This window comes from Pseudomonas sp. GW456-12-10-14-LB2 (assembly GCF_002884345.1).
GTDB classification, from domain to species: domain Bacteria; phylum Pseudomonadota; class Gammaproteobacteria; order Pseudomonadales; family Pseudomonadaceae; genus Aquipseudomonas; species Aquipseudomonas paraglycinae.
In genome coordinates this window covers 55987-143890 of the sequence record NZ_POHV01000016.1, presented here as the reverse complement: position 1 = coordinate 143890, position 87904 = coordinate 55987, and the positions used below count along the sequence as shown (strand labels likewise).

76 protein-coding genes, 2 tRNA genes and 1 pseudogene (1 of these 79 cut by a window edge) are annotated in these 87904 nt (G+C 61.0%); 36 read left to right on the top strand and 43 right to left on the bottom strand.

The window, feature by feature from the left end; genetic code table 11:
* The 3 genes from C1X29_RS13855 to C1X29_RS13845 form a co-directional block, all read left to right on the top strand.
* Window positions 1–216 (top strand): twin-arginine translocase subunit TatC (locus tag C1X29_RS13855; protein ID WP_173940189.1); only part of this gene is annotated, 216 nt, incomplete at its 5' end.
* Window positions 213–920: a 16S rRNA (uracil(1498)-N(3))-methyltransferase gene (locus C1X29_RS13850; protein ID WP_102717669.1), complete on the top strand. Its 708-nt coding sequence runs from the start codon at window positions 213–215 to the stop codon at window positions 918–920. The genes C1X29_RS13855 and C1X29_RS13850, both read left to right, overlap by 4 nt.
* A gap of 91 nt (window positions 921–1011) precedes the next feature.
* Window positions 1012–2928 carry a methyl-accepting chemotaxis protein gene (locus C1X29_RS13845; protein ID WP_085746403.1) on the top strand — a complete coding sequence of 639 codons (1917 nt, stop codon included), beginning with the start codon at window positions 1012–1014 and terminating at the stop codon, window positions 2926–2928.
* A 192-nt stretch (window positions 2929–3120) separates the two neighbouring features.
* Here the strand turns inward: C1X29_RS13845 and C1X29_RS13840 are convergent, their stop codons facing one another.
* From C1X29_RS13840 to hutC, 20 genes are all read right to left on the bottom strand, one after another.
* Window positions 3121–3855, bottom strand: coding sequence for an amino acid ABC transporter ATP-binding protein (locus C1X29_RS13840; RefSeq protein WP_102717668.1), 735 nt, complete (start codon window positions 3853–3855; stop codon window positions 3121–3123).
* Window positions 3848–4807 carry an amino acid ABC transporter permease gene (locus C1X29_RS13835; RefSeq protein WP_007952431.1) on the bottom strand — a complete coding sequence of 320 codons (960 nt, stop codon included), beginning with the start codon at window positions 4805–4807 and terminating at the stop codon, window positions 3848–3850. Before C1X29_RS13835 ends, C1X29_RS13840 begins: the two co-directional genes overlap by 8 nt.
* 141 nt (window positions 4808–4948) lie before the next feature.
* The gene (locus C1X29_RS13830) at window positions 4949–5746 is read right to left on the bottom strand and encodes a transporter substrate-binding domain-containing protein (protein ID WP_039772466.1); all 798 of its coding nucleotides are present in this window, start codon (window positions 5744–5746) and stop codon (window positions 4949–4951) included.
* Window positions 5747–6104: 358 nt separating this feature from the next.
* On the bottom strand, window positions 6105–8675 hold the full coding sequence (gene mdoH / locus C1X29_RS13825) for a glucans biosynthesis glucosyltransferase MdoH (protein ID WP_102687887.1): 2571 nt from the start codon (window positions 8673–8675) through the stop codon (window positions 6105–6107).
* Window positions 8668–10482, bottom strand: a complete 1815-nt coding sequence (locus C1X29_RS13820) for a glucan biosynthesis protein G (protein WP_102687895.1) — start codon at window positions 10480–10482, stop codon at window positions 8668–8670. The genes mdoH and C1X29_RS13820 overlap by 8 nt, the downstream gene beginning before the upstream one ends.
* 321 nt (window positions 10483–10803) lie before the next feature.
* Window positions 10804–11241 (bottom strand): D-aminoacyl-tRNA deacylase, encoded by a 438-nt coding sequence (gene dtd / locus C1X29_RS13815; RefSeq protein ID WP_102687886.1) that lies wholly within the window; start codon window positions 11239–11241, stop codon window positions 10804–10806.
* On the bottom strand, window positions 11238–12209 hold the full coding sequence (gene pip / locus C1X29_RS13810) for a prolyl aminopeptidase (RefSeq protein WP_007952436.1): 972 nt from the start codon (window positions 12207–12209) through the stop codon (window positions 11238–11240). The genes dtd and pip overlap by 4 nt, the downstream gene beginning before the upstream one ends.
* A gap of 104 nt (window positions 12210–12313) precedes the next feature.
* Window positions 12314–13231, bottom strand: coding sequence for an alpha/beta hydrolase (locus C1X29_RS13805; RefSeq protein WP_102687885.1), 918 nt, complete (start codon window positions 13229–13231; stop codon window positions 12314–12316).
* On the bottom strand, window positions 13231–14178 hold the full coding sequence (locus C1X29_RS13800) for a choline ABC transporter substrate-binding protein (RefSeq protein ID WP_102687884.1): 948 nt from the start codon (window positions 14176–14178) through the stop codon (window positions 13231–13233). The genes C1X29_RS13805 and C1X29_RS13800 overlap by 1 nt, the downstream gene beginning before the upstream one ends.
* A gap of 191 nt (window positions 14179–14369) precedes the next feature.
* A complete protein-coding gene (gene hutG, locus C1X29_RS13795; RefSeq protein WP_102687883.1) occupies window positions 14370–15170 on the bottom strand; it encodes an N-formylglutamate deformylase in 801 nt (266 codons plus the stop codon).
* Between the two features lie 10 nt (window positions 15171–15180).
* Window positions 15181–16386, bottom strand: a complete 1206-nt coding sequence (gene hutI, locus C1X29_RS13790; RefSeq protein WP_102687882.1) for an imidazolonepropionase — start codon at window positions 16384–16386, stop codon at window positions 15181–15183.
* Window positions 16387–16634: 248 nt separating this feature from the next.
* Entirely contained in the window at window positions 16635–18167 is a 1533-nt protein-coding gene (hutH, locus tag C1X29_RS13785; protein ID WP_102717667.1) for a histidine ammonia-lyase, read from the bottom strand.
* Window positions 18168–18284: 117 nt separating this feature from the next.
* Window positions 18285–19808 (bottom strand): histidine ammonia-lyase, encoded by a 1524-nt coding sequence (gene hutH / locus C1X29_RS13780; protein ID WP_102717666.1) that lies wholly within the window; start codon window positions 19806–19808, stop codon window positions 18285–18287.
* Between the two features lie 145 nt (window positions 19809–19953).
* Window positions 19954–20784 (bottom strand): glycine betaine/L-proline ABC transporter ATP-binding protein, encoded by an 831-nt coding sequence (locus tag C1X29_RS13775; RefSeq protein ID WP_052266509.1) that lies wholly within the window; start codon window positions 20782–20784, stop codon window positions 19954–19956.
* Window positions 20781–21632: a proline/glycine betaine ABC transporter permease gene (locus C1X29_RS13770; RefSeq protein ID WP_007952475.1), complete on the bottom strand. Its 852-nt coding sequence runs from the start codon at window positions 21630–21632 to the stop codon at window positions 20781–20783. Before C1X29_RS13770 ends, C1X29_RS13775 begins: the two co-directional genes overlap by 4 nt.
* A gap of 84 nt (window positions 21633–21716) precedes the next feature.
* Window positions 21717–22685: an ABC transporter substrate-binding protein gene (locus C1X29_RS13765; protein ID WP_064382816.1), complete on the bottom strand. Its 969-nt coding sequence runs from the start codon at window positions 22683–22685 to the stop codon at window positions 21717–21719.
* A 70-nt stretch (window positions 22686–22755) separates the two neighbouring features.
* Window positions 22756–24228, bottom strand: coding sequence for a cytosine permease (locus tag C1X29_RS13760; protein WP_102687878.1), 1473 nt, complete (start codon window positions 24226–24228; stop codon window positions 22756–22758).
* A 77-nt stretch (window positions 24229–24305) separates the two neighbouring features.
* Entirely contained in the window at window positions 24306–25988 is a 1683-nt protein-coding gene (gene hutU / locus C1X29_RS13755) for a urocanate hydratase (RefSeq protein WP_039764719.1), read from the bottom strand.
* A gap of 420 nt (window positions 25989–26408) precedes the next feature.
* A complete protein-coding gene (locus tag C1X29_RS13750) occupies window positions 26409–26978 on the bottom strand; it encodes a HutD family protein (RefSeq protein WP_102717665.1) in 570 nt (189 codons plus the stop codon).
* A complete protein-coding gene (gene hutC / locus C1X29_RS13745; RefSeq protein ID WP_170844914.1) occupies window positions 26975–27685 on the bottom strand; it encodes a histidine utilization repressor in 711 nt (236 codons plus the stop codon). The genes C1X29_RS13750 and hutC overlap by 4 nt, the downstream gene beginning before the upstream one ends.
* 146 nt (window positions 27686–27831) lie before the next feature.
* Between hutC and C1X29_RS13740 the strand changes: the two genes are divergently transcribed.
* Window positions 27832–29196, top strand: a complete 1365-nt coding sequence (locus C1X29_RS13740) for a formimidoylglutamate deiminase (RefSeq protein WP_102717664.1) — start codon at window positions 27832–27834, stop codon at window positions 29194–29196.
* 173 nt (window positions 29197–29369) lie between these two features.
* On the opposite strand, the gene C1X29_RS13735 is transcribed toward C1X29_RS13740, so the two are convergent.
* The gene (locus C1X29_RS13735; protein WP_085746391.1) at window positions 29370–29939 is read right to left on the bottom strand and encodes a lipocalin family protein; all 570 of its coding nucleotides are present in this window, start codon (window positions 29937–29939) and stop codon (window positions 29370–29372) included.
* A gap of 31 nt (window positions 29940–29970) precedes the next feature.
* Window positions 29971–30225, bottom strand: a complete 255-nt coding sequence (locus C1X29_RS13730) for a hypothetical protein (RefSeq protein ID WP_007952486.1) — start codon at window positions 30223–30225, stop codon at window positions 29971–29973.
* Between the two features lie 282 nt (window positions 30226–30507).
* Between C1X29_RS13730 and C1X29_RS13725 the strand changes: the two genes are divergently transcribed.
* Window positions 30508–32400: a methyl-accepting chemotaxis protein gene (locus C1X29_RS13725; RefSeq protein WP_203546252.1), complete on the top strand. Its 1893-nt coding sequence runs from the start codon at window positions 30508–30510 to the stop codon at window positions 32398–32400.
* Between the two features lie 202 nt (window positions 32401–32602).
* On the opposite strand, the gene C1X29_RS13720 is transcribed toward C1X29_RS13725, so the two are convergent.
* The 5 genes from C1X29_RS13720 to C1X29_RS13700 all read right to left on the bottom strand — a co-directional run bounded on the left by C1X29_RS13720 (window position 32603) and on the right by C1X29_RS13700 (window position 41925).
* Window positions 32603–33205, bottom strand: coding sequence for a DUF924 family protein (locus tag C1X29_RS13720; protein WP_102717663.1), 603 nt, complete (start codon window positions 33203–33205; stop codon window positions 32603–32605).
* A 3-nt stretch (window positions 33206–33208) separates the two neighbouring features.
* Entirely contained in the window at window positions 33209–34219 is a 1011-nt protein-coding gene (locus tag C1X29_RS13715; RefSeq protein ID WP_007952492.1) for a class 1 fructose-bisphosphatase, read from the bottom strand.
* A gap of 195 nt (window positions 34220–34414) precedes the next feature.
* The gene (locus C1X29_RS13710; RefSeq protein ID WP_102717662.1) at window positions 34415–35779 is read right to left on the bottom strand and encodes a DUF3999 domain-containing protein; all 1365 of its coding nucleotides are present in this window, start codon (window positions 35777–35779) and stop codon (window positions 34415–34417) included.
* Window positions 35776–39372 carry a DUF2339 domain-containing protein gene (locus C1X29_RS13705; protein WP_102717661.1) on the bottom strand — a complete coding sequence of 1199 codons (3597 nt, stop codon included), beginning with the start codon at window positions 39370–39372 and terminating at the stop codon, window positions 35776–35778. Before C1X29_RS13705 ends, C1X29_RS13710 begins: the two co-directional genes overlap by 4 nt.
* Before the next feature lie 102 nt (window positions 39373–39474).
* On the bottom strand, window positions 39475–41925 hold the full coding sequence (locus tag C1X29_RS13700) for a glycogen/starch/alpha-glucan phosphorylase (protein ID WP_085746386.1): 2451 nt from the start codon (window positions 41923–41925) through the stop codon (window positions 39475–39477).
* A gap of 258 nt (window positions 41926–42183) precedes the next feature.
* Here C1X29_RS13700 and C1X29_RS13695 point away from each other — a divergent pair, with 258 nt between their 5' ends.
* A complete protein-coding gene (locus C1X29_RS13695) occupies window positions 42184–42621 on the top strand; it encodes a YkgJ family cysteine cluster protein (protein WP_007961740.1) in 438 nt (145 codons plus the stop codon).
* A 215-nt stretch (window positions 42622–42836) separates the two neighbouring features.
* Here C1X29_RS13695 and typA read toward each other — a convergent pair whose 3' ends face one another.
* Both typA and thiI read right to left on the bottom strand, forming a co-directional pair.
* The gene (gene typA / locus C1X29_RS13690) at window positions 42837–44657 is read right to left on the bottom strand and encodes a translational GTPase TypA (protein ID WP_007952502.1); all 1821 of its coding nucleotides are present in this window, start codon (window positions 44655–44657) and stop codon (window positions 42837–42839) included.
* A 139-nt stretch (window positions 44658–44796) separates the two neighbouring features.
* Window positions 44797–46251, bottom strand: a complete 1455-nt coding sequence (gene thiI / locus C1X29_RS13685; RefSeq protein WP_085746385.1) for a tRNA uracil 4-sulfurtransferase ThiI — start codon at window positions 46249–46251, stop codon at window positions 44797–44799.
* A 327-nt stretch (window positions 46252–46578) separates the two neighbouring features.
* Here thiI and glnA point away from each other — a divergent pair, with 327 nt between their 5' ends.
* The 6 genes from glnA (at window position 46579) to ntrC (ending at window position 53378) form a co-directional block, all read left to right on the top strand.
* Window positions 46579–47985: a glutamate--ammonia ligase gene (gene glnA, locus C1X29_RS13675; protein WP_011332032.1), complete on the top strand. Its 1407-nt coding sequence runs from the start codon at window positions 46579–46581 to the stop codon at window positions 47983–47985.
* A 74-nt stretch (window positions 47986–48059) separates the two neighbouring features.
* Entirely contained in the window at window positions 48060–49403 is a 1344-nt protein-coding gene (locus tag C1X29_RS13670; protein WP_256584353.1) for a toxin-antitoxin system YwqK family antitoxin, read from the top strand.
* A 99-nt stretch (window positions 49404–49502) separates the two neighbouring features.
* Window positions 49503–50009, top strand: a complete 507-nt coding sequence (locus tag C1X29_RS13665) for a DUF4124 domain-containing protein (protein ID WP_102717659.1) — start codon at window positions 49503–49505, stop codon at window positions 50007–50009.
* Entirely contained in the window at window positions 50006–50629 is a 624-nt protein-coding gene (locus tag C1X29_RS13660; RefSeq protein ID WP_102687868.1) for a DUF4124 domain-containing protein, read from the top strand. The genes C1X29_RS13665 and C1X29_RS13660 overlap by 4 nt, the downstream gene beginning before the upstream one ends.
* A gap of 230 nt (window positions 50630–50859) precedes the next feature.
* Entirely contained in the window at window positions 50860–51945 is a 1086-nt protein-coding gene (gene glnL, locus C1X29_RS13655) for a nitrogen regulation protein NR(II) (protein ID WP_007952516.1), read from the top strand.
* Window positions 51942–53378 carry a nitrogen regulation protein NR(I) gene (gene ntrC / locus C1X29_RS13650; RefSeq protein WP_007952518.1) on the top strand — a complete coding sequence of 479 codons (1437 nt, stop codon included), beginning with the start codon at window positions 51942–51944 and terminating at the stop codon, window positions 53376–53378. The genes glnL and ntrC overlap by 4 nt, the downstream gene beginning before the upstream one ends.
* Window positions 53379–53789: 411 nt before the next feature.
* On the opposite strand, the gene C1X29_RS13645 is transcribed toward ntrC, so the two are convergent.
* On the bottom strand, window positions 53790–54230 hold the full coding sequence (locus tag C1X29_RS13645) for a hypothetical protein (protein ID WP_102717658.1): 441 nt from the start codon (window positions 54228–54230) through the stop codon (window positions 53790–53792).
* On the opposite strand from C1X29_RS13645, the gene C1X29_RS13640 reads away from it, so the two are divergent.
* Window positions 54229–54684, top strand: a complete 456-nt coding sequence (locus tag C1X29_RS13640; RefSeq protein ID WP_007952520.1) for a tRNA (cytidine(34)-2'-O)-methyltransferase — start codon at window positions 54229–54231, stop codon at window positions 54682–54684. The two genes, C1X29_RS13645 and C1X29_RS13640, sit on opposite strands and share 2 nt — an antisense overlap.
* 66 nt (window positions 54685–54750) lie before the next feature.
* On the opposite strand, the gene secB is transcribed toward C1X29_RS13640, so the two are convergent.
* From secB to C1X29_RS13625, 3 genes are read right to left on the bottom strand one after another with little or no spacing between them, the layout of a single operon-like run.
* Complete coding sequence (gene secB / locus C1X29_RS13635) at window positions 54751–55236, bottom strand: protein-export chaperone SecB (protein ID WP_007952521.1); 486 nt, start codon at window positions 55234–55236, stop codon at window positions 54751–54753.
* A 53-nt stretch (window positions 55237–55289) separates the two neighbouring features.
* Complete coding sequence (gene grxC, locus C1X29_RS13630) at window positions 55290–55544, bottom strand: glutaredoxin 3 (RefSeq protein WP_007952522.1); 255 nt, start codon at window positions 55542–55544, stop codon at window positions 55290–55292.
* A 1-nt stretch (window position 55545) separates the two neighbouring features.
* Window positions 55546–55959, bottom strand: a complete 414-nt coding sequence (locus C1X29_RS13625) for a rhodanese-like domain-containing protein (RefSeq protein ID WP_007952524.1) — start codon at window positions 55957–55959, stop codon at window positions 55546–55548.
* A gap of 152 nt (window positions 55960–56111) precedes the next feature.
* Between C1X29_RS13625 and gpmI the strand changes: the two genes are divergently transcribed.
* From gpmI to C1X29_RS13600, 5 genes are all read left to right on the top strand, one after another.
* On the top strand, window positions 56112–57638 hold the full coding sequence (gene gpmI, locus C1X29_RS13620; protein ID WP_102717657.1) for a 2,3-bisphosphoglycerate-independent phosphoglycerate mutase: 1527 nt from the start codon (window positions 56112–56114) through the stop codon (window positions 57636–57638).
* A 136-nt stretch (window positions 57639–57774) separates the two neighbouring features.
* Window positions 57775–59079, top strand: coding sequence for a murein hydrolase activator EnvC (locus C1X29_RS13615; RefSeq protein ID WP_085746379.1), 1305 nt, complete (start codon window positions 57775–57777; stop codon window positions 59077–59079).
* Window positions 59080–59110: 31 nt separating this feature from the next.
* Window positions 59111–60430, top strand: a complete 1320-nt coding sequence (locus C1X29_RS13610; protein WP_085654441.1) for a S41 family peptidase — start codon at window positions 59111–59113, stop codon at window positions 60428–60430.
* Window positions 60431–60432: 2 nt separating this feature from the next.
* Window positions 60433–61209 (top strand): divergent polysaccharide deacetylase family protein, encoded by a 777-nt coding sequence (locus tag C1X29_RS13605; RefSeq protein WP_102717656.1) that lies wholly within the window; start codon window positions 60433–60435, stop codon window positions 61207–61209.
* Between the two features lie 111 nt (window positions 61210–61320).
* Window positions 61321–62667, top strand: a complete 1347-nt coding sequence (locus tag C1X29_RS13600) for a Vps62-related protein (RefSeq protein WP_158247902.1) — start codon at window positions 61321–61323, stop codon at window positions 62665–62667.
* On the opposite strand, the gene C1X29_RS13595 is transcribed toward C1X29_RS13600, so the two are convergent.
* From C1X29_RS13595 to C1X29_RS13565, 7 genes are all read right to left on the bottom strand, one after another.
* Window positions 62648–63403, bottom strand: a complete 756-nt coding sequence (locus tag C1X29_RS13595) for an ABC transporter substrate-binding protein (protein ID WP_085746376.1) — start codon at window positions 63401–63403, stop codon at window positions 62648–62650. The genes C1X29_RS13600 and C1X29_RS13595 overlap by 20 nt on opposite strands.
* Window positions 63404–63479: 76 nt before the next feature.
* Window positions 63480–64250, bottom strand: coding sequence for an imidazole glycerol phosphate synthase subunit HisF (hisF, locus tag C1X29_RS13590; RefSeq protein WP_102717654.1), 771 nt, complete (start codon window positions 64248–64250; stop codon window positions 63480–63482).
* 9 nt (window positions 64251–64259) lie between these two features.
* Window positions 64260–64997 (bottom strand): 1-(5-phosphoribosyl)-5-[(5-phosphoribosylamino)methylideneamino]imidazole-4-carboxamide isomerase, encoded by a 738-nt coding sequence (hisA, locus tag C1X29_RS13585; protein ID WP_003220753.1) that lies wholly within the window; start codon window positions 64995–64997, stop codon window positions 64260–64262.
* 102 nt (window positions 64998–65099) lie between these two features.
* Complete coding sequence (locus tag C1X29_RS13580; protein WP_011332018.1) at window positions 65100–65360, bottom strand: DUF2164 domain-containing protein; 261 nt, start codon at window positions 65358–65360, stop codon at window positions 65100–65102.
* Entirely contained in the window at window positions 65361–65999 is a 639-nt protein-coding gene (gene hisH, locus C1X29_RS13575; RefSeq protein WP_007952546.1) for an imidazole glycerol phosphate synthase subunit HisH, read from the bottom strand.
* The gene (gene hisB / locus C1X29_RS13570; RefSeq protein ID WP_085712764.1) at window positions 65999–66592 is read right to left on the bottom strand and encodes an imidazoleglycerol-phosphate dehydratase HisB; all 594 of its coding nucleotides are present in this window, start codon (window positions 66590–66592) and stop codon (window positions 65999–66001) included. Before hisB ends, hisH begins: the two co-directional genes overlap by 1 nt.
* 271 nt (window positions 66593–66863) lie before the next feature.
* Window positions 66864–68528, bottom strand: a complete 1665-nt coding sequence (locus C1X29_RS13565) for an OFA family MFS transporter (protein WP_085611172.1) — start codon at window positions 68526–68528, stop codon at window positions 66864–66866.
* A gap of 355 nt (window positions 68529–68883) precedes the next feature.
* On the opposite strand from C1X29_RS13565, the gene C1X29_RS13560 reads away from it, so the two are divergent.
* From C1X29_RS13560 to C1X29_RS13540, 5 genes are all read left to right on the top strand, one after another.
* Window positions 68884–71109, top strand: coding sequence for an AsmA family protein (locus C1X29_RS13560; RefSeq protein WP_102717653.1), 2226 nt, complete (start codon window positions 68884–68886; stop codon window positions 71107–71109).
* Window positions 71106–72173 (top strand): A/G-specific adenine glycosylase, encoded by a 1068-nt coding sequence (gene mutY / locus C1X29_RS13555; protein ID WP_085746373.1) that lies wholly within the window; start codon window positions 71106–71108, stop codon window positions 72171–72173. The genes C1X29_RS13560 and mutY overlap by 4 nt, the downstream gene beginning before the upstream one ends.
* On the top strand, window positions 72170–72442 hold the full coding sequence (locus C1X29_RS13550) for an oxidative damage protection protein (RefSeq protein WP_007952551.1): 273 nt from the start codon (window positions 72170–72172) through the stop codon (window positions 72440–72442). The genes mutY and C1X29_RS13550 overlap by 4 nt, the downstream gene beginning before the upstream one ends.
* A 104-nt stretch (window positions 72443–72546) precedes the next feature.
* Window positions 72547–72622 (top strand) — tRNA-Phe (locus tag C1X29_RS13545).
* A gap of 136 nt (window positions 72623–72758) precedes the next feature.
* Window positions 72759–73097, top strand: coding sequence for a hypothetical protein (locus tag C1X29_RS13540; RefSeq protein WP_085746372.1), 339 nt, complete (start codon window positions 72759–72761; stop codon window positions 73095–73097).
* On the opposite strand, the gene C1X29_RS13535 is transcribed toward C1X29_RS13540, so the two are convergent.
* Window positions 73094–73543: a hypothetical protein gene (locus tag C1X29_RS13535; protein ID WP_085746371.1), complete on the bottom strand. Its 450-nt coding sequence runs from the start codon at window positions 73541–73543 to the stop codon at window positions 73094–73096. The genes C1X29_RS13540 and C1X29_RS13535 overlap by 4 nt on opposite strands.
* A 262-nt stretch (window positions 73544–73805) precedes the next feature.
* On the opposite strand from C1X29_RS13535, the gene C1X29_RS13530 reads away from it, so the two are divergent.
* The 3 genes from C1X29_RS13530 to C1X29_RS13520 are packed head-to-tail and all read left to right on the top strand — an operon-like array spanning window position 73806 to window position 75652.
* Window positions 73806–74759: an alpha/beta fold hydrolase gene (locus C1X29_RS13530; RefSeq protein WP_085746370.1), complete on the top strand. Its 954-nt coding sequence runs from the start codon at window positions 73806–73808 to the stop codon at window positions 74757–74759.
* A 20-nt stretch (window positions 74760–74779) separates the two neighbouring features.
* Window positions 74780–75193 carry a hypothetical protein gene (locus C1X29_RS13525; protein WP_085746369.1) on the top strand — a complete coding sequence of 138 codons (414 nt, stop codon included), beginning with the start codon at window positions 74780–74782 and terminating at the stop codon, window positions 75191–75193.
* A gap of 6 nt (window positions 75194–75199) precedes the next feature.
* Complete coding sequence (locus C1X29_RS13520) at window positions 75200–75652, top strand: hypothetical protein (RefSeq protein WP_085608645.1); 453 nt, start codon at window positions 75200–75202, stop codon at window positions 75650–75652.
* A 70-nt stretch (window positions 75653–75722) separates the two neighbouring features.
* Here the strand turns inward: C1X29_RS13520 and gabP are convergent, their stop codons facing one another.
* Entirely contained in the window at window positions 75723–77114 is a 1392-nt protein-coding gene (gene gabP, locus C1X29_RS13515; protein WP_102717652.1) for a GABA permease, read from the bottom strand.
* A 552-nt stretch (window positions 77115–77666) separates the two neighbouring features.
* On the opposite strand from gabP, the gene C1X29_RS13510 reads away from it, so the two are divergent.
* From C1X29_RS13510 to C1X29_RS13460, 10 genes and pseudogenes are all read left to right on the top strand, one after another.
* Window positions 77667–78440, top strand: coding sequence for an ABC transporter ATP-binding protein (locus C1X29_RS13510; RefSeq protein ID WP_102717651.1), 774 nt, complete (start codon window positions 77667–77669; stop codon window positions 78438–78440).
* Window positions 78441–78453: 13 nt separating this feature from the next.
* Window positions 78454–79203, top strand: coding sequence for an ABC transporter substrate-binding protein (locus C1X29_RS13505; RefSeq protein ID WP_102687858.1), 750 nt, complete (start codon window positions 78454–78456; stop codon window positions 79201–79203).
* Window positions 79204–79281: 78 nt separating this feature from the next.
* A complete protein-coding gene (locus C1X29_RS13500; protein ID WP_102687857.1) occupies window positions 79282–79974 on the top strand; it encodes an ABC transporter permease in 693 nt (230 codons plus the stop codon).
* Window positions 79974–80663, top strand: coding sequence for an ABC transporter permease (locus C1X29_RS13495; RefSeq protein ID WP_064382782.1), 690 nt, complete (start codon window positions 79974–79976; stop codon window positions 80661–80663). Before C1X29_RS13500 ends, C1X29_RS13495 begins: the two co-directional genes overlap by 1 nt.
* Window positions 80644–81879 (top strand): methyltransferase, encoded by a 1236-nt coding sequence (locus C1X29_RS13490; protein ID WP_102717650.1) that lies wholly within the window; start codon window positions 80644–80646, stop codon window positions 81877–81879. The genes C1X29_RS13495 and C1X29_RS13490 overlap by 20 nt, the downstream gene beginning before the upstream one ends.
* A gap of 344 nt (window positions 81880–82223) precedes the next feature.
* A complete protein-coding gene (locus C1X29_RS13485; protein WP_102717649.1) occupies window positions 82224–83039 on the top strand; it encodes an FkbM family methyltransferase in 816 nt (271 codons plus the stop codon).
* 76 nt (window positions 83040–83115) lie between these two features.
* Window positions 83116–83191: transfer RNA gene (locus tag C1X29_RS13480), tRNA-Thr, on the top strand.
* Window positions 83192–83363: 172 nt separating this feature from the next.
* Complete coding sequence (locus C1X29_RS13475) at window positions 83364–84686, top strand: integrase arm-type DNA-binding domain-containing protein (RefSeq protein ID WP_102717648.1); 1323 nt, start codon at window positions 83364–83366, stop codon at window positions 84684–84686.
* Between the two features lie 906 nt (window positions 84687–85592).
* A pseudogene (locus tag C1X29_RS29800) lies at window positions 85593–85909 on the top strand (integrase); the annotation flags it as partial.
* A gap of 90 nt (window positions 85910–85999) precedes the next feature.
* The gene (locus C1X29_RS13460) at window positions 86000–87286 is read left to right on the top strand and encodes a hypothetical protein (RefSeq protein WP_102717646.1); all 1287 of its coding nucleotides are present in this window, start codon (window positions 86000–86002) and stop codon (window positions 87284–87286) included.
* A gap of 233 nt (window positions 87287–87519) precedes the next feature.
* Here C1X29_RS13460 and C1X29_RS13455 read toward each other — a convergent pair whose 3' ends face one another.
* A protein-coding gene (locus tag C1X29_RS13455) for an RNA-directed DNA polymerase (RefSeq protein WP_102717645.1) crosses the window boundary here: on the bottom strand, window positions 87520–87904 show its final stretch. Its footprint extends 2849 nt past the window's final position; 385 of the gene's 3234 nt are visible here — the last part of the coding sequence; its start codon lies beyond the right edge, outside the window; the stop codon is at window positions 87520–87522.

Below are 87904 nucleotides of genomic sequence, written 5' to 3'. Positions count from 1 at the left end.
TACCTGAAGAAGATCCGTCCGTACGTGATCATCGGCTGCTTCGTGGTCGGCATGATCCTGACCCCGCCGGACATCTTCTCCCAGACCCTGCTGGCCGTGCCGATGTGGATGCTGTTCGAAGTCGGCATCCTCTTCGGCAGCCTGGTCAGCAAGCGCGAGCGCCCGGAAGAAACCGTAGACGATCACAACGACCAGCCGCCAGCGACTCAGCCATGAACCTGCTGCTGCTCGAAGAGGCCGACTTCATTGCGGCCGACCGCGTCGTGCTGCGTGATCGGCGCCTGACCCACATGCAGGAAGTCCACCGTTCGGAAGTCGGCGACAGCCTGCGGGTCGGGCGGATCGGCGGGTTGATGGGCTCGGCCGAGCTGCTGCGCCTGGACGCGGGTGAAGCCGAGCTTCGGGTCACCCTCGATCAACCGCCACCGGCCAAACTGCCGCTGACCCTGGTACTCGCCCTGCCCCGCCCGAAGATGCTGCGCCGGGTGTTCCAGACCGTGGCGACCATGGGCGTGTCGAAGGTGATTCTGGTCAACAGCTACCGGGTCGAGAAAAGCTTCTGGCAGACGCCGTTCCTCGAACCGGACGCCATCCGCGAACAACTGATCCTCGGCCTCGAACAGGCCCGCGATACCGTGCTGCCGGAAATCATCATCGAGAAGCGCTTCAAGCCGTTCGTCGAAGACCGCCTGCCAGCCGTCACCGACGGCACCCTCGGCCTGGTCGGTCATCCGGGCAACTTCCCGCCCTGCCCCCGCGCCCTGAACGAACCGGTAACCCTGGCCATCGGCCCCGAGGGTGGCTGGATTCCCTACGAAATCGATCTGCTGGCCAAGGCCGGGCTGCAACCGGTGCAACTGGGCGAGCGAATCCTGCGGGTCGAAACCGCCGTCACCGCACTGCTCGCCCGGCTGTTCTGAAGTCTTCGTCAGACAAAAGGCGTTACAGATTGCCATCATGCGGCCGATACCCTCCCCATAAGTCCAATTAGTGGTCCGAGGGAGTCGTCGCATGTACCGTTGGTTAGCCGAGAGTCTTGGAAACGTCAGCGTCAAACGTAAGCTTGGAATCGGTTTCGGCCTGGTGCTGCTGCTGACCCTGTTGATCACCTTCACCGGCTGGACCGGCATGAGCGGGATCATCAGCCGGGGCGACAAGCTCGGCTTCATCTCCGGCCTCAACGAGCTGACCAAAGACCTGCGCCTGGCGCGTCTGGACTATGAAGCCCGCCGTGGCGAACAGGGTCCTGGCGCGGTCAACGACCTGCTCGGCAAACTCGACAGCGGCCTGCAAAGCGCCCGCAACATGATCGAGCAACCGTCCGACGTGGCCATGATCGATCAGCAACTGGCGGCGGTCGCCGAGTACAAACGCGCCTTTGGCGACATGACTCAGGCCACCGTGCAGCGTGAAGACGCCCGCAGCAAACTCGGCGCCAGCGCCGACAATGCAGTGGCCAAGGTCAGTGAAGTCGAGAAATCCCTGCTGCAAGGCGACAGCGTCGCGCAATTCAACAGCGTGATCGAACTGAGCAAACTGCTGCAGCAGGCGCGCTATCAGGTGCGCGGCTACACCTACAGCGGCAAGGCCGAGGCCGAACAACCGGCGCTGGATGCCATCGCCGCCGCCCTGAACAATCTGGAAAGCCTGCCGAGCAAACTGCCCGAGCAACACATCGCCAACCTGCAACAGGCCACCGAATCGCTCAAGGCTTACCGCGCTGCCGTCAGCCAGTTCCGCGACTCCCAGGTGAACAACGCCAAGGCACTGGCTCGCATGTCGGCCCAGGGCGACATCCTGCTCGACGTCAGCAAGAAGCTCACGGTGTCCCAGACCATCGTCCGCGACACCGATGCCGCCAGCGCCAAGAATCAGCTGCTGATCGCCACTCTGCTGGCTGTGGCTTTCGGTCTGCTCGCCGCCTGGGCGATCACCCGCCAGATCATCATTCCGCTGGAGCAAACCCTGAAAGTTGCCGAGCGCGTCGCCGCTGGTGATCTGACCCACAACCTGGTGTCCCTGCGCCGCGACGAACTCGGTCAACTGCAACGCTCGATGCAGAGCATGACTCAAGGCCTGCGCGAATTGATCGGCGGCATCAGCGACGGCGTGACCCAGATCGCCAGCGCCGCCGAAGAACTGTCGGCCGTGACCGAGCAGACCAGCGCCGGGGTGAACAATCAGAAAATCGAGACCGACCAGGTCGCCACCGCCATGAACGAAATGGCCGCCACCGTGCAGGAAGTCGCGCGCAACGCCGAGGAAGCTTCGGAAGCAGCGGTCGCCGCCGACCAGCAGGCCCGTGAAGGCGACAAGGTGGTTGGCGAGGCCATCGCCCAGATCGAACGCCTGGCTGCCGAAGTCGGCCACTCCACCGAGGCCATGGGCGAGCTCAAGCGCGAAAGCGACAAGATCGGCAGCGTGCTCGACGTGATCAAGTCCGTGGCCCAGCAAACCAACCTGCTGGCCCTCAACGCCGCCATCGAGGCCGCCCGCGCCGGTGAAGCCGGACGTGGTTTTGCGGTGGTCGCCGACGAAGTCCGCAGCCTGGCCCAGCGCACTCAGAAGTCCACGGAAGAGATTGAAGAGCTGATCGTCGGTCTGCAGAACGGCACCCAGCAAGTGGCGACGATCATGGACAACAGCCGCACCCTGACCGACAGCAGTGTCGAGCTGACCCGGCGTGCCGGTGGCTCGCTGGAAAGCATCACCCGCACCGTCTCGGCGATTCAGGCGATGAACCAGCAGATCGCTGCAGCGGCCGAGCAGCAGAGCGCCGTGGCCGAAGAGATCAACCGCAGTGTGCTGAACGTGCGGGATGTCTCGGACCAGACCTCGGCGGCCAGTGAAGAGACGGCGGCCTCCAGCGTCGAGCTGGCGCGCCTGGGCACTCACCTGCAAACGCTGGTGGGCCGGTTCAAGGTTTGAGGGATGACTGATCGCTTGATGATCGTTCCCACGTCGAGGCGTCGAACTGTCCGCGTGGGAATGCCGCCCGGGACGCTCTGCGTCCCTTCGCAAGCGTGACGCGGAGCGTCACAGGATGCATTCCCACGCAGAGCGTGGGAACGATCAGTGATAAAAAAACGCAGCCATTGGCTGCATTTTTTTTGTCCGGCGTTAGAGGACTTGCCGCAGGAACGCCTGGGCTCGCGGATCCTTCGGCGCATCGAAGAACTCCGCCGGCGAGGCGTCTTCCAACAGTTTGCCGTGATCGAAGAACAGCACCCGATCCGCCACTTCCCGGGCGAAGCCCATTTCGTGGGTCACGCAAACCATGGTCATCCCTTCCACAGCCAGGTTTTTCATCACGTCCAGCACTTCACCGACCATTTCCGGGTCGAGGGCCGAGGTCGGTTCGTCGAACAGCATTACTTTGGGGTCCATCGCCAGCGCCCGGGCAATCGCCAACCGCTGTTGCTGACCGCCGGACAGGCGCGACGGGTATTCGCGGGCCTTCTGGGCGATGCCGACCTTCTCCAGCAACGCCAGGGCCTTGGCCTCGCTTTCCTTCTGGCCGCGCTTGCGCACGACTTTCTGCGCCAGGCACAGGTTTTCCAGCACGGTCATGTGCGGGAACAGATTGAAATGCTGGAACACCATACCGACTTCGCGGCGGTAGGCGTTGACGTCGGTTTTCGGGTCGGCCAGTTGCAGGCCGTCGATGCTCACCGAGCCGGAATCGAATTCTTCCAGACCATTGAGGCAACGCAGGAAGGTCGACTTGCCGGAACCGGACGGGCCGATCACCACCAGCACTTCGCCCTTGGCCACGGAAGTGCTGACGTTATCCACCGCGCGCACCACCTGCCCACGGGTGTCGAAGACTTTTACCAGATCGCGGACTTCAATCACTTTGCGCGAGCCTCCGCTCAAGCCGGCTGGCGATTTTCGACAGCGGCAGGTTGATCAACAGGTACAGGCCGGCGACGCAGAACAGGATCTCGAACGGCGAGAACGACGTGGTGATGACTTCACGGCCGCTTTTCAGCAACTCGGTGATGGCGATCACCGACACCAGCGAGGTGTCTTTGACCAGACTGATGAACTGCCCGGCCAGCGGCGGCAGCACGCGTTTGAACGCTTGCGGCAACACCACATGACGCATCGACTGGCCAGCGCTCAGACCCAGCGAACGCGCTGCTTCGTTCTGGCCGCGGGCAATCGACTGCACGCCGGAACGGATGATTTCCGCCACGTAGGCGCCGGTGAACAGCGACAGCGCGGCGATCCCGGCGAATTCCCGGGACAGGTTCATCACCGTGCCGATAAAGAAATAGAAAATGAAGATCTGCACCAGCAGCGGCGTGCCGCGCACCAGTTCGACATAGATCGTCGACAGGTCGCGCAGGGTCGGGTTGCTCGACAGCCGGCACAGCCCGGTCGCCAGACCGATCAGCAGGCCCAGCACGCCGGACACCACCGACAGCCAAAGCGTGGTCCACAGGCCCCACAACAGCGGACCCGCCGCCCAATGCCGCGTCACACCCACGACGTCGCCTTCGGCCACATCGTCGCCCTGAGCGAATTGCAGGCTGTTTTCGTCGACGGTCAGGTGCTGCTCGTCACCGGCATCGTTGCGCAGGGTGACCTGCGCGCTGCCGCCCTTGCGCACCAGTTCGCTGACGGTGGAAATGTCGGTCGCGCGCTGGGTTTCCTCGGCCTGATAGGCGAAGTACTGCGGCACACGGTTCCAGCGCCATTCGTAGGACATCAGCGACGTGGCGTAATACAACGCGCCAGCCAGGCCGACCAGCACCAGCACAGTCAGGACGTGCCAGGGCCATTGGGCTTTTTTCTGTTTCATTGAATGTTTCTCTGATTCGCTCGTTCCCACGCTCTGCGTGGGAATGCATCCTGTGACGCTCTGCGTCACGCTTGCTAAGGGACGCGGAGCGTCCCGGGCGGCGTTCCCACGCAAAGCGTGGGAACGATCAGCGGGCGGGCCTTATTCCATGTCCTTGAGCCACTCGGTGCTCTTGAACCACTTGTCATGGATGCGATCGTAGGTGCCGTCTTCGTGGATCTGGTGCAGGAAGTTGTTGATGAAGTTGATGCTGTCGTAGTCACCCTTCTTCAGACCGAAGGCCAGTGGCTCGTAGGTGAACGGCTTGTCGAGGAACACCAGCTTGCCGGCGCCGACCTTGTTCACCGCGACCACATTGTACGGGGCGTCGTAGATGAAGGCGTCAGCCTTGCCGTTGACCACGTCGAGCACGGCTTCCTGCTCGTTGTCGTAACCGTGGTACTTGGCCTTGGAGATCAGCTTCTTGGCGACCATCTCGCCGGTGGTGCCGAGCTTGGAAGTGATGCGGTAGTCGGCGGTGTTCAGGTCTTTGTAGGACTTGATGGTGCCTTCCAGCTCTTTACGGATCAGCAGGGTCTGGCCGACCACGATGAACGGTTCGCTGAAGTTCAGGCGCAGGTTGCGCTCCTGGGTCAGGGTCATGCCGCTGCCGATCATGTCGAACTTGTCGGTCATCAGCGCCGGGATGATCCCGTCGTAGCCGGTGGAGACCAGCTCCAGCTTGACGCCCATCGCCTTGGTCATGGCTTTGAGGATGTCGACTTCGAAACCGATGATTTCGCCGCGCTTGTTGGTCATTTCGAACGGCATGTAGGTCGGATCCATGCCGACTTTCAACGAGCCACGCTTGACCGCGTCGTCGATGGCGCCGGCCTGCGCCGCATTGACTGCAACCAGTGCCGTGACGCCGACCAGCAGCATCGACAGATACTTCTTCATCTTCAAGTCCCCAAAACCATTGCGTTTGCGGCGCGAAAACCGACAGAAATGGACAAGATTGTCCGGGTGCGCCAATTCGGGGACGGATGCTAACGCACTCGATTTTTTGCACAAGGTTTAATGGACGATTTGTTTAACATTCAAGAACCACCCCTCACCCCAGCCCTCTCCCCAGAGGGGAGAGGGGGAAAGGGAGCCGATCTTCGTTGTCTTCCAGACCGGAGTTCAACTCGGTATCTCACGTCGGCGTAACTCGAGCATTCAACTCGGTCAGTCCCCTCTCCCTCCGGGAGAGGGTTAGGGTGAGGGGGGCTCTTTTTCTGGACATAAAAAACCCCGCTTTCGCGGGGTTTCTTCATCAGGCCGGTTGCGCCTGCAAGCTCACCGGCTTGAGCGGCAGCAGCGGCGCGTGGGGATCGGCTTTCACCGAAGCCCGCCAGGCGTCCAGCCACTCGGCATGGCCTTCGGCCCACACCTGCTCGTGCAGACGGGCCAGGGCCACCGGATCGCTCAGCAGTTGCAGACGATCATGGTTGTTCAGCCCGGCCGGGCCGACCTTGATCGCGTGACGCACACGTTCCTGGCGCAGCCATTCGATCGGCTCGGCCTGACCGTGACGCGAGGTCGCCAGCGAGCACGCCAGGGCGTTCTGCTGTGGATCGACCACGGCGCGGACGAAGCCGTCGTTCAGCGCGTGCCAGCGGTTTTCGTGGGTGTACTGATCGGTGGCCAGCAGCTCCTGTGGCGGATTGTATTCCTCGGGGATGAGGAACAGGCTTTCGTCACGGGATTTGAGGCCCAGACCGACGCGGCTGGAAATCACCGACACCGGAATCGACAGCATCAGCGAACCGACGATCGGCACCAGCCACCACAGGAAGCTCGGGTTCAGCCAGATCACCAGCAGCGCCCAGAAGAAGCCCAGCAGGGTCTGCGGACCGTGACGCTTGACCGCTTCGCTCCATGGCGTGGAATCGTCGTCACGCTGCGGCGAGTTCCAGGTCGCGGCCCAGCCGAGGAACGCGGCCAGAACGAAACGGGTGTGGAAAATCATCCGCACCGGCGCCAGCAGCATGGAGAACAGCATCTCCAGCAGCATCGACAGGGTCACCTTGAACTTGCCGCCGAACTCTTTCGCGCCCTTGGCCCAGATCAGGATGATGCTCAACAGCTTCGGCAGGAACAGCAGCACGATGGTCGTCGAGAACAGCGCGATCGCCTTGTCCGGGTGCCATTGTGGCCACAGCGGATAGAGCTGACGCGGTTCGAGGAAGTACTGCGGCTCCATCAGCGTGTTCACCGCCAGCAGCGCGGTCGACAACACCAGGAAGAAGAACCACAGCGGCGCCGACAGGTAAGACATCACGCCAGTCAGAAACACCGCGCGGTGCACCGGGTGCATGCCTTTTACCAGGAACAGACGGAAGTTCATCAGGTTGCCGTGGCACCAGCGACGGTCACGCTTGAGTTCATCGAGCAGGTTCGGCGGCAGTTCTTCGTAGCTGCCCGGCAGATCGTAGGCAATCCACACGCCCCAGCCGGCACGGCGCATCAGCGCCGCTTCAACGAAGTCGTGAGAGAGGATCGCACCGGAGAACGCACCCTTGCCCGGCAACGGCGCCAGAGCGCAGTGGTCGATGAACGGCTTCATGCGGATGATCGCGTTGTGACCCCAGTAGTGGGATTCACCCAGCTGCCAGAAGTGCAGGCCGGCGGTGAACAGCGGACCGTACACGCGAGTGGCGAACTGCTGCATGCGTGCATACAGCGTGTCCATGCCCGAAGCGCGCGGCGCGGTCTGGATGATGCCGGCGTCCGGAGTGGCCTCCATCAGGCGCACCAGACTGGTCAGGCACTCGCCGCTCATGACCGAGTCGGCGTCGAGTACGACCATGTACTTATAGTCACCGCCCCAGCGACGGCAGAAGTCGTCGAGGTTACCGCTCTTGCGTTTGACGCGACGGCGACGGCGGCGATAGAAGATCTTGCCGAAGCCCTTCGCTTCACGGCAGACGTCCAGCCAGGCCTGCTGCTCGGCAACGCAGATGTCGGTGTCGTTACTGTCACTGAGGACGAAGAAGTCGAAACGGTCCAGGTCGCCGGTAGCGGCGACCGACTCGAAGGTCGCGCGCAGACCGGCGAACACCCGAGGCACGTCTTCGTTGCAGATCGGCATCACCAGTGCGGTGCGCGCGTCTTTCGGAATCGGCTCGTTGCCGGCACTTTTACCGGAGATCCGGTATTTATCGTGGCCGGTAAGCAATTCGAGGAAGCCCATCAGCGCGGTCCAGAAACCGGCCGACACCCAGCAGAACAGAATCCCGAACATGATCAGGATGCTGGTCTGCAGCGCATATGGCAGCACTTGCGTGGCGGTTTGCAGCAGCGGTTGATGCAGGACTTCTTCCAGATCGACGAACGACCAGCCCTGGTACGGCATGATGCCTTTCATGTACCAGCCGGCGACGATGGTCTGACCCAGCATCAGCACCAGCAGAATGTAGCGACGGATCGAACCGACCGTGCGCCACCGCGCCGCCGGCAGCACATTGGCGTCCTTCGGCGGTTGCGGCGGGTTGGTCCGGCCGGTCAGGCGGCGCCAGCCACGCACCAGAATGTTGGTGCGCCACGGCTCCGGCACGACCTTGGTCCGACGGATCGGCGGCGTGGCCTTCATGCTGACCCGGCCGCTGGCGTCGAGCACCAGCATTTCCGCGTCTTCCAGCTCTTCGGCGGTGCTCAGGGTCAGGCGCTTGCCCACCGAAGCCTGGGCGGCTTCGGTCGGCGCGTCAAAGGTCTTGGACGACAGGCGTTCATGCAATTCGCTGAAGGACTGGCAGCCCGCGAGTTCCGCGCGCTGCTCGTCGGTCATCGGCAGATGCGCCAGGTACTCGGACAGAGTCTCTGGCTGTACTTGAGAGTTACTCATCGGCAGGCAACTGATAGCTCCAGGTCTCGGTCAGGACTTCTTCAGTCGGTGCCGATTCCGGTGTGGCTGGGGCCGCGTCCGCAGCGGCTGGCTGCTTGGCGTCTTTGTTGGCCTTGTCCTTGGCATCTGCAACCGGCTTGGCGTCGGCCTGTTTGGCCTCGGCGGCCTTGGCTTCCTTGTCGGCTTTCTCTTGTTGCTTGGCGGCAACCTTGTCGGCCTTGGCTACCGACGAGTTGGACGTCGGCACCGAAGACTTGGCCAGATCAGCGGTGACCACTGGCTGCACCAGGGCTGCGCGCATCTCGGTGGACTTGCTCGCGTCCTTGATCTTCATCCGCAGGGTCAGGCGCCAGCCCTTGGTTTCCGGGTTGTAGCGCACGCTGTTCTCGACCAGTTCGGCGTTGTCGCCGACGCTGACCTGGCTGCGAACGTCTGCATCCGGGGCCAAGGCGGCCAGGGACGGGCCCTCGAAGTCGACCAGGTAGGCAACGCTGCCATCCGGCTGACGGATCAGGTTCGATTGCTTGACGTCACCGGTCGAACGCAGGGTCTGGTTGACCCAGGCGCTGTCCGGCGCGTGCAGCGCGGCTTCGTCGATGGTCCAGTGCATGCGGTAGGCGAAGTCCAGCGGCTGGCCTGGCTCCGGCAGTTTTTCCGGGCTCCAGAACGCAACGATGTTGTCGTTGGTTTCGTCGGCGGTCGGGATCTCGACCAGATCGACGGTGCCTTTGCCCCAGTCGCCCTTCGGCTCGATCCAGGCGCTTGGGCGCTTGTCGTAGCGGTCGTCGAGGTCTTCGTAGTGGCTGAAGTCACGGCCACGTTGCAGCAGACCGAAACCACGCGGGTTTTCGACGCTGAACTGGCTGACAGCCAAATGTTTCGGGTTGTTCAGTGGGCGCCAGATCCACTCGCCGTTGCCGGCATGGATCGACAGACCGCTGGAGTCGTGCAGTTCACGACGGTAGTTGAGCACTTTCGACGGCTGGTTGGCGCCGAACAGGAACATGCTGGTCAGCGGCGCGATGCCGAGCTTGCCGACCTTGTCACGCAGGTACATCTGGCCCTTGACGTCGACGATGGTGTCGCTGCCCGGACGCAGGATCAGACGGTAGGCGCCGGTCGCACGTGGCGAATCCAGCAGGGCGAAGATCACCAGGTGCTTGTCGCCCGGCTTCGGCTGCTGAATCCAGAACTCGCGAAAACGCGGGAATTCTTCGCCGGACGGCAAAGCGGTATCGATCGCCAGACCACGGGCCGACAGACCGTAGGTGTGACCCTTGCCGACAACGCGGAAGTAGCTCGCGCCCAGCATGGTCATGATTTCGTCTTGCTTGTCAGCCTTGTTGATCGGGTACAGGACACGGAAACCGGCGTAGCCCAGTTGTTCGGTGGCCTTAGGATCGAACTGCAGGTCGCCGAAATCGAAACGGCTAGGATCGTATTTGATCTCTTCGACGGTGTTCGCGGTGATTTCGTTGATTTTCACCGGCGTATCGAAGTGCATGCCCTGATGATAGAAGGACAGCTTGAACGGGGTCTTCTGGTCGGCCCATTCGGCTTTTTCGGTGCGGAAACGAATCTTCTGATAGTCCGCGAATTTCATTTCACGGAATTCGTTTGGCAGGTTGCTGCGCGGGGCTTCGAACTTCTGCCCGGCCAGCTCTTTGGCCTTGGCCGACACATCGTCAAGATTGAATGCCCAAAGCTGGCCGGCGCTGAGCAGGCAGAGTACTGCCGAGCCCGCTACCAGAGCGCTGCGCAAGCGTTTGGCAGACAATTTTGCTGCATTACAGGGACTAACAATCACGAGCAACCCTCGCCGAAAACAGATCAATAAACCAACGGCCAGATGAAGTGCCTGTGAGGGATTCGGTACAAAAAAACCGACCTTTCAGGGCACCCTTGCCAAGTTGGCGAGCATTGTTCCGACTCCGCTGGGTCAAAATGATTCCCCAATCGGATCCGGACAAGTCTCTACCTAAGTCAAAATGGACCAACGAACGCTGATCCCCGTAGCGCGCGATTATCTAGTAGCCCGCGTGACAACGCATCAGGGGTAACAAAGTATTTATCGCGAAAATTCCCTGTTTTCAGTCGAAAAGCCCTTAAAAAGATGTTTCAAGCGCTTTCATGTCTGTAACAGGAAGGTTACCGGGCCATCGTTGACCAGGTGCACCTGCATATCCGCGCCGAATCTACCTGATGCCACTGTGCCATGCATCTGTTTCGCTTTGCTTAATAGATAGTCGAATAATTCTTCGCCCAGCGTCGGAGGGGCGGCGGTCGAGAAACTCGGGCGCAACCCGCTTTTGGTGTCGGCAGCGAGGGTGAACTGAGAGACCAGCAGCAACCCGCCGCCCACATCCGCCAGGGACAGATTCATCTTGCCCTCGGCGTCACTGAACACTCGATAGTTAAGCAGCTTATGCAGAAGTTTGTCGGCGCTGGCCGGCGTGTCGTCGGGTTCGACCGCCACCAGCACCAGCAAACCCTGATCGACACTGCCAACCACCTCGCCCGCCACTTCGACCCGCGCGCCTTTCACGCGCTGCAAAAGACCCTTCATGCTTCTTCGGGCGGCAGGTCGAGCAGGCGACGGGCCATTTTGCTGGCGGCGCGCACCAGTGCATCGGTGATGCCCGGTTCGGACGCGGCGTGGCCGGCATCGCGGATCACCTGCAGCTCGCTGTTCGGCCAGGCCTGATGCAGTTCCCAGGCGTTGTCGAGCGGGCAGATCACGTCGTAGCGGCCATGGATGATCACGCCCGGCAGATGGGCGATCTTGCCCATGTCGCGGATCAGCTGGTTTGGCTCAAGGAACGCGTTGTTGGTGAAGTAGTGGCATTCGATCCGCGCAATCGACAAGGCGCGCTGCGGCTCGGAGAAGCGGTCGACCACCAGCGGATTCGGACGCAGGGTCGCGGTGCGCCCTTCCCAGGTCGACCAGGCCTTGGCCGCGTGCATCTGGGCGATCTGGTCGTTGCCGGTCAGGCGTTTGTGGAACGCGCTGAGCAGGTCGTCGCGCTCGTCCAGCGGAATTGGCGCGAGGTAGTCCTGCCAGTAATCGGGGAACAGACGGCTGGCGCCGGCCTGGTAGAACCATTCGATTTCCTGCGGACGGCACAGAAAGATCCCGCGCAGGATCAGCCCATGCACGCGTTCCGGGTGGGTCTGCGCGTAGGCCAGCGCCAGGGTCGAACCCCAGGAGCCGCCGAACAGCACCCATTTGTCGATGCCCAGGTGTTTACGAATACGCTCGAGGTCTTCGACCAGATCCCAGGTGGTGTTGTTTTCCAGACTGGCGTGGGGCGTGGAGCGACCGCAACCGCGCTGGTCGAAGGTGACAATGCGATACAGGTTCGGATCAAAATAGCGGCGACTCTGGGCGTCGCACCCGGCGCCGGGACCTCCGTGGATGAACACCACCGGCAAACCTTCCGGTGAACCGCTTTCGTCGACGTACAGCGTGTGGGTGTCATCGACGGCCAGATCGTGCCGTGCGTGAGGTTTGATCTGCGGAAACAAAGTCTGCATTGCGCGCTCCGTAAGGGGTCGAGGTCATCCCTGGGGGGACTTCTATTATTCTGCCGTCCGGCATCATAAACCCGATTTACGTCAATGAGCATGCCCGCACGCTGTCACAATTTGTCAGCCATGAACCCCAGCAGGTTCTCAAAGAGACGATCGACCTCGGCGACCTGATGCCGCGCCCGCATGCAACCGTGAACCAGCCCTTCGCCGTAGTAAAGCGCCGCGTCGACGCCCGCTGCTTTAAGCCGTTCGGCGTAGCACACGCCGTCGTCACGCAGCGGATCGAACTGCGCCACGGCGATCCAGGCCGGTGGCAAACCGCTGAAGTCCCCGGCCAGCAATGGCATCGCATAGGCGTTCGGCTTCGCGGTGCCGCGCAAGTACAAGGCGTGATAGCAATCGACATCGCTGCTGGCGAGCAACGGCGCATCGGCGCATTCGCTGCGCGACGCTAACTGTGCGTCGCCACCCAGCCCCGGATAGATCAAGACCTGCGCGCCCGGCAGCGGCTCGCCGGCATCGCGTAGCGCCAGGCACAGCGCCGCCGCCAGATTGCCGCCGGCGCTGTCGCCAGCCACCAGCATCCGTCCGGGATCGAACCAGAACGGTCCGCTGCGCAACGCGCGCCAGACGCTCAGGCAATCCTCGAAACCGGCCGGGAACGGATGCTCCGGCGCCAGCCGGTAATCCACCGCCACCACCATCGCCCCGAGGGCCATGGCCAGCTCGCAGCAGATGAAGTCATGGGAATCCAGCCCGCCGACCACCCAACCGCCGCCGTGCAGATACAACACGCACGGCCAGCCACTGGCCGATGGCCGGACAGGCGGGCGATACGAACGCACCGCCACCCCGCTCAACTGGAAATCCACCACCTCCAGACCCGCCGGCCGTTCGGGCGTGAAGGCGCGGCACATGTCGTCATAGGATTTGCGCAATCCGCCGAGGCTGCTGTCATCGCTGGCAAAGCTTTCGGTTCTGGCGACGAACGCCGCCATCGACGGCGAGAGTGGATAAGTGCCCATCAGTTTTTCAGACTGGCCTGAACCGTGGCCACGCCGTCCTTGCCGTCGAAGCTGCTGACACCCGCCAGCCAGCGTTGCAGGTCTTCGGGATGTTCACGCAGCCAGGTCTTCGCCACTTCCTGCGGCGTCTTGCGCTCCATGATCGGCACCATCAACTGGCTTTCCTGGGCGGCGGTGAAGGTCAGGTTTTCCAGCAGTCGATGGACGTTCGGGCAGCGCTCGGCGTAGTCCGGCGCGGTGACCGTGGAAACGGTGGCGGCGCCTTCGTTCGGGCCGTAGACGTCTTCGCTGCCGGTCAGGTAGGTGATTTTCATGTTGATGTTCATCGGGTGCGGCGTCCAGCCGACGAATACCACGAATTCCTTGCGGTTCACCGCTCGCTGCACGGCGGCGAGCATGCCGGCCTCACCGGATTCGATGATCTTGAAATCCTTCAGGCCGAAGTGGTTGGTTTCGATCATGGTCTTGATCGTGGTGTTGGCGCCGCTGCCGGGCTCGATGCCGTAGATTTTGGCGCCGAGTTGATCCTTGAATTTCGCGATGTCGCCAAAGGTCTTCAGCCCCGCCGCCGCCACGTAATCCGGAACCGCCAGCGTCGCCTGGGCGTCGGCCAGGCTTGGTTTGTCCATGACTTTGACCTGATTGGCAGCGAGGAACGGCGCGATGTTCTTGTCCATCGCCGGTTTCCAGTAGCCGAGGAAGATATCCAGACGTTTGTCGCGGATGCCGGCGAAGATGATTTGCTGCACGGCGCTGGTTTGCTTGCTTTCATAACCGAGGCCGTTGAGCAGCACGTCGGCCATGCCGCTGGTGGCGATCACGTCGGTCCAGTTGACCACGCCCATGCGCACGGTTTTGCAGGAAGCATCGTCGGAAGCCATGGCGCCGGCGCTGAGCAGCGCACTGCCGGTCAGGATTAACGCACAACGAGTGAACAGTTTTTTCATGTGGGATCGTCTCGTGCGGCAGCGGGTTATTGTTCGGATCGGTGTCTTCTTGCACCGTGGCCGAAACATTACGCAGCAGACGAGCGGGAAAAGCGAACTGTGGCGACCGGGATTTGCACGGTGGCGACTGTTTGTTTCCACCACCCAGCTAGATCGTTCCCACGCTCCGCGTGGGAACGATCAGAGCAGACTCAGCTGTAGTGCTTTGTGCCCCAGGCGAGCAGCCCTTGCAGCAACTCCTTCAACACCACCCGCGTCGGCTCCGCCAGATCGGCGCGGTAGCGGAACGGTTCGAACTCTTCCATATACGTGCACTGGCCCAGCTCCAGTTGCACGGCGTGGATGTTCTCGGCCGGGTTGCCGTAGTGACGGGTGATGTGGCCGCCCTTGAAGCGTCCGTTCAGCACATGGCTGTAAGCGTCGTGGCGGGCGCAGATCGCTTCCAGTTGTGTGGCCAGTTGTGGATCGCAACTGGCGCCATTGAAGGTGCCAAGGTTGAAATCCGGCAGCTTGCCGTCGAACAGGTGCGGGATGATCGAACGGATCGAGTGTGCATCGAACAGCAGCGCGTAACCGAACTCGGCCTTCAGCCGCGCCAGCTCTTCCTGCAAGGTGCGGTGGTACGGCGTCCAGATCTGCTTCAGGTACGTCGTACGTTCTTCTTTCGACGGCTCCTGCCCTTCCTTGAACAACGGAATGCCATCGAACAGCGTCGCCGGGTACAGCCCGGTGGTGGCGCCCGCGTACAAAGGTTTGTCGTCGGACGGCCGGTTGAGGTCGATGACGAATCGCGAGTACTCGGCCGCCAGGGTGCTGGCGCCCAGTTCGGCGGCGAAGTCGTAGAGCTGCGGAATGTGCCAGTCGGTGTCCGGCAGACTTTTCGCGTCCGCGATCAACCCGGCCTCGACCGCCGGGGTCAGGCGTACGCCGGCGTGGGGCATGCTGATCAGCAGCGGCACGCGACCTTGTTTGAAGTTCAGAACCTTATCCACAACCGCTCTCCTACAGACTTGATTCAACGCCGTGACGCACGACGCGTTTATCCAGTTCACCACCCAGCCAGTACGCCAGATCCGCCGGGCAGTCGATCTGCCAGGCGACAAAATCCGCGACCTTGCCGACTTCCAGCGAACCGTGGGTATCGGCCATGCCCAAGGCTTGCGCCGCGTGAATCGTGGCGCCGGCCAGGGCTTCTTCCGGGGTCATGCGAAAACAGGTGCAGGCCATGTTCAGCATCAGGCGCAACGACAACGATGGCGAGGTGCCAGGGTTGAGGTCGCTGGCGATGGCGATTTTCACTTTGTGTTTGCGCAGGGCTTCCATCGGCGGCAACTGGGTTTCGCGCAGGAAGTAGAACGCGCCCGGCAACAGCACCGCGACGGTGTCGGATTCGGCCATGGCGATGGCGTCGGCTTCGTCCATGAACTCCAGGTGATCGGCGGACAATGCGTGGTAGCGCGCAGCCAGGCTGGAGCCGTGCAGCGACGACAATTGTTCGGCGTGCAGCTTCACCGGCAGACCGAGTTCTTGCGCGGCGATGAACACCCGCTCGACCTGCTCAGGGGAGAACGCCAGGTATTCGCAGAACGCATCCACCGCATCGACCAGGCCTTCGGCAGCCAGCGCTGGCAGCATTTCGGCGCAGATGTGATCGATGTAATCGTCGGCGCGATCTTTATATTCCGGCGGCAATGCGTGAGCAGCCAGACAAGTGCTGCGCACGCTGATCGGCAGTTCGTCGGCGAGGCGACGGATGACCCGCAGGATCTTGCGCTCGCTGGCCAGATCGAGGCCGTAGCCGGACTTCATTTCGACCGTGGTCACGCCGTCGCGCATCAGGCTTTTCAGACGTTTGGCGGCGCTGGCGAACAGCTCGTCTTCCGAGGCCTCACGCGTGGCACGCACGGTGCTGGCGATGCCGCCGCCGGCCGCTGCGATTTCGGCATAGCTGACGCCTTGCAGGCGCTTCTCGAACTCGCCGCTGCGGTTGCCGCCGAACACGGTGTGAGTGTGGCAATCGATCAGGCCGGGGGTGACCCACGCGCCTTGCAGGTCATTGACCGCCGGGTATTCGCCTGACGGCAATTGGCTGCGCGGGCCAATCCACTCGATGAGTGCACCGGACGTCACGATGGCCGCATCCTCGATGATCGAGTAGACGCCTTGCGCCATGGTTGCGACGTGGCAGTGTTGCCAGAGGGTTTTCACTGTGAGCCTCCGTTGGATTCTGTTTGGTGGGCAGCCTTCAAAAGCCCCCTCACCCTAACCCTCTCCCGGAGGGAGAGGGGACTGACCGGGTTGCTCTTTCGAGGTACATCGACCTGAAATTCTTGAGTCGAACTCAGGTTCTGAAAACGATGAAGATCTGCTCCCTTTCCCCCTCTCCCCCTTGGGGGAGAGGGCTGGGGTGAGGGGGATCGGTTTCCCGGACGACAAAAATCCCCCTGAAAAAACGCTTACAAACTAGGCAGCAACTTCGCCGGAACCAGTTCAGTCAGGACCCGCGAAGCCAACAGTTCGGTCGCCGCGTTGATATCCGGCGCGAAGAAGCGGTCCTTCTCGTAGAACGGCACTTCGCGACGCAGAATCCCTCGGGCCAGTTCCAGTTTGGCCGAAGTTTTCAGGCCGTTGCGCAGATCAAGCCCCTGCACCGCCGCCAGCCACTCCACCGCAAGAATCCCGCGGGTATTCTCAGCCATTTCCCACAGGCGCTTGCCAGCGGCCGGGGCCATCGACACGTGGTCTTCCTGGTTGGCAGAAGTCGGCAGGCTGTCCACCGAATGCGGATGGGACAGCGCCTTGTTCTCGCTGGCCAGGGCCGCAGCGGTCACCTGGGCGATCATGAAGCCGGAGTTCACGCCGCCATTGGCCACCAGGAACGGCGGCAGTTGCGACATGTGCTTGTCCATCATCAGCGAGATACGACGCTCGCTCAGGGAACCGATTTCGGCAATGGCCAGGGCCATGTTGTCAGCGGCCATGGCTACCGGCTCGGCGTGGAAGTTGCCGCCGGAAATCACGTCGCCTTCGGCCGCGAACACCAGCGGGTTGTCGGATACGGCGTTGGCTTCGATGGCCAGCACTTCGGCGGCCTGGCGGAACTGAGTCAGACACGCGCCCATGACTTGCGGCTGGCAACGCAGCGAGTACGGGTCCTGCACCTTTTCACAGTTCTGGTGCGAGTCGGAGACTTCGCTGCGCTCGCCCAGCAGATCGCGGTAAGCGGCAGCAGCGTCGATCTGGCCTTTCTGACCACGGGCGGCGTGGATGCGTGCGTCGAACGGCGAACGCGAGCCGAGCACCGCTTCCACCGTCAGACCGCCCAGCGCCAGTGCGCCAGCGAACAGGTCTTCACCTTCGAACAGACCACGCAACGCGAATGCGGTGGACACCTGAGTGCCGTTGAGCAGCGCCAGACCTTCTTTCGCCGCCAGGGTCAGCGGGGTCAGACCGGCGACTTTCAGCGCTTCGGTCGCTTCCATCCACTCGCCCTTGTAACGCGCCTTGCCCTCGCCCAGCAGCACCAGCGACATGTGCGCCAGCGGTGCGAGGTCACCGGAGGCACCGACCGAGCCTTTCAACGGAATGTGCGGATAGACCTCGGCGTTGATCAGCGCGATCAGCGCATCGATCACCACCCGACGAATGCCGGAGAAACCACGGCTGAGGCTGTTGACCTTGAGCACCATGATCAGGCGCACCAGCTCATCGCTGATCGGCTGGCCGACGCCGGCGGCGTGGGACAACACCAGCGAGCGCTGGAGGTTTTCCAGGTCTTCGCTGGCGATGCGGGTCGAGGCCAGCAGGCCGAAACCGGTGTTGATGCCGTACGCGGTGCGGTTTTCCGCGAGGATCTGCTCGACGCAGGCAACGCTGGCTTCGATCTGCGCGCTGGCGCTGTTGTCGAGGGTCAGCTTGACCGGGTTCTGATAAACGTCACGCAGTTGGGCCAGGCTCAGTTGGCCGGGGATCAGGTTCAGCGCAGTCATTTAAATGCTCCTTTTGAGGCATTGTTATTAACTACCAGTCGCTCCGGAGCATTCCGTTATCCGTCGCCTCTCGTCTTTTGGACGATCCGCGCCTTGGCACGCTGGTATGGGTAGTTGTCAGTGCAGATTGGGTAATGCGTTGTGCAGTAGATCCGGGTCTTTCAGAACGCCTGCAGCAGCGGCGATGTCCGGCGCCAGCCAGCGGTCCTGATCGTAGGCCGGGACTTTTTCGCGCAGCAGTCGCCAGGCGGTATCGGTGCCGGCGCCGAATCGCTGTTCCTTGAGAAATTCAAACGCCTGGGCCGCCAGCAGGTACTCGATGGCGAGGATCTGCGTGCAGTTTTCCAGCGCGCGATGCAGCTTCAGCGCGGCGTTGGTGCCCATGCTCAGATGGTCTTCCTGCAGGCCCGAGGTGACGTAGTTGTCGAGCACCGCCGGTTGCGCCAACTGGCGGTTTTCCGCGCACAGCGACGCGGCGACGTATTGCACGATCATCATCCCGGAGTTCACCCCCGGATTGGCCACCAGAAACGCCGGCAGACCGCTGACGTGCGGGTTGATCAGGCGATCCAGACGCCGCTCGGCAATCGAGCCGATTTCAGCCATCGCAATCGCCAGCAGATCCGCCGCCAGCGCCACCGATTGTCCGTGCGGGTTGGCCTGGGACATCACCCGGAAGTCATCCGGCGTGCCCAGCAGCAACGGGTTGTCGGTGCAGCCGTTGAGCTCGGTTTCGATCTGTTTGATCGCGTGTTCCAGTTGATCGCGCGCAGCACCGTGCACCTGCGGGATCGAGCGGATGCTCAAGGCATCCTGCGTGCGAATGCCTTTGCTCGACTCAATCACTTCACTGCCATCGAGCAAGGCGCGCAAATTGACGCCGACCTGCTGCATGCCCGGATGCGGCTTGAGCGCAATGATCTCGGCATCGAACGCGGCGATCTGGCCGCGCTGGGCCTCGAAGCTCATGGCGCCGATCACGTCGGCCCATTGCAGCAGACGCGTGGAGTCGGCGATCGCCAGGCAACCGAGGCCGGTCATGCACGGCGTACCGTTGACCAGACACAGACCGTCCTTCGCCCCGAGCTGAACCGGTTGCAGGCCCTCTTCGGCCAGCGCCTGCTGTGCAGACACGATCTGCCCGCGATAGCTGACATTGCCCACGCCCAGCAGCGCGATGCCGATGTGCGCCATGTGGGTCAGGTAACCCACCGAACCCTGCGACGGCACTTGCGGGGTGATGCCGCGATTGAGCAGCGCCAGCAGCGCTTCGACCACCCGACGATGAATGCCGGATTTGCCGTGGCTGTAGTTGCGGATCGCAGCGCACATGATTGCGCGGGTCTGCTCATCGGCCAGTACCGGACCGACGCCGCAGGCATGGCTGAGCAAGGTGTTGCGCGACAGCTGACTGAGCTGCTCGTCTTTCAGCGAAACGTTGCACAGCGCACCGAGACCGGTGTTCACACCATAGGCGCGCTCGCCGCTGGCAACGATACGCTGGACGATGCCCTGCGCGTTTTCAATGCGCGCCCAGGTCTGCGCCGACAGCTCGAGCTGCGCTCCGTGACGGGCGACTGCGACCACATCCTGCCAACGCATCGTAGCGTCGGCGATAACGACTTTTTCAGCCTGGGACATCACTTACCTCAACCATAATTTTGATGCAGCTTCACCGGCCTCATCGCTGGCAAGCCAGCTCCCACAGAATCTCCGCTGCTCACACAATCCCTGTGGGAGCGGGCTTGCCCGCGATGAGGCCAGTCTGTGCACTGCAAAACTCAGATCAGACCACCGCCGCCCGCCGCTGCACGAAACGGTCGACATACTCGTCCGCCGGCGAATGCAGGATCTCTTTCGGCGTGCCGACCTGGATCAGGCGGCCGTCCTTGAGGATCGCGATGCGGTTGCCGATGCGCACGGCCTCGTCGAGGTCGTGGGTGATGAAGACGATGGTCTTGTGCAGGGTCTTTTGCAGCTCCAGCAACTGGTCCTGCATCTCGGCGCGGATCAGCGGATCCAGCGCACTGAACGCTTCGTCCATCAGGATGATGTCGGTGTCCGCCGCCAATGCCCGGGCCAGACCCACACGCTGGCGCATGCCGCCGGAGAGCTGGTGCGGGTATTTGTTTTCGTAGCCCTTGAGGCCCACGGTGTTGATCCAGTGCAACGCACGTTCGGCGCACAGCTGCTTGCTCTCGCCGCGCACTTTCAGGCCGTAGGCGACGTTGTCGAGGACGGTCTTGTGCGGCAGCAGGCCGAAGCTCTGGAACACCATGCTGATCTTGTGCCGGCGAAATTCGCGCAGGGCTTCCATGTCGTATTGCAGGATGTCCACGCCGTCCACCAGGATCGCGCCGCTGGTCGGGTCGATCAGGCGGTTGAAGTGGCGCACCAGCGTCGATTTTCCGGAGCCGGACAGGCCCATGATCACGAAGATCTCGCCGGTGCCGATGCTCAGGGACAAGTCGTTGACCCCGACCACGCAACCGGTTTCGTTCAGCACCTGATCCTTGGTCTTGCCCTGACCGACCATCGCCAGGGCGTCCTTGGCGCGGTTGCCGAAAATCTTGAAGACGTTTTTGACTTCGATCTTGCTCACGGTTGCGTTGCTCATTTGCTCACCTCATGCCGTGGCCGACCATACGCCTGGGTAATGCGGTCGATGACCACTGCGAGAATCACGATCGCCAGACCGGCTTCCAGGCCACGTCCGACGTTGAGGGTCTGAATGCCCACCAGCACATCTTCACCCAGGCCACGGGCGCCGATCATCGAGGCGATCACCACCATCGACAGGGCCATCATGGTGGTCTGGTTGATCCCGGCCATGATGCTCGGCAGGGCCAGCGGCAGTTGCACGCCGAACAGTTGCTGCCAGCGGTTGGCGCCGAAGGCGTTGATCGCTTCCATCACTTCACCATCGACCTGGCGGATGCCCAAATCGGTCAGGCGGATCAGCGGCGGCGCGGCGTAGATCACGGTGGCGAAAATCGCCGGCACCTTGCCCAGGCCGAACAGCATCAGCACCGGAATCAGGTACACGAAACTCGGCATGGTCTGCATGATGTCGAGCAGCGGCATCAGCACCGAACGCAGGCGATTGCTGCGCGCCGAGAGAATCCCCAGCGGTACGCCGATCAGCACCGAAATGACCGTCGCCACCATCATCAGCGCGAGGGTCTGCATCAACTTGTCCCACAGGCCGACGGCGCCGACCAGGAACAACAGACCGACGATCACGGCGGTGGTCACGACTTTGCGCGTCGCATGCCAGGCCACGACGCCGACGATGGCCAGCATCAACCACCACGGCGCGGCGCGCAGCAGGCCTTCAAGATTGACGATGGCCCACAGCAGGGTGTCGGAGATATGGCGGAACACATCGCCGTAGTTGGTGACCAGCGCATCGACCCAACCGTTGACCCAGTCGGCGATGGAAAAGGTAAAGCTTTCGGGAAACATAAGCGGCTCTCAATCAGGAAACTCAATCAAGCGATTGCGGCGAACACCCCGGCCAGCCTCTCGGTTGGCCGGGAGGAATTCGACCTACAGCGCCGCGTCGATTTTCTTGGCAGCGTCTTCACTCACCCACGCATGCCAGACCTCAGGATGTTCCTTGAGGAAGATTTTCGCCAGTTTTGGCGACTCGATACGTTCCTTCGCCATGCGGCCCAGGTTCTGGTTCAGCAGGTCGATCGGCAGGTTGACCTTTTCCAGCACGGCCACCAGTTCCGGCGCTTGCTCGTGGAAGGTCTTGGACAGACCGACCTTAATGGTCACGGTCTTGTCGACGCCCGGTTTTTCTTCCAGTTTGACTGCGTCGATCTGGCCCATCAGCGGGGTTGGCGACCAGTAGTAGAACAGGATCGGCTCGCCACGCTTGTAGCTCGACAGCACGGCCGCATCCAGCGCTGGACCTGTGCCCGGACGGAAGTTGGTATAGCTGTTTTCCAGGCCGTAGCTTTTCAGCATTTCGCTGTTGTCCAGCTCGCAGGTCCAGCCGGCCGGGCAGTTGTAGAAGCGGCCCTTGGAAGGCTCTTCGGCGTCCTTGAAGATGGCGGCGTATTTGCCCAGGTCGGCGATGTTTTTCAGGTCCGGCGCCTTGGCTTCGAGTTTGCGTTTGGCGTCGCCTTCGATCACGTAACGCGGCACGTACCAGCCTTCGATCGCCCCCACCACCGGGGCGCCGACACCGACGACCTTGCCGGCCTTCTCGGCCTTGTTCCAGACCTCGCTGCGGCCAACCCATTCTTCGGCGAAGATCTGGATGTCGTTGCTGCTCAGGGCGTTTTCCATGGTGATGGAGTTGCCCGGCAGGCTGTCGGTCTTGCAGTCGTAACCTTTTTCCAGCACCACCTGCAGAACGTCGGTCAGCAGCATGCCGCTTTCCCAGTTCAGGCCGGCGAATTTCACCGGTTTGCCGGACTCGCACCAGCCGGCGGCCTGGGTCGCGCCGGCGCTGGCCAGCAGGCCCATGGAAAGCAATGTGGTCAGCAGGGTCTTGTTCGATTTCATTGTTGTGACGCTCCTAATCATGAATTGGCTTACGGCAGTCAAGAGGCATCCAGCCCTGTCCACATCCAAATCAGGCCTGCGCCGCAGCGCGACCGGCCCCGCTTGTTTTAGGTTGTACAACGCTGTCCTGCTCGACGGGCAGAATCAGTCGATCGGGTACGGTGCCGTGCCATTTTTTCGCGCAGACGTAGTACAGCGCTGCGGGCAGCACGAGACCGATGATCCAAGAAATATCCACATCCCCCAGGGCCGCTACCAATGGACCGGTATAGAACTTGGTGGAAATGAACGGCAGTTGCACCAGCACCCCGAACACATAAACGCTGATACCGAGGAGGTTCCAGCGGCCGTAGCGACCGTTCGGATCCGCCAGCGCCGGTACGTCATAGCGCTCACGGGTGATGCAGTAGTAGTCCACCAGGTTGATCGCGCTCCACGGCGTGAAGAACGCCAGCAGGAACAGGATGAAGGACTTGAACGCACCGAGGAACGAATGCTGGCCGAGCAACGCGATCAGGGTCGCCGCGCCGACGATCACCAGCACGAACACCAGACGCTGCATCCGCGAAACCTGCAAGTTGCCACGGAAGCCGCTGATGATGGTCGCGATGCACATGAAGCTGCCGTAGGAGTTCAGGGTGGAGATGGTGACCTTGCCGAACGCGATGCTGAAATACAGCAGCGCGGCGGTGGCACCGGTCCCGCCCAGACCGACGATGTAAGCGACTTCATGACCGGCGAATTGCCCGTTGGCCGAAGCGGCCGCGAACACACCGAGGATCATCGCCACCTGGGCACCGATCACCGAACCGGCACCGGCGGCGAAGAAGGTTTTCACCGACGACACCTTGCTCGGCAGGTAGCGCGAGTAGTCCGCCACGTACGGGCCGAAAGCGATCTGCCAGGAGGCCGCGAGCGACACCGCCAGCAGGAAACTGCTCCAGCTGAAGTGACGGATTTCCAGAAGTGCGCCGACGTCCACCTGACTCATCAGACGACTGAACAGGTAAACGAAAGCAATCACGCCAATGGCACTGGCGATGCGGCCGATCCAGTGAATCACCCGATAGCCGAGCACCGTGACCACCACGATGACGCTGGCGAAAAGCAGGATGCCGACGGTGTCGCTGACCCCGAACAACTGGCCCAGCGCCTGACCGGACAACACAGTCCCGGTGGCGGTGAAGCCGAGGTACATCAGGCACACCAGCACGATCGGAATCGCCGCGCCGTAAACGCCGAACTGCACCCGGCTGGAAATCATCTGCGGCAGGCCAAGCTTCGGCCCTTGCGCCGCATGCAGCGCCATCACCCCGCCGCCCAGCAGTTGACCGATCAGCAGACCGATCAACGACCAGAACACATCGCCGCCCAGCACCACGGCCAGGGCCCCGGTGACAATCGCGGTGATTTGCAGGTTGGCACCCATCCACAGGGTGAACTGACTGAACAGACGACCGTGTCTTTCCGCTTCCGGGATGTAGTCGATCGAACGCCTTTCGATCAACGGTTTACTGCCTGCACGATCGGTGTTGCCCGCCATGATTCAACCTCTGTGGATTGTTCTGGTTATTGTTGTTGTGGCCCTGCGGGAGCGAGGGTGCCCGCTCCCGCAGATGTTCACTTGCCGGTGATCATCGGCAGGTTCAGCCCTTGTTCCTTGGCGCAGTCGATGGCGATCTGGTAACCGGCATCGGCGTGACGCATGACGCCGGTGCCCGGGTCGTTGTGCAGCACGCGAGCGATACGCTCGGCCGCTTCGTCAGTACCGTCGCAGACAATCACCATGCCCGAGTGCTGGGAGAAGCCCATGCCGACGCCGCCGCCGTGGTGCAGGGAAACCCAGGTCGCACCGCTCGCGGTGTTAAGCAGCGCGTTGAGCAGCGGCCAGTCGGAGACTGCATCGGAGCCGTCCTGCATCGATTCGGTTTCGCGGTTCGGGCTGGAGACCGAGCCGGAGTCGAGGTGGTCGCGACCGATCACGATCGGTGCCGACAGCTCGCCGCTGCGGACCATTTCGTTGAACGCCAGACCGAGCTTGGCGCGCAGGCCCAGGCCGACCCAGCAGATACGCGCCGGCAGACCCTGGAAGCTGATGCGCTCGCGGGCCATGTCCAGCCAGTTGTGCAGGTGGGCGTCGTCCGGGATCAGTTCTTTGACTTTCGCGTCGGTCTTGTAGATGTCCTGCGGGTCACCGGACAGCGCAGCCCAGCGGAACGGGCCGATGCCACGGCAGAACAGCGGACGGATGTAGGCCGGTACGAAGCCCGGGAAATCGAATGCGTTTTCGACGCCCTCTTCCTGAGCCATCTGACGGATGTTGTTGCCGTAGTCGAAGGTCGGCACGCCCATTTTCTGGAAGTCGAGCATGGCTTTGACGTGAACGGCCATCGATTGCTTGGCGGCCTTGACCACAGCGGCTGGCTCGGTCTTGGCGCGGGCGCGGTATTCGTCCCAGGTCCAGCCGGCCGGCAGGTAACCGTTGAGCGGGTCGTGGGCGCTGGTCTGATCGGTGACCATGTCCGGGCGCACGCCGCGCTTGACCAGTTCCGGAAGGATTTCAGCGGCGTTGCCGCACAGGGCGATGGAAACCGCCTTGCCTTCGGAGGTGTATTTGGCGATGCGGGCCAGCGCGTCGTCGAGGTCTTTGGCCTGCTCGTCGACGTAGCGGGTCTTGAGGCGGAAATCGATGCTGATCTGCTGGCATTCGATGTTCAGCGAGCAGGCACCGGCGAGGGTCGCGGCCAGTGGCTGGGCGCCGCCCATGCCGCCGAGGCCGGCGGTCAGTACCCATTTGCCGGTGAGGTTGTCGTTATAGTGCTGGCGACCGGCTTCAACGAAGGTTTCGTAGGTGCCCTGGACGATGCCCTGGCTGCCGATGTAGATCCAGCTGCCGGCGGTCATCTGGCCGTACATGGCCAAGCCTTTGGCGTCGAGTTCGTTGAAGTGTTCCCAGGTCGCCCAGTGTGGCACCAGGTTGGAGTTGGCGATCAGTACGCGCGGGGCGTTGCTGTGGGTTTTGAACACGCCGACCGGCTTGCCCGATTGCACCAGCAGGGTTTCGTCTTCGTTGAGGTTGGTCAGGCTCTCGACGATCTTGTCGTAGCACTCCCAGTTACGCGCCGCGCGACCGATGCCACCGTAGACCACCAGCTCTTTCGGGTTCTCGGCGACTTCCGGGTCGAGGTTGTTCATCAGCATGCGCAGCGGCGCTTCGGTCAGCCAGCTCTTGGCGGTCAGCTTGTTGCCGCGTGCGGCACGGATTTCGACGTCACGAAACTTAGTGGTTTTGTTGTCAGTCACGAAAAAGACTCCTCAGCGATCAATTCAAACCAACCCTGGCAGTGGGCAAGCAGCCTGTGCGCCTCAGTGCGCGACAAGCGAATCAGTGGACGCTGCGGAGAGTCTCGTTCGACTCATACGCATACGTCTTTACTTGTACATACAAGCATATGCAATCGAGCGGCCAACTTGTTGGAGGGTCGTTCAACAAAAATCCCGGACAGGGCTGGAAAGCGCCTGAATCAAGGGCTCTGGCATTCATGAAATTTTTCGCGGGGTGGATTGAGGGTAGCGAGAGGTTGTTACGGGAGCGTGGTTCTGCGCCACGCTGGGGCGTTCGGTAACAAGTTGGTGCGCATTTCGGGAACGTCGGGACGAAAAAAAACCGCTGCGTTCAAAGCAGCGGTTTTTGATCGTTCCCACACAGAGCGTGTGAAGGAATCAGCGCGGGGACAGTTCGATCACGCAGCAGCCGGCATTGACGGCAATCTCGGTCAAACCGGTGTTACCGTCCAGCTGCAGGCAGTCATAGCGTCCGAGTTGCGAGGCGCTGTCACCGACCGCGACCTCCAGCAATTCGCTGACGCTGAAGACCAGTAAGGTGCTCGCCGAACTGAAAAACCGCTGCTCGCCGTCCAGCCATTGCAGGCGTGCGCTGTAACGCTGGGGTGAGTAGATCAGGTTGAAGTCGCGGATTGCGCCACCGAGCAAGGTGCAGGACACCTGGCTCTCGCCGCTGAAGGCAAACGGGTCGAGGGGTAACAACGGCCGGGTATCGTCGCCGTCGACACACAGGGTCATGCCGTCGCCCTGCAATACCGTGATGACCCGCTGGTAACCGGCGAAGGTCGAGAAACCGCCAGATTCAGCGATGTCGGCAATCGACAGACGCCAGCCAAAACCGTCGAGGCCGGCGCCGGCGTCACGGGTGATTTCCTCGGTGCTGCCGCCGCCGTTTTTCCACGGCATGCGCGGGTAGCCTTCAGCGCGTAAAACCTTGAGTTGACTCATTTATGAAACCGACCTTCCAGACGATGACGAGAACCGGGGTGGATCAGGCGCGCCGCCGTCACCGGCTGACGACCCGACCACGTACGACGGCGGATCAGCAGGCACGGCTCGCCTTTTTCGATCTGCAGCAATTTGCATTCGGACGCTTCGGCAAGGATCGCTTCGACCACGTGCTCGCCTTCGGTCAACGGTGCGACCTGGTTCAGATAGGCGTAAGGCGTCTGCAGGGTGAAGTCCTGCTTGAGGTATTCCGGGGCGACCAGCGCGTTGACGAAGCGGTCTTCGATCTGCACCGGAATGTCGTTTTCGTAATGCACGATCAGCGAGTGAAAGACCTTCTGCCCTTCGCGCATGTCCAGCGCCAGCGCGCGCTCGGAACCGGCAGCCTCTTCTTCCAGGGTGATCACCTGGCAGGTGTGGCGATGGCCACGAGAAGCAATTTCGTCGGCGATGTTGTGCACTTCGAACAGCGCGGACTGGCTCTTCGGCTCAGCAACGAAAGTGCCGACGCCTTGCATGCGTACCAGCAGGCCGTCGGCGGTCATTTCCCGCAGCGCGCGGTTGATGGTCATGCGGCTGAAACCCAACTGGCTGACCAGCTCGCTTTCCGACGGCACGCGGTAATGCGGCGGCCAGTTACCGCTGTCGATCTGCTGGGTGATCATCTGTTTGACGCGGGCGTACAAGGGCGCCGGACTGTCGCCCATGTTCGCGGCCAACGGGGAGACTGGAGGCGGAGTCGGCACGGTGGATCCCTGTTCATTGGATGAAAGTTGCTAGCTTGCCGGAGTTTACCGGGCAGGCAAACGTCTGTATATGTATATACAAATAACACACGATGGGGTGCTGAACCATGTCCGCCTTCTTTGCCGAACGCGCGCTGCTGCCTAACGGATGGGCCAACAATGTACGTCTCGAGGTCAGCGCCGATGGCGTGTTGACCCGAATCCAGGCCGATTCCACTGCAGATGGCGCCGAACGGCTGAGCGGTCCGCTGCTGCCGGGGATGCCGAATCTGCACTCCCACGCGTTTCAGCGAGCGATGGCCGGACTTGCAGAAGTGGCCGGCAATCCCAACGACAGTTTCTGGACCTGGCGCGATCTGATGTACCGGCTCGTCGGAAAAATCAGCCCCGACCAGCTCGGTGTGATTGCCCGTCAGCTGTACATCGAAATGCTCAAGGCCGGTTACACCTCGGTCGCCGAATTCCATTATGTCCACCACGATCACAACGGCCAGCCTTACGCCGACCCGGCCGAACTGGCGTTGCGCATCAGCCAGGCGGCCAGCTCGGTCGGCATCGGTCTGACGCTGTTGCCGGTGCTCTACAGCCACAGCGGTTTCGGCGGCCAGACGCCGAACGAAGGCCAGCGCCGTTTCATCAACAGCACCGAAAACTACCTGAAGCTGCAATCACGCCTGCAACCCCTGCTGGCGCAGCAAAAGGCGCAGTCGCTGGGCCTGTGCTTCCACTCGTTGCGCGCGGTCACGCCGCAGCAGATCAGCGAAGTGCTGGCGGCCAGCGACAAGCAATGCCCGGTGCACATCCACATCGCCGAACAGCAGAAGGAAGTCGACGACTGCCTGAACTGGAGCGGTCGTCGCCCGTTGCAATGGCTGTACGAAAACACCGAAGTCGATCAGCGCTGGTGCCTGGTGCATGCGACCCACGCCAATCCGGAAGAAGTCACGCTGATGGCCGAGAGTCGCGCCATCGCCGGCCTGTGCCTGACCACCGAGGCCAACCTCGGCGACGGGATTTTCCCGGCGGTGGATTTCCTCGCTCAGGGCGGGCGCATGGGCATCGGCTCCGACAGCCATGTGTCGTTGAGCGTGGTAGAGGAATTGCGTTGGCTGGAATACGGCCAGCGTCTGCGCGATCAACGGCGCAATCGCTTGTATGGCGCGGATCAGCCGATGGTCGGCCGTACGCTGTATGACGCGGCACTGGACGGTGGCGCTCAGGCGCTGGGCCAGCCAATCGGTGCGCTGGAAGTTGGCAAGCGTGCCGACTGGATTGTGCTCGATGGGAGCGATCCCTATCTGGCCACGGCCAGCGGTGACGGGATTCTCAATCGCTGGCTGTTTGCCGGTGGCGATCGCCAGGTGCGCGACGTGCTGGTCAACGGTCAGTGGGTCGTGCGCGAGGGGCGACATGCCGGGGAAGAGGACAGCAATCGCGCCTTTACCCAGGTCCTGCGAGACCTTTTGGGCTGACACAAAAAAACCTGTGGGATTGTCCTCCACAGGTTTTTTTCACCTCTGTTACTGATCGTTCCCACGCTCTGCGTGGGAATGCAGCCCGGGACGCTCCGCGTCCCAAAAGCGGACGCAGAGCGTCCATTGAGGCATTCCCACGCGGAGCGTGGGAACGATCAGAACAGGAGAAGTCAGTTGGACGTCTTGGCCATCTGCTGATCCGAAGTACGCCAGATCAGGCGCGTGGTGTCATAACCCTGCTGACGCGCCTTGCTCAGCAGTTCCTCACGCACCACACCGTTGACGGTCGGCGTGCGGGACAACAGCCACAGGTAGCGACGACTCGGGTCGCCCACGAGGGCGGTCTTGTAGTCATCGCTGACGTACAGCACCCAGTATTGACCCTTCGCCACACCCGGAATCAGACGCGAGAACCAGGTATCAAATTCGACCCACAGCTTGTCGGTCTTGCCCGGCACCTGTGGATAAGCCGTGCCTTTGACTTCTTCCCACGTCCAGTCCGCCGTCAGGCAGCGGTTGTACACCGCGATATTGCCGTCGGGCTTTAGGGAATAACGGGCTTCGGATTGCGCGCAGTTGCGCTGGAAATACATCGGCAGACGCGCCAGTTCGTACCAGGTGCCCTGGTAACGCTTGAGATTGACACTGTTGACCGTCTTCGGCGCCAGCGGATCTTCACCGGACGTGGCGCAGCCGGCCAATACCAGGCCGGCCAAAAGGACAAGCAATAACCGCTTCATTGTTTTTCTCCCGTGGGCGCGTAGCCCCGGTTTACTTCAGGCCTTGGCCGGAAAACATCAGCACTTTGTCACCGGCGTACTGCACGCTGATAAAGCTGTTCTTGTCGCCCCAGGTGCAACTGGACATGCCGAGCGCGCCCGAGCAATCGGTGGGCTTGCCAAGCAGCGTCTCCACTTCGGCCTTGGCCATGCCGGCCGAGAGCTTCGAATAGTTTTCCTGATTGACCTTGCTGCATGCGGCCAACAGCACGCAAAACGACAGCAGGGCGATAGATCGCAGCGACATGGTGTAACTCCTGGAACGGAAGGGGGATGGCATGGCGCCAACCAGAAGCTTAGAAGAGAAAACCCCTGTCTGGTTCCCTGGGAGACTGGCTATTTGTTAGCCCGCTCGTCCGGCTTTCGCCGGTAAATCAGACAGTTTGTAAGGCTATCGAGCATTTCGTCGCTTTTAGCAAAAAGCGCCTAATCTTTGGCGCGCGGCGGTCGAAATAAGAGCAGCGCAAAGCCCCAGAGTGTGGCAAATTGCCGCCCTTTCTTGACCAGCCCCTTCGCGGTAGCTCACTTAATGACCAGAAACATGAAATTCAGCCACAAGATCTTGTTGGCTGCCGCCCTCGTGGTGGCCGTTGCGTTCGCCTGTTTCATTTTGTTCAACGACTATCGCCAGCGCGAAGCCCTGCAAAGCAGCACCGAAGCGTCGATGCAGGAACTGGGCAGCCTGACCACCAGCAACATCCAGACCTGGCTGGAAAGCCGCATCCAGTTGCTGCAATCGATGGCGCAACAGGTTGTCGCCGACGGCAACGCCCCGGCCAGCCTGAAACGCATCATCGACCTGCCCGCCTACACCGGCAATTTCCAGCTCAGCTACTTCGGCGGCGCCGACGGCGTGATGTTCTCGGTCCCGGCCGGCAACCGCGCGCCGGATTACGATCCGCGCGCCCGTGGCTGGTACAAGGCAGCCAACGCTGCGCAACAGACCATCGTCACCGAACCGTACATCGCCGCCTCGTCGGGCAAACTGGTGATCACCGTCGCCACCCCGGTGCAGCGCCAGGGCCAGATGATCGGTGTGGCCGGCGCCGACATTGACCTGTCGAGCGTCAGTGCGATCATCAACTCGCTGAACTTCGGCGGCCATGGTCACGCCTTCATCGTCGGTGCCGACGGCAAAATCCTGATCCACCCGGACAGCAAGCTGGTGCTCAAGACCCTGGCCGAGGCCTACCCCAACGGCGCGCCGAAAGTCAGCCCGGGTCTGAAAGAAGTCGAGTTCGACGGCAAGACCCAACTGATCTCCTTCACCCGCGTCAACGGCGTGCCGTCGGCCGACTGGTACGTGGCGCTGGTGCTGGACAAGGACACCGCGTTCTCGATGCTCAGCGAATTTCGCACCTCGGCGCTGATCGCCATGGTCATTGCGGTAGTGATCATCATCGCGCTGCTCGGCATGCTGATCCGCGTGCTGATGCAGCCGCTGCTGACCATGGGCCGCGCCATGCACGACATCGCCGAAGGCGAAGGTGACCTGACCAAACGCCTGACCATCCACGGCCACGATGAATTTGGTGCGCTGGGGCTGTCGTTCAACCGTTTCGTCGAGCGCATCCACACCTCGATCCGCGAAGTCTCCTCGGCCACCGGCCAGGTCAACGAAGTCGCCCTGCGCGTGGTCGCGGCGTCCAACTCGTCGATGTTCAACTCCGACCAGCAGGCCTCGCGCACCAACAGCGTGGCCGCCGCGATCAACCAGCTCGGCGCCGCCGCCCAGGAAATCGCCCAGAACGCTGCCCTCGCCTCGCAACACTCAAGCGACGCGCGCAGCCTGGCCGAAGACGGCCAGCAGGTTGTGGATAAAACCATCCACGCGATGCAGCAGCTGTCGGCGAAGATCAGCGACTCCTGCGGCAACATCGAAACCCTGAACAGCAACACCGTGAACATCGGGCAGATTCTGGAAGTGATCACCAGCATCTCCCAGCAGACCAACCTGCTGGCGCTCAACGCCGCCATCGAAGCGGCCCGTGCCGGTGAAGCCGGTCGCGGATTCGCCGTGGTCGCCGACGAAGTGCGCAACCTGGCACACCGCACCCAGGATTCGGCGCAGCAAGTGCAGAAGATGATTGAAGAGCTGCAAGTCGGCGCGCGTCAGGCGGTCGGCATCATGACCGAGAGCCAGCGTGAGAGCGAAAGCAGCGTCGGCATCGCCAACCAGGCCGGCGAACGTCTGGGCAGCGTGACCCAGCGCATCGGCGAGATCGACGGCATGAACCAGTCGGTGGCGACGGCGACTGAAGAGCAGACGGCGGTGGTCGAGTCGATCAACGTCGATATCAACGAGATCAACACGCTGAACCAGGAAGGCGTGGAGAACTTGCAGGCGACGTTGCGGGCTTGTGCGGATCTGGAGCAGCAGGCTGCTCGGCTGAAGCAGTTGGTGGGTAGCTTCAGAATCTGAAGATCAAGAGCTTACCCCCTCACCCCAACCCTCTCCCCCAAGGGGGCGAGGGGAAAGGGAGCCGATCTCTGTCGCTTTCCAGACCTGAGTTCAACTCGGTATTTCAAGTCAGCGTAACTCGAACATCCAACTCGGTCAGTCCCCTCTCCCTCCGGGAGAGGGTTAGGGTGAGGGCTGGTTTTTGAGGTTGCCGAAAATCGCCCTAAAACCGCGACCCCGGCTCTTTCAAAAACGCCAACTCCTCAACCGTAGACTCCCGCCCCAACACCGCATTGCGATGCGGAAACCGCCCAAACCGCGCAATCACCCGCTGATGCCGCTCGGCATAATCCAGGTTGTCGGCAAACACCCCGCGCTCCGCTTCCGGCTGTTCCGCCACCAGCTCGATGAATCGGGAGACCGCTTCATTCTGCACCGCGAGGTTTTCGCAGTGTTCGAAGACGAGGTAGATGAAGAGTCGCTGGATCGGTTTCAACTGCCGATCGAAGTCTGCGGCAATCCCCTGAGCCACCAGTTTCTGTGCCCGTAGATCACCGGAAAAAGCCTTGGGCGTATCGCGAAAAATCATTCGCGGGAGTTGGTCGAGCAACAGCACCACCGCCAGCCAGCCTTCGGGACGTTGCGTCCACTCGGTCAATTCGCCAGCGAGAGCCTGATCGACAAAGACCCCGAAACGCTCACGCGCTTCGAGGTCCTGGCTGTCTTTCTTGCCGAACCACAACTTGCCCTGTTGCGCCGAAACTTCAGTGGCTGATTCGGCATGACCGAACCACCAATCGAGCAACGGCTGCCAGGGCGCGTTCATGGTTTATTCCTTGTGGTAAGCCGTGGCGCGGGCGACTTCTTCTTTCGAGCCGAGGAACACCGCTACGCGCTGGTGCAGGCCTTCAGGCTTGATGTCGAGAATGCGCTGGTGACCGTCGGTGGAAGCGCCGCCCGCCTGTTCCACCAGGAACGACATCGGGTTGGCTTCGTACATCAGGCGCAGCTTGCCCGGCTTGGACGGCTCGCGGCTGTCGCGCGGGTACATGAACAGACCGCCACGGGTCAGGATGCGGTGCACGTCGGCAACCATCGCCGCAACCCAACGCATGTTGTAGTTCTTTTTCAGCGGGCCTTCTTCACCGGCCAGCAGTTCCGAAACATAGCGTTGTACCGGAGCTTCCCAGTGGCGCTGGTTGGACATGTTGATGGCGAATTCCTGGGTGGATTCAGGAATGGTGATGTCTTCGTGGGTCAGGACGAAGCTGCCCATTTCGCGGTCCAGGGTGAAGCCTTTGACACCGTGGCCCAGGGTCAGCACCAGCATGGTTTGCGGGCCGTAGATCGCATAACCGGCGGCAACTTGCTGAGTGCCTGGCTGCAGGAAGGCCTTTTCATCCAGGGCTTCGTTCTGGCTCAGGTATTCGTTCGGGCAACGCAGCACGGAGAAGATGGTGCCGACCGGGGCGTTGATGTCGATGTTCGACGAACCGTCCAGCGGGTCGAATACCAACAGGTAGGCGCCTTTCGGGTATTTGCCCGGGATCTGGTAGGCGTTGTCCATTTCTTCGGACGCCATGCCGGCCAGGTGACCGCCCCACTCGTTGGCTTCGAGCAGGATTTCGTTCGACAGCACGTCGAGCTTCTTCTGCACTTCGCCTTGCACGTTTTCCGTGCCCATGCTGCCCAGAACACCGCCCAGGGCGCCTTTGGACACGGCGTGGCTGATCTCTTTACAGGCACGCGCCACCACTTCGATCAGGAAACGCAGATCGGCAGGAGTGTTGTTGCTGCGGGTCTGCTCAATCAAATAGCGACTCAGGGTAACGCGGGACATGGACGGCTCCGGTGGAATGGGGGGCTAAAAACCCGCGCAGTTTACAGGGAGTCTGAAACCGTAGCGAGCAATGACGCCCGGTAACGTGCGTCGGGTGCAATTCCTGCAATCAGACGTGATCGAACCGAGAGAGTTCAGGCACCGGATTCAGCGTAGTTGGAAACCCGACGGGTGTAGAGGCCACACCCGTCCTATTCAGGACTTGGCCGGCGGCTTGCGCAGCAGACTGAAAGCCATTGCCGCCAGAAACAGCACGCTGAGCAGCAACACCGCCCACAGGCCGAATTTCTTCCAGTTGGTATCCGCCGTGGTCGAGGTGGTGGCCGTCGAAGTCTGGGTCGCCAGCGCTTCGCCCTGCACCGTGGCCTTGCCCAGCGTGGCCAGTTTCTCCGGTTTGAAATCGGGGATCAGCGTGGTCAGCGGCAGGTTCGCCGTCTTCACGGTCGGATTGCCCAGCGCCAGGCTGTACGGCCCGTCACCCCGGGCGAGGAAGATAACCTGAGTGGCGCGCATCGCGTATTTCACGCTCGGCGCCTGCTCGCCGAGACCGCCGCCGCGTTCGTCGACCGTCAGTTTCAACTGCTGCACGGTCTGCCCGTACAGCTGCAATTCGTTCTGCACCACGTCCTGGCCGTTCTGGGTCAGGCGATAGAGCAAGCCGCTGCTCAGCGGTTGCCACGGCAGACTGTTTTCGCGACGCCCCGACAACGTCACCGGTGCCAGGCTGTTGGCCTGTTTCAGTTCGACCTGCACCCGCTCGATGTTCAGCCCCATCGGCAACTGCCAGGTGTATTCGCCGGGCTTGCCGCTGCTGCCGGCCAGCGCCGGCGACCAGACCAATGGCAGCGGCAGGTTGCGCGGGTCGCTGCTTTTCAGTTGCACCGACGTCAGGACCGGCGCCGAGGCCGGTGAATCCCACAGCAGACGCAGATACCGCGCCGATTGCCCCGGCAGCGCCACTTCATGCTGCTCGACCCGTTCGTCGGCAAAGGTCAGGCGCGCGACCTGGCCTTCGCCCCAGGCCTGCCAGTGCTGCAAGTCGTCGCTGGCCTCGATGCTGAAACGCTGGAAGCCGTCGCGCTCGCTGGTCCAGTCGAGGATCAATTGCTGCAACGGCGCCTTGATCGCGCTGGCATCGAGCAGCCAACCGCGCAGCACTTCCTCGCCCGCTTCCAGTTGGCTGGACGGCTGCACTTCCACCAGCGTACCGGTGGTGGTGGATTGCACGCGGACGCTTGGCGCGCGCTCGGTGGCATCCGCCGAGTTGTACAGCGGGAACCACTTCACCTCATGCAACTGACCGTCGTCGCGGGTCTGGGCTGATTCCCGGGCCAGCGCATAGGCCTGCGGTTCTCCGGCGGCGTTGAACACTCGCAGGTCGCTGAGATCAGTCTGGCGCGCCTGCAACTGCACGCTCAGCGGCAGTTCGAGGCGATACCAAGGGCCGGAACCACTGACCGCCAACGGCACCTGCGCGGCGAAGTCCGCCGGTTTTTCCTGGGCGCCGGCCGTCATGGCCACGCCCAGCAACAGCCACCCGAGATTAAGCTTGCGACTCAAGACGACACTCCTTCGGTTTCCGGGGCCGGTTTGTCCGCCGCCGTTGCAGCGTCGACGCGTTTGGGCGGCAGTGGAGCAAAGTAGCCCACCACCAGCAGCAACACGCCGACGCCGATGAACGAGACGATCCGGGCCAGTCCGCCACGGTTGCTCAATTCGACAAAAATCAGTTTGGCCACCACCAGCGCAATCAGCGCCGCGCCGATCAGCCACACTTCGCGGCGATGACGCAGGTGCCCGCCGATCATCAGCCCGAGCGCCATCAGCGTCCAGACGATGGACAGACCGGCCTGCACCAGCATCGATTCGAGCAGCAGATCGAGCTCGAACGGAATCCCCGCCCAATGGTGCGCGGCGCGGGTGACCAGCGCAGTGCAGAACGCGAACAGCGAAACGCCGGCAATCAGTTGCGTCGCGTATGCCGCGTAATCCTGGCGGATCGACAGCTCGGCAACGGCGCTGCGCGACCAGACGTAGACACCGAACAGTGCAAACAGCAGACCCAACTCCAGCGGGTTAAGCAGCGGCACATAAGGCAGCGGCTCGGCATTGCCATCGCTGACGCCATTGGCCAGCCAGAACCAGACCAGCATCAGCACCGCCAACGGCGCCGCCGCGTACAGGCGATATTCGCGAGGGAACGCTGCCACCGGCCACGGCCACTGACGCGGCGCAGCCATCAGCAACAGATACACACTCGGCAGAATCGCCCAGCCCAGCCAGCGCCAGGCGTTGTACTGCTCGGACAACAGCAGCAGGCCGTAGCGCAACTCCAGCGCCAGCACGCCGATCAGCAGCCAGCAACCGAGCACATGCGCCGTGCTCAATGCCCGCGCTGGCAGCATCGGCGCCAGGCGTCGCAGGCTGATGAAATGCACGACGAACACCGCCGCCCAGGCCAGCCAGCCGAAATCCGCCGCCGGGTGATAACGCGAGTGCCACGCGCCGAGCAACACCAGCCCGGCTGCCGGAATCAGCACGGTGCAGAGCAACCCGAGCGACGGCCATTTCAGACGCAAGACCAACAACGTCCACAACGCGACGCTCAGCGCGGCGACCACCAGCAACAGCGTCGCTTGCAGATTCAGCGGCGCAAACCGCATCACTTCGCTGAACCACGCCAGCGCCCACCAACCGGCGCCCCACACCAGCAACACTTCAGACAGGCGATGCAGGCTCAGCACATCGAACGCCGAGGCGTGATTGCCCAGTTGCAGGCGCCACGCTCCGATCATCGCCGCCAGGCCCAGCACCAGTGGCGTCCAGAATCCGCCATGGGCCAGCGGTCGCAGCCCCTCGCTGGACAGCGGCCCGAGCAACTCGGGGCCGGCCAGCAAAAACGCTGCGCCACCGATCAGTTGCAACAGCAGACCGAAGACAAAACTCACGCGCTGCTTGAGGTACAGACTGAGCCAGATGATCAGCAAGCCACTGGCCGCCCACACCGCGCTCGCGGTCTGCCACGGCAGCACGAATAACACCGCCAGATTGATCAGCACCAGACCTGCCAGCAGCACCACCGACAACCCGCGCAGCAGACGAACATCGCTGCGCACCATCTCGTCGCGCGCCGCCAGCAGCATGCCGGCGATCAACGCCAGACCGATCAACGAGGCGCTGAGCAGACCGCTCCAGCCGGCGCTGAACACGGCCGCCGAATCCTCGCCCGCCCCTTGCAGGCGCAACAGGAATAACGCCCCGCCAAGCAACTGCACGGCAAACGCGGTGAACAAGAACGTGCGCGATTGCAGGCGCAAGCCGACGAACAAGGTCGCCAGCCCGGCCAATGCCCAACTGATCGCCGTGCCCTGAATGAAGAAGAACAGCGGCGCCAGCAGATACAGGAAGGTCAGCCCCAGGCACGCCAGCACCGGCAAGCCCTGACGCTCCCACAGCGAGGTTTGCTCCGGCGACGCCTTGCGCAATTGATAGAAGCTGAACAGCAACGCCGCGCCGAGCATCAATGCGCCCAACGGCGCAGCGTCGAGCAGGCTGCTTTCGCCAACCCGCAACTGACTGAGAAACGCCAGCGCCGAACCCAGTTGCAGCAGCAATGCGAAAGCCCGGGCCAACGGCCGTTGCTGACGCAAGCCCAGCCAGAAAATCCCCGCACCCTCCACCGCCCAGGCCGGGGACGTCCAGCGCGCATCCAGCCCCAGCGGAATCGCCAGGCTGGCGAAAATCACCCCGAGCGCCAGGCAAGTCTCGCCCAGCAACATCGCCCGACCGCCCATCAGCACTTTGGCCAGGGCCATGTAGATCATGCCCAGCGCCAGCGCACTGAACGCGGCAGCGAATTCAAGATGCTGGACCAGCGCGAATTGCAGGCCGAAACCCACCAGCGGCGGACCGAACAGCATCGTGCCGTCGACGTAATCGCCCTTGCGCGCCGACCAATGCAGCAGCGCCTGGCGATCGTCATCCGCCGGGGCGTCCGGCATGTCCAGCAACTTGCGTCGGGCGAACAGCAGGCCGATGGCCAGGTACATCAGGAAGAACAGAATCAGGAACGGTTCGGTGCTCCACAGCAGTTCCGGCGTGTACGAACGCAGGCCCCAGGCGAAACCGATGCCGAAGGTGCCAACGAAGCCGATCAGGTTGAGCAGGCGCCAGGCCTTGAACCAGGCGATGGCCAGGATGCCGGCGTTGAGCAGCGCGAAATAACTGAATAGCGCGACGTGGTTGCCGGCGCCGGTGGAGGTCAGGATCGGCGCGGCGAAACCGCCCAGTGCGGCGACGCAGGCCAGGGCCAGGGAATCCTGGGTGATGGCCAGAATGGCCGAAAACACCGTCACCGCCACCAGCAAGCCCAGCGCAGCAGACGGATCGAGCAGCGGGTGCAGACGCATCGCCGCAAACACCGTCAGGTACAGCACCGCGATCCCGGTGCCTTGCAGCATCAAGGCGTAGCTGTTGTTGCGATGGCGCAACCACCAGCCCAGCGCCAGCAAGCCCAGCGCTGCCGCTGCGACCCCGGCGTAACGCAATTCGATCGGCACCACCATGCCTTCGGTGGCGTAGCGCAGCAGGAACGCCAGACCGAAGAACAACAGCACCACACCGACCCGCAGCACGGTATTGCCACCGAACAGCCAGTTGCGCGCAGCGCTGATGCCGCGTTCGATAAGGTTCGGGCCACGAGGTTCGGCGGGTTGTCGGGGTTCAGGTTCAGGCGTAACGGCGTCCAGACGCCAGACATCGACCGGCAGCGGCTGACCGGGTTCGCTGGCGGCGACGGCGACAGGTTCGAGTTCGGGTGGCAGTTCCCAGACCAGCTCGGGTTCTGCGGCAGCGGGTTGTTCAAATACCGTGACGGGTTCAACGATCGTTTCGCTGGCCGGCGCGACACTCGGCGGCGCTGGCGAATGCGCTGGAGCGCCCTCCAGCAGAAACAGTCGCTGTTCGACGCCCTGCAACGCAATCTTCGCGTGATCCAGCTGACGCTGTTGCTCGACAGCCTGTGAACCGAGCCGGGCAATCCGCATCGCCTGCCCGATGGCGAGCCCCAGCAACGCGCCCAACAGTGCATCGCTGAACGACTCGTCGAGCAGCCAGCCGAGCAGCAGCCCGATCAACATGAACATCCATTGCATGGTCGATATCCCTGAGCAGCCCCGTGGCGGGGCGGAACCAAGGCTCAGTATATCGGCCCGGCCCAACAATCGTGGGGCCAGGCGCACATTTGTCGCTAAAAGTTACTCGAGTGCCTTCCAGATATCCGTGGCGTACTCGCGGATTGTCCGGTCGGACGAGAACCAGCCCATACGCGAGGTGTTCAGCACCGCCGAACGCCACCAGTTGTTGGCGTCGTGCCAATGCGCATCGACACGCATCTGCGCCTCCCAGTAGGAGTCGAAATCGGCGCAAACGAAGAACCGGTCGTAATCCACCAGCGAATCGATCAGCCCGGTGTAGCGCGACGTGTCGTCCGGCGAGAACACCCCGCTGCGGATCGCCTGCAACACATCGTTGAGGCGATGGGACGCGGCAATGTCCGGCACCGCGCTGAACTCGTGGTTCTGCTTGCGCGCCTCGACCTGCTGGGCGCTGAGACCGAAGATGAACATGTGCTCGGCGCCGATGTTTTCGCACATTTCCACGTTGGCACCGTCGAGGGTGCCGATGGTCAGCGCACCGTTCAGGCCGAACTTCATGTTGCTGGTGCCCGAGGCCTCGAAACCAGCGGTGGAGATCTGCTCCGACAGGTCCGCTGCTGGAATGATGCTCTCCGCCAGGCTGACATTGTAGTTGGGCAGGAACACCACTTTGAGCAGACCGCGCACGGTCGGATCGTTGTTCACCACCCGGGCGATGTCGTTGGTCAGCTTGATGATCAGCTTGGCCTGGTGATAACTCGCCGCGGCCTTGCCGGCGAAGATTTTCACCCGTGGCACCCAGTCGATTTCCGGCTCGGCGCGGATCGCCTGATACAGCGCGACGGTGTGCATCAGGTTGAGCAACTGACGTTTGTATTCGTGGATCCTTTTGACCTGCACGTCGAACATCGCCGCCGGATTGACCGCAATCCCCAGCCGTTCATGGATCAGGTAAGCGAGGGCCTTTTTGCTGTGCAGCCGCTGCTCGGCGAAGGCTTTGCGGAAGGCGGGTTTCTCGGCGAACGGTTCAAGATCGAGCAGTCGCTGTTCGGGGTTATCCAGAACATCCGCGCCGAGGGAATCGACCAGCATCGACGTCAGTTCCGGGTTGGCCTGATACAGCCAGCGGCGGAAGGTGATGCCATTGGTCTTGTTGTTGATCCGCTCCGGATACAGCTTGTGCAGTTCGGCGAACACGGTTTTGCGCATCAGTTGCGTGTGCAGCCCGGACACGCCGTTGACGCTGTGGGAACCGAGGAATGCGAGGTTGCCCATGCGCACCCGTCGGCCGTTGTCTTCCTCGATCAGCGACACCGCGCGCAGCACGTCGAAATCGTGGATGCCCTTGGCCCGCAGCGAATCGATATGCTGGGCGTTGATCAGATAGATGATCTGCATGTGCCGCGGCAGCATGCGTTCCATCAGCCCCACCGGCCAGGTTTCCAGCGCTTCGGGCAGCAGCGTGTGGTTGGTGTACGACAGCGTGTCGACGGTGACTTGCCACGCCGCGTCCCAGGCCACGTCGTAGACATCGACCAGTTGGCGCATCAGTTCGGCGACAGCGATCGAGGGGTGGGTGTCGTTGAGCTGGATCGCCGCGTGATCGCCGAGGGTCAGCACCGAGGTGTGCATGTTGCGATGACGGCGCAGCAGGTCCTGAAGCGAGGCGGCGACGAAGAAGTATTCCTGACGCAGGCGCAGTTCCTGCCCGGCTTCGGTGCTGTCCGCCGGGTAGAGCACGCGGGAGATACTCTCGGCCCGGGCCACTTCGGCGACGGCGCCCAGGTGGTCACCGGCGTTGAAGCGCTCCAGATGCAGGTCCTCCATCGCCCGCGCCCGCCACAGGCGCAAGGTGTTGACGCTCGCCCCGCGCCAGCCGACCACCGGGGTGTCGTAGGCAATCGCCCGGACGGTTTCCGCCGGGTGCCAGACTTGCCGGGACTTGCCGCTGGCGTCGGTGACGGTCTCGACGCTGCCACCAAAGCCGATCGGATAGACCACCTCTGGCCGCTCGAACTCCCAGGGGTTGCCGAAATCCAGCCAGTGCTCGGTCTGTTCCTGTTGCCAACCGTCGACAATCGCCTGACGGAACAACCCGTGCTCATAACGAATGCCGTAGCCGTGGCCGGCGATGCCGAGGGTCGACATGCTTTCCATGAAGCACGCCGCCAATCGTCCGAGGCCACCGTTGCCCAGCGCCGCATCCGGCTCCAGGATGCGGATGCGCTCCAGATCGACGCCCAGCTCGGTCAAGGCTTCACGGGCGACGTCCAGCAAACCGAGGTTGCTCAGGCTGTCGTAGAGCAAACGGCCGATGAGAAATTCCAGCGAGAGGTAATACACCCGCTTCTGGCCTTTGCGGTAGATCTGCCGGGTATGGTCCATCCAGTGCTCGACCATGTGATCGCGCGCCGCCAGGGCGATGGCTTCGAACCAGTCATGGTCGAAGGCGTGATCCGGGTCTTTGCCCACCGCGTAGGTGAGTTTGGTCAGGACGGCGTCGCGGAATGCGGCCACCTCTGCTTCGCGAACTAGTGGTTCTTGAGTCATCGATAGGACCTCGAGCGAGCGGGGAGTTGTCAGAGCCTAGACGGTCTGACCGACGGTAAGGGCTCTGGTTCGGCAGTTTTTACCGAGAGTGTGAGATCGACCGGCAATACTCTGGCGAATGCCTCAATGAATGCAGGGGCCGTGCCGAATTGTCGGACGATGTGCGCGCATGAAGAAAAAATCTGGCGAAAGGTTGTTCAAAAATCCACCAGTCCCGGTATGATCGCGCGCCCTGACGCACACGCCTGGTAAACACCGATGATGAAGCCCAACCTGATCGCCGCAGCCGAGATCGACCGTCTCGATACCTGGGCCAAATATTCGGCCCCGATGTGCGGCTCGTGCGTTTCCAGCTGCTGCACGCTGCCGGTCGAGGTCAAGATCAAGGATCTGGTGCGCATCGGTGTGGTCGACGAGTTCGAACTGGGCGACCCGCCGAAGAACATCGCCAAGCGTCTGCAAAAGGAAGGTCTGGTCGAGCGATTCAATCAGAAGTCGGGGATCTTCACGCTCCAGCGCATGAGCAACAACGATTGCTACTACCTGGATCGTAAGAGCCGCCTGTGCACCATTTATGACAAGCGCCCTGACACCTGCCGCAACCACCCGAAGATCGGCCCGCGCCCGGGTTACTGCGCGTACAAGCCGAAGGAAGTGGAGCGGGTGCAGAATTCGCGGTCGATCGAGAAGTTCTGATCTGCCCTGAGATGTTCGGCGGCTGATCGGCCGCCTTCGCTGGCAAGCCAGCTCCCACAAAGGTTACTGGTGATCAAGTAACTTGTGTTCCCCCCAAAACCCTGTGGGAGCTGGCTTGCCAGCGATGGGGCCCGCACAAACACCGAATAAATCCCGGACAAACAAAAACGCCCCCGGTCTCTCGACCGGGGGCGTTTTTTTAAGCCTGGGCTAAATTACGCCTTGGCTTTCTTGGCAGCGCGGGTACGCTCGCTTTCGTCCAGGATCTTCTTGCGAAGACGGATGGACTTAGGCGTAACTTCGCACAGCTCGTCTTCCTGGATGTATTCCAGAGCCTGTTCCAGGGTGAAGCGAACAGGTGGGACCAGAGCGATGGTTTCGTCTTTACCCGAAGCACGCATGTTGTCGAGCTTCTTGCCTTTGGTCGGGTTCACACCCAGGTCGTTGTCGCGGGAGTTCTGACCAACGATCTGACCGTTGTAGATCTCCTGGCCGTGTTCTACGAACAGCTTGCCACGAGCCTGCAGGGTTTCCAGGGAGTAGGTCAGTGCCTTGCCGGTTTCAACCGAAACCAGAACGCCGTTCTGACGGCCGGACATGTGGCCCGACTTCACTGGAGCGTAACGGTCGAAGATCGAGGTCAGGATGCCAGCACCGTTGGTCAGGGTCAGGAACTGGTTACGGAAACCGATCAGACCGCGAGCAGGGATGTTGTATTCCAGACGAACACGGCCTTTGCCATCCGGCACCATGTTGCTCAGGTCGCCTTTACGCAGACCCATTTCTTCCATGACCTTGCCCTGGGATTCTTCAGGGATGTCGATGGTTACGTTTTCGAACGGTTCCTGCTTCACGCCGTCAACTTCACGGATGATCACTTCAGGACGGCCCAGGGCCAGCTCGAAGCCTTCGCGACGCATGGTTTCGATCAGTACCGAGAGGTGCAGCTCACCACGGCCGGATACCTTGAACTTGTCAGCCGAGTCGCCTTCTTCAACGCGCAGTGCAACGTTGTACAGCAGCTCTTTGTCCAGACGATCCTTGATGTTACGGGAGGTCACGAACTTGCCTTCTTTACCGCAGAATGGCGAGTCGTTTACTTGGAAGGTCATGGAAACGGTTGGCTCGTCAACGGTCAGAGGCTTCATCGCCTCGACGTTGTTGATGTCGCACAGGGTGTCGGAGATGAACAGCTCGTCGAAACCGCTGATGCAGACGATGTCGCCAGCTGCAGCTTCTTCAACGTCAACGCGGTGCAGACCGTGGTGACCCATCAGCTTCAGGATACGACCGTTGCGGCGCTTGCCGTCGGCGCTGATAGCGACAACCGGAGTGTTCGGCTTGACGCGACCACGAGCGATACGGCCAACACCGATAACACCCAGGAAGCTGTTGTAGTCCAGAGCGGAGATCTGCATCTGGAACGGACCGTCACGGTCAACAGCCGGAGGCGGAACGTGGTCGACTACCGCCTGGTACAGCGCGGTCATGTCTTCGCCCATGGCGGTGTGGTCCAGACCGGCGATGCCGTTCAGGGCCGAAGCGTAAACAACCTGGAAGTCCAGTTGTTCTTCGGTAGCGCCCAGGTTGTCGAACAGATCGAAGATCTGGTCCAGAACCCAGTCAGGACGCGCGCCCGGACGGTCAACCTTGTTGATGACCACGATTGGACGCAGGCCGGCTTCGAAAGCCTTCTTGGTCACGAAACGGGTTTGCGGCATAGGGCCGTCTTGGGCGTCGACCAGCAGCAGCACGGAGTCAACCATGGACATTACGCGCTCGACTTCGCCGCCGAAGTCGGCGTGGCCCGGGGTGTCCACGATGTTGATGTGGTAGCCGTTCCAGTTGATGGCGGTGTTTTTCGCCAGAATGGTAATGCCGCGCTCTTTTTCCTGGTCGTTGGAGTCCATCACGCGCTCGTCGTTGAGCTCGTTGCGCTCCAGGGTGCCGGATTGACGCAGGAGTTTGTCTACCAGGGTGGTCTTACCATGGTCAACGTGGGCAATGATGGCGATGTTGCGTAGATTTTCGATCACTTGTGTATCTCGATCAGAGGATTCGGTTTGCTGACAAGTCTTGGCAGCGATTGACAGTAGTGTCCGGCATGGCCGTTACAGCTTGACGGCGGTGTCGGGGGGCCGGTGACGCAGGCCACAGGCAAACAGCCCCGGGCACTTAGCTCGGTCGATAAACGCGCACATTGGCATGCCCCTCACTGAGCAAATGGTGGGCATGCAGGCGACTCATCACGCCTTTGTCGCAATACAGCAGGTACTGGCGAGTAGGGTCCAGTTCCTTGAAACGAGCGTTCACTGCGTAGAACGGCATCGTCTGTACCTCTATGCCGGCGAGTTCCAGCGGGTCATCCTCGGCGGCATCCGGGTGACGGATGTCGATGACGATCTGACCGGCCAGCGCTTCGCTGACTTCTTCGATCTGCAAATCCTGGCCCAATTCGTCGATCACCCGATCGATCGGCACCAGTCTGGCGTTTGCGAGCGCACGCTCGAGCACCGCCATGTCGAATTCCTGCTCTTCGTGCTCGACCCGGCCACGCTTGGCGGCGGTCTTCGGGTTGACCGAGATGACGCCGCAGTATTCCGGCATGTGCCGGGCGAAATCACCGGTACCGATCTGGTCGGCCGTGTCGATGATGTCCTGCTTGTGGGCGACGATCAGCGGTCGCAGCACCAGCTTGTCGGTGACGCAATCGATGACCGACAGGTTCGGCAGCGTCTGGCTCGACACCTGGGAAATCGCTTCACCGGTGACCAGCGCATCGATGTGCAGGCGTTCGGCAATGTTCGACGCCGCGCGCAACATCATACGCTTCAATACGACGCCCATATGACTGTCGTCGACCTTGCCGAGAATTTCGCCCAAGACTTCTTCGAACGGAACACTGACAAATAGCACGCGTTGCGAGCTGCCGTACTTCTTCCAGATGAAATGCGCGACTTCCATTACGCCCAATTCGTGGGCACGACCGCCCAGGTTGAAGAAGCAGAAGTGCGTCATCAGACCCCGACGAAGGATCTGGTACGCGGCAACCGTCGAGTCAAAACCGCCGGACATCAATACCAGCGTCTGCTCCAGCGCACCGAGCGGGTAGCCGCCGATGCCATTGTGCTGGCTGTGGATCACGAACAACCGTTTGTCGCGAACTTCGATGCGGACTTCGATTTCCGGCTGTTTCAGGTCGATTCCGGCAGCGCCGCACTCACGGCGCAGCTTGCTGCCGACGTATTTTTCGACGTCCATCGAGCTGAACGCATGCTTGCCCGCACGCTTGCAGCGCACCGAAAAAATCTTCCCGGCCAGCGCATCGCCGTAGTGCTGCTTGCACTTCTCGGTGATGTCGTCGAAGTCACCCAGCGGGTACTCGTCGATCTGCAGAAAGTGCGCGATGCCCGGCATGCAGGTCAGGCGTTCGCCCATCTCTTTCAGGGCCTTGGGGTCGGTGACGCGGGTTTCCAGCTCGAGATTGTCCCACACACCGTTCACCACCACGGCCGGGTCCAGGTCGCGGAGCACGGTGCGGATGTTCTTGGCCAGCTGGCGGATGAATTTCGTCCGGACAGGTCGGCTTTTGATGGTGATCTCGGGGAAGACTTTTACGATTAGTTTCATGAAAACAGCGCGCGCAGGGCCAGCCGAAAAAGGGGGGCGCGGATTATAGCGGAAATTGCTCAAGGTTTAACCAGTTAATGTGCAGAAGGTTTTGCGCGCACCAAAACGGGTCATTTTTCGATTTGAGCGCTACATTAAAGGGCGAGATTTTCGCCTTTAAGGCGCTTTCGGCCTTTAGAAGCGTGAATTTGGGGCAAAAAACCCATGCTGGGGCACTGGCATGCAATTTGCTCCCTTGTGAGGCAGGTTGCCTTGGCAGAGTATTCGCGCCGGCATCACCACTATTAAGGGCATCCACTACCCGCCCTAATTCACCCGGAGGACACTATGTCGAAGTCGGTTCAACTCATCAAAGATCATGACGTCAAGTGGATTGATCTGCGCTTCACGGACACCAAAGGCACTCAGCACCACGTGACCATGCCGGCTCGCGATGCGCTGGAAGACGACTTCTTCGAAGTTGGCAAGATGTTCGACGGTTCCTCCATCGCTGGCTGGAAAGGCATCGAAGCCTCCGACATGATCCTGCTGCCGGACGACGAAACCGCCGTTCTGGACCCGTTCACCGAAGAGCCAACCCTGATCCTGGTCTGCGACATCATCGAACCTTCGACCATGCAAGGTTACGATCGCGACCCGCGCGCCATCGCCCGCCGCGCCGAGGAATACCTGAAGACCACCGGTATCGGTGACACCGTATTCGCCGGTCCAGAGCCTGAGTTCTTCATCTTCGACGAAGTGAAGTTCAAGTCCGACATCTCCGGCTCGATGTTCAAGATCTACTCCGAGCAAGGCTCGTGGATGTCCGACCAGGACGTGGAAGGCGGCAACAAAGGCCACCGTCCAGGCGTGAAAGGTGGCTACTTCCCGGTTCCGCCGTTCGACCACGACCACGAAATCCGTACCTCCATGTGCAACGCACTGGAAGAAATGGGCCTGACCGTTGAAGTTCACCACCACGAAGTGGCAACTGCCGGCCAGAACGAAATCGGCGTCAAGTTCAACACCCTGGTGAAGAAAGCCGACGAAACCCAGACCCTGAAATACGTTGTACACAACGTTGCCGACGCCTACGGCCGCACCGCGACCTTCATGCCGAAGCCGCTGTACGGCGACAACGGTTCGGGCATGCACGTTCACATGTCCATCTCCAAAGATGGCAAGAACACCTTCGCGGGTGAAGGTTATGCCGGCCTGTCCGACACCGCCCTGTACTTCATCGGCGGCATCATCAAGCACGGTAAGGCCCTGAACGGCTTCACCAACCCGGCCACCAACTCCTACAAGCGTCTGGTGCCAGGCTTCGAAGCCCCGGTAATGCTGGCCTACTCGGCTCGCAACCGTTCCGCCTCGATCCGTATTCCTTACGTCAACAGCCCTAAAGGCCGTCGTATCGAAGCCCGTTTCCCGGATCCGGCTGCCAACCCGTACCTGGCTTTCGCAGCACTGCTGATGGCCGGTCTGGACGGTATCCAGAACAAGATCCACCCAGGCGATGCTGCCGACAAGAACCTGTACGACCTGCCGCCTGAAGAGGCGAAAGAGATCCCGCAAGTTTGCGGCAGCCTGAAAGAAGCCCTGGAAGAGCTGGACAAGGGCCGCGCGTTCCTGACCAAGGGCGGCGTGTTCTCCGACGACTTCATCGACGCTTACATCGCGCTGAAATCCGAAGAAGAAATCAAGGTCCGCACCTTCGTGCACCCACTGGAATATGAGCTGTACTACAGCTGCTGATCCGGTAGCGCCGCGCTACGCGGCGTGACAAAAAGAGGCCTCCTTCGGGAGGCCTTTTTTGTGCCCGCTCATCCGTGGATAATCCGCCGCTTTCGCGCCATGACCGGCGCCTTGACGAAGGGATTCGCATGAAGTGGTTACGGGCTATCGCCCTGATGGCCGGCCTCACCTGCTCGACAGTCGGCGCAGCCGAGTTCTATGAAAACAAGCCGCTGGCTCACCCGCTGATCCAGGGCTTGCAGGAGAGCTCGATGACTCTGGCGTTCATCAAGGAAACGAACGGCGTCAAAGGCTATTACTGCCGTTGCGACACGCCGGGCGAACGTCCGCAATTGCTTGATGACTTCGGCCAGGCGAGCATCGAGTCGGTTTTTCTCATGTCGCTCGACAGTGAAGATCCGACCCGCTTCGTGCTTTTTCGGCAAAACGACCGCTACAAAATCTACGCCTACAAATACAACGCCAACGACCACCTCTACAGCCGCGTCACGCGATTGCAGCTGGCGCTGGACCGCATCGCCGAAGGTCGCAAACACCTCGACGCCCTGACCATCAAGAAGGCTCTGAGCCAAATCACCCCGCTCAACTACAGCCTCTTCCTTGAAGCGTCCGGCATACCGGAATTCGACCAGCTCGATTTCAGCCAAGGAAAACTGGTGAGCTTTTACGGCCAGTACTACGACCCACTGAGCGACCCGACGCCAGATGACGAACCTTACTTCTTCAAGAAGACCTATCAGGAAAAAAACGGCCGGTTCCTTACCGTTACTTTCTGGCGATGGCTCGACGAGACGCTCGCCGAGGGCAAGCGCACGCTCTACAACTATCGGGTGAGGCGTATTGCCTGGGAAACCGAACCGGCTAAATTCACCGGCAGCGAAGACGGCCAATCGGTGTCTTATGATTCCGGCTCGCTCTCGGCCCAAGGTGCCTACAAGCAGGGTGTGCGGATCGGCCCGTGGTCTTCTTCCAAAGACGAGAAATATTCGGAGTCCGGCAATTTCGTAGAGGGCAAACGAGAGGGCCAGTGGACGCTGTACCAGGATGGGCAAACGTTGGAGGGCGAATTCCACAATGATTTGCGCGAGGGTCGTTGGCAGCTTCTCAACCACGACGACATGGAATGGGTCGCCACCGGATTCCAGACCTATGCCCACGGCCAACTCAACGGCCTCAGCGAATTGACTGTCCGTGGCACTACCGAGCGCGGTGAATATCGCGATGACAAACGCCAAGGCCTCTGGGTGACCAGGCTCGACAATGGCCACATCCTCAACGTCAACTTTGTTGACGACGTAAAGGAAGGCGAGTTGCGCGAAGTCGACACCAAGGGTGCGCCGGTCCTGATCGAGCACTACAAGGCAGGCGTTCTGTCCGGCGCCCGCGAGAATGCCGTTACGCCTGGCGCCGCACAATAAATCCTGAACGGTTTGTGTGAGCGGATATTGTCCCGATTGGGCTTACCGCCGCCCCTGGCCTATGCTGCAAGCCAATCTCATTGTTGATCGGTCGAATCCATGGGTCGTGGGTTTTTATTCCTGCTGCTGATCGCCCTGCCCGCCGCCGCGCAGATCTACAAGTACACCGACGCCAGCGGCAACACGGTGTACAGCGATCACGCGCCGGACGGCGTGCAGGCGCAGCCGGTGGAGTTGCCGCCGCTCAACAGCGTCCAGCCGCAGGCACCGAGTGCGCCCTCTTCAGACACGCCCAGTCGCGAGCCTGCGCGCAATGCCTATGAAGTGCTCGAGCTGACCGGCCTGCCTACCGAAGAAGCCCTGCGCGCCAACAACGGCAGGTTCACGGTCAGCGTACTGATCAAGCCGCGCCTGCAACCGCCGCATCAATTGCGTCTGCTGCTGGACGACGCGCCTTATGGCCAGCCGAGCAACGTGCCGATCCTGCAACTGGTAAACGTTGACCGGGGCGAGCATCGGCTGGCGGTGCAGGTGATCAATGGCGAGGCGATCATTCAGCAGAGTCCTGCGGTGGTGTTCACCGTGCAGCGGGTGCACAAGCCATGACGCGGGGATTGATTGCCCTGTGCCTGTTTCTGATGGCGTTTGGCGCATCGGCCGAGGTGTTCACTTACATCGACGCCCAGGGCAATCGTGTCTATACGGACCAACCGCACGGCAACGCCAAGCGTGTGCCGCTGGCCACCAGCAATCGCATGGCCTCGAATCCGACCGCCGCTGCACCGGTCACACCGTCGAAGCAATCAGCAGAGCCGTCACTGTTCCACTACGACATGCTGCGCGTGCTGATCCCCGAGCCGGACGCAACCATTCGCAGCAGCGCCGGTGAGCTGATCGTCAGCGTCACCAGCGAACCGGGCCTGCAAAGAGGTCACCTGTATCGCCTGCTGCTGGATGGCCAGGCCGTCGGCGAACCCGGCCTGAGTCCGGTGTTCCCGCTGAGCAATATCGATCGCGGCAGCCACAACCTGTCGGTGGAGATCCTCGATGCCCAGGGCCGAACCGTGGAGAAAACCGCCAACCAGCCATTCCACATGCAGCGCATTTCCCTGGCACAGAAACGTCAGGTCAAACCCTGCGTCAGCGCCGACTACGGCGTGCGCCCGGAATGCCCATTGAAAGACAAACCCGCCGAACCGAAAAATCCTTTCCTGCGTTTCTTCTGACGTCGTTCAGCTTTGCGCACTATATTGGTGCAATACGCTGCACCGTACTCACATTCCAACCCATTTTGGTTCGAAAGTACCCGCCAGAGCGGTTCGACTGCCACGCAAACGAGCGTCAAACGCCCGTTTCAGGGGTTGAACGCTTCTTTTCGGAGCCTTGGTTTGGTTTTTGCATTTTCCTCGCATCAGCGCTGTATCCCTGCGCGCGCCATGCTCCAAAAGAGGTCCTCATGACCATCAGTGACGCACTGCATCGCTTGCTACTCGACAACCTGACCACCGCCACCATCCTGCTCGACAGCGAATTGCGCCTCGAGTACATGAACCCGGCGGCGGAGATGTTGCTGGCCATCAGCGGCCAGCGCAGCCATGGGCAGTTCATCAGCGAGCTGTTCACCGAGTCCACCGAGGCGCTCAATTCGTTGCGCCAGGCGGTGGAGCAGGCGCACCCGTTCACCAAGCGCGAAGCGATGCTCACTGCCCTCACCGGCCAGACCCTGACCGTGGATTACGCGGTGACGCCAATCCTCAGCAACGGCGCGACCCTGCTGCTGCTGGAAGTCCATCCCCGTGACCGCCTTTTGCGGATCACCAAGGAAGAGGCCCAGCTGTCGAAGCAGGAAACCAGCAAGATGCTGGTACGAGGCCTGGCCCACGAGATCAAGAACCCGCTCGGCGGCATCCGCGGTGCCGCGCAACTGCTGGCCCGGGAACTGCCGGAAGACAGCCTGCGCGACTACACCAACGTGATCATCGAAGAGGCCGACCGCCTGCGCAATCTGGTCGACCGCATGCTCGGCTCGAACAAACTGCCGTCGCTGGCCCTGTGCAATGTCCACGAAGTGCTGGAGCGCGTCTGCCAATTGGTCGAAGCCGAAAGCCAGGGCTGCATCACGCTGGTGCGCGATTACGACCCGAGCATCCCCGACGTCCTGATCGACCGCGAACAAATGATTCAGGCGGTGCTGAATATCGTCCGCAACGCGATGCAGGCCATCAGCAGCCAGAACGAGCTGCGCCTGGGCCGCATCAGCTTGCGCACCCGCGCCATGCGCCAGTTCACCATCGGCCACGTCCGCCATCGTCTGGTGACCAAGATCGAGATCATCGACAACGGCCCGGGCATTCCGGCGGAACTCCAGGAAACCATCTTCTTTCCCATGGTCAGCGGCCGTCCGGACGGTACCGGGCTGGGCCTGGCCATCACCCAGAACATCATCAGCCAGCACCAGGGCCTGATCGAGTGTGACAGCCATCCAGGCCACACCACGTTCTCGATCTTTCTGCCACTGGAACAAGGAGCCACATCGACATGAGCCGTAGTGAAACCGTGTGGATCGTCGATGACGACCGTTCTATCCGTTGGGTTCTGGAAAAAGCCCTGCAACAGGAAGGCATGACCACCCAGAGCTTCGACAGCGCCGATGGTGTGATGAGCCGCCTCGCGCGCCAGCAGCCGGACGTGATCATCTCCGACATCCGCATGCCCGGCGCCAGCGGCCTGGACCTGCTGGCGCGGATCCGCGAGCAGCACCCGCGGCTGCCGGTGATCATCATGACCGCTCACTCCGATCTGGATAGCGCTGTCGCCTCCTATCAAGGCGGCGCGTTCGAGTATCTGCCCAAGCCGTTCGACGTTGACGAAGCCGTGTCGCTGGTCAAGCGCGCCAATCAGCACGCCCAGGAACAACAAGGCCTGGAAGTCGCACCGACCCTGACCCGGACCCCGGAAATCATCGGCGAAGCGCCGGCGATGCAGGAAGTGTTTCGCGCCATCGGGCGCTTGAGCCACTCCAACATCACCGTGCTGATCAACGGCGAATCCGGCACCGGTAAAGAACTGGTGGCCCACGCCCTGCACCGCCACAGCCCGCGCGCGGCCTCGCCGTTCATCGCGCTGAACATGGCGGCGATCCCGAAAGACCTGATGGAATCCGAGCTGTTCGGCCACGAGAAAGGCGCCTTCACCGGCGCGGCCAACCTGCGTCGCGGCCGTTTCGAACAAGCCGACGGCGGCACGCTGTTCCTCGATGAGATCGGGGACATGCCGGCGGACACCCAGACCCGACTGCTGCGGGTGCTGGCCGATGGCGAGTTCTATCGTGTTGGCGGGCATGTGCCGGTCAAGGTCGATGTGCGGATCATCGCCGCGACGCACCAGAATCTGGAAACCCTGGTTCACGCCGGGAAATTCCGTGAGGACTTGTTCCATCGCCTCAACGTGATCCGCATCCATATTCCGCGCCTGTCGGACCGTCGCGAAGACATCCCGACCCTGGCCAAGCACTTCCTCAGCCGCGCTGCGCAAGAACTGGCGGTGGAGCCGAAGCTGCTGAAAAGCGAGACCGAGGAATACCTGAAGAACCTGCCGTGGCCAGGCAACGTGCGCCAGCTGGAAAACACCTGCCGCTGGATCACCGTGATGGCGTCCGGGCGCGAGGTGCACATCAGCGATCTGCCGCCGGAACTGCTGAGCCTGCCGCAGGACTCGGCGCCAGTCACCAACTGGGAACAGGCGCTGCGTCAGTGGGCCGATCAGGCCCTGGCGCGCGGTCAGTCGAGCCTGCTCGACAGCGCGGTACCGGCGTTCGAGCGGATCATGATCGAGACAGCACTGAAGCACACTGCCGGGCGTCGTCGTGACGCTGCGGTGCTGCTGGGCTGGGGCCGCAACACCTTGACCCGCAAGATCAAGGAACTCGGCATGAAAGTCGATGGCGGGGATGACGATGAGGGCGATGAAGGCTGAGATTCAGCGCCAGCCTGCACCGCCGCAAGGCACCGTGACCCTTAATCGGGCACAGCCACTGGCTCAGGCTTGCACTGTAAACCGCTGAAAATCCCATCCTGTGAAAAGACGAAGGCCCCGTATTACGGGGCCTTCGTCGTTGTGCCGGGCTTTTTTTGCTTCAAAACGCGAAAACCTGGCACGCCCCCTGCAATAACTCCTACAGGTGATTCGATTCACCCACCCTTTCGGGGGCCTTGGTACAGGCAGGCCGGGGATTCCCCTCTTTACACAGGACTCGATGAGTCCACCCTTTTGGGGCCCTTGATACAGGCAGGTCAGGGGTTCCTTCTTTACACCGGCTCAGAACGCGATGCGATGAGCCCGCCCGTTTCGGGAACCTTGGTACAGGCAGGCCGGGGATTCCCTCTTTTATTGCTCCCGGAGATGGATCTCCAGCCGCCAGCGGTCATCGACCGCCTGGCCGGCCCAGTCGCCCTGCAGCGGCCGCGCCGCCACCAGCGTCAGCAACAACCCCCCGTCACTCAACCGCGTCCGCCAGTTCACGTCCTTGCCGTTGAACTTGAGCTGACCTTTCTGCGCCTTGCCTTCGGCCTCGAACAGCAACGCGAGGCTGCCATCGACGATCTCGCCGTGCAGCTTCGGCTCGTTGTTGAACCAGACCGCCAGACCGCCATCGATCACCTCGACCTGCTGCAAGACGGTTGGATCTGGAGTGGTCAAACGGCCGATCATCATCCCGACCATCACACCGACGATCGCCAGCGATGCCATCACCCGCGGGAATAGTTTCGAACGCGGATCCGCTTGCGGCGTAGAATGCGCGTCATCTTTACCTTCGGAGCCGTGCATGTTTCACGTCATCCTTTTTCAACCGGAAATTCCGCCGAACACCGGCAACGTTATCAGGCTGTGCGCCAACAGCGGCTGCCACCTGCATTTGATCGAACCGCTGGGCTTCGAGATGGACGACAAGCGCCTGCGCCGCGCCGGTCTCGACTACCACGAGTATGCCACTTTGCAGCGCCATGCCGACCTCGCCAGCTGCCTGGAAAGCCTCGGTCATCCACGGCTGTTCGCCTTCACCACCAAGGGTTCGCGGCCGTTTCACGATGCCGCGTTCGTCCCGGGCGATGCGTTCATCTTCGGCCCGGAAAGCCGTGGCCTGCCGCCGGAAGTGCTCGACGCCCTGCCCGGCGAACAGCGCCTGCGCCTGCCGATGCGCGAAGGCTGCCGCAGCCTGAACCTGTCCAACACCGTAGCAGTGGCCGTGTACGAAGCGTGGCGGCAGAACGACTTCAAGTAATGCCACTCGATCGCCCAAGAAAAAAGCGCCTGTAACGGCGCTTTTTTTCGTTGTTGCATCGACCGCTTACTGAACGGTCGGGGTCTCGCCGGATTCCTGCATGCGCTGCAGCTCTTGCGCGTACAGGGCGTCGAAGTTCACCGGGGCCAGCATCAGGGCCGGGAACGAACCGCGGGTCACCAGGCTGTCCAGGGTTTCGCGAGCGTACGGGAACAGGATGTTCGGGCAGAACGCACCCAGGGTGTGGCTCATCGAACCCGCGTCCAGGTTCTTGATCAGGAAGATGCCAGCCTGCTGCACTTCAGCGATGAAGGCCACTTCTTCACCGTTTTTCACGGTGACGGACAGGGTCAGCACGACTTCGTAGAAATCACCTTCCAGGGCTTTCTGGCGGGTGTTCAGATCCAGAGCGACCGCCGGATCCCACTGCTGGCGGAAGATCGCCGGGCTTTTCGGGGCTTCGAAGGACAGGTCGCGTACGTAGATGCGCTGCAAGGAGAATTGCGGTGCGGTTTCTTCTTCGCTGGCTGCAGTGTTCTGTTGGTCAGTCATCTCAGATCCTTTCTGATCTTGGGTCTTTTAGGGTTCTTTACGTTTGCAGCAGGTCAGGCCTTTAGCAGCGCGTCGAGCTTGCCGGCACGCTCCAGGGCATACAAATCATCACATCCGCCGACGTGGGTGTCGCCGATCCAGATCTGCGGCACGGACGTGCGTCCGGCCTTCTGGGCCATGGCGGCGCGCACCTGCGGCTTGCCATCGACCTTGATCTCTTCGAAGGCCACGCCTTTGTTCGCGAGCAGGTACTTGGCGCGCGAGCAGTAAGGGCAGTAATCGCTGGAGTAGACGATGACGTCGCTCATGTCACTTCACCAACGGCAGGTTGTCGCCTTTCCAGCTGGAAATACCGCCGGACAGCTTGGCGGCGGTGAAGCCGGCCTTCATCAGTTCGCGGGCGTGGGTGCCGGCGGTCTGGCCCAGGGCGTCGACCAGAATGATGGTCTTGGCCTTGTGTTTTTCCAGCTCGCCGATGCGGGCAGCCAGTTTGTCCTGGGGAATGTTCACCGCGCCAACGATGTGACCGGCGGCGTAGTCCTTGCTCGGACGGATGTCCACCACCACGCCGGCTTCCTTGTTGACCAGTGCGGTCAGCTCGCCAGTGCTCAGGCTTTTACCGCCGCCTTGCACCGTATGCGCCAGCAGCAAAGCCAGCAGTACGACGAAGATACCGACAAGAATGTAGTGGTTAGTGGCAAATTCAATCAGGTGAGCAACCATCGAAGGAGGTTCCAGGGCGTTAAAATGTCGGCCAGTATACACAGCCACTATGGTCGGCCAAACCCCGTCCGGCGGTGACGCCGCCGGAACTTCGCTTTAAACTCCAACTCCCTTTTCCATCGCCCTCTTCTTATTAGCCACGAGTGGATTCCATGACTACCACGCCTAAACCTTTGGTCCTGATGATTCTCGACGGCTTCGGTCACAGCGACAGCCCCGAATCCAACGCCGTCTATGCGGCCAAAAAGCCTGTGCTGGATCGCCTGTGGGCCACCGTGCCGAACGGCTTGATCTCGGGCAGCGGCATGGACGTCGGTCTGCCGGACGGCCAGATGGGCAACTCCGAAGTCGGCCACATGAACCTGGGCGCCGGGCGCGTGGTGTATCAGGACTTCACGCGTGTGACCAAAGCGATCCGCGACGGTGAGTTCTTCGAGAACCCGACCATCTGCGCCGCCGTGGACAAGGCCGTGGCCGCCGGCAAGGCCGTGCATTTCATGGGCCTGCTCTCGGATGGCGGCGTTCACAGCCATCAGGATCACCTGATCGCGATGGCCGAACTGGCCTTCAAGCGCGGCGCCGAAAAAATCTACCTGCACGCCTTCCTCGATGGCCGTGACACCCCGCCGAAAAGCGCCGCTTCGTCGATCGAACTGCTCGACGCGACCTTCCAGGCGCTCGGCAAGGGCCGCATCGCCAGCCTGATCGGCCGCTACTACGCCATGGATCGCGACAACCGTTGGGATCGCGTGTCCCAGGCCTACAACCTGATCGTTGATGGCCACGGCGAATTTAACGCCGCCACTGCCCAGGAAGGTCTGGAAGCCGCTTACGCCCGTGGCGAGAGCGACGAATTCGTCAAAGCCACCAGCATCGGTGAGCCGGTGAAGGTCGAAGACGGCGACGCCGTGGTGTTCATGAACTTCCGCGCCGACCGCGCCCGCGAGCTGAGCCGCGTGTTTGTCGAAGACGGTTTCAAGGAATTCGAGCGCGCGCGCCAGCCGCAAGTGCAATACGTGGGCCTGACCCAATATGCCGCCAGCATCCCGGCCCCCGCCGCCTTTGCCCCGGGCAGCCTGGAAAACGTGCTCGGCGACTACCTGGCGAAAAACGGCAAGACCCAGCTGCGCATCGCCGAAACCGAGAAATACGCCCACGTGACCTTCTTCTTCTCCGGCGGTCGTGAAGAGCCGTTCCCGGGCGAAGAGCGCATCCTGATCCCGTCGCCGAAAGTCGCCACCTATGACTTGCAGCCGGAAATGAGCGCGCCGGAAGTCACCGACCGCATCGTCGAGGCCATCGAGAACCAGCGCTACGACGTGATCGTGGTCAACTACGCCAACGGCGACATGGTCGGCCATAGCGGCGTGTTCGAAGCCGCGGTGAAAGCCGTGGAGTGCCTGGACACCTGCGTGGGTCGCATCGTCGAAGCACTGGAAAAAGTCGGCGGCGAAGCGCTGATCACCGCCGACCACGGCAACGTCGAGCAGATGGCCGACGAATCCACCGGGCAAGCGCACACCGCGCACACCACCGAGCCGGTGCCGTTCATCTATGTCGGCAAGCGTGACCTGAAAGTCCGCGAAGGCGGCGTGCTGGCGGACGTGGCGCCGACCATGCTGAAACTGCTGGGTCTGGAAAAACCGGCGGAAATGACTGGCACTTCGATTCTGGTCTGATATCAAAAACGCCCTGTAATCAGCCTGAAACGGCTTTTTATGACGAACGCCTCAAAGCAGTTGGCTTTGAGGCGTTTTTTTTGCCGCGTCGGGCGGGCATACTAGGCCGTCCCTTACCCTGGTGCCGCCCGCCTCTATGCTTCGCGTCCTGATCGCCCTCGCTCTGACATGCCTGCTCCAACCGGCCTTCGCGGATGAGCGCGCGCAAACCCAACAGCAACTGGACGCCACGCGCCAGGACATCGCCGAGCTGAAAAAACTGCTGGGCAAGCTCCAGGAAGAAAAATCCGGCGTGCAAAAGGAGCTCAAGGGCACCGAAACCGAGATGGGCAAGCTCGAGAAACAGGTCGAAGCCCTGCAGAAAGAGCTGAAGAAGAGCGAGTCCGAGCTGCAGCGGCTCGATGCGGAGAAAAAAAAACTCCAGAGCGCGCGCACTGAACAGCAGCGACTGATCGCCATCCAGGCCCGCGCCGCCTACCAGAACGGTCGCCAGGAATACCTCAAGCTGCTGCTCAACCAGCAGAATCCCGAGAAATTCGCCCGCACCCTCACCTATTACGACTACCTGAGCCAGGCTCGCCTGGAGCAGCTTAAAAGCTTCAACGAAACCCTGCGCCAACTGGCCAACGTCGAAAAAGACATCGGCGTGCAGCAGGCGCAGTTGCTGGCGCAGCAAAGCGATCTCGACACTCAGCGCGAAGCCCTCGACAAGGTCCGCAAGGAGCGCCAGCAGGCCCTTGCCAAACTCAATGACGACGTGAAAGCCCGGGACCAGAAACTGGCCGCCCGCGAGCAGGATCAGGCAGACCTGTCTAAAGTCCTTAAAACCATTGAAGAAACCCTGGCCCGCCAGGCTCGTGAGGCAGAAGAAGCGCGGCAGAAAGCGCTCATCGCCCAGCAGGAAGCCGAAAAAAAGCGCTTGCGTGAGGCCCAGGCCCGCGCCGATGCGGACTCGGACACCAGCGACGCCCCGCGAAAACAAGCCAGACCCACACCTGGCGCGCTGGTTTCCAGCAGCGGCGAGACCTTCGGTGGCCCTTTTGCGTCAAGTCGGGGAAAACTTCCATGGCCGGTTGATGGTCGACTGCTGGCACGCTTCGGTGAAACCCGTGGCGACGATGCCCGCACCAAGTGGGACGGCGTGATGATCAGCGCCTCCGCCGGCAGCCAGGTGCATGCCGTACACGGCGGGCGCGTGGTGTTTGCCGACTGGCTGCGCGGTGCCGGGCTGCTGGTGATCCTTGATCACGGCAACGGTTTTCTGAGTCTTTACGGTCACAACCAGACGCTGCTCAAGTCGGCGGGTGACGTGGTAAAAGCCGGTGAGTCCATTTCCACTGTGGGTAATAGTGGCGGTCAGGACACACCAGCGCTGTATTTCGCAATTCGTCAGCAGGGTCACCCGAGTGATCCGGCGCAATGGTGCCGCGCGCAAGGATAAGCGCGCCGCCTAATTCAGGAGTTCGTTCGACATGCTGCATTTGTCCCGCCTTACCTCGCTGGCTCTGACGATCGCCCTGGTGATCGGCGCGCCTCTGGCGTTTGCCGCTCAACCGGCCCCGGCTGTCGCTCCGGCAGGCACTGCCGCCACCAGCAAGGCGCCGTTGCCGCTGGAAGAGCTGCGCACCTTTGCCGAGGTCATGGACCGGATCAAGGCCGCCTATGTCGAGCCGGTGGACGACAAGACCCTGCTGGAAAACGCGATCAAGGGCATGCTCAGCAACCTCGATCCGCACTCCGCCTACCTCGGCCCTGAAGACTTTGCCGAGTTGCAGGAAAGCACCAGCGGCGAGTTCGGCGGCCTGGGCATCGAAGTCGGCGCCGAAGACGGCTTCATCAAGGTCGTGTCGCCGATCGACGATACGCCAGCATCGAAGGCCGGCATCCAGGCCGGCGACTTCATCGTCAAGATCAACGGCGCGCCGACCCGCGGCCAGACCATGACCGAAGCCGTGGACAAGATGCGCGGCAAGATCGGCCAGAAGATCACCCTGACCCTGGTCCGCGACGGCGGTACGCCGTTCGATGTAACCCTGGCTCGCGCCGTGATCCAGGTGAAGAGCGTCAAGGCGCAACTGCTGGAATCGGGCTACGGCCTGATCCGCATCACCCAGTTCCAGGTCAAGACCGGCGAAGAGGTCTCCAAAGCCCTGGCCAAGCTGCGCAAGGACAACGGCAAGAAGCTCAACGGCATCATCCTTGACCTGCGCAACAACCCGGGCGGCGTGTTGCAGGCAGCGGTCGAAGTGGTCGACCACTTCATCACCAAAGGCCTGATCGTCTACACCAAGGGCCGGATCGCCAATTCCGAACTGCGCTTCTCCGCCACCGGCAAGGACGAAAGCGAAGCGGTGCCGATGGTCGTGCTGATCAACGGTGGCAGTGCCTCGGCCTCGGAAATCGTCGCCGGCGCCCTGCAGGACCAGAAACGCGCCGTGGTCATGGGCACCACCAGTTTCGGCAAGGGCTCGGTGCAGACCGTGCTGCCGCTGAACAACGACCGCGCACTGAAGATCACCACCGCTTTGTACTTCACGCCGAACGGCCGCTCGATCCAGGCCCAGGGCATTGTTCCGGACATCGAAGTACGCAAGGCCAAGATCACGAACGAAGCGGACGGCGACTACTTCAAGGAAGCCGACCTGCAAGGTCACCTGGGCAACGGCAACGGCGGCGCGGACAAACCGACCGGTTCCGGCGGCAAGGCCAAGGCGATGCCACAGGATGACGATTACCAGCTGGCCCAGGCCCTGAGCCTGCTCAAAGGCCTGAGCATCACGTCCGGCCGTTGAGGATGTCTTTGCGTTTCGTCTTTGTCCTGCTGTGCTGTCTGGCGGTTGCTGCTCACGCAGAACCTGCCAGACCAACACCTCAAAAAGCCTACCTGACGCTGATCATCGACGACCTGGGGCAGAACCTGCCCCGGGATCGCCGCGTGCTGGCCCTCCCCGGGCCGGTGACTACAGCGATCATGCCCGACACCCCGCACGCCACCGAATTCGCCCGCGAAGCCCATCGCGCCGGCAAGGTCGTGATCCTGCACATGCCGATGGACCCCGCCACAGGCCCGTTCGCCTGGCATCCCGAACTGCCCATTGAAGAACTCGAGAAACGGCTGAACGCCGCGTTCAAAATGGTCCCCTACACCGCCGGCATCAACAACCACATGGGCAGCCGCATGACTGCGCAGCCGGTGGCGATGGCGTGGTTGATGGACGAGTTGCAGCGGCGCCACAAGTTCTTCGTCGACAGCCGCACCAGCGCCCAGACCGTCGCTGCGCAACAGGCACAGAAGATTGATCTGGCGAGTGTTTCGCGGGATGTGTTTCTCGATGACGAGCGCACAGAAGCGGCGATCCTGACTCAATTGCAGACAGCGATCAGTCTGGCGCACAAACAGGGTTCGGCCGTGATGATCGGCCACCCTTATCCGCAGACACTGGCGGTGCTGGAGCGCGAACTACCCAAATTGAAGGCTCAGGGCATCGAGTGGATCGACATCAAGCAGATGATCAGTGTGCGCAGCAATCGCGCTACAGCCGCTCACGGCCACAACGGCATTTACCGGTAGCACCCCGCCATACCCGATAAATAGTTACCGCCCGTCCCCTTGGCCAATTCCGGATATTGAGACCTGCAACAGGTCGCGACCACGAGTCGCCTTTCACTATCAGGAATGACCATGAACAGCGAAAACAGTGAAACCACGGCCGACAGGCCAATGGAGTCGATCCAGGTCGATAACCTGCTGATCAACTTCACCACCGAATTCCAGCGGATCTGGAACTGCAATGGCTCGGGCTCGACACCCTGCGCGCTCTGGCGTCCGGTGCCATCCCCCGACTCGCTGCCTGGCTTTTACCCCCTCGGGGACGTCGCCATCTCCGGCAACGGCAATATCAATGGCAGCAAGATCGTGGCCGTTGTCCGCGAAGGCCCAGCCGCAAACGGCGAAACCGCGCAAACAAATGCACTCAGTCCACCGGATGATTTCGAAGAAATCTGGAGCGATGCAACCTCGACGCCGGCGGGGGGGACGCTATGGCGGCCGATCGCGCCTGAGGGGTATGTGGCACTGGGAACGGTGTGCTCCATCAACCACGAAAAGCCTTTACTGAGCTCGGTACGTTGCGTGCGCGAAGATCTGGTAATTGAGGCCAGTGTCGCCGAGTTGATCTGGAATGATCGGGGAGATCGTTCCCGCCAGTATTTCAGCGCCTGGAGCATCGCGCCTCCGGTTGCCGATGCAGGTGCGATCAACTTCACGGCAGGCACGTTCATCGCTTCCGGCAACCCTGACAGCCCCGAGAATGAAGCCGAAGCCTATTCATTGCGAATGCAGATTGCGGTACAGAGCAATCCAGCGCCTGAACTCCCGGAACTGTCAGGATTCGAAGCGCCGGAACCGCTCGAACCCTCGCAACCGACCCACACTGCCAGGCTGCCCTGGTTTGCAGTGGAAGACCACGGTCAGCCATCACTGAAGAGATTCCGCCAATCGCCCTACTATTACCTGCAAAGGACTGACCGGTATGTGCTCATCGGCTCCAGCCATAACACGACTGACAAGAGCAGCCTGTTTCACTGGACGTTGCCTCGTGTTCTGAGCCGCCGCGATCTGCGGCTTTTCAACCGCATCAGTGCAATACAGATTCCGGGGGTTTGGCCAGCGAGCGACTCAACGGTTGAACGGTCGATAAGGTTCTCGGCAAGGCTGGGCGAAGCCTTCACCCACACCGAAACCTCGAGCATCGGATGGACCACGCCGGACATCGTGGCGGTCGCCGCCAACGTGACGAAACACAAGATGATGGCGCTGTATCAACTGCAGAGTAACTACGATCTCTGGCGGGACAACCGAACGGAAACCGCCATCAACTTCAGGTACTCCGACAGAAACAGCCTGCACTGGCTCGAATACCCGCCAGAAGTCGCGAGTGACGCCATGGTGCCACTCCCGTCAGTGCCGGAACAGCCGGAATCTCCCGAGTTACCAGAGTCGCCAGAAACTACAGATACCGCCCCATGATCTCGTCGACCACGCCGTCCTTGCGCATCTGTTCGAGCGCCGCCTGAAGCTTGGCAACGGCTTCGTCCGGCACGTCCTTGTTCAGCGCCAGATACAGTTCGGCGCTGTTGAAACGCAGTACGGTTTTCAGGCCGGTCACGCCATCCTGCCGCGCCAGATAACGCCCGGCAGGATCGCCGGTGGCCCAGAGGTCGATCTGGCCGCTGACGAGTTTTTTCGCGTTGTCCTGATCACGCAGCACCACCACCGGCTTCAAACCCTGCTTGGTCAGAGTCTCGGCAATCGCATCGCCCTTGTAGGCGCCGATCTTGTACTTGCGCGCGTCATTGAGTGTTTCGAGGGTGATCTTGCTGTCGGCCCTGGCCAGCATGACCCAGTCGTCCGGGCCGATCGGGCCGACCCACTTGAAGAGCTTTTCGCGATCCGGCAGGCGTGCCATGACGAACGCACCGTAGCCGGGATTCTCCAGCGCCAGCTTGTAGACCCGCTCCCATGGGAAACGCAGGGTCAGGCTGTAAGTGATGCCGGCACGCTTGAACATCTCGCGCACGATGTCCGTGGCGATGCCGTTGATGTTTTCATCCTGAGCGAAATTCTTGCCGTTCTTCGCCATGTTGTACGGCGGGAAGTTTTCGGTGAGGAGCACCAGATCGGTGTCGGGACTTTCCTCGGCGTGGCCGGTGTTGATCAACAACACGGAGGCACTGGCGAGGGCGAGGAGCAGGCGTTTGATCATGTCGGGCTACCGAAATCCATGGCGTGCCCAAGAGTGCCTTGGGTACGCCATGCTGTCCACTGGCCTGTATGGATGTTTAACGCATTACGATGCCGCGTTTAGACATGTAAGCCTTGGCTTCCTGAACGGTGTATTCGCCGAAGTGGAAAATACTCGCCGCCAGTACTGCACTGGCGTGGCCTTCAAGAATGCCGTCAGCCAGATGCTGCAGGTTGCCGACGCCGCCGGAAGCGATCACCGGAATGCCCAGCGCATCGCTGATGGCGCGGGTCACACCGAGGTCGAAGCCGTTTTTCATACCGTCCTGATCCATGCTGGTCAGGAGGATTTCACCGGCACCCAGGCCTTCCATTTTCTTCGCCCACTCGACGGCGTCGAGGCCGGTCGGTTTGCGACCGCCGTGGGTGAAGATCTCCCAGCGCAGGGTTTCGCCCGGGCCCGAAACCTTCTTTGCGTCGATGGCGACGACAATGCATTGCGAGCCGAAATGCTGCGCCGCTTCGCCGACGAATTCCGGGTTGAACACAGCAGCGGTGTTGATCGACACCTTGTCCGCACCGGCGTTGAGCAGGTTGCGGATGTCCTGCACGGTCCGCACGCCACCGCCGACGGTCAGCGGAATGAACACCTGACTGGCCATGCGCTCGACGGTGTGCAGCGTGGTGTCACGGCCATCGACGCTGGCGGTGATGTCGAGAAAGGTAATCTCGTCGGCACCCTGCTCGTCGTAGCGACGGGCGATTTCCACCGGGTCACCGGCGTCACGGATGTTCTCGAACTTCACACCTTTGACGACCCGGCCGTTGTCCACGTCCAGGCAAGGGATGATGCGTTTGGCCAGCGCCATGGTCAGTCCTCAGCCTTGGTACGAATCGCAGAAAGCTTGCGCTTCGGCGACGTCGAGAGTGCCTTCGTAGATCGCCCGGCCGGTGATGGCGCCGATGATGCCCGGTGCCTTGGCGTCGAGCAGCGACTTGATGTCACCCAGGTTGTGAATGCCGCCGGAAGCGATCACCGGGATCTTGGTGGCAGCCGCCAGCGCGGCGGTGAACGGAACGTTGCAGCCCTGCATCATGCCGTCTTTGGCGATGTCGGTATAAACGATCGAGGACACGCCGTCGGCTTCAAACTGCTTGGCCAGGTCGATGACTTGCACGGTGCTGATTTCAGCCCAGCCATCGGTGGCGACAAAACCGTCCTTGGCATCCAGACCGACGATGATCTTGCCCGGGAACGCGCGGCAGGCTTCAGCGACGAACGCCGGATCCTTCACCGCTTTGGTGCCGATGATCACATAGCTGACGCCAGCCTTGACGTAGTGCTCGATGGTTTCCAGCGAACGGATGCCGCCGCCGATCTGGATCGGCAGGGTCGGGTAGCGCTTGGCGATCGCGGTCACCACTTCGCCGTTGACCGGCTGGCCTTCGAAAGCGCCGTTCAGGTCGACCAGATGCAGACGGCGGCAGCCGCCCTCCACCCACTTGGCAGCCATGCTCACCGGGTCATCGGAGAACACTGTGGAATCTTCCATGCGGCCCTGGCGCAGACGTACGCAGGCACCGTCTTTAAGATCGATAGCGGGAATAATCAGCATGCTTTTTCCTTCGTCAAAAGAGCTGCAAGCTGCAAGCCATAAGCTGCAAGCGCGCACGCGTGTGTACTTCTTGCAGCTTGCAGCTTGAAGCTTGCCGCTGCCCTAATTCTTCTCGAGCGCCCACAGGTCGCTTTCGATGCTTTCAAACCGCTCCTTGAGGTGGGTCTGCACATCGAAAATCGCCCTGTTGTAATAGTGCGGAGCAATTTCGCGGGTAAACAGCTCAAGAATTTCCGCCGCCTCGAACGAACCCAGGTCCAGTTCGAAACGATCCTCCATGAACCGCTGAATCTTGCGGTTGGCTTCACTCTCCTGCTCGGGAGTGAGGGTCAGGATCGGCGGCTTGGATTTCTTGACGGCCATTTACCAGCGACCGTCCCACGCCGCGAAGTTCTGCAGCAATTGCAGGCCATGGGTATGGCTCTTCTCCGGGTGGAACTGCACGGCGAAACGCGAACCTTCGGCCAGCGCCGCGGCGAAATCGACGCCGTAATGACCGCTGCCAACCACCTGCCGCGGGTTACCGGCGGCGATGTAATAGCTGTGCACGAAGTAGAAACGCGCCAGGTCCGGAATGTTGTGCCACAGCGGGTGATCCACCGCCTGCTTCACTTCGTTCCAGCCCATGTGCGGGACTTTCAGGTGCTCGCCGTCTTCATGCAGGTCTTTGCCGAAGAACTTCACCGCGCCCGGGAACAGGCCGATGCAGTCGACGCCGTCGTTCTCTTCGCTGCTGTCGAGCAAGGCTTGCATGCCGACGCAGATGCCGAGGAACGGACGATCCTGACTGACTTCACGCACCAGCGAATCGAAACCGAGGCGACGGATCTCCGCCATGCAATCGCGAATCGCGCCGACGCCGGGGAAAACCACCCGGTCGGCTTCGCGGATCACTGCCGCATCGCTGGTGATCAGCACCTTGCCGGCACCGACGTGCTCGAGGGCCTTGGCCACCGAGTGCAGGTTGCCCATGCCGTAGTCGATAACTGCAACCGTCTGCATTACAGGACGCCCTTGGTCGAAGGCATCTGGCCGGCCATGCGGTCATCCAGCTCGACGGCCATGCGCAGCGCGCGGCCGAATGCCTTGAACACGGTTTCGATCTGGTGGTGGGTGTTGGTGCCGCGCAGGTTGTCGATGTGCAGGCTGACCAGTGCGTGGTTGACGAAGCCCTGGAAAAATTCCTGGAACAGGTCGACGTCGAAGCCGCCAACGGTGGCGCGGGTGTACGGCACGTGCATCTGCAGGCCCGGACGGCCGGAGAAGTCGATCACCACGCGCGACAGCGCTTCATCGAGCGGCACGTAGGCGTGGCCGTAGCGACGGATGCCTTTCTTGTCGCCAATGGCTTGCGCGAAAGCCTGGCCGAGGGTGATACCGACGTCTTCCACCGTATGGTGGTCGTCGATATGCAGATCGCCCTTGCATTGGATATCCAGGTCGATCAACCCGTGACGGGCGATCTGATCCAGCATGTGCTCAAGAAAAGGAACACCGATATCGAATCGGGCCTTTCCGGTGCCATCAAGGTTGATCGAGGCTTTGATCTGGGTTTCCAGAGTGTCGCGCTCGACAGACGCCTTACGTTCGGCCATCACCAGCTCCGCAAAATCATTGGGCGAAAAAGGCAGCCATTATAGGGGCGCGGGGCCGAAACAGAAACACGAGAGGTGGAATGACTGACGGATAGAACCCCGTGCTGTCGGGGATAGACATGTCCATACAAGCATCGAAAGGCGCTGATCGCTCCCACGCTCTGCGTGGGAGTGCAGCCCCGGACGCTCTGCGTCCACTTCGAATGTGACGCAGAGCGTCACAGGGAGACATTCCCACGCAGAGCGTGGGAACGATCAGGTGTAAACGAACTTAGTGAAACAGAACCGCCGTCTTCTGCAGGGTCACCCAAACACCCCACGCCAACGGAATCCCCACCACCAGCCACGCAGCGATCGCCAATGGCTTGCTGCCCGGCGCGGCTTTCCACTCCAGCACGGTGCTGGCATCAGCACCCTTGTCGTGGCCCAGCGCCTGTTCGGCGGCCAGTTCGGCGTCGGTCATGAAGTACTTGTCGGCCACCGGGCGCACCAGCAGGTTGCACAGGAAGCCCAGCACCAGCAGGCCAGCGAGGATGTACAGGGTGATGTCGTAAGCGGCAGCGCGTTCAACACCGATGCTCAACTGATACTCACGCAGGTAGTTCACCAGCACCGGACCCAGCACGCCAGCGGCGGCCCAGGCCGTCAGCAGACGACCGTGGATCGCGCCAACCATCTGTGTACCAAACAGGTCGGCCAGATAGGCCGGAACGGTCGCAAAACCACCGCCGTACATCGACAGGATGATGCAGAACGCCGCCACGAACAGCGCAACGTTGCCCAGGTGACCGAGGTTCGGGATCAGTGCGTACAGCGCAAAACCCAGCGCGAAGAACACGAAGTAAGTGTTCTTGCGGCCCAGGTAGTCCGAGAACGACGCCCAGAAGAAACGACCGCCGATGTTGAACAGGCTCAGCAGACCGGTGAAACCGGCCGCAATCGCAGCGATGGAAGCCAGTTGACCGGCGTCCAGCTGACCGAACGGCAGATCGTTACCCAGCAGCTTGCCGCCGAACACTTCCTGCAACAGTGGCGAAGCCATGCCGAGGATGCCGATACCGGCAGACACGTTCAGGCACAGCACCAGCCACACCAGACGGAATTGCGGGGTTTTCCACGCCACATTCACGTGAACGTGACGGTGGGTGATCATCGCGTTCGAGGCTTTCTTAGCCGGAGCGGTCCAGCCTTCAGGCTTCCAGCCGGTTGGCGGCACGCGGTAGGCCAAGGCGCCACCGATCATGAACACGAAGTAGATTGCGGCCATGGCCACGAAGCTCTGCCACACGCCCACCCCAGTCGGCGAAGCGAAATGGCTCATCAGAGCGGTCGCCAGTGGTGCACCAACCATCGCGCCACCGCCGAAACCCATGATCGCCATGCCGGTCGCCATGCCGCGCTTGTCCGGGAACCACTTGATCAGGGTCGAGACCGGCGAGATGTAGCCCAGGCCCAGACCGATACCGCCGATCACGCCGGAGCCGATCCACATCAGCCAGATCTGGTGGGTATAGATACCCAGCGCAGAAATCAGCAGACCGCCGCACCAGCACAGTGCCGATACAACACCGGCCTTGCGTGGACCTGCGTGTTCAAGCCAGCCACCCCAGATCGCTGCCGAGCAGCCGAGGAAGATGAAGAACAGGGTGTAGATCCAGCCGAGCATGGAGATCGGCCAGTCGCATTGCGACGAGAACACTTGTGCGATGAAGCTCATGTCCGGTGCGCAAGCCACCGGAGCGGTGACGCCCAGCGCCTTGGACAGCGGCAACCAGAACACCGAGAAGCCGTAGGCCATGCCGATGCACAGGTGAATGGCCAGAGCGGCCGGCGGGACCAGCCAACGGTTGAAACCGGGCTTGGCGATGATGCGTTCCTTGGACAGGAACCCGGGCTGATCGGCTTTGAAGCCGTCCGCCGTAATGGTCGTGCTCATTGTGTATCCCCCAATTATTAGTATGGTTCGCCAGCCACTGCCCACCCCGGCCTTTATGCACGCAGGCATGACCGTTTTTTTGCGGGTGAAGCTCCTTGAAAGCGCGACGTTAAGTCGCAGATGGGCGTACGAACGGGCGAAGGTTACCATTTGCACGTGACAGAAAAACCAAACTGATATCACCTTTTTTGAGTCATCTGATCTCCTGATGCCGGGGAACCCCGATGCCGATCGTTGTCGAAGCGCTGTACATCAAGGTTCAGCAGGCTGCACGGGACACCGCAACAGCGCGGGTTGATGCAGCGCTATACTCCCCGGCTAAATTACGAATTCGACTACTTACAAGGACTCGCCCATGAAAGCGTTCGGCAAAATCCTGGGTCTGGTACTTCTCGGGCTGTTGCTGATCATTGTGGCGGCGGGCTTCGCCCTGACCCACCTGTTTGATCCCAACGACTACAAAGACGAGATCCGCCAGATTGCCCGCGACAAGGCCCACATCGAGCTGACGCTCAATGGCGACATCGGCTGGAGCCTGTTCCCGTGGCTCGGCCTGGAACTGCACGAGGCCAGCGTCGCGACCCTGGCCAAGCCTGCCGAACCGTTCGCCGACCTGCAGATGCTCGGCCTGTCCGTGCGCGTGCTGCCGCTGCTGCGCCGAGAAGTGCAGATGAGCGACGTGCGCGTCGAAGGCCTGAACCTGCGCCTGAACCGTGACAAGAATGGTCATGGCAACTGGGAAGACATCGGCAAGGTGCCGCCCAAGGCCGGCAGCGCCCCGGCGCCAACCACCACGGCCGAAACCGCCCCCGAGGCCCCTGCGCAACCGGAAAAACCGGCCCAGCCGATCCGGCTCGACATCGATAGCCTGACCGTCAACAACGCCCGCGTGGAATACAACGACGAGCTGACCGGCAAGCAATTCAGCGCCGAAAGCATCCAGCTGAGCACCGGAGCTGTTCACGACTCGACCAATATTCCGGTCAAAGCCACCGCGTTCCTCGGCACCAACCAGCCAGTGCTGCGGGTGCGCACCGAGCTCAACGGCGAGCTGCGCTTCGAGCGCGCCCTGCAACGCTACAAGTTCGAAGACCTGAAGCTGTCCGGCGAAGTCGCCGGCGATCCGCTGCAAGGCAAGACCGTGACCTTCGCCGCCCAAGGGCAACTGTTGCTGGACAAGGCCGCCAACGTCGCCGAATGGACTGGCATCAAGCTCTCGGTCAATCAGCTGCGCGCCCTGGGCGAACTGAAGGCCAACGACCTGGACAAGACGCCACAGATCACCGGCGGGATTTCCATCGCCCAGTTCGACCTGGCGAAATTCGTCGACAGCATCGGACAGACCCTGCCCGCCATGGCCGAAGGCAGCCTGAGCAAAGTTGAACTGGTCAGCCGTGTCGCCGCGACGCCGACCAGCGTGGCGCTGGACAACATCAACCTGAAACTCGACGACAGCAGCTTCAGCGGCCGTATCGCCGTCGAAGATTTCGCCAAGCAATCGCTGCGTGCGGTCCTCAAGGCCGACACCTTCAACGTCGACCGTTACCTGCCGGCGAAATCGGAAAAAGCCAACAACGCCACTCAGGTCCGTCAGGCCGAAGTCGCCAGCACCGAGGCCGATGCAATGGCCGGTGCCGGCAGCACACCGCTGCCGGAAAAACCGAGCAAAAGCGCGTGGAGCACAGAACGTCTGTTCCCTGTTGAGCGCCTGAGTAAACTCGACGTAAACGCCGACCTGACCTTCGGCCAATTGACCCTCGACAAGCTGCCAATCCAGAACGCCGCACTGAAAGCCACCGGCCAGGGCGGCCTGCTGACTCTGGAGAACCTGCGGGGCGAGTTGTACAACGGCGACTTCGAAGCCAAGGGCACGCTGGACGTTCGCCAGACGGCGCCGGTGCTGAACCTGCAAACCCGGATCAACCGGGTGCCGGTGGAGAAAATCCTCGAAAGCCAGGGCAAGAATCCGCCGGTCAAAGGTCTGGTCAATCTCACCAGCACCGTCACCGGCAGCGGCAACAGCCAGCAGGCGCTGATTGAAACCCTCAACGGCAACGCCAGTTTCGTGATCAACAACGGCGTGCTGCTCAACGCCAACCTTGAGCAACAACTGTGCAAGGGCATCGCCACCCTCAACCGCAAATCCCTGAGCGGCGAGCCGCGCGGCAAGGACACGCCGTTCCAGGAGCTCAAGGGCAACCTGACCTTCCGCAACGGGGTGGCCAGCAACCCGGACCTGAAAGTGCGCATCCCCGGCATGAGCGTCAACGGTGACGGCGATATCGACCTCAAGGTGCTGGGCATGGACTATCGCGTCGGCATCATCGTCGAGGGCGACACCAGTGCCATGCCGGACCCGGCCTGTCAGGTCGGCGACAAATTCGTCGGCATCGAATGGCCGCTGCGCTGCCGAGGCCCGCTGGAGCTGGGCGCCAAGGCCTGCCGCCTGGACAACGAACGCATGGGCCAGGTCGCGAGCAAACTGGCCGGCGACAAGATCAGCGAAAAAATCGACGAGAAACTGGGTGACAAAGTCAGCCCGGAACTGAAAAACGCATTGAAGGGGCTGTTCAAGCGATGAGAGCGGAGCAGTTTTCCACGGCGGTGCTGGAATGGTTCGACCGCCACGGCCGCCATGATTTGCCCTGGCAACAGAACATCAACCCGTACCGGGTGTGGGTGTCCGAGATCATGTTGCAGCAGACCCAGGTCAGCACCGTGCTCAATTACTTCGACCGGTTCATGGCCGCGCTGCCGACGGTCGAGGCCCTGGCCGAAGCGCCGGAGGACGAAGTGCTGCACCTGTGGACGGGGCTGGGTTACTACACCCGCGCGCGTAATTTGCAGAAGACCGCGAAGATCGTCGTCAGCCAGTACGGTGGCGAGTTCCCCCGGGATGTCGAGAAGCTCACGGATTTGCCGGGCATCGGCCTGTCGACTGCCGGTGCGATCGCCAGTATCAGCATGGGGCTGCGCGCGCCGATCCTCGACGGCAACGTCAAACGAGTGCTGGCGCGCTTTACCGCGCAGGAGGGCTACCCCGGCGAGCCAAAGGTCGCCAAACAGCTGTGGGCCAACGCCGAGCGCTTTACGCCGCAGGATCGGGTCAACGCCTACACCCAGGCGATGATGGATCTGGGCGCCACGCTCTGCACCCGCAGCAAGCCGAGCTGCCTGCTGTGTCCGCTGGAAAAGGGCTGCGAAGCGCACATGCTCGGCCTGGAGACGCGTTACCCGATCCCCAAACCGCGCAAGGCTATCCCGCAGAAACGCACGCTGATGCCGCTGCTGGCCAACGAGGACGGCGCGATTCTGCTTTATCGCCGCCCGTCCAGCGGATTGTGGGGCGGTTTGTGGAGCCTGCCGGAACTCGATGGCCTCGACGACCTGCAACACCTCGCTGCGCAGCACTCGCTGGAACTGGGCGAGCAGCAGGCGCTGCCGAGCCTGGTCCACACCTTCAGCCACTTCCAGCTGTCCATCGAACCCTGGCTGGTTCAGGTGCAGGAGGCCGGCGGTCACGTGGCCGAGGCCGACTGGCTCTGGTATAACCTCGCCACCCCGCCGCGCCTGGGCCTCGCCGCCCCGGTCAAGACCTTGCTCGAACGCGCGGCCGCCGTCTTGAATGCAGGAGAGTCGACATGACCCGCACCGTAATGTGCCGCAAGTACAAAGAACAACTCGAAGGTCTGGAGCGCCCACCGTACCCGGGCGCCAAGGGCCAGGACATCTTCGAACACGTCTCGGCCAAGGCCTGGGCCGACTGGCAGAAACACCAGACACTGCTGATCAACGAAAAACGCCTGAACATGATGAACGCCGAAGACCGCAAATTTCTTCAGGGCGAAATGGACAAGTACTTCTCCGGCGAGGAATACGCTCAAGCGGAAGGCTACGTTCCGCCTGCAGAGTAAACCCCGCGAAATCGGGGGTCGGATCGTAAGCGACGGAATTAATTTAAGAAATTTTAAAAAAGTCGTTGACGTAAATCCGAAAAACCCTTTTAATGCGCCCCGTTGCCCAGATAGCTCAGTCGGTAGAGCAGGGGATTGAAAATCCCCGTGTCGGCGGTTCGATTCCGTCTCTGGGCACCAAATACCGAAAACCCTGAATCGCAAGATTCAGGGTTTTTTTATGCCTGCGATTTGATGACGGCCCGATCCCGCCCTTCTTGCAGGCCGGAATTGGCGATACGTTGCTCAACCCTTACGGAAGAGGGTCATCACCGCGATGAACCAGAAAAGAACCCGCGTCCCCCTGCCCCATCCTGCGCCACCCGTAAAACGCACCGACTGGTTGATGATCGCTCTCGGCACCGTACTGACCCTCTGCGTAGGCCTGATCACTTATGAAACGGTGAACGGCCTGATTCAGGGACGCATCAGCAACATGGCTCGGGGGAAACACTTCGCCGTGTATTCACAGGCCGAACAGTCCTTCGACTTCTGGTTCACTGTTGCCACGCACTGCCTCTTCGCACTCTTCCTGTCGGGCGCTGCCTGGCTTCTGATCTGGATGGGACGCACCGCGACGGTCACGCCACCCGGGCGTGACCGTCGGCGACGTTAGGTGTTGTCGCTCCAGTGGAACACCAGATTGCGCGCAGCACCGCCGCCTACTTGCGCCACATCCCGACGCGTTTCACCCTTGCGGGTGGCGACGACCGTGTACTTGCCTGGCGGTAACTGAACGTACACCAATGGCCCGGTCTGATTCAGCGTCAGCACGGTTTGACCGGGGGCTTTCTGGATCGCCACGTCGACATCGGCGGTGTATTCGTTTTGCGTACCGACAGCGAAGGTCATGTGCAGGTTGTAGCCCGCGGATTGCTGAATGGCTTTCGACTCATCTTCACCAATCCCGCCGGCCAGATAGCGAACGCCGTTTTGCTCTTGCTGTTGAACCTGCACAGCGGAATTGTCGATCGGCTCCAGACTCGCAGCCTGCGCCATGATCGGAAACAGCAGTACCGCCGCAGCGGCAAGGGGCAGCACGAATGAAAGAACGCGTTTCATGAGGACGACTCCCGGGCTCTCGTGGAACCCAATCGTTACCTCTTTTTAGATTTTTTCTTGCGGGGCGGGTTTTAGAACGATTGGGAGTTGCCTTGAATGCGAAAAGGACTACAGAAGTATCTTCCAGCCAATTCATGACGCACTGCGTCACGGATTGGCGACCGCCTCGAACCGTCAATCCGCTACGCACTGCGTACCAAGTCATTGCGTTACATCCCGCGTGAAGTTCATTCTCGACCCGTCCTAGCCAGGCTCTAAACCCATGAACCTACAAAGTGCGCCGCCTCCCCTTGGCCAAGCATCCGACGTTGAAAGCGAGCCCTTCCACGAGCCCGCCGCCGACGGCTATCTGCTCGGCGGTTTCACCTGGCGTCACGCGACACCGGATCCACAATGCCCGGTGGTGATCATCAACGCCGCCACGTCCGTGCGCTGCCGCCACTACTCGCGCTTCGCGGCGTATCTGTTCGCCAACGGCTTCGACGTGATCATTTACGACTACCGGGGCATTGGCGAGTCGCGGCCGAAGTCGATGAGGCATTTGCAGGCTTCGTGGACGGATTGGGGCGCGCTGGATTTCGAGGCGATGCTCAAACGCGCGCAGCGAGAGTTTCCCGGGCAGCCGATCGATGTGGTCGGGCACAGCTTCGGCGGCTGCGCAGCAGGCCTGGGGGCGTCCGGACAGGTAATCCGACGACTGGTGACGGTCGGCGCGCAATTCGCTTACTGGCGCGATTACGCGCCCGAGCACCGCTGGCGAATGTTCGGCAAATGGCACCTGCTGATGCCGCTGGTCACGCTGTTCTGTGGCTACTTCCCGGGCAAACGAATTGGCTGGCTGGAAGACACGCCTGCCGGTGTGGTGCGCGACTGGAGCACACCTGCCGCGCGCTATGAGCGGCGCCCGAGCGGGAGAACGATGACGGACTTGCCCTTCGCCAACGTCCGGGCCAAAGCCCTGGCAATCAGCATCAGCGACGATCCCTACGGCACGATTCCCGCCATCGAACGCCTGCTGGCTTACTTCCAGAATGCGCAGAAGACCCACCTGCGAATCGAGCCGCAGGACATCGGCGAACAGCAAGTCGGACATTTCGCCTTTTTTCGCAACGCATACCAAGCCACACTATGGCCCATCGCTCTGACCTGGCTGCAGACCGGCGAACTGGCCTCCGACACACCGGGGCGCGAAATCCCACGCAGCCAAGCCCTTTAACGCACCACGGAACACACACCATGGCTTCCGCCAACAAGCAGCAAAAACGCGCCGCCCGGGCCAAGACCAAGGCCAAGCAGAACCGCACCAAACGCGCGGAAACGCCGGTCGAGCTGGACCCGAACGACGACCGCATCGATTTCGAGTCGGTGGACCTGACCGAACTGTTCAAGAAAATGATCGACGCCGAAAAGATCAGCCAGCAGGCCCTGTGCACCGCGTTCCTCGAAGACCCGCTGCTGGAGCTGGTGTACGAGCAGGAAGGCGAAGAAGGCGCGATGGACTTCATCCTCGCCGCGCTGATCGAGTACCGCCAGTGGTCCACCGAGACCGACGAGGCTGGCGCTCTGGCGTGGATCGAGTCCCCGGATTTCCAGAAAGACTATGTGGCCGCGTCCGACGCAATCGCCGCACAAACCCAACAGAAAAACTGAGTTCCCATGGCATCCCTGAACAAGCAGCAAAAACGCGCCAAACGCGCCAAGGCCAAAGCCAAGCAAATCCGCATGGTCGGTCGCAAACCCCTGGCCCAGGACGATGACCTCGGCCACCTGGCCGAGCCGATCCCGGAATACACCCTGGCGATGTTCAGCAAAATGCGCGACGCCGAAGCCGTCAGCCGCAACGAAATGCTCCTGACGCTGCTGCGTGAACTGGCGTTCATCATCGTCGACCATCCTGAACTGCTGGACATGGAAAACGCCGAGAACGAAGGCATGGCCGCCACTCACCTGGCCGCGGACATGCTGATCGACTACCGCATGTGGGCCGATGGCATGGATCGCGAGACCGCCCAGGCCTGGCTGAGCGAACCGGAGTTCATCAGCGATTTCGGGATTGCGCTGGACACCTACGGTCAGTCGGTGGAAGCGCAGGAAGAGAAGAGCGAATAAACCGCTCGCAGTAACAAAAACGGCCGCTTGTCATCACTGACAGCGGCCGTTTTGCGTTACTCGTGGCGGATCAGTTCAAAACTGCCGCACCACGGTTTTCCACCTTGCGACGACGAGCTACCAACAGACCGGTAGCTACGACGACCAGACTCAGCAGGCCGGTCGCGAGGATTTCCACGCGGTGGGCGTCCTGGAACAGCATGATGGTCAGGGCCGCGACGATGAATACGATCACCGCGTAGGTCAGGCCCGGGAACAGCCACATGCTGAAGACGATTTTCTCGCCGCGAGCCATGCGTTGTTTACGCATGCGCAGTTGCGAAATCGCGATCACCAGGTACACCAGCAGCGCGATGGCGCCGGAGCTCGCCAGCAGGAACTCGAACACCGCAGCCGGGGCCACGTAGTTGGCGAAGGTGCACAGGAACGCCGCGCCGGTAGACAGCATCACCGCCCAGTAAGGCGTGCCGCTCTTGTTGGTGCGGGTCGCCATGGCCGGTGCATCGCCACGCTTGCCGAGGGAGAACAGCATGCGCGAAGAGGTGTACAGCGCCGAGTTCAGGCAGCTGGTCACAGCAACCAGAACCACGATATCGACGATCATCTTGGCGTTCGGGATGCCCATGCGCTCAAGCACGGTCTGGTAGGAGCCGAGGCTGGCCAGAACCGGGTCGTTCCATGGCACCAGGGCCACAACGATGAAGATCGACACGAGGTAGAACAGGCCGATCCGCCAGATCACCGAGTTGGTGGCCTTGGAGATCTGCTTGCCAGGGTTCTTTGATTCCGCGGCCGCGATGGTCACGATCTCGGTACCCATGAAGGAGAACATGGTAGTCAGGATCGCTCCCAGCACCGCGCCCATGCCGTTTGGCAGGAAGCCCTGGGTGTCGAAGATGTGCGAAACACCGCTGACCTGGCTGTTCGGCAGGAAGCCGAAAATGGCCGCAACGCCAAGAATGATGAAACCGATGATCGCCACCACTTTGAGCAGGGCGAACCAGAATTCGAACTCACCGTAGTTTTTCACGCTGAACAGGTTGGTCACCGTCAGCAGCATGGTGATGATCAGCGCGAACGCCCAGATATCCACACCCGGGAACCACGCATGCAGGATGGTTGCGGCGGCGTTGGCTTCCAGCGGAATCACCAAAACCCAGAACCACCAGTACAGCCAGCCGATGGTGAAACCGGCCCAGTGACCGATGGCACGGTCGGCGTAAGTCGAGAACGAGCCGGTATCAGGCGAGGCAACCGCCATTTCGCCGAGCATGCGCATGACCAGCACAACCAGCGCGCCAGCAGCGGCGTAAGCCAGCAGAACAGCGGGACCGGCGGCGGCGATGGCGTGGCCGGAGCCGACGAACAGACCTGCACCGATCACCCCGGCGATCGACAGCATGGTCACATGACGCGGTTTGAGCCCCTGTTCGAGGCCATTGGAGCTTTGGGTACTGCTCATTGGAACTACCTTTGCGAGGAAAGCGATTGCGTCCGGCCCGTCTGGTGTTCCTTCTCGTAAAAAGAATCCAACGGGGCGTTCCGGATTCTGCACGCAATAAATGCGCCAAAATGTTTCAAACTCTTCTGCCGTGCGGTTTTCCGAGCGACCGGACAGTCATCGCAAGTCCTTGAGAATAATGGCCTTTCGCCAAAGCGTTACCCTGCGACTCACTTTTCAAACGAATCAGCGCACCAGAAACACACTGAAAAAGTACGGGATGCACAATAAAAGGGCGAATGAGGAACGTTCGGCCGGTTAGCGCTTCCAACACCCCGCCAAAGGTGGCAACATCGCGCCTTTTTTTACGCGACACCCACGGGAATCCACGTTCAAACACCCGTTCGGTTGTTGATGGGGCGACAGCCTGCTGCGCCGATGCGACAACCTGCCACACGCCATCCGTTTACCGCTCGTAGCGCTGTTGGCTGCCATTGAAACGCTATGCTAGCTTGGCCGCCTCGCCAGGAAGGCCAACCAACAGCAGGAGCGCAACATATATGAGGAACGCACATGGCTGAGGCCACGCCCGCGCTTGAAATCCGCAACTTGCACAAACGCTACGGACAGCTTGAGGTGCTCAAAGGCATCTCGCTGACCGCCCGCGACGGCGATGTGATCTCGATCCTGGGTTCCTCCGGTTCCGGCAAGTCCACGTTCCTGCGTTGCATCAACCTGTTGGAAAACCCGCATCAGGGCCAGATCCTGGTGGCCGGGGAAGAACTCAAGCTCAAGGCCGCCAAGAATGGCGAACTGGTTGCCGCCGACGGCAAGCAGATCAATCGCCTGCGCTCCGAGATTGGTTTTGTGTTTCAAAACTTTAATCTGTGGCCGCACATGAGCGTGCTCGACAACATCATCGAAGCCCCGCGCCGCGTGCTCAGCCAGAGCAAGGCCGAAGCCATCGAGGTCGCCGAAGCGCTGCTGGCCAAGGTCGGCATCGCCGACAAGCGCCACGCCTACCCGGCGCAACTGTCCGGCGGCCAGCAGCAGCGCGCGGCGATTGCCCGCACGCTGGCGATGCAGCCCAAGGTGATCCTGTTCGACGAGCCCACCTCCGCCCTTGACCCGGAAATGGTCCAGGAAGTACTTAATGTCATCCGCGCGTTGGCCGAAGAAGGCCGCACCATGCTGCTCGTGACCCATGAAATGGGCTTCGCCCGTCAGGTCTCCAGCGAGGTGGTGTTCCTCCACCAGGGCCTGGTAGAAGAGCAAGGATCGCCACAGCAGGTGTTCGAAAACCCGCTTTCGGCGCGCTGCAAACAATTCATGTCCAGCAACCGCTAACGGAGCTACCCGCATGCAGAACTACAAAAAGGTCTTCCTGGCCGCCGCCGTCACCCTCGCGTTCAGCGCCGGTGCAATGGCCGAGACCCTGAAGATGGGCATCGAAGCGGCTTACCCGCCGTTCAACAACAAAGACGCCAGCGGCAACGTCGTCGGCTTCGACAAAGACATCGGCGACGCCCTGTGCGCCAAGATGAAAGTTGAATGCTCCGTGGTCACCTCCGACTGGGACGGCATCATCCCGGCCCTGAACGCCAAGAAGTTCGACTTCCTGATTTCCTCGCTGTCGATCACCGACGAGCGCAAGGGCGCGGTGGACTTCACCGACCCGTACTACTCGAACAAACTGCAGTTCATCGCGCCGAAAAACGTCGATTTCAAAACCGACAAGGACGCGCTCAAGGGCAAGATCATCGGTACGCAACGCGCAACCTTGGCAGGCACCTGGCTCGAAGACACTTACGGTAGCGATATCCAGGTCAAACTTTATGACACCCAGGAAAACGCCTACCTGGACCTGACCTCCGGTCGTGTCGATGCCATCCTCGCCGACAAGTACGCCAACTATGACTGGCTGAAAACCGACGCCGGCAAGAACTACGAGTTCAAGGGTGACCCGGTCGTGGAAAGCGACAAGATCGGCATCGCCGTGCGCAAAGGTGACCCATTGCGCGAGAAGCTGAACGCCGCATTGAAGGAAATCGTCGCCGACGGTACCTACAAAAAGATCAACGACAAGTACTTCCCGTTCAGCATCTATTGATCCTGACCTGCGGGACCTGCGCCGTGATCAGACGGTGCAGGCTCCCGATCTTGCCTGCCGCGATTTGAAAAGAAATCCATGATTATCGATCTCCACGGATTCGGCCCGGTGCTACTCGCCGGCGCGCTGATGACCGTCAAACTGGCACTCTCGGCCCTGTGCGTCGGGCTGGTGCTCGGTCTGCTCGGTGCCTTGGCCAAGACTTCCCCGTACAAGCCGCTGCAGTGGCTTGGCGAAACCTACTCGACCCTCGTACGCGGTGTGCCGGAACTGCTATGGGTTCTGCTGATCTACCTCGGCACCGTCAAGACGATGAATGCCATTGGCGAATACTTTGGTAATCCCGACCTGGCACTGAGCCCTTTCGTGGCAGGCGTAACCGCCCTCGGACTGTGCTTCGGCGCCTATGCCACGGAAGTCTTTCGTGGCGCGCTCCTGGCCATTCCCAAAGGTCACCGTGAGGCCGGCCAGGCCCTGGGCCTGTCAAAATGGCGGATCTTCACCCGGCTGATCATGCCGCAGATGTGGCGTATCGCCCTGCCTGGCCTTGGCAACCTGTTCATGATTCTGATGAAAGACACCGCGCTGGTGTCGGTCATAGGACTGGAAGAAATCATGCGCAATGCGCAGAACGCCGTAACCTTCGCCAAGCATCCATTCACTTTCTATCTGGTTGCAGCCTTCATGTATCTGGTCCTGACCATACTGGCGATGATCACCATGCACTTCCTGGAAAAACGCGCCGCTCGTGGCTTCGTGAGGACGACGTAATGGAATGGGAAGTCATCTATAAGTGGCTGCCGAAGTTCTTTCAGGGCGCCCTGCTGACACTCGAACTCGTGGGTATTGCCGTTATTCTCGGGTTGTTGCTGGCGATTCCTCTGGGCATCGCTCGTTCCTCCAAACTCTGGTTTATCCGCGCATTTCCTTACGCTTACATCTTTTTCTTCCGTGGCACTCCGTTGCTCGTGCAACTGTTCCTGGTCTACTACGGCCTGGCTCAGTTCGACGCCGTACGCGGCAGCTTCATGTGGCAGTACCTGCGCGACCCATTCTGGTGTGCCACCGCCACGATGACGTTGCATACAGCCGCTTACATCGCCGAGATCCTGCGTGGCGCCATCCAAGCCATCCCGCCGGGTGAGATCGAAGCCGCACGCGCACTGGGCATGTCCAAGGCCAAGGCATTGTTCTATATTGTCCTGCCCCGCGCCGCGCGCATCGCTCTGCCGGCCTACAGCAACGAAGTTATTCTGATGCTGAAGGCCAGTTCTCTGGCGAGCACGGTGACCTTGCTCGAACTCACTGGCATCACCCGCACCATCATTGCCCGCAACTACCTGACAGTGGATATGTTCTTCACCGCAGGCGTCATTTACCTGCTGATGTCGTTTGTGCTCGTTCAGGCGTTCAAGCAGCTGGAGCGGTGGTTGCGCGTCGATGCGTGCCAAGGGCGCTGATTCTTCCGGCGTGCTGACGGGCGAGGCCCTGCTCGCCCGTTTCACGGCACTGGATGCATTTCTCACGGCCCATCAGGGATTGTGGAAACCCCGCCCTTTCACTCATCTGCAACTGCCTTGGGAAGCGTCCTACCCGGAACTGGCCTCGTGGCTACGCGGACGTTCGCTGGAAGATGCGGAAAATGCCCACAACCAACCTGCCGAACTTTTGGATGCGCCGGAGCCGTTTGCTTCATTGGCGGCGTTGTCGCTTGAGTTGAGTTCGGTCGGTGAGTTGCCTGCGCATTCGCTGGAAGCCGCCGGGCATCGTCTGAATGTCGATGTGCCGGGGCGCAAATGGCAGCAGATCGAAGCCTTCGCCAGCCGCTTGTCGTTTCCTACGCAACCGAAGCACTGGCTGGATTGGTGTTCGGGCAAAGGCCACTTGGGCCGGCGCCTGCTCGGCGCTGATCAGCAACTCACCTGTCTGGAATACAACCCGGCGCTGGTTGCCAGCGGTCAGGCGTTGAGTCAGCGTCATCACCTGCATGCGCTGCATGTCGAGCAGGATGTGCTCGCGGCGAACACCGCTTTATTGCTGAACGCCGAACACACGCCTGTTGCCCTGCATGCTTGCGGCGATCTGCATGTTCGATTGATGCAACTGGCCTCCGCCGCTGGCTGCCGACAATTGGCGATCGCCCCGTGCTGCTACAACCGGATCAGTCGCACTGAATATCAGGCGTTGTCCTCCGCAGGTTCGCGATCAGACCTACAGCTCTCGCTGGAAGATCTTTCACTGCCAATGAGCGAGACCGTCACCGCCGGTGTCCGCGTCCGACGTCAGCGTGACACTTCCATGGCCCGCAGGCTCGCTTTCGATAAGTTGCAACGGCAAGTGCGTGGCGTCGACGAATACCTGCCGACGCCGTCCCTGCCGAGCGCCTGGCTGGACAAACCGTTCGCCGATTACTGCTGCGATCTGGCAGCACTCAAAGAGTTATCCACAATTGGCTCGCCAGATTGGGTAGCACTGGAAGCCGCCGGTTGGCAGCGATTGGCCGAAGTTCGCAACCTGGAACTGCTCCGCGGACTGTTCCGACGGCCGCTGGAGCTTTGGCTGAATCTTGATCGGGCACTTTTCCTCAGCGAACAGGGCTATGTCGTACGTCTCGGCACCTTCTGCGAAGCGCCGCTCACACCGCGCAATTTCCTGTTGCTGGCAGAGCGCGTTTAATCTTCCACAGCCTGTGGATAACTCTGTTGATGGAATTATCGTGGATCCAATATCCACGGCTGTTTCAGGCCACTAACAGTGCTGGTCATTTTTTGTTCATATAGATAAAAAACCGGCAAAACAGGGATTTGCGACCCAAATGAGAACCCGTCCACAAAATCTCCTCTAAGCCCGTCCTCTTCAAAGCCTGTTGTGCATAAGCCCTCGAGCAAAAGGACATAACCGCCGAATCGCGGACGCCGGCAATGGGCAATTGCGCCTGCCATCCGCCCTTGCTATACAGACCTACGCCGTGCAGGTAGCGCGCGCCCGAACAAGAAAAATCTGACCGACAGGAAGCGACCGTGACGTTCATTTCTTACGCACAGAATTTCGAGGACGTTCGCCTTTGGCGCGCCCTTCAGTATTTTGAAAACGGTTTTTATATCGATGTCGGCGCCAATGACCCTATCCACGATTCGGTCACCAAAGCTTTTTATGATCGCGGCTGGCAGGGCATCAACGTCGAACCGATGCAGAACTACCACGACGCACTTCGCCAGCATCGCCCCCGCGACACCACGCTGCAATGCGTGGCCAGCGACCACCCGGGCGAACTGACTTTCTACGGCATTGCCGACACCGGCCTGTCCACCGCTGACCCAATCGTTGCGCAAGAACGCAAAAACCTCGGCATGGACGTGCAAAGCTTCACTGTCAACGCACGCACACTGACCTCGATCTGCGAAGAACACGCCGCCGAGCGGCCGATCCACTTCCTGAAAATCGACGTCGAAGGCCACGAAGAAACCGTCCTGCGCGGCATGGACTTCCGTCGCTTCCGCCCCTGGATCATCCTCATCGAAACCCCATGGGAGCGCGACCACACCTGGGAACACCTGGTGACCGACGCCGGCTACACCAACGTCCTGTTCGACGGCCTCAACAGCTTCTTCCTGGCCAACGAACACATCAACCTCAAACCCGCGTTCGACCTGCCACCGTGCAACCTCGACAACTTCCAGCTGTGCAAAGGCCACAACCTCGCCCACCCGGTAAACCCGGCCCTGGAAACCGCCCTGCAACGCGCCGAACAGGCCGAAGCCCAACTGCGCGCCATGCAAAACAGCCGCGCCTGGCGCGCTGTACAAAAACTGCGCAACGTCCTGCGCCGGGCGTGAATCGCAGAGGGCGCAAAAATAGTCTGAATTCAGGGGTTTACAGAAGCACCCGAGTCGCTATAATCGTCGCCCACACGCCGGTATAGCTCAGATGGTAGAGCAACTGACTTGTAATCAGTAGGTCCCGGGTTCGATTCCTGGTGCCGGCACCATACAAGGTTCCAAAGAAGGCTTTTAAAATCTCTGGAACCCCCGAAAAACCCGCCTTCTGGCGGGTTTTTTCGTTTTGGAGTTCTGTAGGGTTACGTCAAAATCTAGTGGTTTCCAGCCGTTTTAGGGGTAATGTTAGGGGTAAGGTAATTCGATAAAGGGGGGAGTACCCTTATGTCGCGCACCACTGCTCCACTCTCCGATTCGGCTTGCCGCTCAGCCAAGCCCACCGACCGCGCCTACAAGCTTTTCGACGGCGACGGCCTCTACCTTTTAGTACAGCCCAATGGCCGTAAAGGCTGGCGTCTCAGGTATGTAAAACCTGATGGACGCGAAGGACTGACCTCGTTCGGCAGCTACCCCGTGGTCGGCCTCGCCGATGCTCGCAACAAGCGCCTGGAGGTCAAGCGGATGCTGGCGAAAGGCATCGACCCCATAGAGACCAAACACCAAGCCAAGACGCAGGCCGCAATCAAAGGCCGAACCTTTGAAAGCGCCGCACTGGACTGGCACAAAGCGATGTCTGCCAAATGGGCTCCGGGGCATGCCAAGACCGTCCTGAGCCGTCTCAAAACCCATGTCTTCCCGCTGATCGGCGCTCGCTCTATTGTCGATCTGGACACTCATGACCTGATGCAACCTCTGGAAGCGATCCAGAAGCGCGGTACGATTGACGTCGCTTTAAGGGTACAAAACTACCTGCAAAGCATCATGCGCGAGGCGAAACGTGCTCGACAGATCGCGGCAAACCCTGCCTCCGACCTTGAAGGTTTGATCAAAGCTCCGAGGGTGATTCACCGCCCTGCTTTACCCTTATCGCGTCTGCCTGAATTGCAGGAGCGTATCGACACCTACAGAGGCCGCGCACTTACCCGGCTGACGGTCATGCTCTCGCTGCATGTGTTCGTCCGCTCCAGCGAACTGCGCTTCGCCCGCTGGAGCGAGTTCGACCTCAAGCGCGGCACCTGGGAGATACCGGACACTCGACCCGCGTTGGACGGAGTACCCTTTTCAACGAGGGGTACGAAGATGGCAGGGGATATCCATTTAGTACCCTTATCGCCGCAAGCAGTGGCGCTACTCGAAAAAATCCATGCACTCACAGGCAAATTCGCATTGGTCTTCGCAGGGGATGCCAAACCCTGGAAGCCCATGTCCGAAAATACCGTGAACAACGCGCTTCGGACGATGGGATACGACACCAAAACCGATATCTGCGGGCATGGATTTCGTTCGATGGCCTGCAGCGCACTGATCGAGTCAGGATTGTGGTCGGAGACAGCCATTGAACGGCAGATGAGCCACAAGGAGCGCAACAACGTCCGCGCCGCTTACATCCACAAGGCCGAGTTCATCGAGGAGCGCAGGCTGATCATGAACTGGTGGAGCCGGTACCTGGAGGCCAACCGGCAGGAGCATGTCACTCCACATGAATTCGCGAACCAGACAGGAGCGAACGTCACTCGCCTAAAAGCAAAACGTGGCGCAACCGAGTAAGCGCTCGGTCTTCATATCTCAGCGATCCGCTTGTCCACGCGGGTCCATCCAAACAGGGCTGCAAAGCCGCCCTGCTTGGATGGACCTCACTTAAAAAATCTAAAGCCCACACAACTGTCTGTGGAAAACCACTGATTTCCACCGGTGGATAATTTCATCCACAGCCGCAGAACTCCCGAAAATTGGAGTCTTGACCCGAATTATCCACAGGCGTAGAAAAGATCGGGCAAAGCGCTGTCGTCGACAGCAACCCAGGTAGCCAGAACCTTTGAGGCTACGCCATACCGTGGTGGTTCTCCCAAAGTGCGATTAGCGTCCGGCGGCTCGCACGGTCACAGCGATGTGATGGATGCCTACTTTTACCAGTGTGCCCACTGCGGCAACTCATCCCCTTTCATAGCTGCCCTGCAGCAACCTATCCACTTGGCCATTCCCGTGCGCCAACCTGCGCCCGTCTCTTTCTCCCGGAAAGAGACGGGCGCTCCTACCACTGCTGCAGGCCACCTCGTACAAGGCTTTGCGGCATCCCCCCTCGTGACAATCGGCGTGACAAACACCGAAGTCACCAGCAACAGCGATGTAGATGATGGTGCCGCAGCCCAAGGAATGGACTGCACCTGACTGACGGTCAGGCATGCCCCGGTCATCGCATCACTGCCTTCACCCGACTCAGGATCTCGCGGCACTGGTCTCGTCAGCCAGTGCAACCTCCACCCGCCCACTTCTTCGGAAGTGCTCAGGAGGTCAGATCATGAGATGCCCAAGCTCCCGGCCGTAAAGAGCCGCCAGTCCCGCGTCAGTGGACAACCCTCACAGGCCGCAGGGGCCTTGATCCCTGATAACACTCAACATTCTTGGCGGGATGACGTGGGGCGAGGAACGAGAAAAGTAGATGAGGTAACCGACATGGCATTAGTGGGTAGGCGCGATGGCCGTAATTCGGCTACGGCAGGTAACTGAGCTACGCAGGGCCACAGGCGCTAAAAGATATGTTCGGCGGCGGCCGCTATGGAACAGTAAGAGCGCACTGTGATCGATGGTTGGTATTCGTGAAATGGTGCCGCTCCGAGGAAGGCCCCAGCGTCTACGATGCACGGAAGATTGATCGGCAGGTCTTGACGAATTACGTGGCGTACCTTCGTTGTTTGGTCGAGCGTGGCGATCTTGATATCAGCACTGCGCAAAACCGGCTATCCAGTGTTAACAGGACCATGGCAGTGTTGCCGCAGCCCCAACCCCTTGCCGATTTATAGACAAAATGCCACCACCTGGATTAGCGTCACCAGAACCAGTCACGGAGGACCTGCAACCCTATGAACCAACCTACGCCGCAACCCTGGACAGCCGCCCCAGGCGATATCCTGCTGCTATCGGGCAAATCTAAAACCCGCCCTTTCAACCTCGGCTATCAATCGATAGCCCGGGTCAGCCCAGCTCTGTACACGCACGTCGCCCTGGTAATTAGCCCCTACCGCGTTATCCATGCGGTTCCCAACGAGGGCGTTGAAATCCGTGCGTGGCGCGAAATACGTGAGACCTATGATCTTGAAAGGTCATCGGTAGCAAGGCTTCGGGAACTCGATGAAGACTTGCGCGCGAAGCTGCTTGCCCAAGCGAACTACTATTTTGGCCTGCGTTATTCGGTATTGGCGTTGGGTGAGAAGCCGGAGACGTTCAGCCATCAGAAAGGCATTGTTTGCTCGCAATTTGTCGCACGGGTTTTGCATGACGTCGGGGTTACCTGCACATCGGGCCGCGTTCGAAAATGCTTACCTGCTGATATCCATAAGCACACGGAAGGCAGCTCAGAATGGCTGCGCAGCGGCCTTGGCGATTACTTGTTTGATCCAGCTGTTGCGGCGGATCCAGACATCTCGAGTGTTTATGCAGATCTGCATTTCGAATTGGACGGCTATTCCGCCAAGACACTCAAAACGAGCTTTTTGGTGAGCCGGGCGCGCCACGTAATGGAGGCGGCTATGGAATCGATGATTGCGTCCGTAGAGAGCGGCTTGCTCACCGTCGAGGATCTGCCCACGAGCCTCGGCTTTACCAATTACGTCATTTCGCCAAACGACTGGGCAGCAGCATGGACGCAGCATTTCGCCGTACTCCAACAACCCGCGGCGTTCCTGCATGAGTCGGGGCCACAAGCAGCTCAAGCACGGCACCGTTTTATTCGCTCGTGCGAGAACCTGGGCGAGATCGCTCAAGCGGCATTCGACCAGATGGCGCTAATGAGACGGTTTCTTGAAGATTGGATCACCCTACTGGCTCAGGGAATTGCAGAAAATACCCCAGTTGAGGCGCATCACTACTTGGTGGCGCCCAATACCAGATTGCTTGAAATGATCTCAATGATGGATCGCGTAATGGGGTGGCGGGAAAACTCAGACGAGGATTCCACCATGGACCTACCTGGAAGGCTGGCGTCCGGGATCTTCACCTGTGAAGAGGAGATTTCGATAGCGAGTCAGTGCCTGCTGAAGATATCTGATTTTGCGACAGCTAAAAGCACCTGGAATCAAATGCGGCTTGCGGTGCATGCCCAGACGGAACAAGTGGCTTCTGTGCTGGAGAACACGCTGACGGGCAAATAGCGTCCGATCCAATGCGTTACGGAATAGCGGTGACCAGAGCCGCCAACAGAGGATGGCGCGGTAAAAAAAGCACTCCAAGGCGGATATGATCAGGACCTCCTGACCACGGTTAATACCCTGTAAACGATGTCAACGGTTTAAAATTGTCCGGTTCACACGCTGGCAAGCCCAGCAGGCAGCTAGCGGCTAATTCCGCTAAAAGCAATTGACGCTAGCTCCACCCATAAATTTTCTCACTTTGGGGGCAACTTCCTTCGCCGATGGCTAAGTTCGAATCCCTCTGGAAGGGGCTTGAATAAATCATCGTCCTGAGGCCATCGTTTCGCCCGACTTTGAAACGCTCTAAGCGCGTCTATATCCAAAGTTGCCGCAATAATAAAGTCATTATCGCCACCCCGTACACGAGCCAACTCCCGCATATATGATTCTTTGGCAGGAGCTCTCACACGGCTATCTCCATACTTCCTATTATTCGCTAAAATCATATAAGCATGTATATCGAGAGCTGCTGACTCGATAAGCGCCGAAAAAGTCTCCAGATCCTTATTCCAACTCAGAACCATAAGGGCGTCAATTTCACCTTGGAAGTCCACTCTCGCCTTACTATTCTGCAACTCC

Coding starts and splice junctions, on each gene's coding strand:
- hisA (WP_003220753.1), bottom strand. CDS start 64,997: ATGCTGATTATTCCCGCTATCGATCTTAAAGACGGTGCCTGCGTACGT.
- C1X29_RS13800 (WP_102687884.1), bottom strand. CDS start 14,178: ATGAAAAAACTGTTCACTCGTTGTGCGTTAATCCTGACCGGCAGTGCG.
- C1X29_RS13625 (WP_007952524.1), bottom strand. CDS start 55,959: ATGGTTGCTCACCTGATTGAATTTGCCACTAACCACTACATTCTTGTC.
- C1X29_RS13490 (WP_102717650.1), top strand. CDS start 80,644: ATGCGTGCCAAGGGCGCTGATTCTTCCGGCGTGCTGACGGGCGAGGCC.
- C1X29_RS13525 (WP_085746369.1), top strand. CDS start 74,780: ATGGCTTCCGCCAACAAGCAGCAAAAACGCGCCGCCCGGGCCAAGACC.
- C1X29_RS13735 (WP_085746391.1), bottom strand. CDS start 29,939: ATGAAGCGGTTATTGCTTGTCCTTTTGGCCGGCCTGGTATTGGCCGGC.
- C1X29_RS13540 (WP_085746372.1), top strand. CDS start 72,759: ATGAACCAGAAAAGAACCCGCGTCCCCCTGCCCCATCCTGCGCCACCC.
- C1X29_RS13530 (WP_085746370.1), top strand. CDS start 73,806: ATGAACCTACAAAGTGCGCCGCCTCCCCTTGGCCAAGCATCCGACGTT.
- pip (WP_007952436.1), bottom strand. CDS start 12,209: ATGCAGACTTTGTTTCCGCAGATCAAACCTCACGCACGGCACGATCTG.
- mdoH (WP_102687887.1), bottom strand. CDS start 8,675: ATGAGTAACTCTCAAGTACAGCCAGAGACTCTGTCCGAGTACCTGGCG.
- glnL (WP_007952516.1), top strand. CDS start 50,860: ATGACCATCAGTGACGCACTGCATCGCTTGCTACTCGACAACCTGACC.
- C1X29_RS13500 (WP_102687857.1), top strand. CDS start 79,282: ATGATTATCGATCTCCACGGATTCGGCCCGGTGCTACTCGCCGGCGCG.
- C1X29_RS13510 (WP_102717651.1), top strand. CDS start 77,667: ATGGCTGAGGCCACGCCCGCGCTTGAAATCCGCAACTTGCACAAACGC.
- C1X29_RS13750 (WP_102717665.1), bottom strand. CDS start 26,978: ATGAGTCAACTCAAGGTTTTACGCGCTGAAGGCTACCCGCGCATGCCG.
- C1X29_RS13775 (WP_052266509.1), bottom strand. CDS start 20,784: ATGAGCAACGCAACCGTGAGCAAGATCGAAGTCAAAAACGTCTTCAAG.
- C1X29_RS13495 (WP_064382782.1), top strand. CDS start 79,974: ATGGAATGGGAAGTCATCTATAAGTGGCTGCCGAAGTTCTTTCAGGGC.
- C1X29_RS13845 (WP_085746403.1), top strand. CDS start 1,012: ATGTACCGTTGGTTAGCCGAGAGTCTTGGAAACGTCAGCGTCAAACGT.
- hisF (WP_102717654.1), bottom strand. CDS start 64,250: ATGGCGCTGGCCAAACGCATCATCCCTTGCCTGGACGTGGACAACGGC.
- C1X29_RS13770 (WP_007952475.1), bottom strand. CDS start 21,632: ATGTTTCCCGAAAGCTTTACCTTTTCCATCGCCGACTGGGTCAACGGT.
- C1X29_RS13720 (WP_102717663.1), bottom strand. CDS start 33,205: ATGAACGCGCCCTGGCAGCCGTTGCTCGATTGGTGGTTCGGTCATGCC.
- C1X29_RS13460 (WP_102717646.1), top strand. CDS start 86,000: ATGAACCAACCTACGCCGCAACCCTGGACAGCCGCCCCAGGCGATATC.
- C1X29_RS13580 (WP_011332018.1), bottom strand. CDS start 65,360: ATGGCCGTCAAGAAATCCAAGCCGCCGATCCTGACCCTCACTCCCGAG.
- C1X29_RS13850 (WP_102717669.1), top strand. CDS start 213: ATGAACCTGCTGCTGCTCGAAGAGGCCGACTTCATTGCGGCCGACCGC.
- gpmI (WP_102717657.1), top strand. CDS start 56,112: ATGACTACCACGCCTAAACCTTTGGTCCTGATGATTCTCGACGGCTTC.
- C1X29_RS13835 (WP_007952431.1), bottom strand. CDS start 4,807: ATGAAACAGAAAAAAGCCCAATGGCCCTGGCACGTCCTGACTGTGCTG.
- C1X29_RS13740 (WP_102717664.1), top strand. CDS start 27,832: ATGTCCGCCTTCTTTGCCGAACGCGCGCTGCTGCCTAACGGATGGGCC.
- C1X29_RS13760 (WP_102687878.1), bottom strand. CDS start 24,228: ATGGCGGGCAACACCGATCGTGCAGGCAGTAAACCGTTGATCGAAAGG.
- grxC (WP_007952522.1), bottom strand. CDS start 55,544: ATGAGCGACGTCATCGTCTACTCCAGCGATTACTGCCCTTACTGCTCG.
- hutH (WP_102717667.1), bottom strand. CDS start 18,167: ATGACTGCGCTGAACCTGATCCCCGGCCAACTGAGCCTGGCCCAACTG.
- C1X29_RS13640 (WP_007952520.1), top strand. CDS start 54,229: ATGTTTCACGTCATCCTTTTTCAACCGGAAATTCCGCCGAACACCGGC.
- C1X29_RS13830 (WP_039772466.1), bottom strand. CDS start 5,746: ATGAAGAAGTATCTGTCGATGCTGCTGGTCGGCGTCACGGCACTGGTT.
- hisB (WP_085712764.1), bottom strand. CDS start 66,592: ATGGCCGAACGTAAGGCGTCTGTCGAGCGCGACACTCTGGAAACCCAG.
- C1X29_RS13715 (WP_007952492.1), bottom strand. CDS start 34,219: ATGTCCCGCGTTACCCTGAGTCGCTATTTGATTGAGCAGACCCGCAGC.
- thiI (WP_085746385.1), bottom strand. CDS start 46,251: ATGAAACTAATCGTAAAAGTCTTCCCCGAGATCACCATCAAAAGCCGA.
- C1X29_RS13600 (WP_158247902.1), top strand. CDS start 61,321: ATGAACAGCGAAAACAGTGAAACCACGGCCGACAGGCCAATGGAGTCG.
- C1X29_RS13730 (WP_007952486.1), bottom strand. CDS start 30,225: ATGTCGCTGCGATCTATCGCCCTGCTGTCGTTTTGCGTGCTGTTGGCC.
- C1X29_RS13705 (WP_102717661.1), bottom strand. CDS start 39,372: ATGCAATGGATGTTCATGTTGATCGGGCTGCTGCTCGGCTGGCTGCTC.
- C1X29_RS13535 (WP_085746371.1), bottom strand. CDS start 73,543: ATGAAACGCGTTCTTTCATTCGTGCTGCCCCTTGCCGCTGCGGCGGTA.
- C1X29_RS13595 (WP_085746376.1), bottom strand. CDS start 63,403: ATGATCAAACGCCTGCTCCTCGCCCTCGCCAGTGCCTCCGTGTTGTTG.
- C1X29_RS13660 (WP_102687868.1), top strand. CDS start 50,006: ATGACGCGGGGATTGATTGCCCTGTGCCTGTTTCTGATGGCGTTTGGC.
- C1X29_RS13605 (WP_102717656.1), top strand. CDS start 60,433: ATGTCTTTGCGTTTCGTCTTTGTCCTGCTGTGCTGTCTGGCGGTTGCT.
- C1X29_RS13550 (WP_007952551.1), top strand. CDS start 72,170: ATGACCCGCACCGTAATGTGCCGCAAGTACAAAGAACAACTCGAAGGT.
- C1X29_RS13665 (WP_102717659.1), top strand. CDS start 49,503: ATGGGTCGTGGGTTTTTATTCCTGCTGCTGATCGCCCTGCCCGCCGCC.
- hutC (WP_170844914.1), bottom strand. CDS start 27,685: ATGGGCGACAGTCCGGCGCCCTTGTACGCCCGCGTCAAACAGATGATC.
- dtd (WP_102687886.1), bottom strand. CDS start 11,241: ATGAAGGGTCTTTTGCAGCGCGTGAAAGGCGCGCGGGTCGAAGTGGCG.
- C1X29_RS13615 (WP_085746379.1), top strand. CDS start 57,775: ATGCTTCGCGTCCTGATCGCCCTCGCTCTGACATGCCTGCTCCAACCG.
- glnA (WP_011332032.1), top strand. CDS start 46,579: ATGTCGAAGTCGGTTCAACTCATCAAAGATCATGACGTCAAGTGGATT.
- secB (WP_007952521.1), bottom strand. CDS start 55,236: ATGACTGACCAACAGAACACTGCAGCCAGCGAAGAAGAAACCGCACCG.
- C1X29_RS13565 (WP_085611172.1), bottom strand. CDS start 68,528: ATGAGCACGACCATTACGGCGGACGGCTTCAAAGCCGATCAGCCCGGG.
- C1X29_RS13765 (WP_064382816.1), bottom strand. CDS start 22,685: ATGAAATCGAACAAGACCCTGCTGACCACATTGCTTTCCATGGGCCTG.
- C1X29_RS13695 (WP_007961740.1), top strand. CDS start 42,184: ATGATGAAGCCCAACCTGATCGCCGCAGCCGAGATCGACCGTCTCGAT.
- C1X29_RS13725 (WP_203546252.1), top strand. CDS start 30,508: ATGACCAGAAACATGAAATTCAGCCACAAGATCTTGTTGGCTGCCGCC.
- C1X29_RS13610 (WP_085654441.1), top strand. CDS start 59,111: ATGCTGCATTTGTCCCGCCTTACCTCGCTGGCTCTGACGATCGCCCTG.
- C1X29_RS13475 (WP_102717648.1), top strand. CDS start 83,364: ATGTCGCGCACCACTGCTCCACTCTCCGATTCGGCTTGCCGCTCAGCC.
- mutY (WP_085746373.1), top strand. CDS start 71,106: ATGAGAGCGGAGCAGTTTTCCACGGCGGTGCTGGAATGGTTCGACCGC.
- C1X29_RS13520 (WP_085608645.1), top strand. CDS start 75,200: ATGGCATCCCTGAACAAGCAGCAAAAACGCGCCAAACGCGCCAAGGCC.
- gabP (WP_102717652.1), bottom strand. CDS start 77,114: ATGAGCAGTACCCAAAGCTCCAATGGCCTCGAACAGGGGCTCAAACCG.
- C1X29_RS13560 (WP_102717653.1), top strand. CDS start 68,884: ATGAAAGCGTTCGGCAAAATCCTGGGTCTGGTACTTCTCGGGCTGTTG.
- C1X29_RS13645 (WP_102717658.1), bottom strand. CDS start 54,230: ATGCACGGCTCCGAAGGTAAAGATGACGCGCATTCTACGCCGCAAGCG.
- C1X29_RS13700 (WP_085746386.1), bottom strand. CDS start 41,925: ATGACTCAAGAACCACTAGTTCGCGAAGCAGAGGTGGCCGCATTCCGC.
- hisH (WP_007952546.1), bottom strand. CDS start 65,999: ATGCAGACGGTTGCAGTTATCGACTACGGCATGGGCAACCTGCACTCG.
- C1X29_RS13505 (WP_102687858.1), top strand. CDS start 78,454: ATGCAGAACTACAAAAAGGTCTTCCTGGCCGCCGCCGTCACCCTCGCG.
- hutH (WP_102717666.1), bottom strand. CDS start 19,808: ATGTCCCAGGCTGAAAAAGTCGTTATCGCCGACGCTACGATGCGTTGG.
- ntrC (WP_007952518.1), top strand. CDS start 51,942: ATGAGCCGTAGTGAAACCGTGTGGATCGTCGATGACGACCGTTCTATC.
- C1X29_RS13805 (WP_102687885.1), bottom strand. CDS start 13,231: ATGGGCACTTATCCACTCTCGCCGTCGATGGCGGCGTTCGTCGCCAGA.